Annotated in this window: 67 protein-coding genes and 1 pseudogene (2 of these 68 running past the window's edge); 47 read left to right on the forward strand and 21 right to left on the reverse strand. The window is 50.8% G+C overall.

Annotation, left to right across the window (positions count from 1 at the left end; translation table 11 throughout):
• The 5 genes and pseudogenes from EL628_RS30870 to EL628_RS23290 all read left to right on the forward strand — a co-directional run.
• A pseudogene (locus EL628_RS30870) lies at positions 1 to 30,861 on the forward strand (non-ribosomal peptide synthase/polyketide synthase) (its annotated part extends 7,689 nt beyond the left edge of the window); the annotation flags it as partial.
• Between the two features lie 9 nt (positions 30,862 to 30,870).
• Positions 30,871 to 31,788: a thioesterase domain-containing protein gene (locus EL628_RS31215; protein ID WP_281276584.1), complete on the forward strand. Its 918-nt coding sequence runs from the start codon at positions 30,871 to 30,873 to the stop codon at positions 31,786 to 31,788.
• 242 nt (positions 31,789 to 32,030) lie between these two features.
• On the forward strand, positions 32,031 to 32,906 hold the full coding sequence (locus EL628_RS23280) for an alpha/beta fold hydrolase (RefSeq protein ID WP_126582408.1): 876 nt from the start codon (positions 32,031 to 32,033) through the stop codon (positions 32,904 to 32,906).
• Positions 32,907 to 32,956: 50 nt separating this feature from the next.
• Positions 32,957 to 33,739 carry a thioesterase II family protein gene (locus EL628_RS23285; RefSeq protein ID WP_126582409.1) on the forward strand — a complete coding sequence of 261 codons (783 nt, stop codon included), beginning with the start codon at positions 32,957 to 32,959 and terminating at the stop codon, positions 33,737 to 33,739.
• 111 nt (positions 33,740 to 33,850) lie between these two features.
• On the forward strand, positions 33,851 to 37,009 hold the full coding sequence (locus tag EL628_RS23290) for an alpha-mannosidase (RefSeq protein ID WP_126582410.1): 3,159 nt from the start codon (positions 33,851 to 33,853) through the stop codon (positions 37,007 to 37,009).
• 94 nt (positions 37,010 to 37,103) lie between these two features.
• Here EL628_RS23290 and EL628_RS23295 read toward each other — a convergent pair whose 3' ends face one another.
• Positions 37,104 to 39,593, reverse strand: coding sequence for a glycoside hydrolase family 38 N-terminal domain-containing protein (locus EL628_RS23295; protein ID WP_126582411.1), 2,490 nt, complete (start codon positions 39,591 to 39,593; stop codon positions 37,104 to 37,106).
• 33 nt (positions 39,594 to 39,626) lie between these two features.
• Positions 39,627 to 40,697, reverse strand: a complete 1,071-nt coding sequence (locus EL628_RS23300) for a LacI family DNA-binding transcriptional regulator (RefSeq protein WP_161975704.1) — start codon at positions 40,695 to 40,697, stop codon at positions 39,627 to 39,629.
• Between the two features lie 431 nt (positions 40,698 to 41,128).
• Here EL628_RS23300 and EL628_RS23305 point away from each other — a divergent pair, with 431 nt between their 5' ends.
• From EL628_RS23305 to EL628_RS23330, 6 genes are all read left to right on the forward strand, one after another.
• The gene (locus EL628_RS23305) at positions 41,129 to 42,418 is read left to right on the forward strand and encodes an ABC transporter substrate-binding protein (RefSeq protein ID WP_126582413.1); all 1,290 of its coding nucleotides are present in this window, start codon (positions 41,129 to 41,131) and stop codon (positions 42,416 to 42,418) included.
• Positions 42,419 to 42,557: 139 nt separating this feature from the next.
• On the forward strand, positions 42,558 to 43,559 hold the full coding sequence (locus EL628_RS23310) for a carbohydrate ABC transporter permease (RefSeq protein ID WP_126582414.1): 1,002 nt from the start codon (positions 42,558 to 42,560) through the stop codon (positions 43,557 to 43,559).
• Between the two features lie 29 nt (positions 43,560 to 43,588).
• Positions 43,589 to 44,500 carry a carbohydrate ABC transporter permease gene (locus EL628_RS23315; protein ID WP_126582415.1) on the forward strand — a complete coding sequence of 304 codons (912 nt, stop codon included), beginning with the start codon at positions 43,589 to 43,591 and terminating at the stop codon, positions 44,498 to 44,500.
• Between the two features lie 50 nt (positions 44,501 to 44,550).
• The gene (locus EL628_RS23320) at positions 44,551 to 46,413 is read left to right on the forward strand and encodes a glycoside hydrolase 5 family protein (protein ID WP_126582416.1); all 1,863 of its coding nucleotides are present in this window, start codon (positions 44,551 to 44,553) and stop codon (positions 46,411 to 46,413) included.
• Between the two features lie 217 nt (positions 46,414 to 46,630).
• On the forward strand, positions 46,631 to 48,670 hold the full coding sequence (locus EL628_RS23325) for a DUF5054 domain-containing protein (RefSeq protein WP_126582417.1): 2,040 nt from the start codon (positions 46,631 to 46,633) through the stop codon (positions 48,668 to 48,670).
• 99 nt (positions 48,671 to 48,769) lie between these two features.
• Positions 48,770 to 50,641 (forward strand): ADP-ribosylglycohydrolase family protein, encoded by a 1,872-nt coding sequence (locus EL628_RS23330; protein ID WP_126582418.1) that lies wholly within the window; start codon positions 48,770 to 48,772, stop codon positions 50,639 to 50,641.
• Between the two features lie 68 nt (positions 50,642 to 50,709).
• On the opposite strand, the gene EL628_RS23335 is transcribed toward EL628_RS23330, so the two are convergent.
• A complete protein-coding gene (locus EL628_RS23335) occupies positions 50,710 to 51,756 on the reverse strand; it encodes an ornithine cyclodeaminase family protein (protein ID WP_161975705.1) in 1,047 nt (348 codons plus the stop codon).
• Between the two features lie 288 nt (positions 51,757 to 52,044).
• Positions 52,045 to 52,635 carry a lytic transglycosylase domain-containing protein gene (locus EL628_RS23340; protein WP_126582420.1) on the reverse strand — a complete coding sequence of 197 codons (591 nt, stop codon included), beginning with the start codon at positions 52,633 to 52,635 and terminating at the stop codon, positions 52,045 to 52,047.
• Between the two features lie 290 nt (positions 52,636 to 52,925).
• Between EL628_RS23340 and EL628_RS23345 the strand changes: the two genes are divergently transcribed.
• From EL628_RS23345 to EL628_RS23355, 3 genes are read left to right on the forward strand one after another with little or no spacing between them, the layout of a single operon-like run.
• Positions 52,926 to 53,774 (forward strand): helix-turn-helix domain-containing protein, encoded by an 849-nt coding sequence (locus EL628_RS23345; protein ID WP_126582421.1) that lies wholly within the window; start codon positions 52,926 to 52,928, stop codon positions 53,772 to 53,774.
• Positions 53,775 to 53,776: 2 nt separating this feature from the next.
• Positions 53,777 to 55,159 (forward strand): ABC transporter ATP-binding protein, encoded by a 1,383-nt coding sequence (locus EL628_RS23350; protein ID WP_126582422.1) that lies wholly within the window; start codon positions 53,777 to 53,779, stop codon positions 55,157 to 55,159.
• Entirely contained in the window at positions 55,156 to 56,721 is a 1,566-nt protein-coding gene (locus tag EL628_RS23355; protein WP_126582423.1) for a hypothetical protein, read from the forward strand. Before EL628_RS23350 ends, EL628_RS23355 begins: the two co-directional genes overlap by 4 nt.
• A 26-nt stretch (positions 56,722 to 56,747) precedes the next feature.
• Here the strand turns inward: EL628_RS23355 and EL628_RS23360 are convergent, their stop codons facing one another.
• The 3 genes from EL628_RS23360 to EL628_RS31075 all read right to left on the reverse strand — a co-directional run bounded on the left by EL628_RS23360 (position 56,748) and on the right by EL628_RS31075 (position 58,267).
• Positions 56,748 to 57,266, reverse strand: coding sequence for a DinB family protein (locus EL628_RS23360; RefSeq protein WP_161975706.1), 519 nt, complete (start codon positions 57,264 to 57,266; stop codon positions 56,748 to 56,750).
• A gap of 28 nt (positions 57,267 to 57,294) precedes the next feature.
• Positions 57,295 to 57,783 (reverse strand): DinB family protein, encoded by a 489-nt coding sequence (locus EL628_RS23365; protein WP_126582425.1) that lies wholly within the window; start codon positions 57,781 to 57,783, stop codon positions 57,295 to 57,297.
• Between the two features lie 262 nt (positions 57,784 to 58,045).
• Positions 58,046 to 58,267, reverse strand: coding sequence for an ester cyclase (locus EL628_RS31075; protein WP_126583591.1), 222 nt, complete (start codon positions 58,265 to 58,267; stop codon positions 58,046 to 58,048).
• Positions 58,268 to 58,609: 342 nt separating this feature from the next.
• Here EL628_RS31075 and EL628_RS23375 point away from each other — a divergent pair, with 342 nt between their 5' ends.
• The gene (locus EL628_RS23375; protein WP_161975707.1) at positions 58,610 to 61,231 is read left to right on the forward strand and encodes a glycoside hydrolase family 44 protein; all 2,622 of its coding nucleotides are present in this window, start codon (positions 58,610 to 58,612) and stop codon (positions 61,229 to 61,231) included.
• Between the two features lie 102 nt (positions 61,232 to 61,333).
• Here the strand turns inward: EL628_RS23375 and EL628_RS23380 are convergent, their stop codons facing one another.
• On the reverse strand, positions 61,334 to 62,425 hold the full coding sequence (locus tag EL628_RS23380; RefSeq protein ID WP_161975708.1) for an N-acetylmuramoyl-L-alanine amidase: 1,092 nt from the start codon (positions 62,423 to 62,425) through the stop codon (positions 61,334 to 61,336).
• A 496-nt stretch (positions 62,426 to 62,921) separates the two neighbouring features.
• Here EL628_RS23380 and EL628_RS23385 point away from each other — a divergent pair, with 496 nt between their 5' ends.
• The 3 genes from EL628_RS23385 to EL628_RS23395 all read left to right on the forward strand — a co-directional run bounded on the left by EL628_RS23385 (position 62,922) and on the right by EL628_RS23395 (position 66,703).
• A complete protein-coding gene (locus tag EL628_RS23385; protein ID WP_161975709.1) occupies positions 62,922 to 64,232 on the forward strand; it encodes a complex I subunit 1/NuoH family protein in 1,311 nt (436 codons plus the stop codon).
• 94 nt (positions 64,233 to 64,326) lie between these two features.
• On the forward strand, positions 64,327 to 65,781 hold the full coding sequence (locus EL628_RS23390; RefSeq protein WP_126582429.1) for an aldehyde dehydrogenase family protein: 1,455 nt from the start codon (positions 64,327 to 64,329) through the stop codon (positions 65,779 to 65,781).
• A gap of 109 nt (positions 65,782 to 65,890) precedes the next feature.
• Positions 65,891 to 66,703 (forward strand): DUF899 family protein, encoded by an 813-nt coding sequence (locus EL628_RS23395; protein ID WP_126582430.1) that lies wholly within the window; start codon positions 65,891 to 65,893, stop codon positions 66,701 to 66,703.
• Here the strand turns inward: EL628_RS23395 and EL628_RS23400 are convergent.
• Complete coding sequence (locus tag EL628_RS23400) at positions 66,700 to 67,962, reverse strand: cytochrome P450 (RefSeq protein WP_126582431.1); 1,263 nt, start codon at positions 67,960 to 67,962, stop codon at positions 66,700 to 66,702. The genes EL628_RS23395 and EL628_RS23400 overlap by 4 nt on opposite strands.
• A gap of 314 nt (positions 67,963 to 68,276) precedes the next feature.
• Between EL628_RS23400 and EL628_RS23405 the strand changes: the two genes are divergently transcribed.
• Both EL628_RS23405 and EL628_RS23410 read left to right on the forward strand, forming a co-directional pair.
• Positions 68,277 to 69,221: an alpha/beta hydrolase gene (locus tag EL628_RS23405; protein ID WP_126582432.1), complete on the forward strand. Its 945-nt coding sequence runs from the start codon at positions 68,277 to 68,279 to the stop codon at positions 69,219 to 69,221.
• Positions 69,222 to 69,777: 556 nt separating this feature from the next.
• A complete protein-coding gene (locus EL628_RS23410) occupies positions 69,778 to 69,987 on the forward strand; it encodes a hypothetical protein (protein WP_126582433.1) in 210 nt (69 codons plus the stop codon).
• A gap of 135 nt (positions 69,988 to 70,122) precedes the next feature.
• Here the strand turns inward: EL628_RS23410 and EL628_RS23415 are convergent, their stop codons facing one another.
• The 8 genes from EL628_RS23415 to fabD all read right to left on the reverse strand — a co-directional run bounded on the left by EL628_RS23415 (position 70,123) and on the right by fabD (position 83,468).
• A complete protein-coding gene (locus EL628_RS23415) occupies positions 70,123 to 70,971 on the reverse strand; it encodes an AfsR/SARP family transcriptional regulator (RefSeq protein WP_126582434.1) in 849 nt (282 codons plus the stop codon).
• 54 nt (positions 70,972 to 71,025) lie between these two features.
• On the reverse strand, positions 71,026 to 72,111 hold the full coding sequence (locus EL628_RS23420; protein ID WP_126582435.1) for a tyrosine-type recombinase/integrase: 1,086 nt from the start codon (positions 72,109 to 72,111) through the stop codon (positions 71,026 to 71,028).
• 339 nt (positions 72,112 to 72,450) lie between these two features.
• Positions 72,451 to 73,326 (reverse strand): AfsR/SARP family transcriptional regulator, encoded by an 876-nt coding sequence (locus EL628_RS23425; RefSeq protein ID WP_126582436.1) that lies wholly within the window; start codon positions 73,324 to 73,326, stop codon positions 72,451 to 72,453.
• Between the two features lie 611 nt (positions 73,327 to 73,937).
• The gene (locus tag EL628_RS23430; RefSeq protein ID WP_161975710.1) at positions 73,938 to 77,339 is read right to left on the reverse strand and encodes an AfsR/SARP family transcriptional regulator; all 3,402 of its coding nucleotides are present in this window, start codon (positions 77,337 to 77,339) and stop codon (positions 73,938 to 73,940) included.
• Between the two features lie 554 nt (positions 77,340 to 77,893).
• On the reverse strand, positions 77,894 to 80,293 hold the full coding sequence (locus EL628_RS23435) for a phosphoketolase family protein (protein ID WP_126582438.1): 2,400 nt from the start codon (positions 80,291 to 80,293) through the stop codon (positions 77,894 to 77,896).
• A gap of 266 nt (positions 80,294 to 80,559) precedes the next feature.
• Entirely contained in the window at positions 80,560 to 81,510 is a 951-nt protein-coding gene (locus EL628_RS23440; protein WP_126582439.1) for an acetyl-CoA carboxylase carboxyltransferase subunit alpha, read from the reverse strand.
• Between the two features lie 45 nt (positions 81,511 to 81,555).
• Positions 81,556 to 82,413, reverse strand: coding sequence for an acetyl-CoA carboxylase, carboxyltransferase subunit beta (gene accD / locus EL628_RS23445; RefSeq protein WP_218028984.1), 858 nt, complete (start codon positions 82,411 to 82,413; stop codon positions 81,556 to 81,558).
• Between the two features lie 98 nt (positions 82,414 to 82,511).
• A complete protein-coding gene (gene fabD, locus EL628_RS23450; protein WP_126582440.1) occupies positions 82,512 to 83,468 on the reverse strand; it encodes an ACP S-malonyltransferase in 957 nt (318 codons plus the stop codon).
• Between the two features lie 519 nt (positions 83,469 to 83,987).
• Here fabD and EL628_RS23455 point away from each other — a divergent pair.
• The 15 genes from EL628_RS23455 to EL628_RS23525 all read left to right on the forward strand — a co-directional run bounded on the left by EL628_RS23455 (position 83,988) and on the right by EL628_RS23525 (position 100,637).
• Complete coding sequence (locus tag EL628_RS23455) at positions 83,988 to 84,761, forward strand: SDR family NAD(P)-dependent oxidoreductase (protein ID WP_126582441.1); 774 nt, start codon at positions 83,988 to 83,990, stop codon at positions 84,759 to 84,761.
• Positions 84,762 to 84,812: 51 nt separating this feature from the next.
• Positions 84,813 to 85,211 (forward strand): acyl carrier protein, encoded by a 399-nt coding sequence (locus tag EL628_RS23460; protein WP_126582442.1) that lies wholly within the window; start codon positions 84,813 to 84,815, stop codon positions 85,209 to 85,211.
• Entirely contained in the window at positions 85,195 to 85,605 is a 411-nt protein-coding gene (gene acpS, locus EL628_RS23465) for a holo-ACP synthase (protein ID WP_126582443.1), read from the forward strand. Before EL628_RS23460 ends, acpS begins: the two co-directional genes overlap by 17 nt.
• Positions 85,606 to 85,613: 8 nt before the next feature.
• Positions 85,614 to 86,066, forward strand: coding sequence for a hotdog family protein (locus tag EL628_RS23470; protein WP_126582444.1), 453 nt, complete (start codon positions 85,614 to 85,616; stop codon positions 86,064 to 86,066).
• The gene (locus EL628_RS23475; protein WP_126582445.1) at positions 86,063 to 87,325 is read left to right on the forward strand and encodes a beta-ketoacyl-[acyl-carrier-protein] synthase family protein; all 1,263 of its coding nucleotides are present in this window, start codon (positions 86,063 to 86,065) and stop codon (positions 87,323 to 87,325) included. The genes EL628_RS23470 and EL628_RS23475 overlap by 4 nt, the downstream gene beginning before the upstream one ends.
• 12 nt (positions 87,326 to 87,337) lie before the next feature.
• Complete coding sequence (locus EL628_RS23480; RefSeq protein ID WP_126582446.1) at positions 87,338 to 87,718, forward strand: 3-hydroxyacyl-ACP dehydratase FabZ family protein; 381 nt, start codon at positions 87,338 to 87,340, stop codon at positions 87,716 to 87,718.
• Entirely contained in the window at positions 87,715 to 89,016 is a 1,302-nt protein-coding gene (locus EL628_RS23485) for a beta-ketoacyl-[acyl-carrier-protein] synthase family protein (RefSeq protein ID WP_126582447.1), read from the forward strand. Before EL628_RS23480 ends, EL628_RS23485 begins: the two co-directional genes overlap by 4 nt.
• On the forward strand, positions 89,013 to 91,421 hold the full coding sequence (locus EL628_RS23490; RefSeq protein WP_126582448.1) for a beta-ketoacyl-[acyl-carrier-protein] synthase family protein: 2,409 nt from the start codon (positions 89,013 to 89,015) through the stop codon (positions 91,419 to 91,421). Before EL628_RS23485 ends, EL628_RS23490 begins: the two co-directional genes overlap by 4 nt.
• Positions 91,418 to 92,494: a 3-oxoacyl-ACP synthase III family protein gene (locus EL628_RS23495; protein WP_126582449.1), complete on the forward strand. Its 1,077-nt coding sequence runs from the start codon at positions 91,418 to 91,420 to the stop codon at positions 92,492 to 92,494. Before EL628_RS23490 ends, EL628_RS23495 begins: the two co-directional genes overlap by 4 nt.
• 125 nt (positions 92,495 to 92,619) lie before the next feature.
• Positions 92,620 to 93,219, forward strand: a complete 600-nt coding sequence (locus tag EL628_RS23500; protein ID WP_126582450.1) for a TetR/AcrR family transcriptional regulator — start codon at positions 92,620 to 92,622, stop codon at positions 93,217 to 93,219.
• 140 nt (positions 93,220 to 93,359) lie between these two features.
• Complete coding sequence (locus EL628_RS23505; protein WP_126582451.1) at positions 93,360 to 95,021, forward strand: nitroreductase/quinone reductase family protein; 1,662 nt, start codon at positions 93,360 to 93,362, stop codon at positions 95,019 to 95,021.
• A 225-nt stretch (positions 95,022 to 95,246) separates the two neighbouring features.
• Positions 95,247 to 96,731, forward strand: coding sequence for a benzaldehyde dehydrogenase (locus tag EL628_RS23510; protein ID WP_126582452.1), 1,485 nt, complete (start codon positions 95,247 to 95,249; stop codon positions 96,729 to 96,731).
• Between the two features lie 160 nt (positions 96,732 to 96,891).
• Complete coding sequence (locus tag EL628_RS23515) at positions 96,892 to 98,364, forward strand: MDR family MFS transporter (RefSeq protein WP_161975711.1); 1,473 nt, start codon at positions 96,892 to 96,894, stop codon at positions 98,362 to 98,364.
• A 55-nt stretch (positions 98,365 to 98,419) separates the two neighbouring features.
• Complete coding sequence (locus EL628_RS23520) at positions 98,420 to 99,742, forward strand: cytochrome P450 (RefSeq protein WP_126582454.1); 1,323 nt, start codon at positions 98,420 to 98,422, stop codon at positions 99,740 to 99,742.
• 133 nt (positions 99,743 to 99,875) lie between these two features.
• Positions 99,876 to 100,637, forward strand: a complete 762-nt coding sequence (locus EL628_RS23525; protein ID WP_126582455.1) for a dienelactone hydrolase family protein — start codon at positions 99,876 to 99,878, stop codon at positions 100,635 to 100,637.
• Between the two features lie 62 nt (positions 100,638 to 100,699).
• Here the strand turns inward: EL628_RS23525 and EL628_RS23530 are convergent, their stop codons facing one another.
• On the reverse strand, positions 100,700 to 102,067 hold the full coding sequence (locus tag EL628_RS23530) for a GNAT family N-acetyltransferase (RefSeq protein WP_126582456.1): 1,368 nt from the start codon (positions 102,065 to 102,067) through the stop codon (positions 100,700 to 100,702).
• A gap of 218 nt (positions 102,068 to 102,285) precedes the next feature.
• Here EL628_RS23530 and EL628_RS23535 point away from each other — a divergent pair, with 218 nt between their 5' ends.
• The 8 genes from EL628_RS23535 to EL628_RS23570 all read left to right on the forward strand — a co-directional run bounded on the left by EL628_RS23535 (position 102,286) and on the right by EL628_RS23570 (position 110,712).
• On the forward strand, positions 102,286 to 103,053 hold the full coding sequence (locus tag EL628_RS23535) for an arsenate reductase/protein-tyrosine-phosphatase family protein (protein WP_126582457.1): 768 nt from the start codon (positions 102,286 to 102,288) through the stop codon (positions 103,051 to 103,053).
• Positions 103,046 to 103,846 (forward strand): MIP/aquaporin family protein, encoded by an 801-nt coding sequence (locus EL628_RS23540; RefSeq protein ID WP_245994388.1) that lies wholly within the window; start codon positions 103,046 to 103,048, stop codon positions 103,844 to 103,846. Before EL628_RS23535 ends, EL628_RS23540 begins: the two co-directional genes overlap by 8 nt.
• Complete coding sequence (locus EL628_RS23545) at positions 103,839 to 104,324, forward strand: arsenate reductase ArsC (RefSeq protein ID WP_126582458.1); 486 nt, start codon at positions 103,839 to 103,841, stop codon at positions 104,322 to 104,324. The genes EL628_RS23540 and EL628_RS23545 overlap by 8 nt, the downstream gene beginning before the upstream one ends.
• Before the next feature lie 114 nt (positions 104,325 to 104,438).
• Complete coding sequence (gene sigZ / locus EL628_RS23550) at positions 104,439 to 105,065, forward strand: RNA polymerase sigma factor SigZ (protein WP_245994391.1); 627 nt, start codon at positions 104,439 to 104,441, stop codon at positions 105,063 to 105,065.
• A gap of 52 nt (positions 105,066 to 105,117) precedes the next feature.
• The gene (locus EL628_RS23555; RefSeq protein WP_126582459.1) at positions 105,118 to 105,375 is read left to right on the forward strand and encodes a hypothetical protein; all 258 of its coding nucleotides are present in this window, start codon (positions 105,118 to 105,120) and stop codon (positions 105,373 to 105,375) included.
• 276 nt (positions 105,376 to 105,651) lie between these two features.
• Complete coding sequence (locus EL628_RS23560; RefSeq protein ID WP_126582460.1) at positions 105,652 to 108,726, forward strand: MBL fold metallo-hydrolase; 3,075 nt, start codon at positions 105,652 to 105,654, stop codon at positions 108,724 to 108,726.
• Positions 108,727 to 108,764: 38 nt separating this feature from the next.
• Entirely contained in the window at positions 108,765 to 110,081 is a 1,317-nt protein-coding gene (locus EL628_RS23565; protein WP_126582461.1) for an MFS transporter, read from the forward strand.
• Between the two features lie 64 nt (positions 110,082 to 110,145).
• Positions 110,146 to 110,712, forward strand: a complete 567-nt coding sequence (locus EL628_RS23570) for a DUF4334 domain-containing protein (protein ID WP_371859703.1) — start codon at positions 110,146 to 110,148, stop codon at positions 110,710 to 110,712.
• 15 nt (positions 110,713 to 110,727) lie between these two features.
• Here the strand turns inward: EL628_RS23570 and EL628_RS23575 are convergent, their stop codons facing one another.
• Together EL628_RS23575 and EL628_RS23580 are read right to left on the reverse strand one after the other, a co-directional pair.
• Positions 110,728 to 111,465 carry an endonuclease III domain-containing protein gene (locus tag EL628_RS23575; RefSeq protein ID WP_126582463.1) on the reverse strand — a complete coding sequence of 246 codons (738 nt, stop codon included), beginning with the start codon at positions 111,463 to 111,465 and terminating at the stop codon, positions 110,728 to 110,730.
• A gap of 467 nt (positions 111,466 to 111,932) precedes the next feature.
• Positions 111,933 to 112,148 carry a hypothetical protein gene (locus EL628_RS23580; RefSeq protein ID WP_126582464.1) on the reverse strand — a complete coding sequence of 72 codons (216 nt, stop codon included), beginning with the start codon at positions 112,146 to 112,148 and terminating at the stop codon, positions 111,933 to 111,935.
• 189 nt (positions 112,149 to 112,337) lie between these two features.
• Between EL628_RS23580 and EL628_RS23585 the strand changes: the two genes are divergently transcribed.
• Both EL628_RS23585 and EL628_RS23590 read left to right on the forward strand, forming a co-directional pair.
• The gene (locus EL628_RS23585; RefSeq protein WP_126582465.1) at positions 112,338 to 112,532 is read left to right on the forward strand and encodes a hypothetical protein; all 195 of its coding nucleotides are present in this window, start codon (positions 112,338 to 112,340) and stop codon (positions 112,530 to 112,532) included.
• Positions 112,533 to 112,757: 225 nt separating this feature from the next.
• Positions 112,758 to 113,309, forward strand: a complete 552-nt coding sequence (locus EL628_RS23590) for a peptidase inhibitor family I36 protein (RefSeq protein WP_161975712.1) — start codon at positions 112,758 to 112,760, stop codon at positions 113,307 to 113,309.
• Between the two features lie 196 nt (positions 113,310 to 113,505).
• Here the strand turns inward: EL628_RS23590 and EL628_RS23595 are convergent, their stop codons facing one another.
• The gene (locus EL628_RS23595; protein WP_126582467.1) at positions 113,506 to 113,790 is read right to left on the reverse strand and encodes a hypothetical protein; all 285 of its coding nucleotides are present in this window, start codon (positions 113,788 to 113,790) and stop codon (positions 113,506 to 113,508) included.
• A 209-nt stretch (positions 113,791 to 113,999) separates the two neighbouring features.
• Between EL628_RS23595 and EL628_RS30880 the strand changes: the two genes are divergently transcribed.
• Positions 114,000 to 114,239 (forward strand): acyl carrier protein, encoded by a 240-nt coding sequence (locus tag EL628_RS30880; RefSeq protein ID WP_126582468.1) that lies wholly within the window; start codon positions 114,000 to 114,002, stop codon positions 114,237 to 114,239.
• Between the two features lie 431 nt (positions 114,240 to 114,670).
• A protein-coding gene (locus EL628_RS23605) for an O-methyltransferase (protein WP_161975713.1) crosses the window boundary here: on the forward strand, positions 114,671 to 115,343 show its 5' portion. It continues 500 nt past the right edge of the window; only the first 673 of its 1,173 coding nucleotides appear in the window; the start codon lies at positions 114,671 to 114,673; the stop codon falls past the right edge of the window.

Consider the following 115,343-nt stretch of genomic DNA (forward strand, 5'->3'; position numbering starts at 1 on the left):
TTGAGCCTGCAAGTCGTGGCCCGCGCGCGTCAGCAGGGGCTTGTGCTGACGCCTCGCCAGCTCTTCCAGTCTCCCACGATTGCTGCACTGGCAGCGAGTCTGACCCCGGACAGCGAACGGTCGGTGATTGAAGCCGAGCAGGGAATTGTAACTGGTTCTGTATGGTTGACGCCGATCCAGCACTGGTTCTTTGAGCAGAATCAGCCCGATCCTCAGCACTGGAACCAGGCCATGCTCCTGCGCACCCCTGCGGAGCTCTCCTGGCCTGTGCTGAAACAGGCGTTGCAGGCTCTACAGCATCAACATGACGTGCTCCGGCTTCGCTTTGCCTCGACCCCCGATGGCTGGCAAGCGACCCATGCAGAAGAGCTCTTAGAGGTCCCAGTCTGTCACGTTGATCTGACCACCATTCCTCAAGAGCACCGTCTCAGGGTTATTGAGGTCTGTGCTGATCAGATTCAGGCCAGCCTGGATCTGACCCATGGCCCCATCTGGCGTGCCGTCTCGTTTCATCTCGGACCCCAGCAGGAGGGGAGATTGCTCCTGGTGATCCACCATCTGGTAGTTGATGGCGTCTCCTGGCGCATTCTGCTGGAAGATCTCCAGACGGCCTACCAGCAGGGACAGCGTGGAGCATCGATCCAGTTGCCCGCCAAGACAACCTCCTGGCAACAATGGTCGCGTCACCTGGAGAGCCATGCCCAGAGCGAGGTCGTGAGCGAGCAACTGACCTACTGGCAGCAGCAGGCCACGCTCCCGGTAGCGCTTCTTCCAGTCGATCACTCGGGCGGAGAGAATACAGTGGCATCGGCACAGAGCGTGCTGATCTCGCTGAACCAGGCTGAGACCCAGGCCCTGCTACAAGAGGTGCCAGCAGCCTACCGAACACAGATTAACGATGTCTTACTCACCGCGCTGGCACAGGCCTTGCAGCAGTGGACCGGGCAGAGTACCCATCGCATCCATCTGGAGGGGCATGGGCGTGAGGATCTCTTTGCCGATGTTGATCTCTCGCGGACGGTGGGCTGGTTTACGAGTATCTACCCGCTTGTTCTCTCTTTGCCCCAGGATCCGCAGGATTCGGCGACCGCTCTGAAAGCGATTAAAGAACAGGTGCGAGCTATTCCTTCCAATGGTATTGGCTATGGTCTGGCCCGCTATCTGCGCTCGGATAAGGATGGATTGCGAGAGGAGATTGCTCCGCAGATCAGCTTTAACTATCTGGGCCAGTTTGACCAGACGTTGAACCAGACGGCTCTCTTTGTCCCGGCTCAGGAGCCATCAGGTCTGGCTATCAGTCCACGTGGGCATCGTGAGCACCTGATCGAGATCAATGGCAGTATCAGTGGCGGCCAATTGCACCTGATCTGGACCTATAGTCAGCAGGTGCATGAGCAGGAGACCATCAACAGGCTCGCGCAACACTATTTGCAGGCATTGCAGGCTCTGATTGCTCATTGTCAATCGCCTGCCGCAGGCGGGTATACTCCCTCAGATTTCCCGCTGGTAAAACTGAGCCAGGCCCAACTGGATGCAATTCTGAGCAGCGATCAGGGTGGGATCGAGGCCATCTACCCACTCTCGCCCTTGCAGCAAGGCCTCCTCTTCCAGAGTCTCTATGCTCCAGGAGAAGGCGATTACATCATTCAGGTCCGTCTGACCTTGCGTGGGGAATTACGAACAGGCACATTTATTGATGCCTGGCAGCAGGTGATGAAGCGTCATGCGATTCTGCGCACAGGCTTCGTCTGGGAAGAGGTTGTGCAACCTCTTCAGGTAGTTCATCAGCATGTCTCCCTCCCATATGAGCAGCACGATTGGAGCGCTCTCTCGTTGGATGAGCGGACAGAACGTTTGCAGCTCTACCTGCGTGCAGATCGAATCCAGGGTTTTGACCTGACCCAGGCACCTTTGATGCGCCTGACCATCGTGCGTACAGATGAAGATAGCCACGAGATTGTGTGGACGCACCATCACCTTTTGCTGGATGGTTGGAGTCTCCCGGTTCTGCTGCAAGAAATATTTGCCCTCTACGAGGCTTCGGTTGCGAATAGACGACTGACCCTGAGAGACGTAACCTCTAATCAAGACTATATGGCCTGGCTGGCGCGACAGGATATGCGCAGTGCCGAACAGTTCTGGCGGCAGAACCTTGCGGGCTTCTCAGCTCCAACACAGCTGGATCTTGAGCGTCCATCTGGACATAGTAGCACTATTGAAGATCGGCATGGTATGCACTACCTGGCCCTGCCGAAAGAGCTCACATCGGCATTGCAGGAGATGGCGCGTCAGCAGCATCTGACGCTCAATACGCTGGTATTGGGAGCCTGGGCACTGCTCTTGAGTCGTTACAGCGATCATGATGATATCGTTGTTGGTTCCACGGTCTCTGGCCGGCCAGCAGAACTTTCCGGTGTCGAGACCATGGTAGGGCTGTTCATTAATACCCTTCCGGTTCGTGTGAAGTTGCCAGCAGGCCAGCCTTTACGCTCCTGGCTTCGGGGATTGCAGGAGCAGCAAAGCGAACTGCGGCAGTATGAATATACCCCACTCGCCCAGGTCCAGAGTTGGAGCGAGCTTCCCAGAGGTCAGCAATTATTCGAGAGTCTGCTGGTGTTTGAGAACTATCCTATCGATAGCAGTATGCTCAGCAAGGAAGTTCAGGGTGGTCAGGCCAGCCTCCAACTACAGACCATGAATGTGAAAGAGCAGTCTGCCCAGCCCCTCATGCTGGTGTGCACGCCGGGTCAGCAATTGAGCTTGCAGCTCATGTATCAGCGTACACACTTTAGCGATCTGGCAGTTGAGCAGATGCTGAGGCATCTTCAGACGCTCCTGACCGCCATGGCTGCTCAACCAGACGTGTCACTGGCACGTATAGCCATGCAGCCACCGCAAGCACTCAGTACATGGACACAAAGCATCCCTGTTACCGGCGGACTTCATGATAGATTTGAGCGGCAGCAGCAGCAAACTCCTGATGCTATTGCGCTCGTCTTTGAAGATCAACAATTGACCTATCGCGAACTCAATCAGCGAGCCAATCAGCTTGCGCATCATTTGCGTGGCCTGGGTGTGGGGCCCGATGGACTGGTGGGGCTGGCCGTTGAGCGCTCGCTGGAGATGCTGGTAGGCATCCTGGGCATCCTCAAAGCTGGTGGGGCTTACGTTCCACTCGATCCGAGCTATCCACAGGAGCGCCTGGCATTTCTCATGGCGGATGCGCAGATCCAGGTGCTGCTAACGCAAGATCCAGTTCTTGCTCGCCTGCCTGAATATACCGGTCCTACGCTGTGTATGGATCGCGATTGGCCGTTGATCTCTCATCAAAGTGAAAGCACCCCACAGGTTCTTTCGGATGAAGGGCATCTGGCCTATATCATCTATACCTCAGGCTCGACAGGACGGCCAAAAGGTGTGCTGGTCAATCATAGCAACGTCCTGCGCCTCTTTGAGTCTATGCCTGAGCCGATTCACTTTAGTTCTAGTGATGCGTGGACACTCTTTCACTCATATGCATTCGACTTTTCTGTCTGGGAGATGTGGGGAGCGCTGCTCAATGGCGGACGCCTGGAAGTGGTGCCCTTCTGGGTGAGCCGCTCTCCCGATAGTTTCCATCTCTTGTTGTGTGAGAAAGGGATCACCGTTCTCAATCAGACGCCATCGGCTTTCCGACAATTACAGGCCATTGATGAACTTCAAGAGACCAGTCCCAACTTTGCACTACGCTATGTGATCTTCGGAGGTGAGGCGCTGGAACTGGCAAGCTTAAGTCCATGGGTCCAGCGTCATGGCGATGCGCAGCCACTACTCGTCAACATGTATGGCATTACCGAGACGACCGTTCATGTGACGACGCGTATTTTACGGAGAAGCGATATCGAATCTGCACCGGGCAGCCTCATCGGAACGCCTCTGGCCGACCTGAAGCTCTACGTATTGGATCGTCACTATCACCCGGTTCCGGCAGGAGTTACAGGTGAACTCTATGTAGGTGGGTCTGGCCTTGCGCGTGGGTATCTCAATCGCACTGAGCTGACCTCCGAGCGCTTTATCCCCAATCCTTATGGGCAGTTAGGGGAGAGACTCTATAAAACCGGTGACCTGGCGCGCTATCGGGCTGATGGCGAATTAGAGTATCGTGGGCGTGCGGATGAACAGGTAAAAGTTCGTGGCTTCCGTATCGAACTGGGAGAGATCGAAAGTGTGCTGGCACAACATCCACAGGTGCGAGAGGGGGTCGTAGTCTTCAGGCAGGCCGCTAATGGTGTGAAGAGGCTTGTGGCTTATATTGTACCCATTGCGCAGGCTCCGGCTGAGACATTGGTCGCTGACGTCCGTAGTTATATGCAGCAACGCCTTCCAGACTATATGCTTCCCGCAGTATTGGTGACATTGCAGCACATGCCCCTTACCCCCAATGGCAAAATTGATCGTCGCGCTTTACCTGAACCAGAACAGCGCTCTACAGGAACAGACGAGCAGCAGCTCCCTCAGACCGAGATTGAGAAACGCCTGGCACTGGTCTGGCGACAGGTTCTGGGCATTGGTCAGGTAGGGATTCATGAAAACTTCTTTACGCTGGGTGGCGACTCGATCTTAAGTATTCAGGTTGTCTCATTGGCGCGGCAAGAGGGTATCTATCTGACGCCGAGGCAGCTCTTCCAGCATCCAACGATCAGCGAACTGGCGACTGTTGTAGGCACCATTGTCAAAGTAGAGGCGGAACAGGGAATAGTAACAGGAGAGCTCCCCCTTACCCCTATTCAACAGTGGTTCTTCGAGCAAGAGCAGCCAGATCCTCATCACTGGAATCAGGCGATGCTCCTCACCAGTTCACATGCCTTAGATCCAGCGATCCTGCGTCTGGCTGTAGCAGAACTTCTGCGGCATCATGATGTACTCCGGCTCCGGTTCGAGCATCAGGACGGAAACTGGAGACAGCGTAATTCTGGTCTATCCAGTGCCATACCGTTCCAGATTCTAGACCTATCTGCTGTCCCCGTTGCTGAGCGCGAACAGGCCATTGCCACAAAGGCCACTGAGGTGCAGGCGAGCCTGGATCTCACCCATGGACCAGTGCTGCGCGTCGCGTATCTTCAGTTCGCCGCACACGAACCTGGACGTTTACTGATTGCCATCCACCATCTGGCGGTTGATGGGGTCTCCTGGCGCATCCTGTTGGAGGATCTGCAAACAGCCTACCAGCAGATCTTGCAGGGCAACGAAACGGTCCAGTTGCCTCCAAAGACCACATCCTATCAACAATGGGCCCAACAGTTGCAGAGCTACGCCCAGACGGATCGCGTGCGCCAGGAGCTGAGCCACTGGCAGCGTCAGGCCGAAAAACAGACCACAAGCCTTCCAAGAGATCACGCACAGGGAAGCAATACAATTGCATCAACTCAGACCATAAGCCTCTCGTTAAGTGAGCAAGAGACCAGTGCTCTATTACATCAAGTTCCACAGGCTTACCATACACAGATCAACGATGTCCTGCTGACGGCATTTGCCCTGGCATTTATCAGATGGACCGGGCAGCGTGCAATCACAGTGCATCTTGAGGGGCATGGGCGCGAGGAGATTATCGAAGGGATCGACCTCTCAAGAACGGTTGGCTGGTTTACCAGTATCTACCCGGTCAGACTTGAGCCAGGAACTGAGGCACAGCCCATTGAGGCCCTCAAAGCCATTAAAGAACAGTTGCGGCAGATTCCACGTCATGGCATTGGCTACGGTCTGTTGCGCTACCTGAATGGCGCGATACAGGGCAGCGAACAGGTACAGAGCATGGTCGAAGCCGAGGTGAGTTTCAATTATCTAGGTCAATTTGACCAGGTACTTCATACCGACAGTTTATTGCAACCAGCTACGGAGTCAAGCGGATCTGCTGTAAGTACTCGTGGATACCGTACGCATCTGGTGGATATGAATAGCAGTATTTATGGAGGACGATTACAGTTGATCTGGTCATATAGTCAAAACATTCATCGTCAGGAGACCATTCAGGCATTAGCGCAGGACTATTTGCAGCTCTTACAAAAACTGATCTCCCTCTGCCTGGCACCCGAGGCTGGTGGATATACACCCTCAGATTTTCCTGAAGCTGAGGTGAATCAGAAAGATCTTGATAAACTGCTGAACCGCTTAGGTCAGAAAAAGAAAAGGCAGAAATAGAGTATGTCAACAACCACTATTCAAGATATCTATGCACTCTCTCCAATGCAACAGGGCATGCTTTTTCACAGCCTGTATGCTCCTGATGCCGGAATGTATATAGAGCAAGTTAATTTTGTTGCTGACGGTGATTTCTCTCTCCCTCTTTTTATTCAAGCCTGGAATATTCTGCTGAAGCATCACTCTATTCTGCGGACGGCTTTTGTCTGGGATGATATCGATAAACCGCTCCAGGTCGTGTATCAAGACGAAACGCTCCCATTCTCACTGTATGACCTACGTGATTGGTCGATTGAGCAGCAGAAAGAAGAGGTAGAGGCGTTTCTCACGGCTGATCGCAAGCAGGGCTTTGATCTCTCTGAAGCGCCGCTGATGCGCCTGAGCTGCTTCTGGCTGGGGAGCAAGACCTATCAATTTGTCTGGACTCATCATCATATTTTGCTGGATGGTTGGAGCATCGCAACGTTTCTGCGCGAGCTCTTTGCCTGTTATCAGGCGTTGAGCCAGGGAACTGCGGTCCCTTTGAAGCCAGTTCGTCCCTATCGGGATTATATCTCCTGGTTACGGCAGCAGAGCTCTGCTGATGCGGAGGCATTCTGGCGTGGTGCCCTGCAAGGCTTTTCTTCTCCTCTGAAGCTGGCGATTGAGCGTGCATCTGGTGCGCGGTGGCAGGATGAGCATGGACAGCAGAAAGAACATTGGCTGGCGCTCTCTGCTCCTCTGACACAAACCCTTCTCCAGGTTGCTCGTCAGCAGCAATTAACGTTGAATGTGCTGGTGCAGGGAGCCTGGGCTCTTCTTTTGAGCCGTTATAGTGGGCAAGACGATATCGTTTATGGCACGACCGTTTCTGGACGTCCGGGCGATTTAAGCGGCGTCGAAGCGATGATCGGGCTCTTCATCAATACGCTGCCTATGCGGGTGCGTGTCGAACCAGAAAAGACGTTTCTCTCTTTGCTCAAAGATCTCCAATCTTTTCAGAGCCAGGCCCAACAATATGAATACAGTCCGCTGGCTGAGGTCCAGAACTGGAGTGGCATCGAACATGGCAAGTCATTGTTTGATAGCCTGTATGTCTTTGAGAATTATCCACTCGCCGATGCTATTGCTGAGCAACGCGATGATCAGCAGGAGCAGGGGCTACGGCTGCAATTTGCTCATGCGCTTGAGCGTGCGAACTATCCCCTGACGCTGATTGCCCTGCCAGGCAGCTCACTCACTGTCAAGATCGCGTATGATACAGCACACTTTGCTGATGATGCGATTGCGCAGATGGCCGGGCATCTTGATCTGCTTTTAACAAACCTGGCCTCCAATCTTGATAAGCGTCTGAGCCATATTTCTCTGTTGACGCCGGATGAACTGGATCGGCAGTTGATCAACTGGAATGCAACGAAGGCACCATATCCTGAAGAGAGCTCTCTTCATCAGCTCTTTGAGCAGCAGGTGGAGCGCACGCCCGATGCCATCGCTGTTGTCCTACAAGAGCAACAGCTCACCTATGCTGATCTGAACCGCCGCGCTAATCAGCTTGCCTATTATTTACGCGCAAAAGGCGTTGGTCCCGAGGTATGCGTAGGTATCTCTGTCGAGCGTTCTCTTGAGATGGTTATTGCCTTGCTTGCTATCTTCAAGTCTGGGGGGGCCTATGTGCCGCTGGACCCGGCTTATCCTGCCGAGCGACTGGCTTTTATTCTGCAAGATGCTCAGATTTCGTTGCTACTGACACAACAGCATCTGGCACAACGTCTTCCCTCCCATACGGCTGAACTGATTTATCTGGATACCCAGTGGCAGTCCATTAACACGGAGCAGACAGAGAATCCCGCGCTTGAGATCCTGCCCGAGAATCTGGCCTATATTATTTATACCTCTGGCTCGACAGGAACCCCCAAAGGTACCTTGCTGGTCCACAAAGGCCTGTGTAATTTGGCAACCGCGCAGATTCAGGCCTTCAATGTGACCGCCTCCAGCCGTGTCTTCCAGTTTGCATCGCTAAACTTTGATGCCTCCATCTCTGAAGTCGTCATGACATTACTGGTGGGAGCGACCCTGTGTCTGGAAACACAGCCTGCACAACTTGTTGGATCGGCCCTGTTGGATCTCTGCTACGAGCAAGGGATTACGACCATCACCCTTCCGCCCTCGGTGTTAGCTGCATTGCCTGACACAACTGCTCCCATTTTTCAATCGTTAGTGAGTGCAGGTGAGGCTTGTTCAGCGGAGATTGTTGCGCGTTGGAGCCAGTGGAGACGCTTCCTCAATGCCTATGGCCCGACAGAGACGACGGTCTGTGCCACTATTGCAGAATGTGTTGCGGATGGAGAGAGGCCATCGATCGGTCATCCTATCGCTAATACGCAGGTCTATCTCCTGGATGCAGCGATGCAAGTGGTGCCTGTCGGGGTGACAGGTGATCTCTATCTCAGTGGTGTGGGTCTGGCTCGTGGCTATCTCCATCGTCCAGACCTTACCTGCGATCGCTTTCTGCCGCACCCATTCACGGATGAGCCAGGGGCGCGCCTGTATAAAACGGGCGACCTGGCGCGCTATCGAGCCGATGGCAGTATCGAGTATGTTGGACGGCAGGATGACCAGGTCAAGATTCGTGGCTATCGCATTGAACTAGGCGAGGTTGAACGCGTCCTGAGCCAGCATCCACATGTACGAGATGTCGTGGCCATTGCCCGCGAAGATGCCACAAAGCATAAGCGGCTGCTGGCCTATGTTGTACTGAAACAGGGAGAGATCTTCTCGCCAGCCGAGATGCGTACATATCTCCAACAGCGCATCCCTGAGTATATGATCCCGGCCTTTTTTATCTGTCTCGAACGTCTGCCTTTGAATGCCAATGGCAAAGTTGACCAGCGAGCCTTGCCAGATCCAGATGTGAGCCTGCGTCTGACAAATGGGCAGGAGTATCGTGCGCCACGCAATGAGATTGAGCAACAATTAGTCGATATCTGGGAAGAAGTCCTGGGGATCGAACACATTGGCATCCATGATAATTATTTCACCCTGGGCGGCGATTCTATTCTGAGCATTCAGATTATCTCGCGCGCCAATCAGGCGGAGATCTATCTGACCCCGAAACAGATCTTTCAATATCCAACCATTGCAGAGCTTGCCGCCACTGTTGAGACGGCTCCTGGCATTGAGGTTGAGCAAGGATTGGTGACGGGCGAGGTTCCTCTCACGGCCATTCAGCACTGGTTCTTTGAGCAAGAGCAGCCAGCGCAGCATCATTGGAATCAGGCTGTTCTGCTCCGTAGCCAGCCACAACTGAAGATCGATCTACTGATGCAGGTTGTAGCAGCCCTGATCCATCACCACGATGCGCTGCGCCTGCGCTTCAAGCCGAATGGACAGCACTGGACACAGATCAATACCACCATTGTGGATGCTGTCTCAGTGATAGATCTCTCCAACACACCACAGGAAGAGCGCGCTGCATCCATCGCCAGTCAGGCTGAGAAAGTGCAGGTAAGTCTGGATCTGGAGCAAGGCCCGCTCATGCGCGTCGTCTACTTCAACCTGGGAGAGCATGAGGAAGGGCGGCTACTGATGGTTGTGCATCACCTGGCCATCGATGCAGTCTCCTGGCGCATCCTGCTGGAAGATCTCCAGACAGCCTACACACAATTGCAGCAGGGACAGGCCATTCAACTGCCAGCCAAGACCACCTCATACCAGCACTGGGCGCAGCAATTGCATGAATATGCACAGAGCGCTGAGATCGAACAGGAGCAGGCGTACTGGCTGTCGCTGGCAGGGCGCGATTATGTCTCTCTCCCTGTGGACCAGCAGACAGGTGCCAATACGGTTGCATCAGCACGTCATCTGGCGCTTTCGTTAAGCGCAGAGGAGACGCGCACGCTCCTACAAGAGGTGCCAGCGGCCTATCATATGCAGATCAATGAGCTCCTGGTGGCAGCGCTTGCCCTGACCATCCTGGACTGGACTGGTCAGGACTCCTTCGTTATTGATCTGGAAGGGCATGGGCGCGAGGATATTGTCGCGCAGGTCGATATCTCACGTACAGTTGGTTGGTTTACCACAATCTATCCCGTCCCTTTGCAGATTGATAAAACGATGCAGATGGGGCCGATGCTCAAGGCTATCAAAGAGCAATTGCGCCAGACGACGCGTAGAGGCATGAGCTATGGTCTGCTCCGTTACCTCAACGAAGCGCTGCAGAATACGCCTGAACTTCAACAGTTGCGTACCTTACAAGGCGAAATTGGTTTTAACTATCTTGGGCAATTTGGCCAGGAGAGTACCAGATCCGCGTTGTTTAGTCCCGCCAATGAAGCGAGCGGATCTCCGGTCAGCCCGCAAGGCTACCGCACCCATGTTCTGGAGATGAATAGTAGTGTCAGCGCGGGTCAGTTACATGTAATCTGGTCGTATAGTCAGAATCTTCACACGACAGAGACGATTGAGGCGCTGTCACAGGCGTATCTTGCCACTCTGCGTCATCTGATGACCTTCTGTCTGAATGAAGGCGCTGGAGCGGGTTATACGCCCTCGGATTTTCCTCTGGCCAGACTCACGCAGGCGCAGCTTGATGGTATTCTAGCTGGAAGTCAGCCGGATGTGAGAGCTATCTATCCTCTTTCGCCGTTGCAGCAAGGCCTGCTGTTTCACTCACTCTACGAACCTGAAGGAGGAGCCTATCTGACTCAGGTTGGCAGCACCTTACAGGGCAGACTGAATCTAGAGGCGTTCACTCAAGCCTGGCAACAGGTTATTGAGCGCTATACCGTCTTGCGGACGGCATTTGCCTGGGAGGGCCTTGAGGAGCCACATCAGATTGTTTTCCAGCAGGCTGAACTGCCGTTTGTCCAGTATGATTGGCGCGGCCTATCAGATGTGGAACAACGGGCACGTCTGACGGTCTACCTGCGGATGGATCGTGTTCAGGGCTTTGATCTTGCGCGTGCTCCATTGATGCGTCTGGCACTATTTAGAGTGCAAGATGATCTCTATGAGTGTGTCTGGAGCCATCATCATGCTCTGCTGGATGGATGGAGTATCTCCATTCTGCTCGGCGAGATCTTTGGTGGATACGAGACGCGTTGTCAGGGGCTGCATGTGCAGATGAACCCTGTTCGGCCCTATCAAGACTATATTGCCTGGCTCGGGAGACAGGATGAGCGCGAGGCCGAAGCCTACTGGCGTCGGTTGTTGCGCGGCTTTGAGACGCCCACTCCGTTTGGTATTGATTCTATCAGCCCGACAGCGGTTGAGATTGGGTATGAGGAACAGACGGCCCAGATATCGTCTACAACGATGCAGACCTTACAGGATCTGGCGCGACAATACCAGTTTACGCTTAACACGCTGGTCCAGGGTGCCTGGGCTCTCCTGCTCAGCCAGTATAGCGGTCAGAAAGACCTTGTCTTTGGCACAACGGTTTCTGGTCGCGGTGCCAATATAGCCAATATTGAGACGATGGTTGGGCTCTTAATCAACACGCTTCCGGTCCGTATTCAGATCGATCCTGATAGGACGCTGCTCTCCTGGCTCCAATCCCTTCATTCGCAGCAAGTGGAGCAGCTTCAATATGAATATAGCTCGCTTGTACAGGTACAAAGCTGGAGCGAGGTACCACGCGGTACGCCGCTCTTTGAGAGCCTCTTTGTCTTTGAGAATTATCCTGTCAACAATAGTATCTACACCAGTCAGAGCAGCCTTGCTATTCAAGCGATGCACTCTAAAGAGCAATCTAATTATCCGCTGAGCCTTCTGGTTGTTCCAGGGTCACAACTTCTCCTGAAAGTGGTCTATAACACGAACCGCTTTAAGTCAGCAGACATTGAGCGCCTGTTAGGAGATATGCAGACACTTCTAGAGAAGATGGCTGCTCATCCTGAGCAACGTCTGGTGCATCTCTCCTCCTTGACGACCCTGGAGCGCCAAAAACTGCTTCAGGAGTGGAACGACACCGGGATTGATTATCCGCTCGATGTATGTATTCATCAGCTCTTTGAGGCTCAGGCTGAACGCTGTCCTACGGCGCTGGCGGTTGACTATGCTGGCGAGCGTGTGACCTATGCCGATCTCAATCGTCGTTCGAATACGCTGGCCTCTCATCTTCAGGAACTTGGGGTAGGGCCAGATGTTCTTGTGGCTCTGTGTGCCGAACGTTCTGTCGAGATGGTGGTCGGGATACTTGGCATTCTCAAAGCGGGAGGCGCATACGTTCCCATTGATCCATCGGCCCCACCCGCGCGACTGACCTTCCTCATGGAGGATATTCAGCCAACCGTTATTCTCACGCAATCATGGCTCCGCGAGCGTCTTCCTGCGCATGCAGCTCAGCTCATCCTATTGGATCAGCTATCTGCTCTGTCTGCGCCGAGACCTGCCGAGCCTGTTCACATCGATTCCAGCAATCTGGCATATATCATTTATACCTCAGGGTCCACCGGGCAGCCCAAGGGTGTCCAGGTCAGCCATCAGAATCTGGTGCATTCGACGCTGGCGCGTATGCGTTACTACAGTGAGCCAGTGACGAGCTTCTTGCTTCTCTCCCCATTTGCCTTTGATAGCTCGGTCGCTGGTATCTTCTGGACCTTGTGCCAGGGTGGGACACTCTGTCTGCCCCAGGAAGGCTCCCAGCAGGATATCACGCAACTCGCTGAAATCATCAGTTCCAGGCGTATCTCGCATCTGCTGACGCTCCCTTCTCTCTATCAACTCTTGCTGACAAATACACCATCGCACCAGCTGACCTCGCTCAACACCGTGATTGTGGCTGGCGAGTCCTGTCCTGAAGAGTTAGTTGAACAGCAGGCAGCATCGCAGCTTACCGCCTTGCTGTACAATGAGTATGGCCCAACCGAAGGGACCGTGTGGAGCAGTGTGTATTGCTTTGATCAGCAAGCGGTGCACCAACCAGTCTCTATTGGTCGTCCGATTGCCAATATGCAGACCTATATCCTGAATGCCTTCTTACAGCCCGTCCCGATAGGCATCGTCGGCGAGCTCTATATCAGCGGCGCGGGTCTGGCCCGTGGGTATCTGAATCGTCCCGAGCTCACCAGCGAACGGTTTATTCCTCATCCTTTCAATGGCTCCGAGGGGGCGCGCCTCTACAAAACGGGCGATCTGGCCCGCTATCTGCCCGATGGAAATATTGAGTATTGTGGTCGTGCCGATCAGCAGATCAAAATCAGAGGCTATCGTATCGAGCTCGGTGAGATCGAAAACGCCTTATTGCATCATCCAGATGTTCGTGCAGCCGTCGTTGTTGCCAGAGAGGATCAGGGCCGCTCCAGACGCCTGGTTGCTTATGTTGTCGGGAGATCTGAGCCCACGCTCACGACAAGTAACCTGCGCGACTATCTGCGTGAGCGTTTGCCAGAGTATATGCTTCCGGCAGCGTTTGTGCTTCTGGATATGCTGCCATTGAATCCAAACGGAAAAGTTGACCGGCGGGCTCTTCCAGCGCCTGAGCAGGCGTTACTGCTGGATAGCGAGGCCTATGTTGCACCACAAACAGAGGTGGAGCAAACATTGGCCGAGATCTGGGCTCGCGTATTGGGACGAGAGCATGTTGGTACGCATGACGACTTCTTTGCCCTTGGCGGCGACTCCATCCTGAGCATCCAGATCATCTCATCTGCGAAACAGGCCGGAATCCAGTTTACCCCCAAACAACTATTCCAATATCCAACGATCAGCCAGCTTGTCACCGTCGTCAACACGACAACCCAGAGCCTGGCCGAACAGGGGAGCGTCTCAGGAGATGTTCCATTAACGCCGATTCAACGCTGGTTCTTTGAACAAGAGCAGCCTGCGCCCCATTATTGGAATCAGGCCATGCTGCTGGCTGTGAGCGAGCCGCTGGATCCAGCGCTGATCCAACGAGTTGTCGAGCTGCTTATCCACCATCATGATGCGCTGCGCCTCCGCTTCGTTGGCACGAGACAAACAAACGCAGCGACTTCAACGGGCGAGATCCCTTTTTCTGTTATCCACCTGTCCACTATCTCGCCCGACAAACATCGCCTGATGATTGAAGCCATCTCGTCCGCAGTCCAGGCCAGCCTTGATCTAAGCAGTGGTCCATTGCTGCGCGTGGTCTACTTTGAAGCGGGTGAGCAAGCAAAATCAAGGTTACTCTTTGTGGTCCACCATCTGGCCATAGACGGTATCTCCTGGCGTATTCTTCTCGAAGATTTCCAGACTGCTTATACACAGTTGAGTCAGCAGCGTCCGGCAATGTTACCGGCCAAGACCATTTCATTCCAGCAATGGTCGCGTTTCCTGACAGACTATGCCCAGAGCGACCAGCTGCTGACCGAACTGCCCTACTGGCTCGATTCAGTGCGTCAACAGATTCAACCTTTACCAGTGGATCAGACCGATGGAGAGAACAGTGTGCTCTCTGCGCAGACCATCCTGGTCTCACTGAGCAAGACCGAGACCAGCGCCCTTTTGCATGAGGTGCCTCAAGCCTATCGTACACAAATGAATGAGATTCTGCTCACCGCTCTGGCGCTGGCATTAAAGAACTGGACAGGCGAGCAAGCATTCTTAATAAATCTTGAGGGCCACGGACGAGAGGACCTGTTCGAAGGTGTTGATCTCTCGCGAACCGTCGGCTGGTTTACAAGCCACTATCCACTGCTCCTGAAACTGGAAGCCCATTGGAGCCTGGATGAGACCCTTAAAGCGTTGAAAGAACAGGTGCGCCAGGTGCCACAGCGCGGCATTGGCTATGGCCTGTTGCGCTATCTGAGCCAGAATCGCTCGGCCACAGAGCAGTTGAGCCAGTTGCGCTCATTGCCAGAAGCCGAATTGAACTTTAACTACCTGGGGCAATTTGACCAGCTCGAGCATGGATTATTTGTTGCAGCCTCTGAGTCGAGTGGGTCGCCCGTCAGCCTGGAGGGGAGACGCACACATCTGCTGGATATCAACGCGAGCATTAATGGGGGCCAACTGTATATCGCTTTAACATCAAGCCAGAACCGCTATCATGAAGCAACTATGACGGCTCTCGCTCAAGGCTACCTTACTGCTTTGCGTCAGATCATTGCTCATTGCCAATCGTCTGAGATGAGCAGCTATACTCCCTCAGACTTTCCGCTGGCCCGGCTCAACCAGAGACAACTGGATGCAGTCGTTGCCGGTAGACGTGAGATCGAGGCGATCTATCCCCTCTCGCCTTTGCAGCAGGGCTTACTCTTTCAGAATATGTATGCTCCAGGACAGGGCGACTACATTATCCAGTTGCACTTCACCTTTCAGGGTGAGTTCCATATGGATGCCTTTGTCGATGCCTGGCAGCAGGTGATGCAGCGCCATCCTATTTTACGGACCTCTTTTCATTGGGAGAGCGTGGATGAGCCGCTACAGATCGTACAAAGACAGGTGAAGCTACCTGTTGAGCAGCAGGATTGGCGTGCCTGTTCGCATGCTGAGCAGGAAGCGCAACTCCACGCCTATCTGTACGAGGATCGCATCCGTGGCTTCGATCTGACTGCCTGTCCATTAATGCGTCTGATGATCATCCAACGTAGCACTGATAGCTATGAATGTATATGGACTCATCATCACATTCTCCTTGATGGATGGAGCATGCCGATCGTCCTCAATGAAATCTTGCTGTGCTATCATGCCATCAGTAATCAGGAGACGATCACGCTTGCGCCTGTGCGGCCCTATCAAGAATATATCTCCTGGCTCATGCGACAGGATATTGCTCAGGCAGAGGCATTCTGGCGACGTACGCTCGCTGATTTTACGATGCCAACGCAGCTGCGCGTTGAGCGTACTACGCGCACACAGCACGCTCATGGACAGGGCGAGGAGCTTATCCAGCTATCTGCTGAAGCGACACAACATATGCAGACCTTGATTCGTCAGCATCATCTCACTGCCAATACCTTTGTGCAGGGGGCCTGGGGCCTGCTCCTGAGCCGTTATAGTGGTCAGGATGATGTTGTCTTTGGAGCCTCTCTCTCTGGACGACCAGCAGAGATCGTGGGCGTTGAGTCGATGGTCGGACTCTTTATCAATACGCTGCCCGTACGCGTGCGCATTACTCCCCAGACCCCTCTGCTCCCCTGGCTTCAGACTCTCCAGGAACAGCAGAGCGAGGCTCGCCAGTATGAATACAGCCCGCTGGTACAGGTTCAGAACTGGAGCGATATCTCTCGTGGCACGCAACTGTTTGAGAGCCTGTTCGTTTTCGAGAATTACCCCATCGATAGCAGCAGCGTCCAGGGTATTCAGACCAGCCTTCAACTTCAGGCAGCGCGGACCATTGAACAGACCAGCTATCCACTCACCGTCGTTGTCTTGCCCGGTGAGCAGCTCGGTATCAGGTTGATGTATGATCGGGCTCGTTTTGCCGATGCTACCATAGAGCGCCTGCTTCACCACCTGCGAACATTGCTCGAAAATATGCTGGCCGCTCCAGAGCAGTGCCTTGCCCGTATCTCGATGACTTCCCTGGAAGAGCAGAGGGCCATTGAGTTGCCTTCACTCTTGAGCGATAGCGCACTGGTAGCCCCTCGAGAGTGGCTGCACCAGCTTTTCGCACAGAGACAGGCCGCAGCTCCCGATGCAATCGCGCTGGTCTATGAAGAGCAGCAATTGACGTATGGCGAGCTTGATCAACGCGCCAATCAGGTCGCACACTATCTACGTGCACAGGGAGTTGGGCCAGATGTCTTCGTTGGTTTATGCGTCGAGCGCTCCCCTGAGATGCTGATTGGTATCCTGGGTATTCTGAAAGCTGGCGGTGCCTATGTACCGTTAGATCCCAATTATCCGCAGGAGCGGCTTGCATTTATCTTGCAGGATGCCCAGATCGCCGTTCTTGTAACGCAACAGCAGAGCCTGAAGCAATTGCCTGCCTGGTCTGGTCCGATCTTCTGCTTTGAGTATGATCAAGCGCGCTTACCGCAGCAGTCTGAGGTGCCACCGGCAGTCCAGACACAGCCAGAGCATATCGCGTACGTCATCTACACTTCGGGCTCGACAGGCCAGCCTAAAGGCGTACAGGTGAGCCATGCAAATGTTGTCCGGCTCTTCCACGCCACACCTGAGTCGATGACGTTCTCAGAACACGACGCCTGGACAATGTTCCATTCCTATGCCTTTGATTTCTCGGTGTGGGAGATATGGGGTGCGCTCCTCTTTGGAGGCCGTCTCTCGATCGTGCCGTACTGGGCCAGCCGAGCGCCAGATACGTTCTTTACGCTGTTAGAGGAACAGCATATTACCGTCTTGAACCAGACTCCCTCCGCCTTTCGCCAACTGCTCGTGATTGATGAGCAACGTCCAGCATCGAGCCTGTCGCTGCGGTACGTGATCTTTGGTGGCGAAGCATTGGAACTGGCGAGCTTACGACCATGGGTAGAACGCCATGGTGACGAGCAGCCACAACTGATCAATATGTATGGCATTACGGAAACAACGGTCCATGTCACGGCCCGACGTATCCATCAGATCGATATCGAGGCGGGCGATGGGAGCTTGATTGGCCAGGCTCTATCCGATCTACGCCTCTATGTCCTGGATCAGCATTATCAGCCAGTCCCCATCGGTGTAACTGGAGAGCTCTATGTCGGAGGCGCGGGCCTTGCTCGTGGCTATCTCAATCGGGCAGAGCTCACAGCGGAGCGTTTCATTGCCAATCCATTTATGGTCAATTCAGATAGGAAGCAGGCTGGTGATCGTCTCTATAAGACCGGTGACCTGGTCCGTTACCAGACGAATGGCGAACTGGAATATCGTGGCCGGGCAGACGCTCAGGTCAAGATTAGAGGTTTCCGTATCGAACTGGGTGAGATTGAGAGTGTCTTGGCGGCACATTCGCAGGTACGAGCCTGTGTGGTCGTAACGCGTGGAGAGACGCAGGAGAGTGTGCATCTGGTCGCGTATGTGGTTCCACGAGAAGTGGAAGACGAGAAGACTTTGATCTCTCTGCTGCGTAGCCATATGCAAAGTCGTGTGCCAGACTATATGGTCCCATCTCAGTTTATGGTGTTAGAGGCATTGCCGTTGACCACCAATGGAAAAGTGGATCGTAAAGCGCTTCCAACGCCACAGAAAGCCGTCGTTACCAGCGGCGATCAGCAGCAGCCAACCAACGAGCTTGAGCGGCAGCTTACGCATATCTGGCAGCAGGTTCTGGGTGTCAAGCAGGTTGGCATAAATGAGAACTTCTTTGAGCTTGGCGGAGACTCTATTCTGAGCATCCAGATCGTATCACGGGCGCGGCAGGCTGGCATTCATCTTACTCCACGACAATTATTCCAGAATCCGACCATTCAAGAGCTTGTACGTGTGGTTGATACGACCGTCCAGGTTCAGGAAGAGCAAGGGCCAGTCAGTGGAGATGCTCCTCTGACCCCCATCCAGCACTGGTTCTTTGAGCAAGAGCAGCCAGATCTGCAGCACTGGAATCAAGCTGTCATGCTTGGCACACCCCATGTCCTCGATCGGAAGATGCTGAGCGAGACAGTGAGCCATCTCATCGAACAACATGATGTGCTGCGGCTCCGCTTTAAGCCGACCCCAATGGGCTGGCAGCAGACCCATACGATGGAGCCATCTCCCATCCCGCTCCTCTGGCTTGATCTGTCAGGGGCCACAGGCGAGGAGCAAAAGAGCCTCATTGAAGAGATTGCGAATCAGGCTCAGGCAAGCTTGCATCTGACTGATGGCCCTCTGTTGCGCGTGGTCTACTTTGACCTGGGCCGTAAGCAGGGTGGGCGGTTGCTGTTCATCCTTCATCATCTGGTCGTTGATGGCGTCTCCTGGCGCATTTTGCTGGAGGACCTTCAACTGGCCTATACCCAGCTAAGTCAGAATCAGAAGATCCACCTGCCAGCCAGGACCAGTTCATGGCAACAGTGGGCGCGGCGTCTCCATAGCTATGCTCAGAGCGAGTCTATCGCCCGACAGCTCTCTTTCTGGCAAGAGCAGGTTCCGACCAGACCATTGCCGCAGGATTTTCAAGAAGGGGCCAATACCATTGCCTCTGCTCGTAGCGTCCTGGTCTCGCTCACTGTGCAAGAGACGCAGGCGCTCTTACAAGAAGTGCCAGCCGCGTATCATACTCAGATTAACGAGGTTCTGCTCACTGCTCTGGCTCAGACGCTGCGACAGTGGACCGGGCACGATAGTCATGTGATCAATCTAGAAGGGCATGGACGAGAAGAGCTCTTTGCCGATATCGATCTCTCCCGCACGGTAGGCTGGTTTACAAGCATCTACCCGGTCAGATTACAGGTGGAGACCAATGAGCCTGGGGTAGCTCTCAAGGCGATTAAAGAGCAGCTACGCTCTATCCCGGCGCATGGTATTGGTTATGGTATCGCACGCTATTTGCGCCAGGAGGATGCGCAGAGCGTACAGATCAGGCATGCTACAGAGCCACAGCTCAGTTTCAACTATCTGGGGCAGTTCGACCAGATAGTTGCAGAGATGGGCCTGTTTGCGCCTGCGCTTGAGTCGAGCGGATCAGCGGTTAGCCCACGGGGATATCGTGCACACTTGCTGGATATCAATGGCAGCATTACTGGTGGCCAGCTCCACCTCATCTGGACCTATAGCCATAATCTGCACACTGAAGAGACGGTGAATACCCTGGCCCAGAGCTATCTCGCGACCTTACGCGCTCTGATCGCGCACTGCCAATCTCCTGCGGCAGGGGGATATACACCCTCAGACTTCCCGCTGGCTCATCTGACCCAATTGCAGATTGATACCTTGCTGGGCAATCAGAGAGCGATTGAAAGTATCTATCCGCTCTCTCCCTTACAACAAGGGCTGCTCTTCCAGAGTCTTTACGCACCTGAGCAGGGAGACTATATTACGCAGATCGGCTACACCTTAGAGGGCGGATCACTGGATAGCGAGACCTTTGTCCGGGCCTGGCAGCATAGTATGGACCGCCACGCTATCCTGCGTACTGCGTTTATCTGGGAGCAATTGGATGAACCACAGCAGATCGTGTATCGGCAGCTTCCGCTCCCGTTTACCTACGAGGATTGGCGCTCCACTCCAGATAGTGAGCAGCAGGAGAGGCTGCAATCCTATTTACAGGAGGACCGCCGTCGCGGGTTTGATCTCTCCCAGGCCCCTTTGATGCGCCTGGCTCTCTTCCAGTTGGGGACGGATCGTTATGAATTTGTCTGGACACACCACCATATCCTGCTGGACGGTTGGAGCCTGCCCCTGGTGCTTGGTGAAGTCTTCGCGTCCTATCAGCTTCTGCTCCACGGCCAGGCACTTCCCAACGAACTGCCACAGCCCTATCAGCGCTACATTGCCTGGCTTCAGCAGCATGATCAGGCCAGTGCCGAGCTTTTCTGGCGACGCTGGCTGCTGGATTTCACAGCACCAACCCCTTTGCGCATTGGTTCAGTGCCCACATCTGTGCCACCGGAAGAACAATCTCATGAGGTCCATATCCTCCCCATCGCTCGAGAGCTATCCCAGCGGCTACAAATGCTGGCTCGAGAGCAGCATCTCACGCTCAACACCATCCTGCTAGGAGCCTGGGGGCTTCTGCTAGGCATCTATAGCGGACAACGCGATGTCGTCTTTGGCACGACAGTCTCTGGTCGCCCTGCTGATGTGGCAGGGATCGAGGGCATGGTTGGTCTCTTCATCAACACGCTCCCCATGCGTGTCCATCTGCATCCTGAAATGGCTATTCAGGCCTGGCTGCAAGATCTCCAGGAGCAGCAGAGTGATCTTCGCCAGTATGAATATAGCCAGCTTGCACAGATTCAGGGATGGAGCGAGATGCTTCGGGGGACCCCACTCTTTGAGAGCCTCTTTGTCTTTGAAAACTATCCTTTAGAGAGTGCAGCACCAGCGGGGGAGACGGCTGCCTTGCACGTTACAGCCGCACACGCTCTGGAGCAAGCACATTATCCACTTACCTGCGTTGTGACACCCGGTCAATATATGCAGGTGAAATTTATGTATGATCGCAGACGTTTTGCCGATGAAGCTATCTCCAGTCTGGCTGGTCATTTCGCCAGTCTGCTAGAGAATCTGCTGGCGCAACCCACAGCCAGTGTAAGCCAGCTCTCTCCGCTCTCAGTTGCAGAACGGCAGCTACTTCTGTCTACCTGGAACAGGACAGAGACAGCCTATCCAGCAGATAGTAGTCTTCAGCAACTCTTTGAAGCTCAGGTTGCCCAGCGACCCGACGCCATCGCGCTGGTCTGCGAGCAAGATCAGATCAGCTATGGCGAACTGGAGCGACACGCCAATCAGCTGGCTCATCGCTTGCAGGCGTTGGGAGTCGCAACTGAAGTGGGCGTTGGACTGCATGTGCCGCGTGGGCTCTCCCAACTGATTGCCCTGCTCGCCATCCTGAAAGCAGGCGGCCATTATGTCCCGCTGGACCCTCAGGCTCCGCTCGAGCGGCTACGTTTCCAGCTTGGTCAGGCTGGAGTGAGCCTGCTACTGACCGATTCCGATCTGCCCCAGCTCGAGGGAGCGTGGCGCAACCTGGACCTGAGCCAGCTCTTGCACGAGAGCGAGGAACTGTCCAGCGAGCCGCCTCAGCAACAGGCTCAGGCACAGACGCTGGCCTATATTCTCTTCACCTCTGGCTCAACGGGCGAGCCCAAAGGCGTGGCCGTCCCGCATCAAGCCATCATCCGCCTGGTCAGCCAGAACTGGTTTGCCCAACTGGACCACGAGCAGATTGGACTGCAACTGGCTCCGCTGGCCTTTGACGCCTCCACGCTGGAATTGTGGGGATCGCTGCTGCATGGGGCCCGGCTCGTGCTCTTAACGGAGCAGCTCCCGGCGCTTGAACGGTTGGCACAGGTGGTGCAGGAGCAGGGGGTGAGCTGGCTCTGGTTGACGGCTGGACTGTTCCAGCAGGTGGTGGAGTATCAGCCGGAGGCGCTGGCCGGAGTGCGTCAGGTGCTGGCAGGCGGTGATGTACTGGGTCCAGAGCCGGTGCGAGCGCTCCTGCGAGCTCATCCGGGGCAGCAAGTGATCAATGGCTATGGTCCGACCGAGAATACGACCTTCACCTGTTGTTACCCGATGGACGATCCCGAGCAGGTGGAGACGCCCATTCCGATTGGGCGACCCATTAATCAGAGCACGGTCTATGTGCTGGATCGGCATCGGCAGCTGGTGCCCATCGGAGTGATTGGCGAGCTGTACACGGGCGGTCATGGACTGGCGCGAGGCTATGTGGGCCGGTCCGAACTGACGGCGGAGCGCTTTGTGCCCCATCCATTCAGTACGAACGGAGGAGAGCGGCTCTACCGAACGGGGGATCTGGTGCGCTGGCGGGCGGATGGGGTGCTGGAGTATGTGGGACGAGCGGATCAACAGGTGAAGATCCGAGGCTATCGCATTGAGCTCGGCGAGATTGAGCAGGCCTTGAGGCAGCAGGAGAGTATCCGTGATGCACTGGTAACTGTCCGTAAGGATCTCCCTGGAGTCAAGCGGCTGGTCGCTTATATCGTCGCCCAGAAGCGGGAGTTGTTCGCCTGGGAGCCTGTGCAGGCGAGCTTACAGGAGCGCTTGCCTGAATACATGGTGCCTGCGCTGCATGTGGTATTGGAGGCCTTCCCGTTAACACCCAACGGCAAAGTAGATCGCCGCGCCTTGCCCGCACCGGAGTATGCGCATCTGGCGGATACGCAGAGCTATGTTGCACCAGACAACGAGCGGGAGCAGGTACTGGTCGCGATCTGGCAGCAGGTCCTGGGGGTAGAACAGATTGGGGTCCATGACAACTTCTTCTCCCTGGGTGGTGATTCGATTTTGAGTCTACAAGTCGTGGCTCGTGCACGCCAGCGGGGCCTGCATCTGACGCCCAGACAGCTCTTCCAGAAGCAGACCATCGCCGAACTGGCGGCTGATCTGACGCTGATAAGCGAGCAGATTGCCATTCATGCAGAGCAGGGAGCGGTACGCGGCTCCGTACCGTTGACGCCGATCCAGCACTGGTTCTTTGAACAGGAGCAGCCCGATCCGCAGCACTGGAATCAAGCCATGCTCTTGCACACCCCTGCGGAGCTCTCCTGGTCTGCCCTTCACCAGGCGCTCCAGGCGCTCCAGCGCCAGCATGATGTGCTTCGACTGCGCTTTGTCTCGACCCCCGATGGCTGGCAGGCGACCCATGCAGATGAATCCTCAGCGGTTCCGATCAGCCGTATTAATCTCGTCAACGTCCCTGAGGAGCAGCGCACCAGTGTCATCGAAGCGCTTGCCAATCAAGTGCAGGCCAGCCTGGATCTGACCCATGGCCCCATCTGGCGAGCAGTCACTATTGATCTGGGAGCACAGGCTGATTCTGATCAAGAGCCCTGGCAGAACGGACGTGTGCTCCTGGTCATTCATCATCTGGTCGTTGATGGCGTCTCCTGGCGCATTCTGCTCGAAGATCTCCAGACGGCATACGAGCAAGGACTGCGTAACGAGTCGATCCAGTTGCCAGCCAAGACGACCTCCTGGCAACAGTGGGCGCGCCACGTAGAGGCCTATGCCCAGAGTGAAGTATTGAGCGAGCAGCAGAGCTACTGGCAACAGCAAGCGAGTCTGCCAGTGGCAACGCTTCCTGTAAGCCATCCTGAGGGAGAGAATACGGTGGCGTCGGCACAGAGTGTGCTGATCTCGCTGAGCCAGGCCCAGACCCAGGCCCTGCTGCAAGAGGTGCCAGCGGCCTATCGAACTCAGATCAACGACGTTTTGTTGACTGCTCTGGCGCAGGCCTTGCAGCAGTGGACCGGACACAGCAATCACCGCATTCATCTAGAAGGGCATGGGCGCGAGGACCTCTTTGCCGATGTCGACCTTTCGCGGACCGTTGGCTGGTTCACGAGCATCTACCCATTCGTCCTCTGTCTGCCATCTGATCCACAGGACCCGGCCACAGCTCTGAAAGCGATCAAAGAACAGGTGCGAGCCATTCCTTCCAATGGTATTGGCTACGGCCTGGCTCGCTATCTGCGCTCAGATAATGATGGACTGCGACAGGCCACTATTCCGCAGATCAGTTTTAACTATCTGGGCCAGTTTGACCAGACGTTGAGCCAGACTGCTCTCTTCCGTCCAGCGTCAGAGTCATCTGGAACGCCTGTCAGCCCACGTGGGCATCGTGAGCATCTGATCGAGATCAATGGCAGCATTAGCGGAGGACAGTTGCACCTCATCTGGACCTATAGCCAGCAGGTGCATGAGCAGGAGACGATCAACAGGCTTGCGCAGTCCTATCTCCAGGTGTTGCAAACGCTGATCAGTCATTGTCAGTCGCCCGAAGCTGGTGGTTATACACCTTCTGATTTTCCTCTGGCAAGGCTGGATCAGAGACAACTGGATGCTATCTGCGGCACAACGCGAGAGATCGAGGCCATCTATCCTCTCTCACCTTTGCAGCAGGGCTTATTTTTCCAGAGTCTGTATGCTCCTGGTGAAGGTGACTACATTATTCAGGCAGGCTATACCTTACATGGTGCCTTTGATCTGGCCGCGTTCAGAGCGTCCTGGCAACAGGTTATCGATCGCCATGCAGTATTCCGCACCGCTTTTACCTGGGAGCTTCTCATTGAGCCGCTCCAGATCGTTCAGAAGCAGATTGCCGTAACGTTTGAGCAGAAAGACTGGCGCTCCCATTCTGGACAGGAGCAAGCAGACCTTCTTCAGACGTTCTTGCAGGCCGACCGTAAGCGAGGCTTTGATCTGGCCCAGGCACCTTTGATGCGCCTGACCCTGATTCAGTTAGCGGATGATGTCTATGAATACATCTGGAGCTATCATCACCTTCTGTTGGATGGTTGGAGTCTACCACTCGTTACCGGCGAGCTTTTTAGTGGATATGAAGCCCGGCGTCGCAACATTTCGCTGCCACTGACACCGGTCTACCCCTATCAAGACTATATCGCCTGGCTTCAGCAGCAAGATCTTCAGCAGGCAGAACGCTTCTGGCGGACACAGTTAGAGGGCTTCACTAGCCCGACCTTCCTGGGTATTGATACTGCCACCACTTCTACGGCATTGGCACAGCGCACTTATGGTGAGCAGATCGTGCAGTTTTCCGAGCAGGAGACCAGCCAGCTACAAGAGCTGGCCAGACACCAGTATCTGACCCTGAATACACTGGTGCAGGGAGCCTGGGCCCTGCTGCTGTCTCGTTACAGTGGTCAGGACGATGTCGTCTTTGGCGCAACTGTTGCGGGCCGTTCTGCGGAAGTCAGCCATATTGAGTCGATGATTGGTCTCTTTATTAATACGCTTCCTATTCGGGTGCATATTCATGCCGGGCAGGAGCTTCTGAGCTGGTTGCAGGATCTACAAACATTGCAAAGCGAGTTGCGACAGTATGAATACAGCCCGCTTGTGCAGATTCAGGGATGGAGTCAGGTAGCGCGTGGGACAGCCCTGTTTGAGAGCCTGCTGATCTTTGAGAACTATCCACTGGGCCAGGATGTCCAGGAGGCTTCTGCCCCTGAATCTCAGCTCCAGGTGCAGGCAGTTCATGCTCGCGAGCAGACCAACTATCCCCTCTCTCTCTACATTCTGCCGGGACAGCAGATGGTGTTCAAACTCCTGTATGATACTTCTCGTTTCCAGGCGGAGAGCGTATCGCGCTTGCTTGAGCATCTCCGCCTGCTCCTTGCGACCTTTGTGGCCTCTCCAACGAAGCCACTGGCTCAATGTGGCATTTTGACACCATACGAGCAGCGACAGTTGCAGAGCTATAACCAGACCAATCAGGACTTGCAACCAGCATATTGTATTCATCAGGCATTTGAAGTCCAGGCGGCTCGCACGCCTGATAAGATTGCGCTGGTTTGTGATCAGCATCAGATCACCTACGCAGAGCTGGATCGACGTGCCAATCAGCTTGCTCATTATCTGGTAACCCTTGGAGCAGAGCCTGATCTGGCGATTGGACTGTGCATCGAGCGTTCGGTAGAGATGATGGTCGGATTGCTCGGTATTCTCAAGGCAGGTGCGGCCTATCTCCCGCTGGACCCGGCTTACCCGCACGAGCGTCTGGCTCTGATGATACAGGATGCCCATGTGCCTATTCTGCTCAGTCAGGAGCATCTGATTGAACGCCTTGCGGATCACGAGGCCATCCTGCTTTGCCTGGATCGCGATTGGTCGCTCATCCAACAACAGCCCGGATCTGCACTGAAGCGAGAGGTGCAGGCAGAGCATCTGGCCTATGTCATCTATACTTCTGGTTCGACTGGCCGCCCCAAAGGCGTAATGATTCCTCATGGAAATGTTCATAATTTCTTCCATGGTATCGATTGCACCCTGGTAGATCAGCATGAGGGGACCTGGCTGGCTGTAACCAGTATCTCCTTCGATATCTCAGTGTTGGAGCTCTTCTGGACGCTCACGCGTGGCTTCCGCGTGATTGTGCAGCCAACGCATCCAGCCGAAGAAGAGCTGTCACTTGCTCAATTGATGCAGATACAGCACGTCTCGCATCTACAATGTACTCCATCACTGGCCAGCATCCTTCTTCAGGACCCGGATGCAGCAACCAGCATCCAGGAACTTACCAGTATGTTACTAGGTGGTGAGGCGCTCCCTCAATCGCTGGCGGATGCTATCGGGCAGACGCTCCAGGGCTCCTTGCATAATATGTATGGACCGACCGAAACCACGATCTGGTCCAGTACGCAGCAGATCATGGTGGGCGAAGTGGTGATGCTAGGCCAGCCACTGTCCAATACGCGAATCTATATCCTGGATCACCATTTTCAGCCAGTCCCAATTGGCGTTGCCGGTGAGATCTATATTGCCGGACAGGGGGTCGTACGTGGTTATCTCCAGCAGCCTGCACTGACCGTCGAGCGTTTTATGCCCGATCCATTTGCTGGCATGGAGTCTGTCCAGCCTGGATCACGGATGTATCGGACAGGCGATCTGGGACGTTTTAGTGCAGAGGGTCGCTTAGAATATCTTGGCCGCGTCGATCAGCAGGTCAAGGTACGGGGACATCGCATCGAATTGGGAGAGATCGAGAGTGCGCTCGATCAGCATCCACTGGTACGAGATTGTGCAGTCATTGTGCGCAATGAAAACGCCATTGAGAAACAACTGGTCGCTTACCTGACTTTCCATACCACTCAGACAGAAAGCGAGCAGGCACTCCAGACGATCCGTGAATATCTCAAGGAACGGCTGCCCCACTACATGATCCCCTCTCTCTTCGTGCCAATGGAGACCCTGCCATTGACACCAAATGGCAAGATCAATCGACGAGCGCTACCAGATCCTGAGCAGTGGCAGCAGGAGAGCAGTCAGGCTTATAGTGCCCCACGGACCATCACAGAACAGATGCTTGCAGCTATCTGGGTACAGGTTCTGGGCCTGAAGCAGGTAAGCACGCAGGACAACTTCTTCACACTGGGCGGGCATTCTCTGCTTGCCACACAGCTGATAGCTCGCGTAAGACAGACCTTACAGGTGAACCTACCGGTGCGCAGTCTGTTTGAAGCGCCAACGATCAGTGAACTGGCGGAACGTGTGGAGCGTGCGCAACAAGAGCGTATTGGCATGGAGGTGCCAGCGCTCCTGCCCGCTCCACGCACAAAACCGCTCCCGCTGTCTTTTGCTCAGCAGCGTCTCTGGTTTCTTGATCGGCTGGTACCAGGATCGCCATTATATAACATGCCCCTGGTCTTCCGTCTCACCCAGACAGTCGCTGTTGCGGCCCTGGAGCAGAGTCTGCGTGAGATAGTGCGGCGTCATGAAGCGTTGCGCACAGGCTTTACCCTGATCGATGAACAGCCAATCCAGACTATCTATCCAGCGGTGGACCTGTCCTTCCCAATCATCGATCTCAGCGGCATTCCAGCGTCCGAACGAGAGCGAGAGGCCCAATATCTCGCCATTGCTGAGGCGCAATCGCCCTTTGATCTGGCCCAGGCACCATTGATGCGCTCGGCTCTCTTGCGCTTGCAGGCGGAGGAACATATCCTCCTGATCACCATCCATCATATTATCTTTGATGCCTGGTCGATGAGTATATTGAACCAGGAGCTGACCGCTCTCTACACGGCCTTTGCGCATCATCAACCTTCCCCCTTACCGGAGGTCGCCCTTCACTATGCAGACTTCGCCGTCTGGCAGCGAGAATGGCTCCAGGGCGAGGTACTGGATAGGCAACTGGCCTACTGGAAAGAGAAGTTAGCCGGGACATCAGGCATTCTGGAGTTACCGACTGATCGACCACGTCCGCCTCTCCAGAGCTATCAAGGGGCGCAAATTCCTGTTCATCTCTCGCTCACCTTAACCGAGCAACTGAGGACACTGAGCCAGCAGCTTGGGGCCACTCTCTTCATGACCATACTGACAGCCTTCCAGACGCTGCTCTATCGCTATAGCGGTCAGGAGGATATCCTGGTTGGCATTCCGATCGCAGAGCGGACACGGCCTGAAACTGAAGCGATCTTTGGCCTCTTCCTCAATACCCTGGTGATTCGTACGGATCTGACTGGCGATCCCAGTTTCCGTGAGCTCTTAATACAATGCAGAGAAACGGCGCTAGAGGCTTACGCGCATCAAGATGTGCCCTTTGAGCAGATTGTGGATAGCCTCCCACTCACACGTGATCTGAGCCGTTCGCCTCTCTTCCAGGTGGCCTTCTCGTGGCAGAACGCACCAAAAACGGAGCTTGCTTTTACCGATCTGAACATACAGCCTCTGACAGTGGACAGCGGCACCGCAAAATTTGATCTGATGCTGCTGCTGACCGATAGCCCTTATGGTGTCGGTGGGATCATGGAATATAACTCAGACCTGTTCGATAGCGCAACAATTATGCGTATGATCGGACATTTCCAGATCCTGCTGGAGAGTCTCGTGGCCTATCCCGATCAATCGGTGGCAACGTTACCGCTGCTTGCTCCAGCCGAACACCATCAGCTCGTGGAGGAGTGGAATGCGACAGAATCCACGTATGCAAACCGCTCCGGCCTGCATCAGCTTGTAGAAGCCCGGGCGCAGGCGTGTCCAGACGCCATTGCGCTGGTCTTTGAGGAGCAGCAGCTCAGCTATGGCGAACTGGACCGACGCTCTACACAGCTGGCCTACCTGCTCCACAGCCATGGAGTTAAAGCGGAGGAACTGGTGGGAGTCTGTCTCCCTCGCTCGCTTGAAATGGTCATTGCCATCCTGGGCGTCCTCAAAGCTGGTGGAGCGTATGTCCCGCTCGATCCCGCCTATCCTACCGAACGGCTGGCCTTTCAACTCGCTGACGCCCAGATCCGCCTGCTGGTGACCCGGGAGAGCCTGCTTCCCCCTGTGCTTCAGGAGGGATTGGAGGTCATCACCCTCTCTGGTACGTGGGAGTCTACCAACGAACCCATCCTCCCCCTGCCTTCGCTTGAAGTCCAACCGGAACACCTGGCCTATGTCATCTATACCTCAGGCTCGACCGGGCGGCCCAAGGGTGTAGCCATCACCCATCAGAGCGCCATCAACCTGCTCTACTGGGCGCAGGAGACCTTTGCGGCAGAAGCGTTGGAGCGCATGCTGGCCTCGACCTCGCTCTGTTTTGACCTCTCGATCTACGAACTCTTTGTGACGCTCACCTCTGGAGGTACCGTCGTCATCGTAGAGAATGCACTCACCTTCCCCATTCAGGCCGCTCACCAGCATATCACCCTGATCAATACCGTCCCCTCAGCCATTGCAGAACTGTTGCGAGAAGGGCAGATCCCGGCCTCGGTGCACACGATCAATCTGGCCGGTGAGGCACTCTCCGCCACTCTCGTTGCGCAATTGTATGAGCAGACGACAATCGAGCAGATCTACAACCTGTATGGTCCAACCGAAGATACCACCTACTCAACCTGGGCAAAGTTAGCACATGAGCAGATGGGTGCGGTTCCCATCGGGCGTCCACGGACCAACACACAGGCCTATGTGCTGGATACTCACCGCCAATTAGTGCCCATGGGCGTCATTGGCGAACTCTATCTGGCCGGTGCTGGACTGGCGCGTGGATATGTGGGCCGACCAGAGCTGACGGCAGAACGCTTTGTGCCCCATCCGTTCAGCCAGCAGGTAGGAGCTCGCCTGTATCGAACGGGCGACCTGGTGCGTTGGGGAGAGGAAGGGCACCTGGAATATGTGGGTCGAGCGGATCAACAGGTAAAAGTGCGCGGCTATCGCATTGAACTGGGAGAGATTGAAGTTGCGCTTCAGCATCTGCCGCAGGTGAACGAGGCGGTGGTGCTGGCGCGAGAAGATGTGCCTGGAAGCAAGCAATTGGTCGCCTATGTGGTGCCCACGCAGGCTGATCAGACCAGATATACAGAAGAGCTACGTAGAGAGCTGACCAGACAGCTACCGAATTATATGGTTCCATCGACGTTTGTGCTGCTGGAACGCCTTCCATTAACCATCAACGGCAAAGTGGACCGGCGGGCCCTGCCTGCTCCCGATAGTGCCCGGCCCGCAGCTACAGACAGGGTTTTAGAGCCGCGTGACGATATCGAGCGCCGGTTAGTACAGATCTGGGAAGAGCTCTTAAAGATCCAACCGATCAGTGTTGCGGACAACTTCTTTGATCTAGGGGGCAATTCGATTCTGGCGGTGCTTCTGATGAATCGTATCCAGCAAACATTCTTGCAGAAGCTCCCACTGGCCCTGCTCTTCCAGCATGCAACGATCGAGTCCCTTGCTGAAGTATTGCGTCAACAGCATGAGATCTTGCCTCAATCCAGCGTCGTAACCATTCAAGCAGCAGGAAAAAGACCACCATTTTTCTGTGTCCATCCTGTGGGGGGAGCAGTGCTGTGCTATGCCGAGCTTGCACAAAGACTTGGGAGCGACCAGCCTTTCTATGGACTCCAGGCCATTGGTCTCTTCAGCGATCACGATCCGCACCAGAGCATTGAAGAGATGGCGGCGTACTATATCGAGGCAATGAGGGCGGTTCAACCTCAAGGGCCGTACCATCTGGGTGGTTGGTCGCTTGGAGGAGTGATTGCATTTGAGATGGCCATCCAACTCCAGCGGCAGCAGCAAGAGGTTGGCTTGCTTGCCATCATCGACACGAGCCCACCGGGTCAGGGAGATGTTCCAGACTTTGACCAGGAAATGCGAGAGATTGCGCAGACGATGCTCCACAAATTAGAGGGGAACGGTGCAATAGCAGACGATGATTGGGACGACCTGTCCCCTGAGGAACAGTTGTTGCACTTCTCCACCTCTGCCATTCAACGTCGCAGCCAGCCGTGGGCTCATCTCGCGCCAGAGGATCAGCTCTCCTACATCGCAGATAAGTTACGGGCAGCTCAACTCGAGCATCTTGCTCCAGCCTTGCGCGAGATTCCACAGGCGACCAGTCTGCTGCGCGTTCATAGAGCCAATTATCAGGCATTGGCCAGCTATGTCCCGGGTCAGTATGCTGGCCGCATGATCTTGTTCCATGCCAGCGATATCCAGCAGAGCTTTACACCCAGCCAGGCGTACCTGAATATGGCCGAAGAGTGGCGCAAATTGCTGAGCGATGAGCATCAACTGGAGCTGCATCTCGTGCCTGGCACACACCAGACAATCATTACGGAGCCACAGGTCCAGCATCTGGCTGCGGGCCTGCGTATGTCCCTTGAAAGCGCACAGTGATACGGTGGTGAGCTCTCTTCTGAAAAGAAAGGTTTCATGCAGAGTAGTGAAATCTTTTCATAAACGCCTACTCTGAAAATAAAAGTTTCATCCAGGGTGATGACACCATTTCATGAACGTCTACTCTGGAAAACGTAGAAGTATTCTCGAAAAGTACGCCAGACACTCATTGTACTTACTCGCTCTATGAGTGTACAGTATCTTTAGATAGGTTTTATACGCTGAAGTGATAGGATGAACGAATGAATACTATTGTGAGAGAATTGTATAAAGATGTTCTCGCTGATCAGATAGAACGTTTGCAAGATTTTCGTACCACTCATTCCCTGACGCAGACCAGAATTGGGAAAACCACATGGAATTATCTCGTCTGTGGCAAGGGTGATAAGACAGTAGTCGTGTTACCAGGAGACGAACGCAGAGGGGATCTCCTCTTTCCGCTCATTCAGGCCTGGGAGCAGCACTATCGTCTTATCTATCCATCCTTTCCAGCAGTACCAACCATCCAACAACTGGTTGAGGGGCTGGCCGCTGTGCTGGAAAAGGAACAGGTACGGTCTATCAACTTATTGGGCGTCTCCTTTGGGGGGAGTGTAGCTCAGTGTTTTGTTCGTAAATATCCTCAACTGGTTGCGAAGCTGATTCTACAGAACACAACAGTCCCCCAGCCCGAATTAGCTGTGGCCGTCAGAGCAATTGAGAGAGTGACGACCTTCATGCCCGGTGGAACGGCCCGTTCTCTGTTAAAGCAGATGTTGCGGCAAGTCGTTGAAGCTCCGCAGGAGGAACAGGCTTTCTGGCAGGCGTATATTCAGGAATTGATAGGGCATCATCTGACGAAAAAGGACGCCCTTGCTCTCTTGCGAGGGACCATTGATTATCGCCAGAACTATCGTTTCGCACCAGATGATCTGGCCGCATGGGCCGGAAAAGTGCTTATCCTCGAAAGTCAGGACGATCGGCCAATCACACCTGGAATGCGTGCTGCATTAAAAAATGCCTATCCGCAAGCCCGTGTTGAGACCTTTCCACAGGGAGGGCATACGCCATATCTCCTTCACAAGGAGCGCTATCTCTCTATCGTCGAAGGTTTCCTGGATGAAAAGTTGCCTGAATGACCATTGCATCATCTTCGCAGGAGAAGTTTCCTGAATGAAAGGCTGCCTGAATGACCGCTGCATCATCTTTGAGCCCCTGGTTCCAGTTTGCCAGACCAGATTCCCAGGCTCGTCTGCGCTTATTCTGTTTTTCCTATGCCGGAGGAGGTGCATCTGTCTTTCGTAAGTGGGCAGATCAGTTGCCGCCAGAGATAGAGCTGTACCCGATACAGTTACCGGGTCGGGAGAGCCGATTCGGAGAAGCTCCCTTTACACAGATTGCTCCGCTTATTCAAGCTCTTTCTCAGGCCATTCGGCCATACCTCAACAGGCCATATGTGTTCTTTGGACATAGTATGGGGGCATTAGTTAGTTTTGAACTCGCGCGCGACCTGCGCAGGCAACGCCTCCCCCTTCCACTCCATCTGCTCGTCTCCGCTCGCCGGGCGCCACATGTACCAGACCGCTACCCTCCCATTCACAATCTACCGGATGCAGAATTTATAGATGAGATACAGAGGCTTGAAGGGACGCCGGAGGAGGTCCTGCGTAATACTGACCTGATCCAGCTTCTGTTCCCGGTCCTGCGTGCAGATTTTTCTGTCTGTGAGACCTATACTTATACCCGCGACATACCACTATCCTGCCCCATCACTGCCTTTGGAGGCTTGCAGGATCATGAGATCAGCGAAGAGGAAGTGGCAGCATGGCGGAAGCAGACAACAGGTTTTTTTAGACTGCATATGCTTGAAGGGGGACATTTTTACCTGCATAGCGATCGAGAATTGCTGATCCAGCTCATCGTCCAGAGCCTCCGTCCATTGCTTGGCTCACTGTCGCGACAATTTTTATAATCGAGAAGCCAACATGTCGCGAAATCGCATACCCTTCAAGGAGGATTATGTTACAATGCTGCCATATGTCAACGTCAACATTCTACCATCTATCCTCCAAAGGAGTCGTCTGTGTCACATAAAATTCGTTGGACAGTTGAGAAGATCAGCCAGCGTTTGAGCTTGATTGAGCATCTGGTCTATCGCCGTCGGCACGCCCTTCCTCCCTTTCGTTTCCTTGCCTTAAGTAGTCCATTGGAGACGCCTCCTGTGGGTATTGAGGTTGATGATAGCGCCTGGACCGTCATTAAGCCTGATGAATATTGGGGTGAGTGGCGACAAAATTTCGTTCTCCGTAGCACCTTAGAGATTCCGCAGGAATGGGGTAACGAGCTGCCATTAGCACTCTCGCTCCCGATCGGTGATGCAGGCAACTTTAGCCATCCGGAGGCGCTGGCCTATATTGATGGTGTCTCTTATGCGGCCTGTGATCGTCACCATCATGAGTTTGCGCTCCGTTCAGACTGGCAGGATGGGAAGACCCATACCCTTGCACTCCATGGTTGGACCGCAGCGGATGGTCCACAGGGAGCTCGCTTATTGATGAAACCCTGCGAGGTCGTCCAGATCGATCAGCCAACGCGCGACTTTATCGCCACTGCTCGCGTGGCCCTGGGAACCGTCAAAGTGATCGATGAAAGCGTTCCAGCGCGTGGTCGATTACTCACCGCTCTCGATCGTGCCTTTACGCTTCTCGATACCCATGAGCCGCTCGGCGAAACTTTTTATGCCTCGGTTGCTGCCGCTCATGAAGCGCTACAGGCGGGCATCGCGCAAGCAGGAGCTCCGTTGGATGTCGAGGTTCTCGGTACCGGTCATGCGCATATCGACGTGGCCTGGCTCTGGACATTAGGTCAGACGCGCCGCAAGGCCTCGCGTACATTTCATACCGTCGATCGTTTGATGGAACAGTTTCCTGACTACCACTTTACACAGAGTCAGCCGCAGCTCTACGACTATATTCGGCAGGATCATCCCGATCTGTTTGAGGCGATCAAGCGACGCATTGCCGAAGGACGTTGGGAGCCAATTGGAGGCATGTGGGTCGAGGCTGATTGTAATCTGAGTGGACCCGAGTCTCTCGCCCGCCAATTTTTATTGGGTCGTGCATTCTTTGCCGAGCATTTTGGTGAGCATGTGGACACGCCAGTCCTCTGGCTCCCTGACGTATTTGGCTATGCCTGGGCTCTACCTCAATTAATTAAGCAGGCCGGACTGGATTATTTCTTTACTATCAAAATTGGGTGGAGTCAGTATAACCGGCTTCCTTATGATAGTTTCTGGTGGCAGGGGTTGGATGGAACGCGCGTCTTGACGCACTTTAGCACCACCAAAGAGCATGGATCTCCCTGGGCCAGCACCTATAATGGTCAGGCTACGCCCAACGAGATCATGGGAACATGGACGAATTTTCAGCAGAAAGATCTGGCACACGACAACGTGACCCCGCCCCTGTTGACTGCCTTTGGCTATGGCGATGGCGGTGGTGGTCCAACGCGCGAGATGCTGGAGAATCTCCGTGAGATGAAGGCCTTCCCGGCTCTGCCACAGACGCGCCAGACGGATGTGGGCACCTTCTTCAAACAACTGGAAGAGAGCTCAGGCGAGCAACTTCCCACCTGGAATGGGGAATTGTACCTGGAACTGCATCGTGGAACATACACCACACAGAGTCGCAACAAACGCTGGAATCGCAAAAGCGAGTTCCTGCTGCATGATGCCGAGTTCCTGGCGGCTCAGGCCAGTCTGCTGAGCACGTCTTATCGCTATCCAGCTCAAGAGATTACCAGAGCCTGGCAGCTTATCTGCCTCAACCAGTTCCACGATATTATCCCTGGCAGCAGCATCCATGATGTCTATGTCGAATCTGAGCAGCAGTATCAGACCATCACTGAACTGGGCACAGGTGTGCGCAATACTGCCCTGCAAACAATCGCTGACCATGTTGCCGGTGATATCTTGCTTGCGAATCCCATCTCTTTTGAGCGCATAGATCTGGCCTTCTGGCCCCGGCAGCTCCCAGCCGGACAACACCTCCAGTCGATCCAGACCGGTGAGCCTGTCTCTGTTCAGACAGGTGCGCAAGGGACATGGATTGATGCAGGAGCGCTAGAGCCATTCAGTATCACTGGTCTACAGATTGTCAAAGGGGCCCAACCACAGGCAGAGACAGGATTGATTGCAACCGAGGAGCTCCTGGAGAACGCGCTGATCCGTATCGAGCTCAATCGTGCCGGTGATATCACCCGTATCTATGATAAGGTTCGCGAGCGAGAGGTCTTGCCAGCCGGTGCAATCGCCAACCAGTTTCAGGCCTTTGAAGATCGGCCCATGGACTGGGACGCCTGGGATGTGGATATCTTCTATGATGATAAACAGTGGCTGGCAGAACCGGCCAGTTCCATCCGCCTGGTAGATGCTGGACCTTTGCGTGCAACCATTGAAGTGAAGCGTCAGATTTTGCACAGTCAGTATACGCAGTTGATCTCCTTGAACTATAACAGCCCTCAACTGGATATCGAGACCAATATTGACTGGCGCGAGCGCCATATCCTGCTCAAAGTGGCTTTCCCGGTCGATATCCTCAGTCCGGTCGCTACCTATGAGATTCAATGGGGCAACGTCCAGCGTCCGACCCATCGCAATACCAGCTGGGACTGGGCGCGATTTGAAACCTGCGGCCAGAAGTTTGTCGACCTCAGTGAGGGCGATTATGGAGTGAGCATCCTCAATGACTGTAAGTATGGTCATGACATCCAGGAGAACGTGATTCGCATTAGCCTGCTGCGCAGCCCAACCAGTCCCGATCCAGAGGCTGACCAGGGCCAGCATCGTTTTACGTATAGTCTTCTGCCCCATGCTGGAAACTTAAACGAAGTGACCATCCAGGCAGCCTATGCCCTGAACGATCCTCTTCTCACCTATACACCTGAGCGACAGACAGGCAAGTCAAGCGTTCAGACTCTCCCCGCGCTGGTCTCCGTCGACAAGCCCAATATCGTGATCGAGACTATCAAGCAGGCAGAAGATGGCAATGGTATCATTGTGCGGTTGTACGAGAGCCAGCGTCATAGAGGGAAGGTGACAGTCAGTGCTGGTTTTGAGCTTGCGGAAGCCTGGCATACGAACCTTCTGGAGAAAGAGGGAGAGCTATTACCCGTCCAGGGCAAGCAAGTGACCCTCTCACTCAAGCCATATGAGATCGTAACCTTGCGCCTTGTCAAAGCATAAGCTTATGTTCAGACAATAAATAAAAGAAAGGCCCTCCTTCCACAAAAGAAGAAGGGCCTTATCTATTGTTTATGTGAGGTTCACAGCATTAACGCTAGCGCCAACCGTAGGCATCAAGTGGGAGAGCAGCTACTAAGGCTGCGGTATCATGTGTGCTGGTGGCAATAAAGCGGTAGCGGAGCCGTAGTTGACCGCGCTGGCTGCTGGAAAAATTGGTATGCCAGTAGTGATTCACAGGCATAGAGGCCAGAAAGCCGTTCCATTGCCAGGGCTCAGTCTCCCAGTTATTATAATGAAGCGTATTGGGCATGACCAGTGGAGCATCCAGCGGCAGCCAGTAGAGCTGATGGTTATCAGAGGTTTTCATGCGTGCTGCTCGCTGAATAGTGTAATAGTGCGAGATCGTGCCTGGAATCTGACCACCTTGCGTATGGCTGCCAGGTTTGAACCATCCACCTCCCGTTTCAAACTCCAGTTCTCCCCCCTGTGCCTGAAAAGGGAAGGTGACATACGCAGCTTCTGGTAGATCGCACCAGAGCTTATCCCAGGTGAGGACTAATTCCACGACAGGAACCTGATGGTAGCCACGCCATGCCACCTGAACCTGACCGATAGATTGGGCCTCACCACTCCACTGAAGCTCATCGTAGACACGGCCTGGATGGAGAACTGGTTTCTTGACCATCGTTACCGAGGTGTGGTCCACAATTGGGCCTGGAGCAAAGCTTTTGCGGACAGCCTCAGTTGCCACATCCAGCGCAATAAAGCGAGCTGTATTGCCAACAGCGGCTCGACCCAGTGGATGGACGACTCGTTCATGGACCAGCTGACCAAAGGCGTGCGGCGATGAAGGATCAACCCATTCGCGCTGGCTCTCCTGTTCAATCAGATGATGCAGACCGCCAGTTGCAGGATCTAGATCCAGACGCCAGAAAGGCGTGTTTAAGGTTGTCGGAGACTGTAAAGGAGCTGCTGCATCGGCATCCTGCTCGTCCTTCGCAAACAGGAGTGGAGAGGTGCTGGCTGAGACAACCAGAGATGGTGTCGTAAGCTGAAGCGAAGTCAGTCCGACAGCCTGCGTTGGAAGCGCCACGATATAACGTTGTGGATCGTGAGCCTCCACCTGAAAGGGAAGTTCCAGTCCTGTCGCGGTGAGTAACATCTGGGTATCAGGAGTCAGAGCCAGATCATCGGCAGTAAAATGGACCAGACGGTGCTTCGCCTGGACTGAATCCGCGTCAACCGGAATGAAGAGATGAGGCTCAGGTGCAGGCGTAATCGTTGTTCGTAAGGCAGTCCCAACCGCCTCATCCAGATAGAGTTCAGCCAGATCAAAGTGCAGCATTTTTGACGTGTGTTGAATCCGGGTTAAAGGTGAGTAAGGCTGTGTGACAGAGCACCAGGCATTAAACGTATGCTCAAGAGAGATACGCTCTTCTTCAAGGGCGTGGGCGAGATGAGCCTGAGCCTGTGGTGATGCTGAGTTTTCGACAAGATCGATCACACTGGCCCGACGACGCTGAGTGCGACGAGCCTGTGCAATGCGATCCGTTGCCGAACCAAGGCCATGCGCCCAACCGTCAGGCCAGGCAACTTGATGCGTTGGCCAGGACGTCTTTACATCAGGTTGGGATGACTCTAATTGCGCAAACCACTCACCAGGGAGCGCAGTGCGAAGTTGGACATCGCGATGCTCAGCATTCCAGCGAGCGATAACCTGGAGCCACCGTGTATCCGGGGGAGCGTTATCAACGTAGAAGCCACCAGTGCTGAGCAAGAGAGAAGCATAAGGATAGCCATCGGATTGCAGCCGTTCGAGATAGAGAGGCAGCTCCACAGAGAGTTGAGCATAGAGATCATCAGCCGTCAGCCGATCATATTCAGTAAAATAGGGAGTTTTATTGGCACCAAAGCCCTGGCTGCTTGAGACACCTAAGACATTTCCCAGGAGATAATGTTCATTTAACCAGTGCAGAACTTTTCCACCCTGTGGGCCTTGCCAGTAGAAAGCCTGAGGCTGGCGCACCGGCATCTCGGGAAGAAGGATCTCCTGAGCCCATTCGCGCCGCCACTGATAATGGCCGCTGCCGCGTTTGCCCAGAGGGTCCGTCGCACTATCGAGATGAACATGGCTACAAAAATAAGGAATGCCGCGCTCGGCCAGACTATCCGCCACCGACCAGGGCCAGCCATTGATATCATTGTGGACGGCACAGCGGAGTGGCAGATCGTGTTCACGGCAGAAATTCACAGCCCAATCCAGGCTTCGTCCATAGGCATCCGCATCGATCATATCGGTGAAATGCAGATAGGCGGCGGTCACCTCAATCTGTCCAGTGCGTACATAATGGACAAATTCGTCCAGACGCTCTGGACGATGGGTGAGATAATGATGAACCTGCCAGGCCGTCTCACAGGTCCATTTGAAACGATGTGGCTCAGGGTCCTGGGCTGTCTGTGCACAGAGCTCGAGAACGCGATCGTACACAGAAAGATACATCAGCTCAATCTGTTCACGAGCATGTGTATAGCCAAGGTCGGTATGCGCCATCTGCATAACATAAACCGTCGTCGTGGGTGCCATGGGTTTGTGCTACCTTTCCGGGATAAGAATAGATTAGGGATTACGGCCTGTACTGGCAGGACCAGTTGAAGCACGTACCTGGAGGTACGTTGGTAAGATGCGCTGTTGAGGGATCGGCTGTTCACTCATAATCAAATGAACCAGGATCTCCGTCGCGTGTTTTCCAACTTCGTACATCGGGATATGAACGGATGTAAGCTCAGGGGAGACGTATTCGACCAGAGGAGAATCTTCGATCGTTCCAACCGAAATATCCAGAGGAACTTGAAGGCCTGCTTCTCGAATAGCTTTTAACACCCCCACAGCGATGCCCTCATTCAGGGCCAGCAGAGCCGTTGGACGCGGAGTTTTCGTCAGAGCCTCCTTCGCCATCTGATAGCCAGACTCAAAGGTCCAATCACCCCACATAATAGCTTCACAGTCTTGCATGCCTGCCCTATCGAGAGCTGCTCGATAGCCTTGAATACGTTCGTGAATAATGGAATTGATGTTTTCATCTCCACCGCTCAACACCAGCATCTGGCGATGCCCTAATTCAATCAAGTGCTGTGTGAGCTGATAAGCGCCATGGTATTCATCAGCCTTCACCCAACTAATAGGGATAGTGCCACTATCACGTCCAACCAGCACGCAGGGGACACGCCTTTCGGCTAATGTTGTCAGCAGAGCATCGTCGATCATCCAATCGACAATGGCCCCATCGATACGTCCGCTATTGACAAGATAGGCATGGGTCTGGGCGTTGATCAACGTATCTAAGAGCACATGGAGCCCCTCGGAATGGGCCTGGGTAGTGAGCGCACTCAGGATCTGATGGCGAAAGATATCACGTACGGGCTCAATAATCTCTGGGACCAGATAGCCAACAGTATTTGCATGGGCCGAACGTAGAGCAGAGGCCGCAGCATGAGACTGATAGCCCAATTGATTAATCACTGCCTGCACCCGTTCGCGCGTTGACTCTTTCACCAGATTGCTTCCACGTACGACCAGAGAGACCGTCGCAGTAGAGACACCAGCCATGCGTGCTACATCGCGACTACTGATGCGTCCTTTTGGTTTATTGGCCTGGTCCTGTTGCGACAAAGTAGTGTCGAACGACATAGTTCTTTCTCTCAATCCAAAACACAGATAGGATAGATTCATTTTTGTCTTATGAGAACGTGTAAAATACGACTTATTCACAGTGTACCAGTCCATATGCCATCAGTCAAGTCAAGAAATCAGATTTTTAGCACGTTCTAAAAAGTATTGACAAGCTAAATTTCTTCTGCTAAGCTTACGCCATAGGAAATTAAAACGTTCTAATAAAACGTTTTAAAAGTGAGAGCCTTCCTGTTTTACCGTGCTAAACGGGATAAGGAAGAGAGGCCTTTGATGCAGAAAAAGGGAGAAAGAGTGCCCTCTTTCTATGATGAAAAGAGGAAGACACGATCTGCTTCCGAAGTGCTTCACCACTCTATTGATGAGTGACCCATCTTTTTTCTGTCTTTATATTTATGCACGTCTATTGAACGCTTACAAAGGAGTCAGCAATGACACGCATCTCGCGCCCACATTTTCGTCTTGCCTTTGCTATCTGTGCCCTGTTAAGCACGTTATTGCTTGCCGCATGTGGCGGAACGAGTCCAGCTTCTTCTGATCACGTCACCCTCACTTTTGGATGGTGGAGCAACGGTCCTCAGCATGATCAGGAATTTGCCAAATGGGCTGAATCATTCACCAAGACTCATCCTAATATTACCATTAAAAGCGAATTTTTACCATTTGGTGATTACTTTACAAAGTTACAGACCACAGCGGCAGCAGGCAAAGCCTACGATGTGATTGGTCAATGTTCTTGTAATGTTGCGCCATACTACGCAAATCAGCAGATGGTCGATCTCTCCACATTTAGCGACTTTAAGGCCTCGACCAGCGATATCGATCCAGGAGCGGTTCAGACAGATACCTATAATGGTCATCCATATGGTATGCCTCTGGGCGTTGCTGCCCGTGTGATTGGGTATAACAAAGCCCTGTTTGCGGCTGCTGGTATTGCTGAGCCAGATCCAACAAAGCCACTCACATTGAGCGAGTTTACCCAGTTGGCGAAGAAATTGACCGTTGTCTCGAACGGAAAGATGACGCAGGCCGGTCTATTCACAGGACTGGATCAGGATGCGAGCTATCTGCCAGAGTTCTTTGCAGAGAACCAGGGTGTCTCCCTCTTCGACAATTATGTCAATCCACAGAAAGTCACCATCAATTCACCAGCAGGTATCAAGGCTCTGACCGATTATCAGGCATTGTGGAAGCAGAATATCGAGCCCTCGATCGACGATAATTCCTGGCAGGCGGGCCTGGCTGGTCTTCAGAGCAATCGTGTGGCAATGACGATCTCTGGTCCCTGGGAGTTCTCACAGTTCGATACCAGTAAGTATGGTGTGATGCCTATCCCAGTGAGCGATGCTGGCAAACACATGCAGCGTATGACCATTAATTCTCTGAGTATCTACAGTGGTTCTCAGCATAAGGCCGAGGCCTGGGAATTTTTGAAATGGGCTGCCCAGGCACCGCAGCAGCAGCAATACGCCGCTTTCGCTGATACCCCGGTCAACAAGACAGCCTTTGCCAATTCCAATACCATCATCAAACCTGCCTCTTTTTATCCAACGCTTCAAGTTGAGGCCACAAACATTCGTCCTTATCTGCTCTCAAGCAAGACACAGTTGACCACGACGATCACGAATATTCTCCAGGATCTGATCCGTGGAAAGATCTCGCCAACTGATGCCGCCAGCCAGCTCGAGCAGCAAGGCAATAGCGTCTTAGCTGGAAACTAGGATCATTCTTTCTGGTGAGGATGAAAAGATACTCTCTCTGATCTTTATCTATGGGATCTCTTCATCCTTCCTCCTCTGTTCCACCATGCATTGTTTCACGATAAGCCAGGCTCATAAACTATGACAAAGGAGCGTGTTTATGCACATGTCCATCCCCGATGATCAGCGTCGCGGTTCCTTGAGAGGACCAGCCCGGTCGCAGACGCTATGGCAGCGTTTCTGGAAGTTTCTGCGTTCCCGCGACGCACGTGGTTATTTTTATATTGCGCCCTGGGTCATTGGTTATGTCCTCTTTAACATTTACCCACTGCTCAGAACCATCTATCTCAGCTTTACTGACTATAATCTTTTTCTTGATCCAAAGTGGATTGGCCTGAAAAACTATCAGCAGATTTTTTTTCATGATACGATCTTTCGCACGGTTCTGACGAACATGTTGTTTTATGTGACCATCTCGACTGTGATGACGATTGTGTTGGGTCTCCTCTTTGCGGTACTCTTAGCTCGCAATTTTCCAGGCAACTATCTGTTTCGCACCATTTTTTATGTTCCGAGTCTGATGGTTGGTATCTCAATTGCGACCCTGTTTGGGCAGGTCTTTCGCAGTGGGGAAGTGGGTCTGGCGAATAGTATGCTGGGCTGGGTGCATCTTGCTCCATTCAACTGGCTCCATTCCAATACATCGCCTTTACTGGCTCTGGTCGCGGTACTCCTGGTCGATTTCTGGTTTATCGGTGGGAATATGCTTATCTTCCTGTCAGGTATTCGCGGCATCAATCCAGAGTTTTACGAAGCAGCGAGAATTGATAGTGCGAATGCCTGGCAGCGTTTTATCCACGTGACGTTGCCACTCTTATCGCCGGTGATTGTCTTTAACGTCATCACCAATCTGATCTGGCATTTACAGGCATTTGAGATCCCCCTGGTCTTTGCCTCAAATGCTGGCTCGTTATCGACGGGTCAGACGCTTGGAGATAATAATCGCCTGGCGACCTTTCTGACCTATATCTATACCAAGTCGTTTATCTTTGGGCAATTTGGATATGGCGCAGCGTTGTCGGTGATTGTGTTTGCAATCACATTAGTCCTCACACTGATCGTCCTCTGGATTGCATCTCGCTACACCGTGTATGGCGATTAAGGGCGGAGAGAATAGGAGAAGATCAGTTTATGCTCACAACTCATACCAGAGAGGCTGCAACTACTCTGCAGAGACCTCCAATGCCAAAAGACGGGCGTCAGCGCAAGAAGCTCCGTTTTGATCCGGGCCTGTTCGCAACATATATCATCCTTTTTGTGGGGGCGTTTATCTTTCTTGCACCATTTGTGTGGCTCATCTCGGCCTCTTTGAAGGATGATGCGCAGTTCAATCTGGTGCCAATTAAATGGATCCCTGACCCGATTGTGTGGAGCAATTTTGTTCGCGCATTTACAGAATTTCATCTTGACCTCTATCTAATGAATAGCCTGTGGCTGGCAGCATTTAGTGTCGTGGTCAATATTGTCGTCTGTTCGCTCATTGCGTATGGTTTTGCCCGCTTTCATTTTCCCGGGCGAAACATCCTGTTTTTCTTGCTCCTCTCAACGATGATGTTTCCCGCTCAGGTGTTAACTATTCCGCTCTTTTCGGTCTTTCGTCAGCTTGGGTGGTTGGGCACCTTTTTACCGATTCTGGTACCAAAGCTGTTTGGCCTGGGAGCGACGTATGAGATCTTTTTGTTCCGACAGTTTTTTATCACCCTGCCCAAAGAGATAGATGAGGCGGCTCAACTTGATGGAGCCTCTACATTTGGTGTGTACTGGCGCATTATTCTGCCGATGGCAAAGCCAACTATTATTGTAACGGCTGTCTTTAGTTTTCTGGATAGCTGGAAAGATGCATGGGGTCCGCTGGTGTATTTGAATGACAACAGCCTGCGTACGCTGCCCGTTGGATTGCTCTTTTTTGTTCGCAATCTGGATGATATTGCCTATCCTGAACTGATGGCGGCAACGCTGATTGCGCTCGCTATTCCAACCATCTTCTATCTCTTTGGTCAGCGCTACATTGATAAAGGTGTGGTGATTACCAGCTCAAAGTAAGTGGGTTTTAACGAGTGTTCTGAATACTGTTTTTGAAAGGTAATGAGGCCATGAAATCAACGTTCAGACGTTTTCACAGTGTTGTGCTCTCGCTCGTCCTTCTCGCTCTGATTGTTCTCGTTGGAACCGGACAGAGTGCTTTGCGACCAACTCAGGCTCATGCGAGCAGTAGTTTTGTGACGCGTAATGGATCGCAATTGCAATTAGATGGATCGACCTTTCGTTTTTCTGGTTCGGATATGGAATGGTTGGGGGAACCTGGTCAGACGAATTTTGAAGTCGATGATGCTCTTGCGACACTGAAGGAGATGGGAGGGACGGTCACACGGTCGCTCTGGCTCACCTCCCTGGGGACGCCAGATTCACTACAGCCCTCGCTCGGTGTCTATAATTCAGATGCTTTTGCGCGTAGCGATTATGTGATCAAACGTGCTGGTGATTTTGGGGTGCGGCTGATTATTCCGCTGGTTGATGGGAATCCCAATGGCGATGGTCAGTATACCCACTATACTGACTGGCGGGGAATCAGCGATGCTAACCAGTTCTATACCAATAGCACAGTGATCAGTGATTACGAAGCGTTTATCTCTGCCTATCTCAATCATGTGAATATCTATACTGGCATTGCTTTAAAAAATGATCCGACGATTCTCGCCTGGGAGACGGCTAATGAGCTTACGACTCCCCAGAGCTGGACACAGACGATTAGTAGCTATATCAAAGGGATTGATACCAATCATCTGGTTGGCTCTAGCCCGGTGGCTAACGAGATTAATAGCAGCGATTTGAGCATCAGCAGCATTGATATCGAAGATGATCATTTTTATCCCATGAGTGTTGCCAATTTGAATAGCCATGCTAGCACTGTTCAGAATGCAGGCAAGGTCTATATCGCTGGTGAGTATGATTGGGCGGCGTATACCTCAGGAAGCGATAGTCTGACCAGTTTTCTTCCTGCTCTGGAGGGAAATAGTGCGGTCTCGGGTGATATGGCCTGGGAGCTTTTTCCCCATCGCAATACCTATGGATTTGAGCCCTATAATGCCGGAAGTCTCGGGCTGGCATTAGGTCTGCACTATCCAGGCGATACGACGGACATGCGCACAAATGCTCAGAGATTACGCACTCATGCCTTTGCGATGGCTGGGATTTCAACTCTCCCTGCTCATCTTGTTCCGGGAACACCAGTGATGATGCAGGTGGCAGGACAGAAGCTCTACTGGCGTGGTACTGCTGGTGTTGATACCTACTCGGTCGAGCGTTCGACAAGTAGTGCGAGCGGCCCATGGACAACGATTTGTACTCAATGCACGACTGATGCAGCGGCTCCATATGTTGATGCATCTCAGCCTGCTAGTGGTCAGATCTGGTATCGCGTTCTTCCGTATAGTCTGGATGGAGTGGCTGGTAGCTATTCGCAGGCGATGCAAGCCCGAGGCGATGTGGTGGTTGGCAATAACAGTTTTGAGTCTCCCGCGTTGAGCGCTGGCACATTCCAGGTTGCTCCTTCTTCTGCCAGTTGGACGTTTACTGGAAGTGCGGGTATAGCGACGAATGGAAGTGCATTTACCAATGGAAATCCATCGGCTCCTGATGGCGGCCAGGTGGCGTTCCTCCAATCAAATGGAAGTATCTCGATTCCCGTGACGTTGCAGACCAATACAGGGTATTGTCTCACGTTCCAGGCGGCTCAACGTGGGAACTATAATAATGGCGGGCAGGACTTTAAGGTTCAGTTCGATGGTCAGGCAGTCGTTGGAAGCTATAAGCCCGATGGCTCGCAGTATGACGTGTTTATCTCTTCTTATATTATGGTACAGACGGCCTCACATACGCTTCAGTTTGTGGGACTGGACTCTGCTGGAGGAGATAACACCGCCTTTATTGATTCTATCCGTATGGTTACCTGTTAGTGAGGAGGAATGCTTCACTAGAGTGAGCTTCGGGCGCAGGAGAGGATCGTCATGAATGAGAGCTTTGTCTCTATTCTCCAGTCAAAACTAACGTATGGTGATGGAGACAAAGTTCTGATAGTATTCTAGAGAACGATTGAATACTGACATCTGTCAGTATGTAGGAGCTCATGCGAATACAAGCATTAGTATTAAGGTGAGGTGAGGTTCGTTTATTATGGTACAGAAGCATCTATCTTCAACAGTTAAAAAGATTCATCTTGTCTTTAAAACACATCTTGATCTTGGTTTTACTGATTTTGCGCAGAAGATTCAATCTGCTTATTTCTCTGAATTTATCCCAAAAGCCATCGAGACTTCGCGCACATTGCGGCATCTTGGAGAGCACTATGGGCGTTCCGAGCGTTTTGTCTGGACCACTGGCTCCTGGCTGCTATATGAGTATCTTGAGCAGGCCAATGCCCAGGAACGTGCCAATCTTGAGCGTGCCATCCTTGATGGGGATATTGTCTGGCATGCATTGCCATTTACAACGCACAGCGAATTACTTGACCCAGAGTTATTCCGTTTTGGCCTCAAGCTTTCGCAGCGTCTGGATCAACGTTTTGGCAAGCACACAATCGCTGCCAAGATGACCGACGTTCCAGGTCATACGCGTGGAATCGTCCCACTGCTGGCTGAAGCTGGCGTGCGTTTTCTGCATATCGGGGTCAATGATGCTTCGACACCACCAGATGTGCCTGATCTTTTTGTCTGGCGTGCGTCCAATGGAGCAGAGATCATCGTTCTCTACTCAAAAAATGGTTACGGTGGCGTCTTTACCGGGTCTGGTCTGGAAGAGGCACTGGCTATCGAGCATACCCTGGATAATCGCAATCCGCAGTCGGTTCAAGATGTGCGCCATACCTATCTCCATCTGCAGCAACAGTTTCCAGGTGCCATTCTGGAGGCATCCACCCTTGATAAATTTGCCGCTACCCTGCTGCCTGTACAGAGCACCTTGCCGATTGTGACCGAAGAACTGGGTGACACGTGGATTCATGGAGTTGGCTCTGATCCCCTCAAAGTCAGTCAGTATCGTGAGCTATCGCGCCTGCGCACAGACTGGTTGCGGCAGGGGACCTTCCAGGAGGAAGATCCGGCCTTCGATCGGTTTAGTCGACATCTGCTTCTGGTTCCTGAACATACCTGGGGCATGGATGAGAAATTGTATCTTGCAGATACTGTGAACTATGATCGAGAACGTTTTCAGAAGGCGCGTCATACGCCACGCTTTACGGACTTTGCATCTTCCTGGGATGAACAACGAGCCTATCTGCGCTCGGCGATAGCGGATCTGGCAGAAACGCCTCAAGCAAGCGAGGTACAACAGCATCTGGCAGCTTTACAGCCACAAAGGCCACGGCAGTTAGAGGATGGCCGGAGTACTCCCGATAGCGTCATCCACACTCCCCATTTTCAGGTGCGTTTTGATCTCAATACCGGAGCACTGGTACAGTGCGTAGAACTGGCAACCGGACGAGAATGGGCCTCGCCACAACAGCAGTTGGGTAGATTTCGCTATCAAATGTTTGACCAGACTGATTATGACCGTTTTCAAACAGAATATGTGCGTCTGACAGAGGCGGGGGCATGGTGGATGATCCATGACTTTAGCAAACCAGGGATCGAGCATGTAGCAACGCAGAGTGCTATGGTCCTCCCACAACTGCTCAGTAGTACCATCGTAACACATGTGCAAGAGATCTGCGTTCTGGGTGTCTATACGCTTCCCGAGTCGGCTGTAACGATGTATGGGGCTCCACGTTTACTGACCCTGGAGTGGCATTTCCCTCATAATGTTGCAGAAATTTATCTCACACTGCAATGGTTTGAGAAAACTGCCACGCGCTTGCCAGAGGCACTCTGGCTGGATTTCGCGCCTCTCATCTCGAACGTTCATGGGTGGCAGATGGAAAAAGTGAGCGAACTGGTCGACCCACTTGATGTTCGTATGCAGGGGGCTCGTCATCTTCATGCTATCGATCAGCGCGTCCACTATCACGATGAGCGAGGGCAACTGAGCATCACCTCGCTTGACGCTCCACTGGTGGCACCCGGCGGCCCGGCCCTCTTACGTATGACGCGCGAGCAGCCTGATATGACCCGAGGTATGAGCTTTAATCTCTACAATAACGTCTGGGGAACAAACTTTCCCATGTGGTATGACGATGATGCTCGACTGCGTTTTATCCTGAAATTTGGCTCTACCAGATAAGGCTCGCCTGTGCATCTGCTGGACTAAAAATATTCATGCATTTATTAAATGCATTTATTGAAAAATAATAAAATTTTGTAGAAAGAGGAATAAAAGTTAGTGAGACACATAAAACAGAACCACATCCCGGCGGAGACGCGCCGTTGGTATAGTAAGGTGTATGGGGGCTGGATGGGCAAATCAATTGGTGGGACATTGGGTATGCCTTATGAAGGTGACATGCGCTTGCTCGATATCCAGGACTATGATCCGACCATCTCGCTTCCTGCTCCCAATGATGATCTAGATCTTCAACTGGTCAATTTACATGCGTTGGAACAATATGGTCCACGGTTACAGGCTGTTCATCTTAGTCGCGAATGGCTGGAGCATGTCTTCTTTCCATTTGACGAATATGGGTATGCACTCGCCAATCTGAGGCGTGGTCTGGTACCGCCCGTTGCGGGCTGGTTTAACAATCCCTTTATTGATTGTATGGGATCGCCCATCCGCTCCGAACTCTGGGCTATGATTGCTCCTGGTCAACCAGAGATTGCTGCCTATTATGCCTGGCAGGACGCGCAGGTCGACCATGCTGGTGGTGAAGGCATGTATGGTGAGGTCTTCTTTGCCGTTATTGAAAGCCAGGCTTTTATTGAGAGTGATCGTGATCAATTAATTGCCTGTGGCCTCCAGCATATTCCTGAACAATCGCGCGTGGCCCAGGCTGTCAGGCATACCCTGGCCTGCCATGCTCAAGGTCTGACCTGGCAAGAGTCTCGCGAGAGTATTCTCGCCCACTTTGGACATACAAACTTTACCGATGCACCACTCAACGTAGCTTTTACGATTGTAGGCTGGTTATATGGAGCAGATTTTGGCGAGGCCATCAGGATTGCCATTAATTGTGGCTATGATACCGACTGCACTGGCGCGACGTTGGGCTCGATTCTCGGAATTATTCTGGGTGCAGAAGCCATTCCGACCCGTTGGAGCGATCCTGTAGGAAATCAGGTTGTCGTCAGCGATCCAATTCGTTATTTAGATGCCCCAAAGACACTTGAAGAACTGACCGAGCGGACCCTCTGTGTCGCCTTTGAGACCCAGGCCTTCTGGCAGAACAAGCAGCTTGCCAATATATTGCTGGCTCGTTTTCAAGAAGAACTGTATAACTTTCGGCCAGGAGCGTTTAATCCGCAATTTGCAGATGGACTGCTTATTGAGGACACGCTGGGCCTTTCGGTTGCCTTTCAGGATGGCCATCCTGCAATTGGTTGTGAGCAGACAAAATCTCTGCTCATCACCCTGACCAATAAGCATAAGCAGCCCTGGCAGGGAGAACTAAGCCTGCAAGTGCCAGCCGGGTGGTCAGGCTCAGAGACACAGTTTGTTGAATTGGACCCTGAGGAAACCTGCACCTATGTCCAGATGGTGACAGCAGATGAACAGATGCAAGAAGCGTATGAAGTCACCATTAACCTGACGCGTAGCCATCAAGATGTGCTCTGGCATACCCAGAAATTTCCGGTAGCCATGGTGCCAGCCAGACATTGGGAGTTTGTGATAGGGGACCAGCAGTGGTCTGAAAAAGCTATTATTGCCGGAGATCGATTGGATCTGCCTGTTGATTTCGCGGACTATACGGGAGTAGTAAGGGCTCATACCCTCCTTGAGAATCCAATCGATCGGAAGGTGCGTTTCATCGTATCGGCCCGTCCAGAGGTAGAGGTTCGCCTCGATGGAAAGATCCTCTGGACAACAAGTGCAGCGGACAGCGTGCTGCCAGCTTTTCATCGTGCTGAACCTGGCAGTTTCTACGAAGGTTTTCTCAGTGAAGGAACTCATGAGCTAGAGTTGATCTTTACGCGAGGTGCACAGAATCAGAATGCAGATGACATTATGGTCATGCTTGTGGCTGATAGCAGCATTCATCAGCCAGGGCCATATTATTATTTCACAGACATTCTTTTTGCCTGGCCTTTTCAGTCGTAAAAATGGGCCATATATGTATTGGCGATACGTCACAACACATATTTGTTGTATCGCCAATGCATGTACGGCTATCGTTCCAGTGACATGCCGAGTCCCTGTTCGAGAGCCAGTTGATAGACATGCCCGGCCAGGGCAATGTCTTCAATAGCCAGGCCAAAGGGATTGACCAGGATAATATCCTCTGCTGTTTTTCTACCCTGTTTTGTGCCAACGACGATATCACCGATCTCGGCATCAACTTTGCGTGCCCGGCGAGCTGGCACAGTGCCGGCCTCATCTGGTCCAAGAGCCAGCCCCTCACGATAGAGCCTTCCGATCATGCGATGCGAATCATTTTTCACCAGCTTCCAATCATCTACAACCACCAGGTTGGCTTGAAAGAAGACTTCCGGCAATGCGTCGTCAAGCGAGATATTGACGAGAATGGCTCCGGGCTGTAGCCAGGAAAACTGAATATAGCCAGTTGTGGTGGTGGTGGTAGGAATAATCAATTGAGCAGAACGGATGGCATCTTCAGCAGATGCAACTGCTTGAAGAGAGACGTTTGATCGTTGCAGTGCTGGTTCGAGCGTTTGCTGGAGAGCTGTAATCCGTGTCGGATCAGTATCAAAAATAGTAATGGTCTGTAACGTTGAAAGTCGTTGTAACAGCAATTCAATGTGGGCCTGGGCCAGCACGCCCGCACCGATGATCGCCAGACAGGTGATAGGGCGACCATAAAATAGATCGACCGCTAAGGCACTGACACTCGCTGTTCGTAGGCTTGAGAGATAAGCTCCTTCCATAATACAGAGAGGGCGAACTGAGAGTGGATCATACAGAATCGTCAGACCATTCGCACGAGGTAAGCCACGTTTCGGGTTAGCAATATTGCCATTAATAATTTTTGTGCCTGCAAAGTTCCATGGGCCTCCAAGATACCCTGGCATATTCAGGCTTCTCACTGGCTCATTCTGGATATTTCTCCAGCCGAGATAGGCCTCATCGGGAAGATTACTCTCTCCATTGCCATGGAGCCGGAACATTTCGCGGATAATGGCCACACTATCGATTTTTTGACAGAGCGCTTCTACTTCACGACGACAAAGATAAAGAATACCTTCTGCTTCGTGCATACATATCGTCCTTATTTCCAACAATAGTGTTCTACGATATTTTAAAAAGGATTCCATAACGGGTGTTCAATTTTTTGAGCTCTTCACCACTTCAGATGGCTCTACCTCTTTTTGCGTCCCTCTGAAAAATACCATTTTGGATCTTAAAAAACAAGGTGAAGAGATAAAAAAGGCTTTATCTATGAAAGATCATTTTATTTGAGGGAAGACGAAAGAAAGCCAGGAACCCTCAGTGTGATCTGAGAGGTTCCTGGCCAGAGGTTGTCTGTTTGCAGCTCTGTGGGCGAATTAGCCCATAATCGTGTGGACGTAGTGCTGGGTCTCACCGGGTGTATAGGCGAGCCAGTTGGCACCACCGGCTCGTACGGCAGCATTCACATTGCCAGGGCCAGCATTATACGCGGCCAGCGCCTTGGCATAATCACCACCATACATGCGACTGAGATCAGCCATATGGCGAGCGGCACCATCCAGGGCCGAATTGGGATCGTAAGGATTGACGCCCAGGGCCGCAGCCGTTCCGGGCATAAACTGTGCAATCCCGATTGCACCAACGGAGGAGCGGGCATTGGGATTAAAGCCACTCTCTTGCTGAATCTGACGGACAAAGAGATCCGGGCTAATGCCATGGCGAACAGCGGCGGCGCGAGCCACGCTCTCATACGAACTGTTAGCAGCCACTGATGCAGTCTGTACCTGGATAGTCTGAGACGCGGTTGCGGGGGCAGACGGAGTCGATGGGGTTGCGAAGAAGGTCTGGAATCCCATGAAACCGGTCAGAGCAAGACCGGCAACGGAACCAGCCAGCACAGCACTCCAGCCAGCGGCTTTCTTCTGGGTCGCAGGACGGTGGTTGTGCAGGGTGGTTGGAGTTATCATGTTCAGCAAATTACCTTTCGTATCGGCTATCGCGGAAAGAACACACTGTGTGTTCTCGTCCATATATCAGGTGTCGCAACACCGTGTTTTCAACAAGTTGTTTTCTTCAACACCCACAGTATAGAAGCCCAGCCTCACGATGGCCTAACATTCTCAGCCAGATTTCTTGCAGAGACCTCACGAAGCTCATTGCCGGGCTTATAATGGATGTCTTCATCGCTTGACCTTCCCCCTGCTGGAAGGTTTTATACTCTGTAGCAACGAGTAGCAATGAAAGGAATAAGCGTATAATGAGAGAACTCCTCCAGATTGGCGAAGTTGCGCGGCTGATCGGAGCCTCGACGAAAACCATCCGTTATTATCATGAAATCGGTCTGCTCCCCGAACCAGAGCGCACAGAGAGCGGGTATCGCCTCTATACCGCTCAGCATCTCCTGCGTTTACAGCGCATTCGTCGCCTGCGTGCCCTGGGACTTTCACTCGAACGTATCCGCGCGATTCTCGATGAAGCTCCGGAGAACAATGAGAGTACGTTGCGCGCTGCCCTGCATGCCCTGGTGGAGGAAACTTCGGCGCAAATATTGGAGCTAGAAGAGCGCCGTAGCTTCCTGCAACAGCTTCTGGCTCGCGACGAACTTGAACCTGCGGATAAGGACGCGTATCTGCTTCTCTCACCGGAACTCAAAGCACAACTTGCTCCCCAGTTTGAAAGTATGAGTACCGAGTATCTGGCATGGGGACAGAGAATGGATGCTATGCTTGGAGCATTCCATTGGCCTGATACGACCAGAACATATCTTCAGGCGCAGATGCAATATGTAGCTGATCACGCGGAAGAGTATCGCACCCTGTTTGCGCTGGAAGAGCGTTTCGCCGCGCTGGCCAGTCTGGCGGAAGATGATCCAGACGTTGAACGTCTGGCAGATGAGTATGTCCAGAGCCAGGAGATGGCGTTGCTCTATCAACAATTGGCAAACTTCGACATGGGCGAGGAGAAGCCATTCTCCAGCGCACTTGGTGGCTTGATGTCCAGTATAGCTTCGCCCGCGCAACAGCGCTTCTTTGCATTGCTCAGCCAGAAAATCTCTTCCCGGCGTGCGGATACCTTGTCCACTTCAACAATTGAACAGGAGCAGTAGCTATGTCACGCCTTACGTCTACCAGCGCCTTTTCCTATGCCGCGCAGAAAGGTCCGTATCTCAGTATCTGGGGCGCATTCTTTTTCGTTTCCTTAAGCGAAGGGATGCTGGTCGTCTTGCTTATTTTGCGCTTTGTCCCCACAACTCTTCTGCAAACGCTGACCCTGCTGTTGATGGGTTGCTTTCTTATCAGCATGTTCGGCAAGTTGCTCTGTCCACTCTGGACGCACCATGGCCTCTCGACAACGGAGCTGGAGCTGCACTATGGTCTCGACATTCACGTCAAGGTACCTCGCTCACTCATTGTCTCTGCTCAGCCGGTACAGGAAAAGATGGGGCCATTCTCAATTCCCCGTTATCATGCGGCCAGGCAGCGCATCTCGCTCGCATTCGCTGAGCGCGGTCAGATATTGCTGTGCCTGAAGCACCCGGTTGCTCTGCGTCTGCGCGGGCGTGTTTGTCTGACCAATCAGATCCTTATAAGCCTGGATGATCGCGAGGCCTTTCTGGCTGCGCTCGATCTTGCGCACACGCATCAAGAGGAGAGAGCTGTCCCCATTGAGCAGGCACTCTCAACCTATGCTCGCACTGAGCCATCTGTCCAGTCTGTGCGGCGCGAACTCCCACTGATTGCAGACGACGCTCCAGTGGCTCTGCGTGCAGAGAACCTGACTCGGAGTTATGCGAGCTTTACTGCTGTTGACTCTCTCAATCTTGCGGTGCGTCAGGGCGAAATCTATGGCTTTCTGGGCCCCAACGGTGCTGGCAAATCGACCACCATTAAAATGTTTGTTGGCCTGCTGAAACAGACTGCTGGCAGTGCCTGGGTGGCGGGCCATGATGTCTGGCGTGAGCCACTACAGTCGAAAATGGCTCTGGGCTATGTGGCAGATCGGGCGTTGCTCTATAATCGTCTGAGCGGGCGCGAATTTCTGGCTTTTCTGGGGCAGCTTCGAGGTCTGCCACTCAAAGAAACGGAGCAAAAGATTGCCTCCCTGCTTGATCTACTCGAACTGACTGATGCGGCTGAGCGGCTCTGTGGCTCCTATTCCTTTGGGATGAAACGCAAACTGTCCCTCGCTGGTGCGCTCTTGCACGAGCCGAAGGTGTTGATTCTCGATGAGCCGCTCAACGGGCTTGATCCTCGTAGCGCGCGTCGATTGAAAGACCTGTTCATGGAACTTGCGGCTGGCGGCACGACCATCTTTCTTTCTACGCACGACCTGACGACCGCCGAAGAGATCTGCCAGCGCATTGGCATCCTGCACCGGGGACATCTGCTGGCTGAGGGCAGTCCCGCTGTCCTGCGCGACCTGGCCTCAGCGAGGGATCTGGAAAGCGTTTTTCTGAGTTTGACCGCCCAATCTCAGGAGGTGCTTCTGTGAATCCTATACAGGCCATTTTGCGTGCGTCCTTACAATCCACAAGCAATGGACTGCGTTTTGACGCACGTCTGCGCGTTGGCACACTATTTGCTCTGCTGATCCAGCTTCTCCTGGCGGCCTGGGCGTTGAGCCATCTCATTTCTGCATGGACTCAATGGAAAGCATTAGATGGCATGGCTATGAGTGCTCACCTCTGGCTGACATGTTTGCTGGCCTGGAGCATGATTGTCCTCTTTGCCGTCCTCACGACAGTAGTGCATGGCCTTGGTAGTGATGAAGCTCTGCTGCTGGCGATCCAGCCGTTTGAGCCAGCCACGCGCTTTCGCGCACTCTATAGTCTGGTGCTCTGGCGTGGTGTGGGAAACTGGCTGCTCTCTGAAGCCCTGCTTCTTGGCATTGCTCTGAGCCTGACGCTTGGTTGGGCTGCTCTCCCCTGGTTGCTGCTTCTGGTTCTGGGTGCGCTCTGCGTGGCATGGTTGAGTATATTTCTGACACTCCTGGCCATACACTGTATCCTGCCGTATACTGGTCGTGTGCTGCTCTACAGTCTGTTCTGTGCTATGGGCCTGGGATTACTCCTTCTCCTGGTGCACTCTCTGCATTGGGATGCAGTGTGGGCACACAAAATGAGCAGGGGGAGTGCGCTCCTCTTTGCACAGTTTTCAGCGCTTGCAACTGTACCTCTCGCCTGCCCTATCAGTGATTGTCTTCTTGTGCTTTGCCTGCTCCTGGCCTGGTTTCCCCTGGCTCGCCGCACTGGTCTGCTCTATCTTGCAACCTTGCAAGGGCAGCAGGGACGCGATAGCTCCCCTCGTGCCGTTGTCCGGCCGGGGTCTGGAATGCTGCTGACCCTGCTCAAACGCCGCCGCACACTTCTCGGGGCACTCCTTTTTAAGGGAGTTCTTCAGCAGAGTCGTCATCTTTTTGCCTGGCTGCGTCTGCTGGTGCTGGTCGTATTGTTAGCACTCTTCCCACTTGTACGTCCATCGCTGGCCTCGCTCCCTCTGAGCGACACCCTGGAGGTCACTTTTTATGCCGCCTGCATGGCCTTTCTGGCACTGTTCGAGTACATGCCCTACGCGATTGGTGGCGAGGGAGCGCGTCTCACACTCTACCTGACCGCGCCGCTTGCACCTGCGACATTTTTACGTGTACGTCTCTGCTCATACCTGCTGCCTACGCTCCTGATCGGCTGGCTCTGTGCGCATCTCCTGGGTCTCTGGACTGGCCTCAATTTACTCGCGCTCTCCCAGGCATTGGCGCTACTCAGTCTGCTTCTCACTGGCTATGCCACTTTGACCGTTCTCGGGAGCGCACTGGACGCGGATCTCACTCAGTTCGTTGAAGACAATCTGCAAACGCTGATGCTGGAGGAGATGCCTATCACACCCCGTCGCTTGCAATTGCTCAGTCTGACCATCCTGCTGTTCGGAGTCATGCTCCTCCTCTGCTGGAAACTCCCCATGCCAGGCGCCCTCCTTGCTCTGGTCGCACTGGATGCGTTGCTACTGGTGATTGGTGAGCGGCTTGCTAGAGCTCAACTTGCGCGTTTGCTGCGATAAGCGGCCTCCCAGTCTTTTGCCTATAGTTATGCTTTAGGAGGAGTGATCTCGTGATCTCGAAAGAAAGGACGCCAGGGTCCACAGTCAAGCATAAAAGGTTGCATAAGTGCTCGCTCTGCTTGAACCGTATGCATGAGATCGTGAGCGGCCCATGTATGAAGCATCTCCACAAGCGTAACTGTGCCCAGCTGAGGATGTTGTACGCTCCGTTTCAGGTCATCATTCTGTAGATGTTGTAGCATATCGAGGCTATCCTGGCGATATGCTACAAAGGCTGTCACCAGCTCTTCAGGAGTCTGCGAGGCAAGATCCGAATGCGGCTGCTCTGGATCAAACGCCACAAAATCCTCACCTGCTAAGAAGGCCTGGACGCGAACAGGATAGAGAAAGCGTTCTGCTTCCAGCAAATGGTGTAAGCACTGAAGCGCCGACCATTCTCCTGTCGCTGGCTGGCGGCTGAGAAGATCAAGAGGTAGAGAACGCACGAGTTGCTGCCATCGTTCAGGAGTCGTAGAGAGAATAGCCTGTATATGTGTTAATGACATAGATAATGAAACATGCCTTTCTATTTCTTTAGAGATCCAGAGCTTGCAGACCATGGAGGCCGAGCGTTAGAGAGACCTCACCTCCGTGGTGGAGATCATGTTCAATGAGATGCCAGATGATCCATTGGCGGGTAAATAATGCAGGCTCGTCGCCGGGATCATTTTCGTAACTCTGCAGCATCTCCTCAGGCGTCCAGCTTGCCAGCGCTTCCTGCATGACGCGCCAGCTAGTCTCCAATCCAAAGACCAGCTCTGCAGCATCCCGCTCTGGAGCCCCCTTGCTATCCCAACGTCCCAGACTGGCAAACTCCTCGTCACCTACTCCTATCATATCGTGAAACCATCGTGCGCGCCCCCCAATCATATGGCGCACAATAGTGCTGATCGAACGTAGCCCTGGCGCGACACTTAGCGTCAGTTGCTCGGTAGTCAGTGGGGCAATAGCCTTCGTTAAGAGCGTCTGGTAGTCAGACCAACCTTTATAAAAGACTGCAAGCGTCGATGGATCTTCAGTCATAGTATCCAACCGTTTCTCTTAGAATAGCCCTAAAAAAAGTATCTTTTTACTTTATACCATTTAGAACGCTATCCAGTCTAGCCAGAACCATTAAGAATTGTCAGGGCCCGCTCTCAACATATGAATACGCTTCATCTCTGCCCAGCACGCGAGGGCAGAGATGAAGCGTTAGGAGCCATCGGTGAGGGAGATCTGCAACAAATATGCCTGATCTGGTTGTGTTTCTTGATGAAGAACAACTCAGCTCCACAGACGGACCTTTTTAGTGACCAGTTTGAGTGCTGAGTGGAGGAAGAGCTCCGAGTTGGCGGAGAAGGCCAAAGAAATCCTCCAGATGCCAGGTATACACGATAACTCCCTGTTCGATGCGGTGGAAGTCGCAGGTCCGCATTGTAATAGAGCGGCCGGTCGGTGGAACCCCGAAGAAAATATTCTGATTTATTCCCGATTTTGCAACAACTTTACCTCCTGGTACTCGAAGCATTGACAAGAAACTGGTTTCTCATTATACTTTAGGCAAGATAGAGATTGTATTCAACTAAAACACGTGTATTTTTTTTAATCCGGTAAAACGGTACACCCACTTTTAGTAGCGACTAGAAGGATGAATCGATATTCTCTCGATGATTTGTAGAAGGTGATACATGGTTTGACAGAGAGAAAATCGATAAGGGTGCTGGTCTGACTTCAAGGTTGTCGTCAGGCTTACTTTGCCGTGCATTACGGACATGATTACGTCTACACGACCAGACGTAAGTACATGCTGTTTACAAGCAAGGCTCTATCGAAGACAATGTTGTGTTTGATGATCAAAGGAGTCACACTGATGCACACACGAAGTGTAAAGCAGGTAGGCATAGCCGTCATCCTGATGACGGTTTGTCTGGCTGGCACCTTCAATCTCGTTCCTCATCTCTTTCCTCTAAAAAGAGCGTTAGCGGCCTCTTCAGGCCCGGCTCTCTCAGTTGATGCAGCTGCTAATCAGCACGCGATTGATAGTGGTATCTATGGGATGGCCCAGTATCAATTGGATACAGCGCTTCAGTCCGAGCTCAAGCTTCCCATGGCTCGTTGGGGCGGGGATGGTACAACGACGTACAACTGGCTGCAAGATGCTTACACAACTGCATCGTACGCTGATTTTATTAGCGGCAACGGGGAGACCAATCCTACGCCGAGCGGTCAGGTGGATACGTTAGTCTCGGCTCAGCAGCAGTGGGGTGGTCAGACCGTCGTTACCGTTCCATTTATTGGGTATGTCACCAAATCGTCGCTATATAATTGTTCGTATCTCAAGTCGCAATATCCGCCTCAGTGGGGCTACTTCCCCTATATTCATCCCAATGGTGATGATTGTGGGAATGGAAAGTATGCAGATCCGCCACATGATATTATTCCAGATACGAATCTCAACAACAACTATATTCCATCGAGCTCTACCTTGATGAAAGACTGGATCGATCATTTAACGAACAAGTACGGTCCTGCTGCCACCAGTAAGATCATCTATCAGATGGATAACGAGCCAGAGAACTGGCTGATCACACAATTTGATATTCACCCAGATCCAACTGGATTTGACGAGATCGTCAATAAAACCATCGATTATGCGGCCATGGTGAAAGCTGCTGACTCCACTTCCAGGGTAATGGGACCCTCTAATGGATATCCATATGGATACATCTACATGGGTTCCAACAGCAAGTCAGGTGATAATTATGCCAGTCATAATTCTACTCCCTGGCTACCCTATTATCTCCAATCGATGAAAACATATGAGCAACAACATGGGACGCGGCTCCTGGATTATCTGGATGTGCACTTTTATGGCGATTCTTCCAGTGAAGATAGCGCGACTGAGGATACTCCGGCTGCCAATGCTGCCCGTCTGGATTCAACGCGGGCCCTCTGGGACCCAACCTATACTGGCGATAGTGCTCTCAACAAGTATATTCCCGGCGAACAGCCACAGGATAAACTCGGCGTCATTGGCGAGCTCCATCGGTGGATTAATGAGTACTATCCTGGCACAAAGTTGAGCATCTCAGAGTACGATTTTGGGAATCATGATCATCTCAACGGAGCATTGACACAGGCTGATGTTCTGGGCATCTTTGGACGGGAAGGATTGGATTCTGCCGATCTCTTCTATGATCCAAAATCGACAGATCCTGTTGCATACACCTATCGAATGTATCTCAATTATGATGGGAATGGTGGGAGATTTGGTGATACTTCGGTACAGGCAACCAGCGGTGATCAGAGTCAGCTCTCTGTCTATGCAGCCAAACGTAGTAGCGATAATGCCCTGACGTTAATGCTGGTAAATAAGACCGCCAATGACCTCACCAGCCCATTGGCGCTGAATAATTTCTCGACCTCAGCGAGTAGTGCTCAGGTCTATACCTATAGTGGCGCAAACCTGAGTACGATTGTGCATCAGGCTGATGCCCCGATCAGTGGCAATAGTCTGACGACCACATATCCTGCCAACTCGATTACCTTACTGGTCATTCCCAACGGTTCAACGGTACAGCCCACGCCCACGCCAACCCCAGGAACAGGCGGAACCGTCACCTTAACGCCAATTGCCGATCGTGACAATTACGCCTCGTCAACGGGCTCAGAGACAACATTGAACGTCAGTCAGTATCAATATGACTACCTCAAGTTTGATCTCTCGTCCGTAAGTAATGTGAACTCTGCCCACCTCCGTCTGTATCGAGGCAATAATGATCAAGGGACCATTACCATGAACGCCTATCAAGAAAGCAATAACGGCTGGACAGAGGGGAGTAATAGCCTGCCCGCGCCTGGCAGTCAGATTACCAGCCTCTCTTCCTCGGATGTCGGATATGTGGATTTTGATGTGAGCAGCTATATTCAGTCGGCTAAGGCCAGTGGCAATACCGTGACGCTGGTGGTGAACTCCAGCAATGTTCCCTGGGAGTACTTCTATTCACGAGAAAGTGGAAGCAATAAGCCGCAACTGGTCTTAGGAACGAGTTCGTCTGCGTCTACTTTGACTCCAACTGCCGATCGTGACAATTACGCCTCGTCGACGGGTTCAGAGACGACATTGAACGTCAGTCAGTATCAATATGACTACCTCAAGTTTGATCTCTCGTCCGTCAGTAGTGTGAACTCTGCCCATCTTCGTCTGTATCGAGGCAACAATGATCAAGGGACCATTACCATGAACGCCTATCAAGAAAGCAATAACGGCTGGACAGAGGGGAGTAATAGCCTGCCCGCGCCTGGCAGTCAGATTACCAGTCTCTCTTCCTCGGATGTCGGATATGTGGATTTTGATGTGAGCAGTTATATTCAGTCGGCTAAGGCCAGTGGCAATACCGTGACGCTGGTGGTAAACTCCAGCAATGTCCCCTGGGAATACTTCTATTCACGAGAAAGTGGAAGCAATAAGCCGCAACTGGTGATTCAATAGACCAATGAGGCCATGGTCTCTCTTATCTCAAGTAGAGAGACCATGGCCTTGTTCGCATTCTTCTGGAATGTTGGGTAAGTTGAGCAATTCTGACAAAACCCTCTATTTGATGAATTCAGCTTGAAGGGCCTGGGCATCGGAGACCAGGGTTGCAATTTTGCTTTTCAGATCTTGTTGTTGTTGCTGCGTGAGACCCCCATTTGTCTGTTGAGCCTGACTGAGCTGTTGTTGGAGCGCAGTGATCTGGTTCTGTAAGTCAGTCGCATGCGTATTCGCTTGATTTAATTGTGTTTGGAGATCGATTATCTGCCGGTTGTTGGCTGTAATAATATCATGAGCCCACAACAGTTCGTTGCCAATGGGAACAATAATAGTATCGTTGGTCAGAGATTGGCCGCCAGTAAGCGCTGGATCTGGATGCCATGCTACGGCAATAGCGGACGAGGCAAAAAAGAGGATATCCCCGGACCCCCAGCGTCCGTCTTCTAAGAGCACTCCATGTCCTGGCTGATCAAGCCGTCTTGCCCCAATATAGGTATTGTTGCTATCCCAATTACTTGCTAAAATCGTGGTTCTGACCGCACCTGTAAATGTTGCTCCATTTTTATCGGTTAAGGTCGTGCCATCGTCATGCCATCCATTTGGAACCATTGATGAATTCCCTTTCTGTGTCGAAGTGAGTGCTGCGAAAAGTTCATCCCAGGGATATGGGCCAGGGCAACGTGAACGATTGACGGGATCAATGGAGAAATGACCGGTAATCCCTCCATCGCCATCCGCCCAACGGGTTGGAATATTCCAGCGCTGACAGATCTCAGTAATGAGCTGGAAGGACGAAGCTTTCTGCGCATCGGTTAACACATTTGAGTTGTCTTCCGCTGGCTTACAGTGTTCGATGGAGATCGTCACATTGTTGGGATTGATGGACGTATTCCACCATGGATCATGCCCTGCCGAGAAGACCCCATTGGCATAGGCGCCATCATTTTCAGAATTACATTGGACAACCTCGCCATCCTGTCCAATCACATAATGGGCACTGACCGGGTTACTACTTCCTTCCGTACTTTTAAAGTACTGAGCAATAGCCTCTGCATTTGAACCACCGGCTGTCCCATGAATGATAATATAGCGAGGCTTATATCCATTGCGATTTGCAAAGGCATTCGTATTTGGGATCTGTAGAATATGCATATTTTTCATCTCTCCTGGAGTCATTCTCTAGTACATGTGCGGAGAACTCTAGTCAGATGGATGCCTGGATAGATCAGAAGAAAATGAGAAAAAGCTGGTGAAGAAGGAGATGTTGTGCCCCACCTTGCTCACGTCCCCCTTTTTGTTGCTCAATTACCTTCCAATGTATAAACGCCATAGATACTTTATAAGGTATCCAATATACGCCGATTTGTCAATATAGAGCAATCAGATACTTTTGATAAAATGTTTCTGATGGAAATTTTTTTATAGATGCGAGCGTATTTCTGATGGAAGCTTCTGAATTTTTATAATTTTTAACTCCTATTGCATTTATAAATGTTTAAGCTGTAAGATATTGGTAACGAAGTGAATAGATTGAGTGATCTCAATACGGGTTCTAGCTTTGAGCATGGGCTGGCTCTCTCTTCTGAGACAGCGAAAGCGTATCTCATTGATGAGCCGTTCTCATGTTTTTGATGATTGGAGTTATGATATGAATACAGATGTTCCAATTGCTGATCTGGGATCGGAGATATTGCATGGGGTTATCTCATGGGATTTTTTACAATTTATGATTGCGCTCATCGTCACACTTCTCTTCGTTTTGACGAGCGCTGCATTATTGTCTTTTCTGGACCGAAAAATTATGGCGCTTATGCAAGATCGCATCGGCCCCATTCATACAGGCGGGCCATGGGGTGTCCTGCAAGCCGTAGCAGATATAGGGAAATTGTTGCTTAAAGAGCAAGTGATCGTGACTGCGAGCGATAAAATTACGTACCTGCTTGCTCCTTGTATATTTATTGCACCAGTCATTGGATCCTTTGCCGTGCTGCCCCTTTCTCCCTATATTAGCCTGCCTGGAACGGCACTGGCAACTGGCCTTGTATTTGTTGTCGCCTTGAGTTCCATCGATGTCGTTGGTGTTTTCATGGCTGGGTGGAGTTCAAACAACAAATATGCCATGATTGGTAGCATTCGTGGTATTGCCCAGATGATCTCTTATGAGCTCCCCCTTCTGCTTTCACTGGTTGGTATTGTGATGCTTACGAGCATTCTTTCTTCACAAGCAGGAGTTGGCACGATTGCGTTTCGCGATATTATGACCTTGCAAGATACATGGCAAGCAACCCATATCCCTGTTCTAGACTGTATCTTTCAAGGTTTTACTCCCTGGTCCTGGTTTGTGCTGATACAACCACTCATGCTCATTATCTATTACACCTGTGGTTTAGCCGAGACGAATCGATCACCATTTGATCTAGCGGAAGCAGAATCGGAGCTTGTCGCCGGGCATCTGACTGAATATAGCGGAGTGCGTTGGGCTATGTTTTTTCTGGGTGAATATGGAAATATGACCATTGTCTCTGCAATTGTCTGTTTTCTGTTTTTAGGGGGGTGGTCAGGCCCTGGTGTTGGATATCTGATCGGCCTTCATTCACTTCTTTGGGGTGGAGTAGGGAATCTGTTAGCACTGGGCTACCTGCTCATGAAAATCTACCTCCTTTGCTTTGTGTTTGTCTGGGTTCGTGCGACCCTTCCACGATTACGCCAGGATCAGTTGATGCGTTTTGCCTGGCTTGTCCTGATGCCTGTGACATTGGGCAATATTGTCGTGACTGGCCTTGTCTATCTTATCGTGAATGCAATCGGCCTGCCCAATGTTGTTTTTCTGATCATTGTTGCAGCAATGAACTGGATTGCCGTCTATGGTTTTGTTAAGTTAACCTGGCGGAGCACACATAGGAATACTCATCGTGCCCAGCGTATGGCGATAAGAGCTCAGCCGCTCCCTTTTGTATGAACGTATAAACAGACTGCCTCACAATTCGTGGTAAGATGAGGGTGAAGAAGGGTCTGCCTTCAAATGTACAGACTATTGTAGAGGAGATTGGGTAATGACAGAGGCAGTCTTTGAGAATTTTATTGGTGGTCAATGGGTCTCATCTCAGAGCGGAAAGCTATTTACGAGCGTGAATCCTGCTCGCACCCATGATATTATTGCTCATTATCAATCTTCCACAGTACAAGATTTAGAAAGGGCTGTAGAGGCGGCATCACGGGCTCAGAAGGCCTGGGGTAGGATGCCTGCCCCAGCTCGCGGCGAGATTCTCTGGCGAGCTGCCGGGCTACTGGAGGCACAGCGGGAAGATCTGGCAATCCAGATGACGCGAGAGATGGGCAAGATCTTGAAGGAGACTCGTGGAGATGTCCAGACCGCCATCGATGTGGCCCGGTTTGTTGCTGGTGAAGGGCGACGTGCCGAGGGCGAAACCGTTCCCTCGGCACTGCCTGATAAGCAATGCATGACACTACGCCACGCCATAGGTGTCGTCGGCATCATTACTCCCTGGAATTTCCCCATGGCCATTCCTGCCTGGAAGACCTTTCCTGCCTTACTCGCTGGAAACGCTGTGATCTTGAAGCCGGCCAGCGATACACCACTCATGGCAATAAAGTTAGCAGAGTGCTTGCAGGCAGCTGGATTGCCTGATGGCGTCTTGAATGTCATTACCGGATCAGGGGCAATTCTGGGAGACGCGTTAGCCAGCCACAAAGGGGTACAGATGATCTCTTTGACGGGCTCTACAGAGGTTGGACGCAGAGTCGCAGAGATCTGCGGACGAGATCTGCGACGTTGTGCACTCGAACTGGGTGGTAAGAATGCGGTTATTGTCATGGATGATGCGAATCTGGACCTGGCTGCCAGCGCAATCATGGTGGGCGCTTTTGGCACGACCGGTCAGCGCTGTACGGCAACCAGTCGCGTCATCGTCCATCAGGCTGTCGTAAAGCCGTTAAGCGAGCGGTTAGTTGAGAGTGCCGGGCGACTGAGAATTGGGGATGGACTGGAGGATGGAATCGAGATGGGGCCGCTCGTGAATATGAGCCGCGTAGGGGCAGTTCATGCCTACACAGAGATTGGAAAGCAAGAAGGCGCAAGGTTAATCGCTGGTGGCGAGCCATTAAAAAATGGTGCCTATAGTGGAGGCGCATTCTATCAACCAACGATCTTTAGTGAGGTCAAACCCGGTATGAGGATCGCGCAAGAAGAGGTATTTGGCCCGTTCCTCTCTCTTTTGCCCGTAGCATCCTATGAAGAGGCCATTGCAGTCGCTAATGGGACGGAATATGGACTCTCCACAGGGATCTTTACCGAGAATGCACGACTGGCATTTCGGGCTATGCGAGATATAGAGTCCGGACTTGTCTATATCAATGCCGGGACAACAGGTTCAGAGATTCACCTCCCCTTTGGGGGAATGAAGGCCAGCGGAAATGGGCATCGCGAATTAGGTCGGGTCTCAGTCGAAGAATTTAGCGAGGTAAAGAGCATCTTTATCTCATATTAAGCACGCTCTTTCCGTTTTTCAACGCTTCAATGAGAAGAGATATTTGATCTGACTGTGATCAAGTCATTCTGAATGCAAGAGGCAGAAGAAAGAAAGAAAGAGAAAAATCGTGAATAAACCCAATCAGAACAATTTCGCCAGAGGCCTCGACACTGTTGCCCAGCCTGTCGTGGTTGACCGAGCCACCTGGCAGGCAGAACTGGATACTCTGCGAGTACGGGAAAAAGCGCATACTCGCACTGGGGATGCGCTTGCGGCAGCTCGTCGGCGGTTGCCGATGGTGGAAGTAGACTCCTCTATCCCGCTCATCGGCCCGCACGGACCAGTCCCGCTGCTGGAAGTCTTCGAGGGCCGAAGACAGTTGATCGCCTACTTTCACATGTGGCACGCAGGTCAACCTGCCGAAGCTCAGTGCGAGGGTTGCACCTTCTTTACTACCCATATTAACGAGCTGTCTTATTTGAACTCGCGAGATGTGAGCTACGCGACCTTCTGTGAGGGACCTTACGAGGAGAGCTCGCGCTATCATGACTTCATGGGCTGGACCATGCCCTGGTACTCGGTGCCACAGGACGCCGTGGACCAGCTGATTGCAGATCGGCACTTCGGTATGCTGGTCAGCTATCTCCGAAACGGTAACCAGGTCTTCGAGACCTACTGGACCACCGATCGCGGCACTGAAGTAATGGCACCATCGTATGGACTTCTGGATCTGACGGTCTACGGTCGACAGGAAACCTGGGAGGACTCGCCCGAGGGCTGGCCACAGCGGCGGGGAGGCACTGACGGCAGCGCGTTCCGTATGGACGGACGTCCCACCGCCCAATGGTCCCGGCTTGCCGCAGGACGCTCTGACGACCTTGGTACCAAAGCTACTGCCACTACCCCACACTGCTGTCAAGCAGAGCGTCCTTTGATCTAGTTACTCAGACCCTGAAAGTTTACCAGAAGATGGCGTGGACCACGCAGAGCAGCATTGTCTCTATAAGGGGGAGGGTCAATGGCGAGCTCTGGTTTAATCAGACGACGGCTTATCTCACCTAGTGCTATCTGGGCTTCGATACGAGCTAATGGTGCTCCAACACAATAGTGAATCCCACTTCCAAAGCCCAGATGCTCATTCCCCTGGCGATCAATAAGACATTCTTCGGGCTGCTCAAACCGTTTTTCATCGTGATTTCCTGAGGCCAGAACAAGAATGATCGTTGCCCCCTGGGGAATCGTTGTGCCTGCAATGGTGATATCTGCCAGCGCGGTACGATTGCGGAAATGGACTGGCGGATCGTAACGGAGTAATTCCTCGACATAGGGAACGATGAGCTCAGGCTTCTGACGCAGGTGCGCTAGCAGTTGAGGTGAACGTAACATCGCCAATGTTCCATTGGTGATCAGATTCACAGTCGTTTCGTGACCAGCAATCAGGAGCAAAATAGCAGTTGCAATAAGCTCCTGTGACGACATCGCACCCTCATCATCCCTGGCCGCGAGCAGGCCAGAGAGCAGATTATCTCCTGGATGTACCTTCAACTTCTGCAATAATTGCTGCATATACTCATGGATCTGCTTGTTCGCATTCATAATCTGTGTTAATTGCGCATCCGTCTGAGCCTGGCCTGGATCAAGCACACTGGCTAGAATCTCTGACCAGCTATGAAAGTGAGCTTCATCTTCACGCGGCACGCCCAGGAGTTGACAGATCACGGTCACTGGCAACGGATAGGCGAGATCGTCAACAATATCGATCTGACCACCCTGAGCGTGCTTGTCCAGATGTTCCTTGACAATCTGCTTAATATGCTCCCCCACGCGCCCGATCCGCTCAGGCGTAAACTGGCTCATGACAATTCTACGCAAGCGATCATGGTTTGGAGGATCTTGAAAAATAAAAGGTGGAACAACCTCCTCTTGTTCAGGGACAGGCAGACCTTGCGCAATGGCTTCGGCTCTCTTCTGTGCAGCCTGTTGCATAACCCTTTTCTGAGCATCAGATTTGCGCATATCTGAGCTGACACGAGGATCATGCAAGAGAGCAACAATCTCATTATATGTACTCACCAGATAGCTTCCATCTTCCTGTTGTGCCACCGGCGTCTTGCGAAATTGCTCATACAAAGGATAGGGATTATTGATATGCGAATGATCAAGAATCTGCTTAAAATCTATCTTTAATCGATTTTCCATCGTTAACGCTCCTTTGTGCTCTCCCTGAATATGCTTCTTCCTCACCAACCGAACGGAAAACGGAAGCCGATATTTCCCGTTTGGTATGAGAATGGTGTACTGAGACACAATCATGTAAAGTCGTACTACAGATCATTATCGGTTCGGCTTAGATTGCCAGCAGACCAGGTATGTTATCTGGCCCGGTGCAAAGAAATTATGGTGAAATATATTTAATACCACTCTGCTCCTGTTGCTCTTTGTTTTCCTGGTCGCTATAATGGTAGTACTCTATATACGAGAAACAAAGGTTTGAACTGATAAGGGGATCATTCATGGAAGAAGCTACTTATGGTCATTTGCAGCAACGGCTCATACAGCTTTATCTTGATCAGCACTATACCCAGGCATTGGAATTCATAGAGCAAGAGGAGAAGCGCTTCCCAGAGAACACTCTGGAGATAGCGTACTGGCGTCTCTGTCTTCTTACCTTAACCGAAAGACAGACAGAGGCCCTCCATCTCTTCCGTGAGACAGTAGATCAGGGGGGATGGTTTGGGCCAATGATGTTAGAACAAGATCCTGATCTGGTCACGCTACGTCCACTACCAGCATTTCAAGATCTGCTTGAAGTCTGCCGCCAGCGCTTCCATAAGATCAAAGAGACCATACAACCTGAATTATTTGTTGAAGAGCCAGTGACTCATTCCACAACGTATCCTCTCTTAATTGCACTGCATGGGAATGAAGGCAATGCTCGCTCTACAATGGACATCTGGCGTCAGAGCACAGCTCAAGGGTGGCTGATAGGTGCGCCTACATCTTCTCAGATAGTTGGTCCGCACTCCTGTGTCTGGGACGATCGTCAAGCAGGTGTCCATGAGATACGCATGCACCTGAGTAAACTGACAAACGAGTATCCTCTTGATCTGGAGCGGGTTGTCATTGGAGGTTACTCGATGGGGGCTGGTCTGGCGATCTGGACAGTACTCAACCAATTCGTCAAAACCTGTGGTTTTATTGCTTTTGCCCCCTATCTCACTCCTGAAGAGCTTGAGGCATTACCCGCACTGCTCAAAAATCCAGATTTAGCCCAGGTGCATGGCACGATCCTCGTTGGAGAGAAAGATAGTACCTGCCTGAACGTCTCGCGTAGAGTTGTTGAGCTTATGCATGCCCATCATCTCCCCTGTACTTTGCAGATTCACCCTGAACTAGATCATCGCTATCCATCCAATTTCCCAGAATTTTTAAGCCGAGGACTAACCATATTTCATTAATTCAGCATAGACACAAACAAGTACCTGCCAGATGCTGTGTTGATCGATTAAATCCGGCAGGTCGTGCATCTCCAGGTAATTGGCTACTCTCTCCATCACCAACCTGTGCAAGGCCTTCAATACATCCTCATGCGCCCTGTCAAACTTCACTCAACAGAGCAAACAACTGCGCAAACGTCATCTCTCTTCTCACAAATGCATGCGTAAAGTGGCCAGAACGAGTACGTTGTAGAGATTATTATGTACAGACGCATTACATAGAGAGTAATTGCAGCAAGAGAAGTATGTTTTATTCTTATAAGGAACGAACTATCACTATAGTAGAATGAATGCTAGTTTTCTTATGTGAGATAAGAAGAGCAGTCAACCTTCCGGAGAGGTTATTTGACCACTTTCTATGGCTTCATGGGCACATAGTCAGCGACAAAACCATTATAGATGTGCTTAAATTATAGAAAGAGGTGAATAAGAGAGGGAGCTCTCTCTTATAGATCATGGATAGAGCAGACTGGATACGTACAGGGATGTAATATCAAGCAAGGAATGGTGGAAATACATGAGTTGGAAAACAATCAATACGATTTTAGCATTGGCAGCTGTTGACGAAACATTTTGTCATGAGTTGTTAAAGAATCCCGTTGTCGCCATACAGATGCGTCAGTTTTCTTTGTCTTCAGAGGAACAAATGAAGATTAGCCGCATTCGTGCCTCCGACCTATCCGAATTTAGCAAAATGGTCCTGATTTTATTTAGACAAAATGAGTAGGGTTCTTCCCTCACGATGTTTTGATCGAAACTCTTGTATTCTCTTTTGAGAAGAGTCTTTTGAAAGTGTTATAGGTGAAAGAAGAGGATGGGATGACGCAAAGGGATCATCCATAGTGTGGATGGATGCCGCAGACTATCCCTCTCTGAGCAAAAGCTTTTTTTGTAATTCCTGTAATTCCTTCCCCGGCTCTATTTTTAGTTGTTGGCGAAGAATCCCTCTAAATGTCTCTAATTTATTCATCGCGATGGAGATATTTCCCTGTTTGAGATATGCCTGAATAATTGCTGCAATGGCAGGTTCACAATATGGATCCAATGAGAGAGCCTGATAGGCATACTCCTGCATCTCCTCTAATTCATTGCGTTGCTGATAGATATGAATGAGTCGCAGCAACGTTTGAGAGTAGATATACTCAAAATGCTGACGATATGGTGTAAGCCATTCTTCCTCAGCATCTTCTGTTAAAAACCCAAGATTACAGTAATTTGAAACTTTGCGGTAATAGAAAGAGGCTTTTGTGTAATTTTCTTGCATATCAAAGGTTCTGGCAGTATCAAAAAGAGTTTGAATATCAGTAGTATCAGTCCACCAACTATCGTCCATCGCAAACCAATAAAAATTAGAGGCTTGACGGCGAATAAACTTAGATTCTTGCCGATGATTTAACGTTGGCTCCAGGAGGCGGCGAAGGCAGTGGATAGTGACATGCAGGTTACAAAAAGCCGCCTCCATAGGGAGATTTGGCCAGAAAAGATCAATGAATTGATCCGCTGAATAGAGTTTTCCCGGGTTGAGCATAAACCATTTTAACAGTGTTTTTGCTTTATTGCGGCGCCACATCGTCTCTTTTATCCAGGTGTTATCACAATAGACACGGAACTGTCCAAAGGCATAGGCTCGATAGATAGATTGTTGTTCGCGTTCACGTGGATGGAGAGAGGGCCCTTGATTTTGTCCCAGCGTATAGCGTGATTGTAACATAGATGTTTCTCCTTAATCTCCCTATAAGGCCGTCGCCATAGTGTGCTTTCTGGATTATTGGCACTGAGAACCTACTCCAAAGGCATCGGCGAGCGCGGATGCATGAGGCGTACACGCCTTTTTTAGCCTGGACAGATAGTCTTTTGTGCTGGCAATATTGGCGTGTCCTAGTTCTTCTTGAATAAAGGTCACAGGAGCACCAAGATCTTCTAATGTCATGGCAAATGTATAGCGCAGAGATTTGACAGACGAAACGCCGAGATGGGCCTCGCAGATATCGGCGATCGTCTGAGCGCCAATACGTTGACCATAGGTGCGATCACTAAAAGATATCCAGATTGGAGCATGAGGATCAAGGTTTTCCAGTGGGAAAGGATAGATAGTCTGGAGATAGTGCAAGAAGAGCTGAGATAAACGACTATCTAATACATTATAAAGAGCGTTTTTTGCTCTGGGATCTGTAAAGAGGAGCGTTACTGTATCATCTGCATTGATCTCTACACATTGCCAGACAAGCGACGTGAGTTCTTTGGCACTGCGCCCGGTATTGACTGCTACCTGTAGAAGCACATAGTCACGCAACCCCCTCGGGGTAGAGCGGTTAATCTTTTTCAACTTGTTACGAACTTCTTGAGGAGTAAGTGGCTGCGCTTTTGTGTATTTTTGTACTGGAGAGCGGGCTAACTGTTCTGCCGGGTTGTTCTCTTGATACCAGCCATAGGTAATCATCCAATCATAGAAGCTTGAGATAGCAGCAATACGCTGATTAGAAGTTGAAGGAGCGACCTTCCCCTGCTGCTGACTCAGAGAAGTACGCAGATAGACCCAGGTTTGTAGGGCTGGAATGAGTTGAGCAAGTGGGCTATCAAGATCCAACTGCCGTTCCTGGAGGTAAGCCCGTAACGACTGAAGGGTCTTGCCATAGAGCGTTTCGGTCAATGCGCTTTTGGACAGAGCGTACTTATCAAAGAGCCAGAGATGGATGGCTTGTTCCATACGATCGTCGTTGCGGGGAGCGATCCTGGCCTGTTTTGAGCGCAAAGAGATAATAGACGTATCCTGATGATGCCCCGGTTCCTGGCCGGTATGTTCGATAAAGCTTCTCTCAGGAAAAGCTGCCTGTTGATGAGATAGTTTCATAGAGGACTCCTCTCTTTGACTTTCTGTTTATCTGCCTGAAGATGGCATCGATCTTCTCTTTCTATGCATCGTGTTGGTCGAAGGAATGCCTATTCAAATGATACTGCTGAACATTTGAAAAAGACTTCGCACTTACTTCGCACGTATCGCAGACTCTTGTTCTGGATCAGAATTGATCTTCTGAGGGCGGCTCTGCTGAGGGAAGGCACATCTGTGTGACTTCATGCTTCTGTCCATAGTTCAGAATGAGCAAATAAAAAGAAGCTCTTAGCTGGTCTTCTAAAGAAGCTCTTAGCTGGTCTTCTAAAGAAGCTCTTAGCTGGTCTTCTAAAGAAGCTCTTAGCTGGTCTTCTTAAGAAGGGAGCGGCTTTTTGGCGCTGCTATAAGGATATTTTTTCGTAATGAGAGAAGATCATCACTCGGATTGATTCCAAGATCCTGCTGAAGCAATTTTTGGAAATCGTCAATTTTGCGTATCGCTCCTGGAATATTTCCTTGCTGAAGAAAAATCTGGATAATGGCTTTAACCGCAGATTCACAATAAGGATCGCTGGAGAGCACTCGTTGTGAATAAACAAAGGCCTCATCGAACTTTTCGAGATGCGTACATAAATGTATGAGCTTCTCGAGAACCTGTGCATTGATTATGTCGTATTTACGACGATAGGCGCAAAAAGTATCGTCATAAGTATCTTCTGGCAGAAATTCAAGGTAGCAGTAACTCGTAATGGTGTGATAATGATAAAAAAGGGCCATAGTATCTCTACGTTGTTCAGCCTCCTTAGCTGCGCTCACATGATAGTGAATATCAAAGAGATCAGACCACCATGTTTCATCCATTTCAAAGCAGTAGAAATTATTTTTACTGCGACGTATGAAGCTCGATTCTTGACGAGCAGGCAGATCGGGTTCCAATATATGGCGGAGATAATTGATTGTGACATGAAGATTCCGTAATCCTGCCGTTCTTGTAATATGTGGCCAGAATAGTTTTACCAATTGGTCGGCAGAGAACATCACGCCAGGGTTGAGGACAAACCACTTTAGAAGCGTCTTTGCTTTATTTCTTCGCCATGCCGGTTCTTCTAAAACATGTTTCCCGCGCAAGATACGAAAAGGGCCAAAGAAATACACTTTGTATTGAAAAGAGCTGCCTCTTGATAGATAGATTTCATCTTCTTTTGCTCTCGAATGCTCCTGTTTTATCGTATTCATACATTGCTCTCCTGCTTCAACTGATTAGTGGCTGTCGGTTACTTCTCTTCTCGTGAGTTTGACTATGGCCATGGATCTCCGTTAGGATGAACTGCCAGCAGTAGTATCATGGCTAGACTCATTATGAGAAATGCTTGTTTGAGCCGTTGTGGGTTGTTGACAGTACGATGGATAAAAAACCAGGTAGATAATAGAAAAGCCCGAATATGGTTGATAGTGTTCATGAAGATAATCCTTTCTTAAGCATCGACTTGTTTCCCTCCAGGAGGGAAATGCTCTATAGCATCACGCTGGTTACCTGTGTCTTGTCAGATGTTGTACAAGATCACTGCTTTCTGATAGAAGTGTAACCTGAGGTGCTCAGCGAGCCCTTCGCGTATTATTCGCACTATCGCTTGCTAAGCGCATAGCTCATCTCATTGCTCTTGATTTCTACACAAGAGCTTCATGTTAGTGATGCTTTTGGTAACTAAGCCGTGTGTTTACGTCTTTCTTAATTGCCTGAAGAGGTAGGAGGAGATCCTATCGTTGCATAAGAGTCAGCTGAGGCTGATTGAAAAGATTGAGAACACTCTCCTTCTTTGTGGTATCAGCGTATGGTCAGCCTTGTATTATCCACGATGAATGGACCGTTGGTAGAGTGTTTGGATTGCAGACCCGGGCTCCGTCCCCAACTCCTCAGAGAGAGTTTCACGGCAGCGTTGATATTGTCGTAAAGCCAGACCGCGTTTTCCTTGTCGTAAGTAGCAGCGCATCAGCCAATAATGAGCCTCTTCATAGCAATTGTCTATCGTCAAGATCTGTTGTAGGTGATCGATACTTTCATCAAATTGGTCCTCGTGCCAGGCGATTTGAGCCAGTTGATTACGAGCATCCAGGTATGCATGTTGCAAATTATCGCGTTGCAAGATACACCAATCACTGTAGAATGACTGCACATATTGACCATGATATAAGTTGACCATTGACAGGAGAGCCTCTTTATAGGCTTTGTCATCTTGAGTAAATGCCTGTTTCGCTTTCGACTGATAGTCAAGAAAAGCGGCCACATCATAGGAGATATTGGGCCCATAGTGGGAAGGGAGATCGAGCGTATACAGACTTCCTTGTGTAATAATGCAGGGAGTTTCAAGGGCTTTGCGTAAATAATAGACAGTCGAATGAAACGTTTGATTGATCTGCTCATCAACTTCGCTCCAGAGAGCAGTAATGATCTGCTCTTTTCGCATTGGTTTGCCGCAATTGAGTAAGAAGAAAAAAAGTTCCATCGAACGAGCCATCCGCCAGCGCGTAATAGGGCGATCTTGCAAAGAAACCAGTGGCTCACCAAAGGCCTGAATCGTAATTTTTGGTTGTGGAGTGGTGACCTGAAGCACCTGAAGCGCCTCACCTTCAGCTATCTGCTGCTTCTGGTCTACGGGCGTACGAACCTCTGGCACCAGAGATGTAGGAGCGATAAGATTGCGAACAGCAGCCATTTCAGGTAGAGTTTCGATGGCTCGTTGAAGTGTGGGGAGCCGTTGCACTTCACTGAGTACTAAATGTTCATAGCCATTTTTTACTTTTGACTGCTTTGCAACCCATTGCATGCGGTGTGCGCAGTCAGAGATCTGTTGCAATTCTAATTGGCAAGCAGATAGACGTATAGCGGCTTGAAGGGATTCAGATTTGAGACCCATGGTATTGAAAGAGGCCTGTATATGCAGTAGACGCGGATAAGCCTCAGTATAGCGTTGCTGGTAGAAGAGAATCGTCCCATAGACCAGTTCATAGATTGCCTGTTCATAGCCGGGTAAAGAAGTATTTTTCGGGTCGGGGATACTGACTTCTGAGAGGAGTAGCAAAGCGGTTGAGGCATCCCCCATATAAAGATATGTCGTAGATAGCATACAGAGCGCATAATTGATAAGATACTTATCTTCAACCTGCCTTGCCAGAGCCAGGCCATTCTCAATAGCTTCAAGTGATTTTTCATAAAAAGTGCGTTGTTGATGAAGGACCCCTAAATTGACAAGAGCATAAGCTTGTCCACGTAAAAAGTTGGTAGGCTTACGAGCCAGATTTAATGCCTCATTAAAAGCACTCTCAGCATCGTCGAATGCGCCCTGACGTTGTTTAATGAGCGCCAGACGGGTTATATTATTGATCTTTCCCCATTCATCGTGGAGCAACTCCCCATAGGAGATCGCGCGTGTAATATGGTGTTCTGCCAGTGAAAAATTTCCCAACAGACTGTAAGTGCTTGCCAGAGCGCCATGAATCTCAGCCGTACGATGGTTCATGGTATGTCTCCCAAGCAATTGGAGCGCCTTTTGCAGGTGTTCAATGCCCACTGTATAATTGCCCTGGAGATTAGAGCAGACGCCTAATCGCGTATGAACTTCAGCACGTGTCTTTATTTCATGGGAAGGAAGATCCTTTAGCATCTGTTCACAGAGTATATTTACCTGATCATACCTGCCCCGCTGAAATAATGCCTGGCTACGGAGCACCTGTTGTTCAATGAAGAGCAATTTAGCCTGTTCATCTGATGTCAAAGATTGGTGGATACTACTCTGTTCTACCTGATCAAGAAGAGAGAGCGCATTCGTGTGATCTCCTGCAAGCAGATAGATCTTAGCGCGGAGGAGCGGCAGTTTGGGATAGCAAGCGAGCGTATAAGTAGGCAAGCTATCGATCCACCAGGTAAGCGTCTCTATATTTCCCTGGTCCATCATCTGCTCGTGGGCTGTTATGATCAGTTCTGCCACCATCACATGTTCTTTTGCTTCTTTCGCGTGATAGATTGCTTTCCTATAATCATCTGTTTCCTGAAAAAAGAGGGCAGCTCGATGATGTAAGGCCCGAAAACGTTCAGGAGCTTGATGGTGAAGCTCACTAGAGAATAATTCGCGCAACACAGGATGACACACATAGCTTATTTGAGTGCCCTCTCCGCTATGTGTGACAAACAGGCCATTCTGTTCAAGATATTGCAAGTGCTCATAGGCATCAGGAACATTGAGAATCTGTGAACAGAGCGAAGGAGTCATCTCAAGCAGTATCGAGGCTTCCTTAAGAAAGGAATAAACCTGTGGATGGTGTCTAAACACTTCATTGACCACATAGGAAAAGAGGTATTGTCGATCTGTCTCGATTCCCTGATGCGCCATGATAAGAGAAGCATCATGGCTCTGTCGTAGCAATTGCATCGTGCTTAAGTGCGAACTGAGCAAGATACCGGTAATCCATCCTTCAAACGCATCAACAAGCTGTTTGGCTTCAGCTAGCGTCATCTGTCCTTTGCCCTGTAATTGAGCCAGTTGATAGATCTCTTGAGCATGAAATTGTAAGAATGCGCTCCCCATACCGATCATTTCCCGCCGCGCTAAAAGCGAAGCAAATTCAAGATCAGGTGTTGCTCTGCTGTCAATGATCAGGACACACTTTGTCGGTAATTTGCGGAGCAGATAATTGAGTAAGTCATTGATTTCCTGATACTCATTGACTTCTTGATAATTACAGAGAATAATGGCGAAACGTTCAGGGCAATCTTCCTCGATTGTTGCAATCAGTGCATCTATCACAGCCTCATAACGATGTTTATTATTGGTTGCTAACGCATTTGTGAGCAATGAATCTAGAACAGTGTTTAATGATGGAAAACGCAGGCGTATACTTGTAATGAGATACTTTAAAAAAGTAATTTTGTCGGTATCTGTATTCTCTAGCAAATACCAGCAGCAAGGGAGCTGTGTATGGCGAGCAAAATCGGCGAGCAGGGTGGTTTTTCCATAGCCCGCAGGGGCATGGAGCAAAATCAATTTGTAATGTGGCAGTCCTAGAGCAGGACCAGCAGTTGACTCATGCAAATAGTTAATGAGTGACTCGCGATAAAGAATGGATGCTGGCAGTATAGGACTGGTGATTTTTCTCGTATCAGAAGTGTTTGTCACACTCGTCCCTTTCTGGAAGCCACGCCATTTCAATGGCAGTGGAGGAAAGAAAGACTCCCGCAAGAGTTCACTGCTCATCACAACGACTACCTTGCTGGTAGCTGTCCCCATCGCACTGATGGATCACGTGACACATGTGACAAAAACGAGCATTAATCCTCTGGACTTTGCTCGCCTGCGTGAGTCGTGATAGTAAATGATCCCTGGTTTGCAAACCAGGGGGTCCTGACAATACTTCTCTATTGATACCAGGTCTTATAGGGCCTTGCTCCAATCTTTCACATGGAGTCCTGAGTAACTACAATTACTTTTAGCTTAAAATAATTATAAAATAATTATGTGAAAAGTAGCAACATATTTCTGAGATTTATGTACTATTTATTTTATAAAGGCATTATTCAGCGCGATATGTAATGTTACGAATGAGATAGTTCTCCTGTTTGTGGCTATGTCAACTGTTCTGATAAATGTCGCCTGCAAAAGGTGGCACTTGTCGGATTTTTTGTCAATGAAAAGTTCATGAGATTGTTTCTCTGGAACAATGTGTCATTGTGCTGAGAAGCAACCTCATGAACTGAATGATAGCCTGTGTGATTCTGTGAAACGCGCTTATTGTGCAAGGACCAGGAGCATCAATCGGCTGGCATCTGCCACTGCCATTGTGTAATACTGTCAGGATCTTTCCCATAGCGTTGAATAAAACGGCGGTGTTCAGTGAGAATGGCCTGATAAGAAGCAATCAGTTCGTTCATACGAATGGCAATATGCTGACAACTGGGATGAGCTGCTGCCAGGCGAATGGCCTGTATAACCAGATGATAGCGGTCAGTGCCATTGCAAACGTGCATATCAAAAGGAGTAGTGGTTGTTCCTTCTTCACAGTATCCGTTGATATGAAAGCGTTCGAGTCTGGAGCGACCAAAGAGAAGCTGTTTAAGAGCTGAAGGATAGCCATGAAAATTCATAATCACAGGTGCATGAGCTGTAAAGATTGCTTCAAAGAGGTCATCCTCCAGACCCTGAGGGTGCTCTGAAGCCGGTGTGAGTGTGAATAGACTTACGACATTCACCACGCGTAGTCGTAAGAAGGGCAGTTCGGTACGGATAATCTGTGCTGCCGCCATCACTTCCAGGGTTGGATTATCGCCGATTCCTACTAATACCACATGAGGATCGATCCCCTGAGCTGTACTGGCCCATTGCCATACCGATGCACCAGCTCGACAATGTGCTACTGCTTCGGCAAAAGAGAGCCATTGAGGAAATGGTCGTTTTTCTGCGATGATCAGATTAATGGTATCAGTATCCTGAAGACACTGATCCATCGTATATACCACACAATTGGCATCAGCAGGGAGATAGATGCGTGCAACATCAGGTTTTTTATTCAACAATGTGTTAATAAAGCCTGGGTTCTGGTGGGAAAAGCCATTGTGTTCTTGCCTCCACAGGGTGGATGTTTGTAGATAGTTTAACGATGCGACTGGAAGACGCCAGGCAAACTCCTGTGAGGATTTCAAGAATTTTGCATACTGATCCATCATTGAAGAGATGATGTTCAAGAATGCCTCATAGGAAGGAAAGAGCCCATGGCGGCCAGTGAGCAGATAACCCTGGAGCCATGCCTGACAAAGATGTTCACTTAGTACCTCAATGACCCGTCCTCCTTGAGCTGACCCGTCCTCATCACCATCAGCCACTGGCCATTGATAATTGCGCGATGTTACTTCCAGGATCGCGCCCAGCAGATTTGACTCGAGCTCATCGGGGCAAAAAATTCGAAATGTTTGAGGGTTATTGACAATAATCTCTTTTACATATTGAGCTACTGGCTCAATATTACTGGTAGTCAGTCCTCTAGTCACTGCAAAGCGTTGAGTCTGTGGTAAAACGAGTGGTTCATATATCAAGCCGCCAAAGGTATGTCGGTTACTTCCCATACGATGGTTCCCTTGAGGGCAGAGGGCAAGAACCTCTGGTCGGGGACGTCCTCGCTCGTCAAAGAGCTCCTCAGGATGGTATGAGCGCAACCATTGTTCCACTGCTTCAAGCGAAGTCTGACTGGACTTTACATCAATGGCTGGAACCTGATGAGATCGATGGCTTCCTTCAATCCGTTTGCCGTTTAGTTGCTTGATCCCTGTCCATCCTTTGGGAGAGCGGAGAATGAGCATAGGCCAGGCGGGAAGTGCGACTGATTGATGAGATCGAGCGATCTGTTGAATGGAGCGTATATCGCGATAGGCTTCATCCAACGCTTTTGCCATGCGTGCATCGCCTTGAGAGGCCTGGATAATCCGTACTTTATAACCAAAGCCAGTAAACAGACGTGATAAATCGGCATCGCTCATCGTTCCATAGATGGTCGGGTTGCTAATCTTGTACCCATTCAGATGGAGAATAGGGAGGACTGCGCCAGATTCGGCAGGATGAAGAAATTTATAGCTATGCCAGGCTGCGGCAGTGGGTCCAGTCTCCGCTTCTCCATCGCCAACAATACATGCCACGATAAGATCTGGATTATCCATGGCTGCACCGAAGGCTGTTGCCAGAGAATAGCCGAGTTCGCCACCTTCATGAATGGTTCCTGGTAAGCCAGGATAGAGATGACTGGGAAAGCCATCTGGCCAGGAGAAGCGCTTAATAAACGTGCCGAGGCCTGCTTCATCGAGTGTTAATTCTGGATAGAAAGGTTGGAGCGAACCTTCTAAATAGAGATTGGCCAGATTCGCCGGGGCTCCATGGCCTGGTCCAGTAATGAGAAACATATCGATGTTATGGCGAATAATGAGCCGATTCAGGTGAGCATAGATCATATTAATTCCTGGACAAGTGCCCCAATGTCCTAATAAGCGATCTTTAATATGCTCCGGCTTAAGTGGCTCTCGAAGAAGAAAGTTCTCCTGGAGATAGATCTGTGCTGCCGTCAGGTAGTTTGTCGTACGTTGGTAGAGAGCAAGCTCTTCTCTCTCTTCTAATGGTGATGCAGCAAAGCCTGCCCTGGTTGCCGCACCAGTGGTCTGGATTACCATGCACTTTCACCTTTCACTGCCAAATGGCCTGATTTTGGGAGATGGAACGGAATGAGACCATCCGCACCTCATGCCCTCTGTTTACGTGGTGTATATAAGGGATAGAACAGAAATATTACCTGATAGTTACCATAAGAATAAGTTGCGCGTAATCGCGTGGGAGTGCGAATAAAAGGATGCGAGGCCAATACGTGCCACTGGCCTCTCGCGTCAACCTTTGTGTCAGGTACCGGCAATGAGAGAGGGACACAGAAAACATGAAGAAGCTAGAGACGAGAGAATGCTCCTATCGTTCTATATTTCTGATAACGGTGTTCTAAGAGTTGTTCGATCGAATAGTGTTTCAGCTCATCCAGATGCGTCAGAAGCGCTGTTTTGAGGTAGCTAGCAGCCTGAAGATGGTTGCGGTGAGCACCCCCTATGGGCTCTTCTATCAACTCATCAATGATCTGCATGGTGAGGAGATCTCGCCCGCTGATCCGCATCGTATTGGCTGCCTCGGCTGCATATGCTTTGTCTCGCCATAAGATGGAAGCTGCCGCTTCTGGCGCTGCAACCGTATAGACGCTATGTTCGAGCATAAGCAAGCGATCGGCAACGCCGATTGCAAGCGCTCCTCCGCTTCCGCCTTCTCCAATGACAACAGAGATAGTGGGTATACGTAAGCCAATCATGAGATAAAGATTCTCAGCAATGGCGTTGGCCTGCCCATGTTCTTCATCTTCTAAGCCAGGGAAAGCACCTGGTGTATCGATCAAACATATGATAGGGAGAGAAAATTTTTGAGCCTGTTTCATCAAGCGGTATGCTTTACGATAGCCTTCGGGGTGAGGCATCCCATAATTATGATGGCGTTTTGCCTGGCTACTTCGCCCTTTCTGCTGGCTAATAAACATCACAGTATGGTTGGCTAACTGGCCTATTCCAGCCAGAATAGCGGGATCGTCGCCATAGGCTCGATCTCCATGGAGCTCGATAAAATCATTGCACATCAGCTCAATATAGTCAGCCGCATAGGGCCGGTTTTTATGACGAGCCACCTGTACGGTCTGCCATGAGGTAAGTTGAGAATAGATCTCTTTGATTTTGATGTGCAAGCTATCAATAGTGTCTTGTACTTGCTTTGGGGTGGCTCTAGTGGTTTGTGTATGTTGTAGTGCCAGCAGATCACGAACGATGGGCTGCAAGTCTTGTTCAAATTCCAGGTCTAGTTCCATGATATCCTCCTGATGATCCTGAGTACAATCTATTCTGCCATCTGTTTAGGAACTTGCATGAGCATAGAGATGTAATAAGCGAGCCAGGAACTGACGAAGTTGGTGTCGTGGCACAACCTCATCAATGAGACCATGTTTATAGAGAAACTCGGCTGTTGCCGCATCCTTTGGCAGTTGTATATGCATAAATTGTTCGATGACACGAGGTCCAGCAAAGCAGATAAGCGCGCCAGGTTCTGCGATAATGACATCTCCCAACGTAGCAAAGCTGGCGGTAACGCCCCCGGTGGTGGGATCAGTTAAGAGACTGAAGTAGGGGAGTTTTGCCTCACCCAATCTGGCTAAAGCAGCCGAAGTCTTTGCCATTTGCATCAGTGAGTAGATTCCTTCTTGCATGCGAGCCCCACCAGATGTAGAGACAATTAAAACCGGAATATGGCGTGCCAGGCCAATTTCAATCGCGCGGGTAATTTTTTCGCCAACGGCGGCTCCCATACTCCCTCCAATAAATTGGAAATCCATGACGGCCAGGGCCAGTGGCAGCTGATCGATCGTTGCATGCCCAATAATGACCGACTCATTGATGTTTCCCTTCTGCCGTTCTTTCGTGAGTTTCTCAGCATAGCTCTGCGCCTGCGACACAAATGTTAACGGATCAGCAGAAATGATATCGGCATCTACCTCAATAAAAGATTCTGGATCCGTCAGGAGCTGAATGCGCTCATGAGCGCTGAGTCGAAAGTGATGGTTGCAGTGAGGACATACCTTCAGGTTCCGTTCATAGTCACGTTTATAGTGGATGGTTTTACAGCCCGGACATTTAATCAAGATATTCTCTAACTGAACGGCCCGGCTCTCTTCATGTTTCATTAGTACAGATGGTGTCGCCATAAGCTGATTCATATGGTGCCCTCATTTCTCTGTTTTCTCATTTTCACGCTATGTACAACGGTTAACCTGACAGGAGGACATACCGTCCTCCTATGAGCATGGTGACGGTGCTACACAACAGTTGTTTCGAGAACAAGTTGTTTCTGAGCCAACTCAACAATTTTTTCCGGAGTATCAGCGGCATACGCCTGTACCTCTGGTGCAATGATGCGAACTAATTTTGTCAGCACCTGCGAGGAACCTAATTCAATAAATGTATCGCAACCAGAGGCGATCAATGTTTCAATTGTCGCGACCCATTGAACGGGATTGGTAATCTGCTCGAGCAGCTCCTGACGAATTTTGTGAGCCTGTGTCATGGGCTGCCCATTCACATTTGCTACCAGAGGAATGTGCGCATTCTGCCAATCAATTTCTTGCATAATATGTGACATTGCCTGCTGTGCTGGGAGCATAAGTGATGAGTGAAACGCACCACCCGCAGTTAATCGCAGAGCTCGCGTTCCTGGTTGGGAACGAACGATATCAATGATCTCTTCAACGCCTGGTTCAGTGCCAGAGACAACCAGTTGTTTTGGAGAGTTCACATTGGTAATGGTGACAAAATGTTCTTGCGAAACAATGCTACAAAGCTGGCCCAATGCGGAGACAGATAACCCTAGAATTGCGGCCATAGCCCCTGGTTGCTCTTGCTGAATCGCATACATAAGTTTTCCGCGCTGGCTTACCAGATAGAGGCCATCATGGAACGACAGAGCTCCGGAGACAACGGCTGCCGTGTATTCGCCAAGGCTATGGCCAGCGACCATATCAGGATAGAGGCCATGACGGTGAGCATACTCGGTGAGTGCCAGTGAGTATGCAAAGATGGCAGGTTGAGCGATATTGGTCTGGTTTAATATTTCCGCAGGCCCTTCGAGCGAGAGATGTGCAATTGGTGCATCGGCAATAGTGTTACTATAGACAACATACTGGTTAAACAATTCGGGATCTACGCGTAAGAGTTGACGCCCCATGCCAACTTTTTGTGAACCCTGGCCTGGATAAAGAAATGCAATTTTGCCCATGGTGAAAATCCTTTCGTTTCATCGACTGACCGAAGTGATAGAGGACACCTCGGATCTCATCCAACACATTAGGGAAGAATAACGATGGATGTGTGTACAGCATTATTGGTAATACAAAGAATATATGTAATACATTCCTTACTCATCAATAACACAATTTGCAAGATCTTCCATCTCTCGTATGTAGCTGCAAGGAAGCATCATATGCTGGTGATGGATCTGCTTGCAGCATTATTGGTAATACAAAGAATATGTGTAATGCATTCCTTACTCATGAGTTACATCCCGTGTTAGCAATTTGAACGGAGGAGGATGTAAAAAGAAAAGAAGAGATCACACAGACATCTGCAATCTTTGCACAATGGAGTCATAGTTTCGATGGGGGGGTATTGAGCACATGTTGTACTAACTCAACTGGTAAAGCGTTGGTAATGATACTGCACTAATTATAGCTCAGAGAGGTTGTACCGGAACATTGATGGTGGCAGTAGTCAAAGCAAGAGGAGAAACAAAGAGAGCATGAAATTTGATGGACAAGTTGCTTTGGTAACGGGCGCTTCACGTGGGATTGGGAGAGCGATTGCGCTGGCTCTCGCAGATGAGGGCGCAAAAGTCGCAGTGAACTACCGTTCTGGAGCTTCCTATGCACAAGAAGTTGTTGACGAAATTCTGGCACGTGGTGGAACCGCCTTTGCGGTCCAGGCAGATGTGGCCAATGCAGAGCAAGTGCATGAAATGGTACAGAAGATTCTCTCCAGATGGGATAGTTTGCATATTCTCGTGAACAACGCAGGCATTGCTAAGGATGGCTTAATCTTTCATATGGATGAAAACAGCTGGCAAGAAGTAATGCAGGTAAATTTTGGAGGAGTCTTTCATTGCACCAAAGCCGTACTTGAACAATTTATGCTACAAAGGTCAGGCGTTATCGTCAATATCTCATCTGTCATGGGCGAACGAGGTTGGGTTGGTGAAGCAAATTACTCAGCTTCTAAGGGCGCAATTAATGCATTTACCCGCTGTTGCGCAATGGAATTTGCCCGCTTTGGGATTCGTGTCAATGCCGTTCTACCAGGTTTTTGTCCAACTGACATGGTTGAAGGGCTCTTAGAAAAGAATGGAGGAAAGGGAATCCTGAAGCAGATCCCTTTGCGCTCTTTTGCTCAACCAGAAGAGATCGCACAGGTTGCTCTCTTTCTGGCTAGCGCGGATGCCAGTCATGTAAGTGGATCCTTGCTAACTGTTGATGGTGGGCTTAGCGCAGTTGCTGGTGTGGGTTCACCGCTTTCATAAACGGATCCCAATTGGGAATGATGTATTGAGAAAAACTAAAGGAGAAAGAACATGAATCCAGAGATCTATACAGCTGTAAAATCGACGCTTGTGGATGCATTAGGCGTAGATGCCGAGGAAGTTTCGCCTGACAAAACGATTTTGGGTGACCTGGGAGCGGAGTCAATCGACCTCCTCGACATTTTGTTTCGTTTAGAGCGTAAATTGGGCATCAAAGTCAAAGTCTCTGATATTGCTCATCATATTCAGGGAGGCATTCCAGATGAAGAATTTGCGGATGAACATGGCATTATTAACGCTGTTGGTTTAGCGCAAATAAAAACCGCATTGCCACAGATTGATCCTGAAGCATTAGTTGGTAAATTAGAAGCTGAAAATGTCTTATCGTTATTCACGGTAGAGAATCTTGTGACCCTGGTTGGCAAGCACTCTTATGCAGACGTCCAGTAGTACGCATGTCCGTGTTGGCGTTGACCTTGTTGATGTAGCCCGTCTCACACGTTTTGCCCTTGAGCATTCAACTGAGCTAGCGACGGTTTTTACGGAACGTGAGTTAACGTATTGTCGCTTAAAACGCCGCTGCTATGAACACATGGCAGCGCGTTTTGCAGCGAAGGAAGCCGTGCTCAAGGCCTTTGGGACCGGCATGGGGCAGGGGATGTGTTGGACAGATGTTGAAGTCGTATCGGAAGGGACGGGGCGTCCACGGGTCCTCTTACATGGTTACGTTGCGGATTATGCACAAAAACGTGGCTTGTTGGAGCTTGATATCTCGCTTTCACATACAACTGGTATGGCAATTGCCCAGGTGATCACCGTCTGGCAAAAGAGAAGAGAGGAATAAGGAGTCTTATGCATTTTCATCTCATTGATCGAATTAGCTCTTTTGAGCCTGGGCATACGATACGAGCTTTGAAGCTAACATCACGCAACGAAGACTATTGGAATAGTGGAGAGACGGGCCTTCTTCTCCCGCAGGCTCTCATGTTAGAGGCACTCTGCCAGGCAGGTTCATGGCTTTTGCTGCTCTCGACAGGTATGAAAAAGAGAGCTGCTTTATTATCCATTGGTTCTGTGACATATCTTGGCGAAGTGAGGCCGGGAATGCTCCTGGAGCTGGAAGGAACGCTGCTATCGATGACTGATGAAATGGCAGTCCTGGAGGGAAAGGTCACTCAGGCCGGGGAGACAGTGTTGGAAGCACAGGATATCATGTGTGCTTTGATCGATGCAGATCGTCTGGAAGCCAGAGAAGTAACGGAACAAATGAAGCGTGTATTAACGCGGGAGGGGAAGCTCGTATGAAAAGACGTGTTGCAATTACCGGGCTTGGTGCCGTCACTCCGATTGGCAATAGTGCCCCTGAAACATGGAACTCCCTGATCAATGGGAGAAGTGGGGTTGGTCATATTACCACCTTTCCTTTACAGAACCAGCCTGTCCATATTGCAGGATTAGTCAAAGATTTTGATCTCACAACGTACGTCCCTGAATATCGGATGCGCCGCTATCTTTCGCGTGGTGCTGGCTATGGCGTTGCCGCTTTTATGCAGGCCATGGCAGATGCCCAGATCCCTCCTGGTTTGTACCAGCCTGCCGAGAAAGGAGTGGTTATTGGCTGTGGTGTGCAATATCCAGAACTAGAACGTATGTTAGCAATGTTGTATCAGATTGAGACAACCGGAGGGAAACAGCTTCCTCAGTGCGCGCCGTCTGATGTCTTAATTCGTTCCCACAACGTGGGAATGGCCACGATGGCCTTGCTTGGAGAGTGTCAGGGTCCTCTCATTGGAATTAGTACCGCCTGTGCGAGTTCGGCTCATGCCATTGGCGAAGCGTTCCGCTGTATCCAGGATGGTGATGCTAGAGTGATGGTGACTGGTGGGTATGATGCCATGACCTCCTTTATTGATGTTCTAGGATTTACCCTGGTTGGAGCCTTAACCTCAGCCTATAATGATGACCCACAGAAAGCTTCACGACCCTTTGATCGTGATCGATCTGGCTTTGTGCTTGGCGAGGGAGGCGTAGTGATCATTCTAGAAGAGTGGGAGAGCGCAGTCTCGCGTGGAGCCCCCATCTATGCTGAGCTTGTAGGTTTTGCATCCAGCTTAAATGCCTATCGGATGACAGATGCGCCCCCCAATGGAGATGGGCCGATACAGGCAATGGCACGAGCACTCAAAGATGCTGATTTGAAGAGTGAGGACATTGATTACATTGTAGCTCATGGCACAAGCACCCCCAGTAATGACAGTTGTGAGACGACGGCCATCAAAGCAGTATTTGGTTCGGACGCCTATCGGCTGGCGATTAGCTCTCCCAAATCGATGACCGGTCATCTGACGGCTGGATCAGGGGCGTTGAATATGCTTGCAGCCGTGTATGCATTGCGAGACCAGATTATTCCACCAACCATTAACCAGGACAACCCGGATCCACGCTTAGACCTGAATTATGTTCCGAACGTCGCACAGAAAAGACCTGTACGAGCCGCCATGGTGAATGCATTTGCCTTTGGTGGCACAAACGCCGCATTGGTAGCGCGTCAAGTGACCAATTGAGGAAACCACCATATGAGATATTGGTTCACCTATGATCAGATCCTTGCAATAGAACCAGGCGTGTCCGCCAAAGCCGCTTGCAACATTCCTAATACACTTTCTCTTTTTACATCGCACTTTCCACGTTTTCCCATCCTTCCCGGAGTATTGTTACTTGATAGTCTGGTGCATGTAGGTATCCACCTGTTGGAGATTCAGACCGAGCAACAATGGAGGCTGCATAGGGTGAAGCAGGTAAGTTTTCGTCATTTTGTGCAGCCAGGAGACCAACTGCAATTAGAGGTGGAAGTGAAACAGATCGAGCCAATGAGGGCACATCTGAGTGGAAAAGTCTTTGCTGGTGGGAAATGTATGGCTACCGTCCGCCATATTCATCTGGAGGTCTATCAATGAGTCGTGTAGTTATTACTGGTATTGGTCTGGTTACGCCACTGGGAGTTGGAACAAAAGAGACATGGCAAGGATTGCTAGAAAACCGAAGTGCTCTTGGCCCCATTGAGCGCTTTAACGCAACCTCGCTTCAGACGCGTCTAGCCGGTGAGGTCCACGATTTTGTCCCTCAGGACTTTATTACTAATCGTCGTACGCTTCGCCTGATGACCCGAGGAGATCAGATGGCGTTTGCTGCTACTATCCTGGCGTTGCGTGATGCCCAATTGGATCTAAAAGCGATTGATTGCGAGCAGACAGGTATCTTTATTGGCAGTAACAAAGAAGTGAGCAATCTGGATCACTTTGTGCCTACTGCGCTTGCCTCCAGTCGTGAAGATGGAACGATAGATAGTGAGCGTATGGGTGTTCATGCCCATAAAGTCTATCCATTGATTTTCTTAGAAGGCCTCCCTGCGGCCAGCCTCTTCTTTATTTCAGAAGCGTTTGGATTTAAGGGATGCAATGGCTTCTTTGTTGGCACTGCTGATGCGAGCGCTGTCGCCATTGGGCGAGCATATCGTGCCATTCGCCGTGGAGAGACAGAGGTAGCGATTGCAGGAGGGTTTGATGAAGCAGTTACCTGGTTTAATATGATCAAGTTGCAAGCGATGGAAGTGATGACCGAGCAGAACGAGTTAGGAGCAGAAGCCTACCGACCATTTGACAGACAGCGAAGCGGTACGATTATTGGCGAAGGAGCGGCTTTTCTCGTGCTTGAGAGCTACGAATCTGCAATTAGACGGAATGCTCCCATCTATGCCGAGATCGCTGGTTTTGGAACAGCATATGACGGCTATCAACTGATCAAACCTCATCCTAGAGGACGAGGTTTAACGTTAGCGATGCAAGCCGCTTTACGTGAGGCCGAGATGGCATCGGAAACGATCGAATATCTCTCAGTTCATGGGAGTGGGACCAGATTAGGAGATACCAGCGAGGCTATCGCCATTCAGGATACCTTTGGCGAAAATGCAAGCAAGGTACCAGGAAGCTGTGTAAAGCCTGCGACTGGTCATCTTGTTGCCGCAGCCGGGGCCTTGAACGTCGCAGTCTCAGCTCTTGTTCTGCGACATCAGATGCTGCCCCCGACATTGCATCTGCATGAACAGGACCCCGAATGTTCATTGGATCTTGTTCCATTGCAAGCGCGCGAGGCTCATGTAGGGCAAGCACTCGCCCTTGCGCGTGGGCTAGAAGGTCAGAATGTCGCCCTTGCACTCCGTCGAGTGAATGAGAAGAAAGGAAGCGTGGAGTTTTGACACTCAATGATGATACCAGCACCGAGAAATCGATGCGTGTTGTGGTAACTGGTATGGGTGCTGTTACCTCGTTAGGGACTTCTGTTGAAGCACTCTGGGCAGGCATTAAATCAGGGCAGGTTGGCATTCGTCCGGTGCAGAACCTTCCAATGGACTCATATCTTACCAGCCTTGGTGGTGAAGTCCAGGAAAAAGTGGCATCTGGCAAAACATATCCGCTTTGCATCACCCATGGCGATCTCGTGTCAGCTGCGAATGAACGTGTACTTGAATTCGCCCTGCAAGCAGGCGAGGAAGCTTGTGATGCGAGCGGTAAGAGCCTGCAGAATATCCCTGCCGAACGTTGGGGCGTAGTGATTGGAACCTGTATGGGCGGCTTAAGCAGTGCGAGTCAATGGTATAAAGCGTACCTGGATGGAGTATCGGCCTCTCCGGAATGTTTGCTTCTTTTCCCTCCTCAGAGCCTGGCAGAAATCATTGGAAGTGTCTTCGGGGTAAAAGGTCCAATCATTTCCCTCTCGACCGCCTGTGCAGCAGGAGCCAATGCGATTGGCTATGCAGCCGACCTGATCCGCTCAGGGCAGGCTGATGTGGTGCTGGCTGGGGGAACCGATGCGCTCTCAGATGTGACCTTTGCTGGTTTCCATGCCCTGGAATCATTGTCTCCCAGACCAGCAGCTCCTTACTCACGGAACCGCCAGGGGCTCTCCCTGGGTGAAGGGAGCGGTATGCTGGTACTGATGCGCGCAGATCTGGCCGAACAGTTGGGCGTTCCAATGCTTGCTGAGATCCTGGGATACGGCCTTTCGGCAGATGGATATCATCCAACAGCCCCTGATCCCTATGGGAGAGGAGCCAAAAGAGCTATTCAAGCGGCCCTTAAAGTCTCTGGCGTCCTGGCAGAGCAAGTGCAGTATGTGAATGGCCATGGTACGGGGACTGCAAAAAATGATTCTGCTGAAACAAAAGCTATTCGTTTAGCGCTTGGAGCAGCGGCAGAGCAGGTGAAAGTCAGTAGCTCAAAATCGATGATTGGACACCTGCTGGGGGCTGCTGGAACCGTTGAAAGCATCATTGCCATTAAAGCCTTACAGGAACAACTGGCTCCTCCAACAGCGAATTATGACAGCGTTGACCCCGAATGCGATCTGGATTACGTTCCAAATGTTTCTCTTCCCCTTCCTATGAATGTCGCTATCTCCAATAACTTTGCCTTTGGTGGAAATAATGCCTGCCTGGTATTAGGGAAAGGCGATCTCAGCAGTGCATCACCCGCCACCCCTGGAAATGAGCGTGTGGTAGTTACTGGTATCTCCACCCTTACCAGTGCTGGCTGTACCCTTGACGAGGTATGGGAGGCTTTCGCGAAGAAGCAGAGTAGCATTCAGACGAAAGATGGAAAGAGAGTTGCCTGGGTAGAGAATCTGGATCCATCGCCGTTTCTGACGGTACGTGATAGACGCCGTATGGACCGCCTGAGCATTTTTTCTGTTGTAGCGACCCATCTGGCACTGGCGAATGCAGCGTTAGAGGTAACCGATGAGAACCGACATGATATAGGCATTCTGTTTGGGAGTGGATTGGGCCCAATGGAGAGTATGGAGAAGTTCTGTAAGCCGCTCTTTAGTCAAGGGACCGCAGCAGCCAGTCCTGGTGTGTTTCCCAATACTGTCTTTAATGCCGCGGCAGGGCAGGTTGCCATACATGTTGGAACGCTTGGCCCCAATTCTACAGTCACAACTGGTCATGGGGCGGGGGCATCTGCCATCTGTTATGGCTATGATCAGGTGGCAAATGGACTGGCTACAGCAATGGTCTGCCTGGCTGTAGATACCCTCACTGATGCGGTGGTTCAAGCGTATAGTGATCTTGGGATACTTTCACCGAAGAGCTCGTTTGCGCTGGCTGAAGGGGGGGTTGCACTTCTACTTGAGAGCCTTTCTAGCGCTCGTAAACGTGGCGCACGCATCTATGGCGAGATAACAGGCTATGGTATGGCAGCAGATGGACATGGAATTGGGAATTTTGATCGTCATGACTCTGGCGTCAGACGTGCAATGTGCCGGGCAGTACAACATGCTGGGATCGATATTCAGAAAGTGAATGCCATCTGGGCCAATCAATCTGGTTTTCGTCCCAGTGACCTGGCTGAAACCACAGCAATCCATCAAGTTTTTCAGGAAAGTGAGACTCTTCCTGTCATCTATACTCCTAAAACCCTGTTTGGAGAACCAGTTGGAGTAGGAGGGGCGCTGAATACCGCGCTGGCTCTGAAATCCTGGCAATGTGAGCAACCATCCTCTCCCGGGGAGCAGAAGTATGCGCTTATCAATAGCAGCACCCTTGGTGGAACTCATTTCTCGCTGCTCTTACGCTCATATCAAGAAGAGGAGATAGCCCTATGAAGCGAGCACACATTGTAAGCACAGGTTCGTATCTGCCTGGTCAACCATTGACAAATACAGATCTTGAGGAACTGGTGGGGCCCCTGAGCCCTGATTTGCTGGCCCAGGTCCAGGTAGAGCGACGTCATTGGCTTGTGAACCCCACGACAGGCGTGCATACCGAGACCAACTCAGATATGGCCACCAAAGCGGCAGAGCAAGCATTAACTTTTGCTTCACTATCAGCTCATGATGTCGACCTGCTTGTTTTGTCCACCAGCAGTCCTGATTTTCCGTTGCCGCCAATGGTTACTCTGGTCCAGGAGAAATTAGGGTTAAAGCGTTGTGCAACGATTGAAGTGCGTTCAGGCTGTGCTGGAAGTGTCCAGGCACTTGATATCGCTCGACTTTATCTTGAACAGGGGAAGTATCATACTGCGGTCGTGATTGGCTGTGAGGCGATCTCACCAATCCTGGTTCCACTTTTCCTGCATAAGGACCCGGAGACTATTCGAGCCAGGGATCGTCTCAGTGTGTATTCGTTCGGCGATGGAGCGGCGGCCTTTGTGTTACAGGCAAGCGATGAGCCAGGAGGAATTCATAGTTCGTCGTTAGCCAGCGTGGGAGGAGACAGGAAGCCAGGGATGACCGTAACTGCCGGAGGGTCGAAAGTGCCTGTGCCAGGTCCAAAGGAGCGGATGGAGCTGCGTGTAGATTTTCAGGCTTCAGGAAAATTTACCCCCTACATATTGGCAGAATCGCTGACTGATATCCTCACAACAAGTGGGGTCAGTGCCGAATCAATTGATCTTTGTATTATTCCAGAGGGCAATACCGGATATCTTCAGGAAGAGTTGAAAGAGGCTGGCTTATTGACTCCAGAGTGGGTGGCAGTCAGTGGAAACATCTTTGAGAATCTCTCGCTCGTTGGAAATACTGGATCGGCTGCCCTCCCACTGGCCCTCGATTATGCCTGGAAGACAGGGCATGTCAGACAGGGTGATCAACTCTTGATTCTTGCAATTGAGACCAGCAAATGGATGTACGCAGGAATGACTCTGACCTGGTCTGCAACGCCCTGTCCAATTGCATAGGTGCACAACAGATCTGGTGGAGATGCAGGATGTGGAGATAGAGAACATCTGAGCTGGATCGTACGTGGGAAGAAACATTTGAACCTGATCGTATTGTAACAGTTCCGATCTGGAGGAATGTAGCCATGATGAATCAGAGCATTCACACAGCTCACATGGGTATCTGCTTCTCTGAAGAAGCGATTGCCAATGCGGTGTATACGCTCTTTCTCACCCATAGCTTTGATGGGGTTACCCTACACATGGTTGCTGACAGCGTAGATATCCCCTTTGAACGAGTAATGGCGACCTATGCTAGCACCTATCAGGTGTGGTACGCGGCTCTTTGTCACGCAACAGAAGAGCTTTTTCTGGCAGTCAATAAAGAGGGGAGTATTGACCCACCTCTTCATCAACTCCGTGATGTCTGTTATGCAGTGCTACAGCATAGTGTTCGCCATCCCCTTGCTCATCGTTTCATTGCGATGCCTCGGAGCGAGAACATGCGAGAGCCAGATGAGCCAGCCTATGGTGTGATTGCGCTGCGTGCGCTTCTCAAGCGTCTGGTAAAACAGTGTATAAAGGAGCACAATTTTGCTCCTCAATCATCTGAAATGATTACTCAAAGTGTCCTTTGTCTACTGCATGGGGTTGTAGATTTTCAGTTGAACATTCAACGCATCCCCTGGATGGAGAATCTCTCAGACCATATTCTGGAAACCTATTTTGCAGGCCTCGCACCATAAGAGCTTCTTGTATGGCGAGCCTATGATGTCTTGCCAGGCGGGAAGCTTATCCGAGAAGCTTATCCGAGAAGCTTATCCATATACACCACCCTTTATCCCTTTTTGTGTTAGGAAGAGACCTGAGGAGAAAAAAGAAGCCTATGGATACAATACAAACACAAGTGATTATTGTTGGAGGCGCTGTTGCAGGAGGATCGCTTGCCTGTGCTCTGGCATACCAGGGCATTCATTCTGTTTTGCTTGAAAAGCGGAAGACCCCCACAGATCTCAATCGTGGAGACGGCATGCAGCCCCGCTCATTAGAGATTATGGAGGAATGGGGGCTCTTGAGCGCTTTTGAGAAAGCAGGAGCCATTCCTGCTTATGGTATTGAGATGTATCATCCCTTCCTTGGTAAGTTGCTAGAGATTGATCTGGGCGTCGTGAAGACGGCTCATCCTCATCTGCTGAATCTCCCCCATCGTGACATCGAGGTTCTTCTGCTTGAGCATGCCAGGAAGAGCGGCTATTGTCAGATACTGTATGGAAACGCCTCGGACCTGATTATGGAAGAAGGCAGAGCCATTGGCGTGAGCGCAACGATTGCTGGCTCGGAGATCGAGATCTATGCGCCAGTGATTGCAGGAGCTGACGGAGCTCAGTCGGCTCTACGAAGAAAGATAGGGATCGAAGTCGCATTCCAGGAATATGAACACGATCTGCTGGTCTTACATGCTCAACGACCAGATTGGTTTACCGGGAAGTTGCGGACGCGTGTGTTCCTCCATCAAGATGGCGCAGCTATCCTGTTGCCATTACCAGACGAGAAGGTCCGTCTGGCACTTCTTGTTCCAGCAGGTCAGGGTGGTCAATGGAAGATGATGACAGAAGAGGCGTTATTGCACCAGTTGATAAAAAGAAATCCGCGCCTGGGAGACCTGAAAGGCATTGAGAAGCAAGGAGAGCATATCTATCGCATGAGGAAGATGCATGCTCCAACCTATGCGGCAAAGGGAGTTGTCCTGCTGGGGGATGCGGCTCATGTGACACATGCTGCGGGTGGTTTAGGCATGAATATGGCCCTTCAGGATGCTCATACCCTGGCCGCAGAGCTTGCCAGTGCCTTTCAACACAGAGTTTCATTTGACCAGGCATATAGCAACTATGAACGGCTCCGGTATCCAGTCAATCAAGGTGTTATTGATCGTGCAGAATTTATGTCGAAGCAACTGTGGACGCCCTCACAACGCGCATTTTGGGGCCGAGCGCTCTCATTGGCCATTCCGCATTATCTTCTCCCTTTTCTCTGGAAGAAAATTACGACTTCGCTGGCCTGGAGAAATGCGGGTATTCTTACTCCTACTCCAGCAAAGCGCAGCCCATTTCCAGCTCTTATCGTAGCCTTATATCGCCTTTCACAAGGTCGAATTGGAGGACACTCCCATCAAAATCCTGTGTTATTGTTGAGCACTCAGCAAGAGAACAACAAAATGCATACCGTCCCATTGTTGTTTTTCCCCAAGGGAGATCAGCTACTCATTGTGGCATCCAATGGTGGCTCAGACCTCCCACCTCAATGGTATAGAAACTTGCAACGGAACCAACAGGTTATTCTGCATATTGGCTCAACCAGTCAGAAAGCTCTTGCTACAGTCGCAGACCAGGATCTGCATGCCGAGCTCTGGCCCTGGCTGATCGAACGGTATGCAGGCTTAGAAGCCTACCAGAAAAAAACGCCCCGGCAGCTTGCCATTATTCTTTTACAGCAAGAAGTGCCGACAGAAAAAAAAGAACCTGAGTTTGTTGCAATTGGAGCAAAATAGTTCTTTATAAAGGAAACGTACCAGCCTGGAAGCATGTACTGAGTTGGGCAGAGATCCTCTTAGCGTACTTACCAGGCTGGTAAGTTGCGAGTAACGTAGATGCGATAACATCCATTCAAGCGGTCACGAGTAGAATTTCTATGGCTCTTGGATGGATAGAGACAGAGAGCATAAAAAGTGTTCTTTGCTTTTCTCCTAAGAAAGAAGCGCAGAAGAGAGGGTAAAATGGGACTTCTTGAATCTGAATGCTGGCCAGGCAAGATCTACAGTGATGGTTGGAAGAGAGCAACAGGTGGAGATAGAGCTGTCTGTGAACCAGCAACAGGCGAGTGTCTGGCAAGAGTGGGCTACTCTGATCCAGAAGATATTGAACGAGCAACCCGGATTGCGGTAGAGGCGCAGCGCCACTGGTGGGCCTGCCCTGCTTCTGAACGTCGAGAAGTATTCTATCGAGCAGCGCACCTCCTTGAAGTACACCATAATGAGATCTGTGAATGGATTGTACGTGAGGGAGGGGCAATCCCAATGAAAGCACACTTTGAGGTCAGAGGGTGTCTGGATGAATTGCAGGAAGCGGCAGCCATCCCGACGAGTCCCACTGGATATGTCATGCCAGGATCTCATCCTGGTCAGATGGCCAGTGCTCAACTGGGGCAACTCAGTCTGGCTCGTCGCATCCCTCGAGGGGTAGTTGGCGTCATCTCACCTTTTAACTTTCCTCTTGTCCTGGCTATGCGCTCTGTTGCGCCCGCCATCGCACTTGGGAATGCGGTCATCCTTAAGCCAGATCCTCGTACTGCCATTTCAGGAGGGATCGTGCTTGCGCGATTATTTGAAGAAGCGGGGCTTCCCAGTGGTGTTTTACAGGTGCTTCCAGGTGGCAAAGAGGCAGGAGAAGCCCTGGTACGAGATAGCCATGTCGATATGATCTCTTTTACAGGATCTACTGTAGTGGGTCAACGTATAGCTGAATTGGCTGCACCTTCTTTAAAGAAAGTAGCTCTGGAGCTTGGAGGAAACAACGCGTATATTGTGTTAGACGACGCGCCTGTCGAGGCTGCCAGCTCAGCTGGTGCGTGGAGCTCCTTTTTTCATCAGGGACAGATCTGTATGTCAGCGGGTCGCCATATTGTCCACGAGCGTATTGCTGAAAAGTACGTAGCACTACTGGCTCAGCGAGCGGCAGCCTTAAAAGTGGGGAATCCCTATCAAGAGGATGTTGAGCTTGGCCCAATTATAGATCGCAAGCAGCTAGAGCGGATTCAGCATATTGTTGATGCCACCGTTGCGGACGGAGCCCACCTTATCACAGGCGGAAGTGCCAGGGGTCCGTATTATCTCCCAACAGTTTTAACGCATGTGCAGCCAACGATGGCAGCATATGCCAATGAGATCTTCGGTCCTGTGGCACCTGTCACTATCGTAGGAAGCGATGAAGAGGCTATTGAGGTTGCAAATGCCAGCCCTTATGGCTTGTCAGCCGCCATCCAGACGGGCTCTCAGGCGCGTGCATTTGCTATAGCGGAACGTCTCCATAGTGGGATGATTCATGTGAATGACCAGACCGTAAATTATGAATCGAATATTCCATTTGGAGGTGTAGGTCTGTCTGGAAATGGAGGTCGGTTTGGCGGTGAGGCAAGCAAAGATGAATTCTCCCAGTGGCAGTGGTTCACGCTACGTCAGCAATCAACCTTTTATCCATTTTAGATGAATGTTCCCAGTGGCAGTGGTTCACGCTACGTCAGCAATCAACCTTCTAATCATTTTGAATTGTAGAGCACACAGATGAGCATGAAATCTCATCATCTTCTTATCGGGTTTTGGGTTTCATGCTTATCAAGAAACATTGATGAAGGGACACGCTGTTATGAGTTTTTCGGCATTACCAGAGAAGCGCCAGGGCTTGATAGAGTACAAGTGGATTGTGGCTATTGTTGTCATCTTTGGCGCTTTTATGAGCGTTTTAGATCAGACCATTGTAAATATTGCTGTTCCACGCCTGGAGAGTTCTTTTGAAACGGGCCTGAGCAGCGTCCAATGGGTATTGACTGCGTATGTGCTGACACAGGGAGTAGTAACTCCTACGACAGCATTTTTTGCAAATCGGCTGGGCACCAAACGTTTCTATATTATCTCTCTTGTTCTCTTTACCATTGGTTCTGCGCTATGTGGTCTCTCGTGGAATCTTCCAGCCTTGATTATCTTTCGTATTGTGCAAGGAATTGGGGGGGCATTTCTCTTCCCACTAGGAATTGCACAGCTCTATCGGGTGTTTCCTTTAGAGGAGCGTGGTGTGGCGACAGGCGTCTTCGGGATCGCTACCTTACTTGCCCCCGCTGTAGGTCCAACTCTGGGTGGTTATCTTATCACCTATGTGAATTGGCCGGCTATCTTTTATATTAATATTCCCATGGGGATTATAGGCGTGATCCTGGCACTGCTGCTTCTGAAAGAAGTACGCGATGATGTCAAGGTGCGCTTTGACCTTCCAGGTTTTATCCTGGTAGCCGCTGGCCTGGCAGCAGTTCTGTATGCCCTTTCAAATGCAAGTGTAGATGGTTGGACATCAATAAGTGTCCTGTCATTCCTCATTGGGGGGATGGTGTTATTGGGGCTCTTTACCATCGTCGAACTGATAAAGATCAGTCGAGGTGAGACTCCATTAGTCAACTTAAAGTTGTTTGCCAATGGACCATTTTTCATCAGTAATCTGACGAATGTCTTAATTACCTTTGCATTCTTCGGGGGCTTGTTTCTCTTCCCCATCTACCTCCAGAGCATGCGTGGAATGAGTGCTTTCGATTCTGGCCTGCTCCTGCTCCCACAGGCTCTCGCTGCGATTATCACCTCTTTTATCGGAGGACGATTAGTTGATCGCTATGGCGTGCGTCTGGTGGTTATTCCCGGGCTGGTCTTGCTGGCGTTTGTTACCTGGCAGTTTGCCTATGTGACACCTGGTACTTCGTATTGGTGGCTTCAGTGTTTATTCATTGTTCGTGGTCTGGCATTAGGGGTGATTATTCAGCCGCTCAGTGTCTCAGCGCTCTCGGATATTCGTCCACAACAGCTTGCGCAGGCGTCATCTTTGTATAGCGTCATCCGTTTTATCTCGACCTCTTTAGGAATTGCAGTTCTGGCAACGCTCATTCAGACGCGCATGAAAGTTGCCTTTATACCAGGTCAGCCAAAGCTCAGTTACATGTATGCTATTCAATATGATTTCTGGTTCTGTTTGTGGGTCGTTCTGGGAGCTATTGTTCTCGCCTTTTTCATCCACTACAAGAGAAAACAGGTTTCAGGCCAGAAGGGACGAGCCGAGCTGCCGCTGGTTGAAGGTTAATTCAGAAGGTATGTGAAGGAACAAAGAAGAGAACCAGTCAAGGAGGAGCTTGCGAATGAGTGTTTATACAGATATTCCGTATGTGACCCCACCAGCAGATTATCAGTTTCATCTGGGAACTTTCCTGGCAGATGCGTATGAGCGGTATGGTCCAGTTTTTCGCTCAACCTACTTTGAGCAAGATGTTCTGTATATGATTGGGCCCGAAGCTAATCGTTTCGTGCTAGTGAGTAATCGCCAAAAATTTTCCAACGATAAGGGGTGGAGCAGCATTTTTAGTGTCTCTGATATGTTTGGTCGCGGTCTGCTTACAATGGATGGAACCGAACATAGTCAGAGCCGGAAGATGATGAATCCAGCGTTTACAGTTAATTACATGAACCATTATCTGCCGTTGATGAACCGTGTTATTCGTGACTACACTGGTTATTGGGCAGAGGTTGGCGAGATAGACATCTATGAAGAGGCTCGTAAAATCACCTTTGAGATAGCAGCTCAGGCGTTTGCTGGTCTGAGAAGTGAGACTGAGATTGCCCAATTCCGTGAGCTTTTTTTGCGCATTCTTATGACACCACGAGTTGTTGAACCCGATGAAGATTTTGAAACCTTTACGCGGGAACAGGCAGTGAAGCTACGACAGCTTCAAGGCGAACTTCATACGTTGTTGCTTCCCAAAATTGAAGAGCGTCGTAAGAATCCGACAAACGATCTTTTCGGCCTGTTAGTTCAAGCGCGGGATGATCAGGGGAATGCAATGCCCGATGAGCAACTGACAGCCCATGCGAATATCTTGCTTGTGGCAGGGCATGAGACTTCTACCAGCTTTATCTCCTGGCTATTGTACCTACTCGTCCAACATCCCGACTATCTTGAGCGTGTTTTAGCTGAACAGGATGCTTTGCTGCTTCCAGACAGTGAGCCAACACTAGAAGATATTAAGCGGATGAAAGTGTTAGACAACGCTCTGAAAGAGACTGAACGCTTGTATCCTCCTATTCCCAATGGTCCGCGTGGACTTGTGGAGGATATTGAATTTAACGGCTATCATATACCAGCCGGGACATTAGTGTTTTATGCTATTGCAGCGTCTCATATGATTGGAAGCATTTTTCCTCAGCCAACTCAGTTTGATCCAGATCGTTTTGCCGCTCCACGTGAGGAAGATAAGAAAAGTCCATATGCACTCGTTGGCTTTGGCGGCGGTCCTCGTATGTGTATTGGTCTGAACTTTGCCCAGATTGAGATGAAGGCGCTGCTTTCACACCTGCTTCGTCGCTACCGTTTCGATCTGGTCCCTGGGCAGGAGATTGCACAGTTTTATGCAGCTACTGGTCGTCCACTGAATGGTATTCGCTTCCAGGTGTCTAAGCGGGCATAATTCTGTCTATGCAAAAATGACGCGATAAAAAAGCCTTTGTGCATGCAATGATGTAGTTACAGAGGCTTTAGTGCATAATTTTATTGTATACTTAGAGAATATTATGGTTTTTATTTGATTAAGGAGAGAATAGATGTGTTACGATAAAGATGCTGTTCCACCAGATCTTCCTGTTGCAGGAGAGAGCGTTTCTGGTGAAGATCTCGTTCTGGCAGCAGCCGATGGGAATCTTTTTTCGGTCTACGTAGCGCAACCACAGAAGGAGTTCCATTCTCAGGTCCTTATTTTCCCCGATGTACGTGGTCTTCACCAATTCTATAAAGAATTGGCTGTACGGTTTGCACAAGCAGGCGTAAGGGCATTAGCGATTGATTATTTTGGCCGTACTGCGGGTGTGAGAATAGAAGAAGAAAATTTCAACCATGAGCCACATGTAAGACAGTTGCAAATGAACACCTTTTTTCAGGATGTTACTGGGGCCCTTTCTTATCTCCATTCAACTAACGCTGCGTCCGTTCCGACGTTTACGATTGGCTTTTGTCTCGGGGGGAGTTTCTCGTTACTGGCAGGTACGCAAGATTTTGCGTTAAGCGGTGTGATTGCTTTTTACGCTTCCCTTAGCCGTTCTCTTCCGACAAGTAAAGGATCTGTTCTTGAGCAAGCGAAACTCATAAAATACCCTGTGCTCGGGCTATTTGGTGGTGCAGATCATGGTATTCCTGTTTCTGAAGTGCAACAACTGGGAGATGAACTGAATCAAGCAGAAATTAAGAATACGATTGTTGTCTATCCAGATGCTCCGCATAGTTTTTTTGATCGTCGAGCTACGCAATATGCTGAAGCTTCTGCGGATGCCTGGAAACAGATCTTGAACTTTATGTCTTCCTATAGTTAGTACATATAGTTAGTACATAACTGTTCTGTAATCAGGCATCCGCTTAGAGCGGAGCTGGTCTATCACAGTAAGGCGATCGATGAATCCCTTTGGGGGAAGAGGATCTCCAGGAGTGATTTTGCCTCTTTTTTTGCCCAGACATCGGGAAAGGTTGCACGTAAGTCTTCAAGGCTTCGATAGCCAAACAGCAGTTGCAGAAAGATGAGAGGTGGGAAGCCAGCCAGTGGATCGACTCCATAGACTGGCTTGTGCCATGGCTCAACTCTGGTGAGCCGCCCCTGCTCAAACTGAAGAACCAGTCCGGTGCGATAAAAATCAATCTTTACGGTTCCACTATAGTTGGCCATCCAGGATGAGGCCAGACGTTTTTCCAGGACTGGCGCAATGTGGGTAAGAAAGGCAGCCAGGTCTGGTACACGAAGATACCAGGCGTAGGGTGGATCAAAGGCTGGAGCAAGATAGCCGCCAAGCGCATCATAAATGGGATGAGAGCGACCGAGATGGAAATGAATTTCTCCCAGTGGATCGATCTCTGCGCTGGCGGCAGTCTGTTCTCCGTACAATGTTAAGGCACGAAGAAGCGGTGGAGTAAGGGCCTGAATATCAACCTGGGGCGCAAAATACAGCTTGAACACATCTAATCCACGCCAGGAACGCTTCTCACCACATAAGACAAAGGCTTGTGGCACACCAGCTGCATCGATCAACATCATATGTTGAGGTAATTTATCGGGAACTGCTGCTTTCTGCCACTCTGTAAAGCGGAATCGCAGAATTTCTTCGGTCAGTTTCATCCATAAGATACTGTCTCTTCGATGATGGCGATAATAGTCCAGGATGAGTGGAATATCTTCTTCTGTTGCTCCACGCAATGTATAGGGCGGTTCGTCGTCTCGGGCTTTTGGGATCGTCTGTATAAATGTAATGCGCTTTCCATCCAGATCCATTGCATATTCATAGCCAAACTGGCGATAAAAATAGGGGATACCTGTAATCGCCTGGACCAGATGGCCTTCTGCTTCACTACGCGCATGGATCATGCCGAAGAGAGCTCGAATCAGCCCACGATTGCGATAATCAGAATCAGTCGCAACGATTTCAGGTCGACCAACGGGAAAGGCAATCCCCTCATAATCCCAGGTGTGGCGCAATAGGCAGGTGCAGGCCACGATGGGATTTTCCTGCTTATGCAGATCCTCTACTACACCAAAGTCATTCTGTCCCATAAGAATATGGTGCCCACTCATGACTTGACGTACCCAATTCATGAGAAATTGATTGGGTGGATCATCTTCTTTTTCTTTGAATACTTGACCACATAGATGTGCGATTGCTTCCGTGTCGGTGGGAGTCGACCAGCGCAAGATAAGGTCGTTGCCCAGATCATGTCGATAATCAGGATGGGCTGCTGTAATTGCATTTAGTTGCATAAGTGAATATTCCTTTCAACATTGAACTGGTCACGAATGGCGAGCACTATGTACAAATATACCTAGCAGCAGAGCCGTTTGTCAAGGCATGCTGGCAAGAAAGGTATCGCTGAGAGAAGCATTTCTCTTCGTCTCAGGCTTGTTTTTTTGTGCAATCGCTGGTAATATTGCATCAAACTAGTTTGATGCAAATTTCTTTGATGAAATGGAGGAAGGCCATGGAGGCAATCATTGTGCAGCCTCCCAGTATTCTCAAGCTTATTGCCCATGATATTCGGTGGGCAATAGTGCGAGAACTGGCTTACTCGGACTATCGGGTGCAGGAGTTAGTCGAGCGGCTCAAGCTCTCACAGAATCTCGTTTCTTATCATCTACGGAAGTTGCGCGAAGGTCGGATTGTGATTGAGAGACGCAGTAACGCAGATGAACGAGAAGTCTATTATCACCTGGATCTCGATCAGTTTCAGGAGCATTATCTGGCTGCCGGGTCTCTGATCCATCCTGCGGTCACAGCATTGAATGAAAATGTCTCCATCCCCGAGAGTCAACCGAGGGTGCTCTTTCTGTGCACAGAGAACAGTGCTCGCTCGCAGATGGCTGAGGGGCTCCTGCGTCATCTGAGCCATGGGCGGGTTGAGGCATACAGTGCAGGAGGCCAGCCTGCAAAACAGATCCACCCGCTGGCTCGTCGCGTTATGGAGCAACTGGGCATTGATATGTCCCAGGCTGTTCCTAAACATATTCAGATGTTTGAAGGTCAGGTCTTTGATGCAGTCGTCACCGTTTGCGACCGCATCGTCGAGTCCTGTCCCACTTTTTCCGATGATCTTGAGCGGATTCATTGGAGTTTGCTTGATCCTGCATCTGTCCAGGGAACAGAACAGGAGCAACTCCATGCCTTTGAGCAGACCGTCCTGCAATTAACTACACGTATTCGTTTCTTTTTATCCTTTTTAGCACGAAAGAAGAGTATCCCTTGTGAGTAGTAACATCGTTCGTGAGCGTCCTCAACCAGTGTCTCTCTCGTTACGTTCGGGACTGACAAAAGATGCCTGGGCTGCGTATGTTGCCGAAGGGCTTGGCACCTTTGGTCTGGTCTTTGCTGGATGTGGTGCCATTATGATTGATAGCCTTTCTCAAGGCGCGATTACCCATGTTGGGGTCGGCCTCGTATTTGGACTCATTATCACGGTTATGATTTATACCTTCGGACATATGAGTGGTGCGCATTTTAACCCGGCTGTCACCCTGGCTTTTGTGGTTGCCCGTCACTTCCCACTTCAGCGGCTCATTGGCTACTGGACTGCTCAACTCCTGGGAGCATGGTTGGCCGCTGGATGTTTACGGCTTCTCCTGGGGGATGTTGCAACACTCGGCACGACTATTCCAGCAGGAAATGGGGGGGTCTGGCAATCCTTTGGACTCGAAACGCTGCTTACCTTTTTTCTGATGGTCGTGATTATGGCAATGGCCACTGATACACGAGCTGTAGGTCAGGCGGCTGCGCTCGCTATTGGGGCGACAGTAGGCCTGGAGGCACTTTTTGCTGGTCCGATCTGTGGCGCTTCAATGAATCCTGCACGTTCTCTCGGTCCTGCTTTGATGAGTTGGACATGGACTGCTCAATGGATTTATATTCTGGGACCGATGCTGGGAGCTATTTCAGGCGCACTACTTTACCGCTGGCTGCGTTCGGCAAGCCAACTTCAATCTGTTGTATATGCGTCAACAGAGAGTGCTGATACACTTCCAGCACAGGAGGAGAAAACGTATGTCTGAGCAACCCGCATCACCTCTACGTGTGCTTTTTCTCTGCACCCATAATTCTGCCCGTTCGCAGATGGCCGAAGGGCTTCTGCGAGCTCGTGGTGGTCCCTCTTTCCTGGTATTTAGCGCAGGCACTGAGCCAGGAACAGTGCATCCGCTTGCAATCAAGGTCATGCAGGAGATTGGTATCGATCTTCACAATCATACCGCAAAAGGAATCGCGACTTTTGCCACACAGCCGCCGATGGATCTGGTCATAACGGTATGCCATGAGGCGCAGGTGGCCTGTCCAATCTTTCCCAATGCACGCCGGCAGGTCCATTGGGGCTTTTCCGATCCCAGCCGGGTGACCGGTACTGAGGAAGAACGTCTTGCAGCCTTTCGTCATATCCGCGACCTCATTGCTGCAAGAATTGCTCAACTGTTAGAACATAAGCCTGTGCTATCCTTGGAGCAGTTGTATGCAGCGGCCAGAGAGGCAGGTTCATAGAGAGGACCGGGAGCGTAAGAACGCGGCTGCATCCTTTCGTCATCAGGTGCGTCTATGACATGGAGAATGCCAGCGAGGCTTCTCTATTGAACCAGTAGAAATGGATGAGAAAAGATGGCGATGGATGTCACAGAATATGCATGGTACGCCTTGCACGAGCCATTGCGCGCCTTTCTGCGCAAACGAGTGCGTCATGAGGAGGCTGTCGAAGATCTGCTTCAGGATGTGTTTCTGCGTATTCATATGCATGCCGATACATTGCGTGATGGAGAGAAGCTAGAAAGCTGGATCTATCAGATTGCTCGCCATCGTGTGACGGATTACTATCGGCGGCAAAAGTTTGAGCTTGCTCTCAATGAGACCAATCAGGACACATGGCTTGTCGATATGCCAGAGGATGATATGCAGGCTGAGTTAGCGCCATCAGTGGCCGCGATGGTTAACGCACTGCCAGAACCATATCGAGAAGCTCTGTATCTGACCGAGTATCAAGGGCTCTCTCAACGAGATCTGGCTACCCGTCTGGGACTCTCATTTTCTGGCGCGAAATCGCGCGTGCAGAGAGCACGAGAAAAGCTCAAACAACTCTTGTTAGATTGTTGCCACTTTGAGTTTGATCGCCTGGGCCGTATCATTGATTATCAATCTCGCTGCTCCTGTTGTGCTACAGCAACCTGTCAGACAGAGGCCCGTCTCTCAGCCTGTTGCGTCCCTGCTGAAGAAGGTGCGTCTAGAGAGTGAAGAGTTGTTGCTCTTGAATACAGGAGCTAAAAACAGTATAAGGAGCACAGATATGTCATCAACATCAAAGCCCATGAACATTCCTCAGAGCTCAGACCGTTCAACCTTCTCTCTTGCGTCCAGCGGCTGTTGTGGAAGTACTGACGAGATAGCAGGCGCTGGCTGTTGTGGTGTCGCTCAGGGGGCCATTCCAGAGCAGCCATTGGCCTGTTGTGGAGCGCCTGCGACTGATGGCACAACGGCAGAGCAGACTGGAGAATGTTGTGGCGCATCAGCAGCAGTGACGCAATCAGGATGTTGTAACGAGTAATCGCTACGGAAAGCAGACCCTAAAATCAGGGCAAGTTTTCTTTCTCAATGGTCTCTTGTCCTGGAGAGAGAAAAAGCATGGCACCAGAGCGCTGGTGCCATGCAAAAAAAGTCAGAATGAGCCTTTATTCCGTTTATAGTATTTACAGAGCGCACTCTGCCTGACTATCGAAACGCCAGGTAGGATGGGAGGGTGTATGCCCTGGGAGCTCTTGCCTTCCTCACGATGCATATGATAAAGTAGAAGGTCATAGCGGTAGAAAGGCAGTAGGAGAGCATGCAGGTTCTTTTTGTTGGTGGTGCCCAGGGGGTGGGCGCAAGCTGTGTCGCGATTGAGATTGCTCAGCGGTGGATTGTTGTTGATGGGGGGGTACGTGTTGATCGGAAAAGTGATCCTCTTCCAGATCTTGCTTTATTACAAGATAAAGCAGTTCAAGCCATTTTTGTTACCCATGCTCATGCCGACCATATTGGAGCCCTCCCTTTACTTCATCAGGCCTTTCCACTGGCCCCCATCTTTACCTCACGAGCCACCTCCTTGCTCATGGAAGTGATGCTGGCAGATGCCGTCAAGATTATGGCTCGACGCGCAGTGGAGGAGATGGAGCTTCCCCTCTATCCTGAACACCTGATTAGTGCCATGCTGATGCGTGTACGAACACTTCCGGTTGGTGAAGATTTTCACATTGGCGAATTGCCGGGGGTAAAGATCCATGCAAGCCGCGCCGGGCATATTGCAGGCGCAGTCAGTCTGGGTTTTGAGGCCGACAATGAATCAATTGTAGTGTCAGGAGATATTAGCATTACCCCTCAGCGGACGGTTCTGGGTGCGGTCGCGCCTCCAGTGAAGCGACCAGATCTGCTGGTATTAGAATCGACCTATGGGGCTCGTTTGCATCCCAATCGTCAGGCGGAAGAACTGCGTCTGGCTCAGGCGGTGGTAGAAGGGCTGGCACGTGGTGGCCCTGTACTGATTCCTTCCTTTGGCCTGGGACGTGGTCAAGAGATTATTTTAATTCTTCGAGCGGCTCAGGAGAAGGGTCAGGTGCCGCCTTTTCCCATCTATGTCGATGGTCTGGTGCGTCGCGTCTGCTCGACCTACATGCTGTTGCCAGAGGCATTACCACCACAATTGCAGCGTCAGATCCGCAATGGGTATGCCCCTTTTACTGGCGGTGAGATCAATTTTGTGCGTGATGAACGCGATCGTGAGCGTATTATTGCTGGCCCGCCCGCCTGTATTGTCACCAGCAGTGGGATGCTTACTGGCGGCCCAAGCGCCTGGTATGCTGCCCGCATCGCTGGCCGTCCAGAGGCATCAATCTTTATTACGGGCTATCAAGATGAAGAGGCTCCTGGTAGGCGCTTGCTTGATCTGGCAGAGAAGAAAGCTTCGACCCTGGAAGTTGGCGGGGTTACCGTGACCGTGAACTGCCAGGTTGCTAAATATAGCCTGTCAGCCCATGCCGATGGAAGCGAATTAGCTGCATATGCCAGCTCGATGCAACCGAAACAGGTGGCCCTGGTCCATGGAGACGATGAATCGCGAGCAGCCTTGCGGACATTATTGACAAATACCAGTATTATCCTGCCCGCAAATGGCGAGCTGATTGAGGTCCGGGCTCGTGGTGCTGTGAAGGCGCGAGTTGCGCCTCAACCTGTCAGTGTGATTCCAGCGCTCCCCATTGGCCTGCATCCAGAGATTCCTTTTACCATTGACGAGCTCGAGACGCTCTGGGAAGTGATTCGTACCCAGCCAGATATGCGGATGGTCACTGCTCGTGAACTTGCTCAGGTCTGGTATGGAATGGACCCAGGCGAGGAACAGCTGAAGACCGTCCTCCAGGTGCTGCAAGAAGATTGGGATCAGCGCTACTTTGTGCGTCAGCATGCTCTGGACGAGGCATTCCGCGTTCGTGGTCAAGCGCTTGAAGATCCGGGCGATGTCTTACAAGATCTGGTTGGCAAAGTGCTGCTGTTGCATATTACTCGTGAGAGCTCCAAACCGGTGTTGTGCCGCTCCGTTGAATCGGGGGGCTGGCTACGTGTGACGTTGCCGCGTGGCATCCGTCTGGAGCGAACGCGTTTTCCTCTGTCCTATATTGTAGAGGTTCTGGGCCCCTTTGAGGATACAGAAGCCTATTCCGGTCAGACTCCACCTCAGGCGTTAATGGAGCTGATTAAAGCAGGTAGACGTGTGCTCCGTGATATCTCTGCATATAGTCTGGCGCGAGCCTGTGAAGAGGACGCAACCTATACGCTGGGAGATCTCTGTGCTCTGGCTGGGCTTGCGGGTCAATCGCTCCCCGAGCGACTGGCGATTGCCAAATTGATTGATAATCATCCTCAGCTCTTCATCCAGCGCTATTCAGTGATGGATAACGAAGGCCTGGCACTCTACGCGCTTTCTCCTGATTGGAAGGAAGCATTGCAGATCCCTGAGAAGCGCGAACTTCCCAACCAGCATGAGATCTTATTAACGATAGAGCGAGCGATTGGCTCGCCTCCGCAACTGTATCGGCGCAGTGTGAATCCAGAGACCGGAGATGTTGTCCTCAGCTTCCATTTCCCCGCCATTGCCGAGCAAGAATATGGAGACGCGCTCAATCAGGCAGCTGAAGAGGCGGGGGTTGAGATCAGTATCTCACCCAATGCGCATCAGGGGGCATTGAGCACAATGGCTCGTTTAGCGTTGAACGAGGTCGGTTTTGAGGTGCGTGGGGCCCCTTCATTCTACTTTGAGTATCAGCAGATGATGGTTCGCGCCATTGTGCCATCTGAGCTAAGAGAGCAGAAAGACGATCTATTGAAGCAAGCGCAGGCGTGGTTTGAGCAGCGAACGGGTTGGACGCTAAGCGCCGAACTGGTTGTTGAGTCCCCGCCTCTTCCAATCACCCCCTCCGTGGTCCCTGAGCCTGCTCCCACAAGTGGAGCACGCACGAACATGATGAACCAGACCGGAGTACTCAATCTGGCTCAGGTAACGCTTGGCTCGCTACCGCATTGCTATAAGGTTGGCGTGGATCATACTGCCAGGACCATTCTGGTTCGCTTCCACTTTCCAGAAGTGGCGGTTCAGCGTTATGCTGAGAAGATACGGCAATTGGAGCTTGTGACAGGTTGGAAGGTTGTCATTCATCCACAGGTGCATCAAGGAGCCCTGGACGACCTTGCCAGGCACATCGTAGCAGCCTATCAGGGCGCAGTCTCGAAAGTCTCCCTCTTTCCTACAAGCAAGCAAGTTCAGGCTGTTTTGACCACCCCTATGGGGAAGGAACAGATTGCCAGAGCTCAACAGCAATTTTTGGAGGAGAGCGGCTGGGCTCTGACTATTTTAGCCGTAAATGGATGAAGATACGCAAAAAACTATTTCTAGATCAAGGAAAACCAATGGAACCCATGACCGATGATGAGCAATTCTCTAAAGATCAGCCAGAGGTTGTTGCCCCAGCTTTAGCGGTGGCCGAGCCATATCTCAGCCAGAATGCATTACACTTTATCGATTTTCGTCTATTGTTAAGCGGTAGTGGTCTGGCAATATTTGGCCAGCAGATGCTTGCCGTTGCGATTGGTTGGCAATTGTATATTCAGACCAATTCGGCGCTGGTGCTGGGTGGTGTTGGATTAGCACAGGTTATTCCCCTGATTCTCTTTTTTCTGCCAGCGGGATATATTGCAGACCGTGTCAATCGTAAATACATCGTCATGGTTGCCCAGCTTGTCACGATGGTCGCCTCACTCTGTCTGGCGCTAATTGCCTCTATGCATGGTCCGCTACCAGCAATCTACGGCTGTCTGGCGGCGATTGGAGGGGCACAAAGCTTCAGTCAACCAGCGAACTCTGCCCTGGTTTCACAGGTTATACCAGAGCAGGTCTATGAAAATGCGATGAGGTGGCGTAGTAGCATGATACAGCTCGCAGCGGTGATTGGACCGGCGGCAGGTGGTTTTCTGATTGGACTCTTTCAGGGGGCGACTCCTGTTTATCTCTTAAGCAGCTTCTTTTTTCTAATATTTGCCTCATTATTGCTTTTTATTCATGTTCGGCCACAAAAAAGTCCCACGGGCGAAGGCAGAAAGCTCAGTTCGCTTATTAGTGGTATACAGTTCCTGGGACAGACAAAGGTGATGCTTGCTGCTATCACCCTTGATCTCTTTGCAGTTCTGTTTGGAGGTGCTGTGGCTCTGTTGCCCATCTATGCGACAAGCATTCTTCATGCAGGGCCGATTGGACTGGGCTGGCTTCAAGCTGCCGATTCCGTTGGAGGTATTGTGATGGCGCTTTTCCTGGCGCGTCGTCCTCCCTTCAAACGAGCCGGTCCAACGCTGCTGATGGCCGTAGTGGGTTTTGGACTGGCAACCATCGTCTTTGGGCTCTCCCACTGGTTCTGGTTATCATTTCTCTCCCTCATGTTTATTGGAGCCTTTGATAGTATTAGCGTCGTGATTCGTTCCACACTCGCACTTGTGCGCACACCCGATGAGATGCGTGGAAGAGTAAGTGCGGTCAACTCGCTTTTTATTGGTACCTCTAATCAGCTTGGTGGTTTTGAATCAGGACTTGCGGCACAATTTCTGGGTCCAGTTGTTGCTGTTGTGGCAGGTGGAATCGGGACATTGCTTGTTGTGCTGGTGGTTGCCGGAATCTGGCCCGACATTCGCCATCTGACAACGCTGCGCGAGACTTCACAAGAGCCAGCAAACTAGATAGGCGGAATCTCCCTTTAGTCTCATCGACAAGCATGCAGAAAGCAAGAGATGTATGTCAGATATGAAGCCAACAGACGTGCTGAAGGCGCGAGCGTATCAGGATCATATGAGTTTACAAGAGGCTCTTGAGTTGTGTGATACCCTGCCATGTGTTGAGATTGACTTCTTGATCGGTCGGTGGCGCGGGAGCGAGATCTCGACGGGGCACGCGCTGGATGGGCTATTGAAGACCTTTGGGTGGTATGGCAAAGAGTTTATTGACCCTGATCATGTGCACCCATTGTTATTTTCTGATGACCGGGGTCAGATCTTTGTACTTGATCCCAGGCGCCTGCCTCTCTCGATTGGACTCAAGTGGCGATTTCTTCGCAAGAAACTGGTGCGTCGGCTTCTCCTGATAGGACGTTTGCTTTTACAGACACGAAAGGCAAAAGCGCGTGTGCGTATGGTCGAGTATCGTGGGAAAGTTAGCGCATCAATGATCTATGATGATCTTCCTATTTACGACACATTTCGCTGCATTGATGATAATACACTCCTGGGCGTGATGGATTACAAAGGGATGGAGCAACCGTTTTTCTTTAAACTTCACCGCGACAGTGAAGCAGAAAAGTCCCTCTCTTTTTAGATGAGCTATTGCTTCTTAGCCTGGGTTCACCACCGTTTTATAGTAGTCGCATAGTGCAGTAAGCTTGCACTGGCTACAGCGGGGATGATCATAGACGCAGATACGTTGACCGAGCCGGAGCAATCCTTTATGGAAATTGTAGATGGTCCTTGCATCATCAGGCAAGAGGGCTTGCAATAGCGCATGCGCATTATCTGCAGTGACTTTTTTGCCAATCAGGCCGATGCGGATCGAGGTGCGGTGGACATGCACATCAACAGGAAGGAGAGGCATTTTACAACTGAACAGGAGAACACATCCAATGGTTTTGGGCCCAATGCCTGAAAAACGATTGAGCCAGGCAACTGCATCTTCCGTGGGCAGCGAACAGAGGAAGTCAAGATTGAGGCTCCCTCGTTCCTCAGTAATCTGGCGCATAATCGCTTGAATGCGAGGTGCTTTGACTTCGGGAAAACTGACATTGGCAATTGTTTCTTCTACCTCTTTGGTGGGTGCATCTCGTACCCCTTCCCAGGATCCAAAGCGCTTGAGAAGGTTGGCGTAACCTGCTGCCGTCTGTTCGTCGCGTGTGCGATGTGAAAGAAGAATATCAACCAGCATACTCATCGGGTCTTTTTTGGAAAAGGGCGCTTCTCCAAACTGCTCAGTCAGCAGTGTTGTTACTTCAAGGGCTTTTGCTACAAGGGTAGTCATGTCTGTAGATGGATAACTGAAATCGGCAAGGTTCCGATTTCGCCGGAGTGATTGACTCATGATTCCTTCCTCTTCTCTTGCTACAATACATCTGTCATAGACACGGCTCACTGGCAAAAAGTGTTCCAATACACACTGAGAACTGCATTCCAGTTTGAATAACAAGAAAGAGAGATCTCTTATGACACGAGTAGGGCTTCAAAGGCTCATAAAGTAGAAAATTTATTTAAAATCAAGTAGAACCTGGTTGCTTATCAAAAGTGTCATAAATGATATAGCATTTGGCGTATATGATGTTCTTTTTCTAGTATATGAAAATATATAATTTTTACATATACACATCGAAAAATACCTGTACAAAAAGGAGCGTGTTCATGAAACGAATAAGTGTTCTTCTTGTCTGTGCGTTGCTTGTCAGCCTTGTTGCCATAAGCTTTACCTCCGTCCTGCACATGCGGCTAGTGCTTGTCAGGGACAAACCGTTGCCGCGACTGCATATGAGAGTAATGTGCATGGTGGGGTGGAACTTATCCTGTGTTACAGCTATTCCTCGAACCAGAACTGGGCCGAGCTTGCTGGCCAGCGTTTTCGTCGATGGTAAGCGCTGCCCAGGCTGTAGTTGTCCATCGAGAATGCCCCAACATCCAGAGATAGATCTGGCGATGCAGAGGAACTGCAGAGGTAGGATCGAGGTGCAGATACTCTCGCAGAGAACCAGGGCTGCAAAGTGACCCCATCCGCATACCCCAAAGTGACCCTTGTCACAAGGTTATTGCGTCCGTATACTTTGAACATATGATCTAATAGAGTGGCAGCCCGACTTCTCAGTGTCTGAAGATGGCTGTACAGCTCTCTTGGACATAGCCTCGGGTACATTTGAAACACACACCTCTTTACAAAGAAGGAAGATGTTTGAGAAAGGAAAAGGTTCAATGTTTCGACGTTTGCTATGGTTAGGGGTCACTCTCATGATGAGCCTGCTGGTCTTTGGAGCCGCTCGCCTGCTCCCCCCTCCACTACTCGTTCTCCCTGCCACACAGTCGCATGTTCTGTTTGTGGGGAGTCAACCTCCAGGGCAATCGAGAAGCTACAACCCACAACCCTATCCGGAGTGGGCTGGCGGTTAGAGACAACGATCGGAGTGCTCCGGAAAACCGTTGTTTGAGGACGCGCTTCTGACCACGCAGAGTTCCTCTGCATCCGCCCACCCATCAAGGATATACAACCCTGACCTTCGTCACACAGTTATTCTGGGCCTCTTGCTTAGTATGAGAGAAAAGGCGACTATTCTATCCTTCTCAAGAAAAACCGAACAAAATGCCAGAAAAACTCATGCAAGAAAGGAATATCGCATGAAAGTGATTCAACGTCTCTGTAGTTTTGGCGCAAGTATGCTTCTCGTCCTTGTGTTCTCTGCGGGCGTCTTCGGCACCGATCAGGCCCATGCAGCAACAATTCCTGTAAACCAGACCGCTCATTCAGGTATACAACAACAGGTAGCCACCCTGCTCCAGCAGGTGCCCGGTAGCAAACAGACTGCCTGGAACGCTGTTTCTCTGGACAATGGTAAAACCATCGTGACCTTTACGACGAAGGCCTATTCCGTCGCTTCAGGACCGAGTAACTGCCGGAGTGGTTGGTTCTGCTTGTGGTATGACACAGGGTATACTGGGGCTGAGGTTCAGTCATCCTCCTATCGATGTGATAGTAGTAGCGCACTTGTGTTGCTGAACTACTTTCCTACCGATGGACTTGGATCTTATATTAATTACAGTCCGTACACGTTAAAAATATACAATGTCTATGATTCGACCATCGATTACGAAAGCCCGGGTCATTGGTCGTCCAACACATCAAGCAACAACGATGTTTACAACGCAGCCTCCGTAGTGGAATCTTGTTAAGAAAGGTGTTTTGAACCCTCGATACTCTGTTATTCTGAGGAGTGACAAGATGACGGCGGGAATACCAACGCGAAGCACTTTACGTTGGTATTCCTGCCTACGATGGTGGATATCCTCTGATCTTGCCCCGTTTTTGTGGAAAGGGAGAAGGTGATGTTGACCCACTTTCGGGGAGAGCCTAAACGTGGGAGTCAGGCTAGGAGAATGTCTCAAAAATAAAATCCTTCGCTTCTTTGTACATTGAAAAGACTCGTTCTTCAATACCTTCCTGTTCGACTGTCCCCCAAAAGCTTTTAATCATCACATTACTGTAGAAATCCCCTTTTCTGCTCATAATTATCTGTATCTGATGCTCTTGAAGGACATCACGATACGTTTGGCTGGTGTACTCCTGCCTTGATGGGAATGATGGATCAGTCCCGCTGCTGGTTGGCGATGAGCTGGAGCCATCTTCAAGGCATTCTCCACCTGATTTACCCATTGAACCCTCCCGGTTGAAGTATAACAGATTTCTCTTCTCCTACTCCCCAAAAGTGGGTCAAGCTCAAAGTGTTAACTCCATTCTTCAATGGAGTTAACTAGGTGTGAACCTCGTGACTACATGTCAGACGGTATGATTTTTTTATCGAAAGCAAGAGACCCAAACACACTCAGCGAAGTGTATAAAGCACCTAGAAATTTGGAGGGATTATGGATATAGAACAACTTACAATTATGTTGCGCGATTACGGTGTTGAAAGATATTTCGATCTTGATACCACTCTCGTTGCGTTAGGTTTCGATTCTTTAAGTACTCTGGAACTAGTAGTAGCACTTGAAGATCACTTTCAGATTGCATTTGATGATGAAGATCTGACTGGTGATCATTTCCAATCAATAGGTTCTCTTTTAGCAATTTTGAATAAACACGTGCTACAGAAAGCCCACTAAGAAGAAATTGGATTGTCCTTTGATCGATGTTGGAAACAATTTACTGCAGTGCTCCATGTGCTGGACTGCAAAGGGATGTGAGCATGCCAAAGAGAGTTATTGATTGTTCTGGAATGATAGAAATACCATTTTTAGGAGATACGCCTCGCTTGCATAGGTGTATTGCGACTTATATGATTCCAGGTTATGAATCAGCAACAGACGATTTGTTAGGATCAATTGTTGCTCATAGTGGTTGTCAAGAGTATCCTATTGTCGTTTTTTGTTTTGACAGGAGCCCCAGTGCTGAGCATGTTCTACAGAAATATAAAGTAATACCAATACAATGTAATGTTATTAGTAACGACCCTGTCGCATACCATTCCGTTTTATATAGTGTTGCTCATGTTATTGATGCGGAGCAATTTCTTTGTTTAGGAGCTGATACGCTTGTGCTTGACAACATCAAGCCGCTTTTCGCGCTGCTTGATGTGTGTGCGCCAGAGGCAATAGCTGCAGGGAAGCAAGTCAAGGACCAGGAAAAGGGTATTCTGGATCATATGGTCTTTGCTGGTAATCAACAGGCTCTTCAGGCTCTTGATCTTTTGATACGGGAGCAAAGCTCTCAACATGATGACCAATCTGTCTCTTATTGGAGCACATCAGAGCCCTTTGCGCAGGCTCTTTCGCATATGGGAAAAAGTGTTGTGTTATCTCCGACATGTAACGCTTTTTTCTCTGACGCCGCTGTCAAAGTTGGAGATCGTGCCGGTCGACTGCGTGCAAGCTGGCAGGGAGAGACTGTAAAGGTATTGAATTTTGCAGGAAGCGGAGCGTCCGAAAGTGCCGAGTGGCGTGGTCATTTTGCCCGGATTCCCGATCCTCTGGTGGGTGTGGGCGAAGGTAATGGATATAAAGACTTTGTTGTTGCTCTGCGCGGTTGGATTGGACGCTATGGGATGTCTTCGATGGCCTGGTCATTTTATGGCTCTGCTGATTCACAGGCTGCCTCAATTCGCGATCCTTACACTATGCCTATTTTTGCCTGTTTGCATTATCTCATTCGGGCCAATGGATGTGTACGTGTATTGGAAACGGGGACGGCGCGTGGCGTATCAGCGGCAT

It is taken from the genome of Tengunoibacter tsumagoiensis, assembly GCF_003967535.1.
In the GTDB taxonomy this organism is placed as follows: Bacteria; Chloroflexota; Ktedonobacteria; order Ktedonobacterales; family Ktedonobacteraceae; genus Tengunoibacter; species Tengunoibacter tsumagoiensis.

Bases quoted from the DNA above. Each gene is read 5' to 3' on its own strand.
- EL628_RS23280 (WP_126582408.1), top strand. From the start codon at position 32,031: ATGAATACTATTGTGAGAGAATTGTATAAAGATGTTCTCGCTGATCAG.
- EL628_RS23285 (WP_126582409.1), top strand. From the start codon at position 32,957: ATGACCGCTGCATCATCTTTGAGCCCCTGGTTCCAGTTTGCCAGACCA.
- EL628_RS23295 (WP_126582411.1), bottom strand. From the start codon at position 39,593: ATGGCACCCACGACGACGGTTTATGTTATGCAGATGGCGCATACCGAC.
- EL628_RS23300 (WP_161975704.1), bottom strand. From the start codon at position 40,697: ATGTCGTTCGACACTACTTTGTCGCAACAGGACCAGGCCAATAAACCA.
- EL628_RS23305 (WP_126582413.1), top strand. From the start codon at position 41,129: ATGACACGCATCTCGCGCCCACATTTTCGTCTTGCCTTTGCTATCTGT.
- EL628_RS23310 (WP_126582414.1), top strand. From the start codon at position 42,558: ATGCACATGTCCATCCCCGATGATCAGCGTCGCGGTTCCTTGAGAGGA.
- EL628_RS23315 (WP_126582415.1), top strand. From the start codon at position 43,589: ATGCTCACAACTCATACCAGAGAGGCTGCAACTACTCTGCAGAGACCT.
- EL628_RS23320 (WP_126582416.1), top strand. From the start codon at position 44,551: ATGAAATCAACGTTCAGACGTTTTCACAGTGTTGTGCTCTCGCTCGTC.
- EL628_RS23325 (WP_126582417.1), top strand. From the start codon at position 46,631: ATGGTACAGAAGCATCTATCTTCAACAGTTAAAAAGATTCATCTTGTC.
- EL628_RS23335 (WP_161975705.1), bottom strand. From the start codon at position 51,756: ATGCACGAAGCAGAAGGTATTCTTTATCTTTGTCGTCGTGAAGTAGAA.
- EL628_RS23340 (WP_126582420.1), bottom strand. From the start codon at position 52,635: ATGATAACTCCAACCACCCTGCACAACCACCGTCCTGCGACCCAGAAG.
- EL628_RS23345 (WP_126582421.1), top strand. From the start codon at position 52,926: ATGAGAGAACTCCTCCAGATTGGCGAAGTTGCGCGGCTGATCGGAGCC.
- EL628_RS23350 (WP_126582422.1), top strand. From the start codon at position 53,777: ATGTCACGCCTTACGTCTACCAGCGCCTTTTCCTATGCCGCGCAGAAA.
- EL628_RS23360 (WP_161975706.1), bottom strand. From the start codon at position 57,266: ATGTCATTAACACATATACAGGCTATTCTCTCTACGACTCCTGAACGA.
- EL628_RS23365 (WP_126582425.1), bottom strand. From the start codon at position 57,783: ATGACTGAAGATCCATCGACGCTTGCAGTCTTTTATAAAGGTTGGTCT.
- EL628_RS31075 (WP_126583591.1), bottom strand. From the start codon at position 58,267: ATGCTTCGAGTACCAGGAGGTAAAGTTGTTGCAAAATCGGGAATAAAT.
- EL628_RS23375 (WP_161975707.1), top strand. From the start codon at position 58,610: ATGCACACACGAAGTGTAAAGCAGGTAGGCATAGCCGTCATCCTGATG.
- EL628_RS23380 (WP_161975708.1), bottom strand. From the start codon at position 62,425: ATGCATATTCTACAGATCCCAAATACGAATGCCTTTGCAAATCGCAAT.
- EL628_RS23385 (WP_161975709.1), top strand. From the start codon at position 62,922: ATGAATACAGATGTTCCAATTGCTGATCTGGGATCGGAGATATTGCAT.
- EL628_RS23390 (WP_126582429.1), top strand. From the start codon at position 64,327: ATGACAGAGGCAGTCTTTGAGAATTTTATTGGTGGTCAATGGGTCTCA.
- EL628_RS23400 (WP_126582431.1), bottom strand. From the start codon at position 67,962: ATGGAAAATCGATTAAAGATAGATTTTAAGCAGATTCTTGATCATTCG.
- EL628_RS23405 (WP_126582432.1), top strand. From the start codon at position 68,277: ATGGAAGAAGCTACTTATGGTCATTTGCAGCAACGGCTCATACAGCTT.
- EL628_RS23410 (WP_126582433.1), top strand. From the start codon at position 69,778: ATGAGTTGGAAAACAATCAATACGATTTTAGCATTGGCAGCTGTTGAC.
- EL628_RS23415 (WP_126582434.1), bottom strand. From the start codon at position 70,971: ATGTTACAATCACGCTATACGCTGGGACAAAATCAAGGGCCCTCTCTC.
- EL628_RS23420 (WP_126582435.1), bottom strand. From the start codon at position 72,111: ATGAAACTATCTCATCAACAGGCAGCTTTTCCTGAGAGAAGCTTTATC.
- EL628_RS23425 (WP_126582436.1), bottom strand. From the start codon at position 73,326: ATGAATACGATAAAACAGGAGCATTCGAGAGCAAAAGAAGATGAAATC.
- EL628_RS23430 (WP_161975710.1), bottom strand. From the start codon at position 77,339: ATGAGCAGTGAACTCTTGCGGGAGTCTTTCTTTCCTCCACTGCCATTG.
- EL628_RS23435 (WP_126582438.1), bottom strand. From the start codon at position 80,293: ATGGTAATCCAGACCACTGGTGCGGCAACCAGGGCAGGCTTTGCTGCA.
- EL628_RS23440 (WP_126582439.1), bottom strand. From the start codon at position 81,510: ATGGAACTAGACCTGGAATTTGAACAAGACTTGCAGCCCATCGTTCGT.
- accD (WP_218028984.1), bottom strand. From the start codon at position 82,413: ATGAATCAGCTTATGGCGACACCATCTGTACTAATGAAACATGAAGAG.
- fabD (WP_126582440.1), bottom strand. From the start codon at position 83,468: ATGGGCAAAATTGCATTTCTTTATCCAGGCCAGGGTTCACAAAAAGTT.
- EL628_RS23455 (WP_126582441.1), top strand. From the start codon at position 83,988: ATGAAATTTGATGGACAAGTTGCTTTGGTAACGGGCGCTTCACGTGGG.
- EL628_RS23460 (WP_126582442.1), top strand. From the start codon at position 84,813: ATGAATCCAGAGATCTATACAGCTGTAAAATCGACGCTTGTGGATGCA.
- acpS (WP_126582443.1), top strand. From the start codon at position 85,195: ATGCAGACGTCCAGTAGTACGCATGTCCGTGTTGGCGTTGACCTTGTT.
- EL628_RS23470 (WP_126582444.1), top strand. From the start codon at position 85,614: ATGCATTTTCATCTCATTGATCGAATTAGCTCTTTTGAGCCTGGGCAT.
- EL628_RS23475 (WP_126582445.1), top strand. From the start codon at position 86,063: ATGAAAAGACGTGTTGCAATTACCGGGCTTGGTGCCGTCACTCCGATT.
- EL628_RS23480 (WP_126582446.1), top strand. From the start codon at position 87,338: ATGAGATATTGGTTCACCTATGATCAGATCCTTGCAATAGAACCAGGC.
- EL628_RS23485 (WP_126582447.1), top strand. From the start codon at position 87,715: ATGAGTCGTGTAGTTATTACTGGTATTGGTCTGGTTACGCCACTGGGA.
- EL628_RS23495 (WP_126582449.1), top strand. From the start codon at position 91,418: ATGAAGCGAGCACACATTGTAAGCACAGGTTCGTATCTGCCTGGTCAA.
- EL628_RS23500 (WP_126582450.1), top strand. From the start codon at position 92,620: ATGATGAATCAGAGCATTCACACAGCTCACATGGGTATCTGCTTCTCT.
- EL628_RS23505 (WP_126582451.1), top strand. From the start codon at position 93,360: ATGGATACAATACAAACACAAGTGATTATTGTTGGAGGCGCTGTTGCA.
- EL628_RS23510 (WP_126582452.1), top strand. From the start codon at position 95,247: ATGGGACTTCTTGAATCTGAATGCTGGCCAGGCAAGATCTACAGTGAT.
- EL628_RS23515 (WP_161975711.1), top strand. From the start codon at position 96,892: ATGAGTTTTTCGGCATTACCAGAGAAGCGCCAGGGCTTGATAGAGTAC.
- EL628_RS23520 (WP_126582454.1), top strand. From the start codon at position 98,420: ATGAGTGTTTATACAGATATTCCGTATGTGACCCCACCAGCAGATTAT.
- EL628_RS23525 (WP_126582455.1), top strand. From the start codon at position 99,876: ATGTGTTACGATAAAGATGCTGTTCCACCAGATCTTCCTGTTGCAGGA.
- EL628_RS23530 (WP_126582456.1), bottom strand. From the start codon at position 102,067: ATGCAACTAAATGCAATTACAGCAGCCCATCCTGATTATCGACATGAT.
- EL628_RS23535 (WP_126582457.1), top strand. From the start codon at position 102,286: ATGGAGGCAATCATTGTGCAGCCTCCCAGTATTCTCAAGCTTATTGCC.
- EL628_RS23545 (WP_126582458.1), top strand. From the start codon at position 103,839: ATGTCTGAGCAACCCGCATCACCTCTACGTGTGCTTTTTCTCTGCACC.
- sigZ (WP_245994391.1), top strand. From the start codon at position 104,439: ATGGCGATGGATGTCACAGAATATGCATGGTACGCCTTGCACGAGCCA.
- EL628_RS23555 (WP_126582459.1), top strand. From the start codon at position 105,118: ATGTCATCAACATCAAAGCCCATGAACATTCCTCAGAGCTCAGACCGT.
- EL628_RS23560 (WP_126582460.1), top strand. From the start codon at position 105,652: ATGCAGGTTCTTTTTGTTGGTGGTGCCCAGGGGGTGGGCGCAAGCTGT.
- EL628_RS23565 (WP_126582461.1), top strand. From the start codon at position 108,765: ATGGAACCCATGACCGATGATGAGCAATTCTCTAAAGATCAGCCAGAG.
- EL628_RS23570 (WP_371859703.1), top strand. From the start codon at position 110,146: ATGAAGCCAACAGACGTGCTGAAGGCGCGAGCGTATCAGGATCATATG.
- EL628_RS23575 (WP_126582463.1), bottom strand. From the start codon at position 111,465: ATGAGTCAATCACTCCGGCGAAATCGGAACCTTGCCGATTTCAGTTAT.
- EL628_RS23580 (WP_126582464.1), bottom strand. From the start codon at position 112,148: ATGCGGATGGGGTCACTTTGCAGCCCTGGTTCTCTGCGAGAGTATCTG.
- EL628_RS23585 (WP_126582465.1), top strand. From the start codon at position 112,338: ATGTTTCGACGTTTGCTATGGTTAGGGGTCACTCTCATGATGAGCCTG.
- EL628_RS23590 (WP_161975712.1), top strand. From the start codon at position 112,758: ATGAAAGTGATTCAACGTCTCTGTAGTTTTGGCGCAAGTATGCTTCTC.
- EL628_RS23595 (WP_126582467.1), bottom strand. From the start codon at position 113,790: ATGGGTAAATCAGGTGGAGAATGCCTTGAAGATGGCTCCAGCTCATCG.
- EL628_RS30880 (WP_126582468.1), top strand. From the start codon at position 114,000: ATGGATATAGAACAACTTACAATTATGTTGCGCGATTACGGTGTTGAA.